We start from the raw sequence: 112,445 nt of genomic DNA on the forward strand, positions 1-112,445 counted from the left end.
TGGATCCAGGTCAGATTCCCTCAAGGAGCCCTTCACGGACCGCTGAAAGTCAGACGCGCTTGAAGAGGAGGGCGCGTTTTACTTCCTGGATGGCTTTGGTCACCTGGATGCCGCGCGGGCAGGCGTCGGTGCAGTTGAACGTCGTGCGGCAGCGCCACACGCCTTCACCGTCGTTCAGGATGTCCAGCCGCTCTTCGGCGCCCTCGTCGCGGGAGTCGAAGATGAAGCGGTGGGCGTTCACGATCGCCGCCGGGCCGAAGTACGAGCCGTCGTTCCAGTAGACCGGGCAGGACGACGTGCAGCAGGCGCACAGGATGCACTTGGTGGTGTCGTCGAACCGGTTGCGGTCGGCCTGGGACTGGATCCGCTCGCGGGTCGGCTCGTTGCCGTAGGTGATCAGGTACGGCTTGATCGCCCGGTACGCCTCGAAGAACGGGTCCATGTCGACGTAGAGGTCCTTCAACGTCGTCAGGCCCTTGATCGGGGCGATGGTGATCTCGGTCTTCTTGCCGTTCTTCTCGAGCAGGTCCTTCAGCAGCACCTTGCAGGCCAACCGGTTGATCCCGTTGATCTGCATCGCGTCCGAACCGCACACGCCGTGCGCGCACGAGCGGCGGAAGGAGAACGTGCCGTCGATGTAGTCCTTGACGTAGAACAGCAGGTTCAGCACGCGGTCGGTCGGCTGCGCCGGGACGTCGTAGGACTCCCAGTGCGGCTCCTGGTCGACCTCCGGGTTGAACCGCAGGATCTTCAGCGTGACCTGGATCGGCGTGTGCTCGTCGGACGCCTTGGAGGAAGGCGCTTCAGGGGTGGCCGTCGTCATCAGTACTTCCGCTCCATCGGTTCGTAGCGGGTGAAGGTGACCGGCTTGTAGTCGAGCCGGATGTCGGACGACAGCCCCTCGCCCTGCTTGTAGGCCATGGTGTGCCGCATGAAGTTCGTGTCGTCGCGGTTCGGGTAGTCCTCGCGGGCGTGCCCGCCGCGGGACTCCTTGCGCGCGATCGCGCCGACGACCAGCACCTCGGCCAGCTCCAGCAGGAAGCCCAGCTCGACGGCCTCGAGCAGGTCGGTGTTGTACCGCTTGCCCTTGTCCGCCACGGTGATCCGCTGGTAGCGCTCCTTGAGCGCCTGGATGTCGGTCAGCGCCTGCTTCAGCGTGTCCTCGGTGCGGTACACCGACGCGTGCGAGTCCATCGTCTGCTGCATTTCCTTGCGGATGTCGGCGACGCGCTCGTCGCCGTGCTCCGACAGCAGCAGCTCCAGCTGTTCCTCGACCAGGGTGGTCGGGTTCTCCGGCAGCTCGACGTGGTCGTGCGCCAGCGCGTACTCCGCGGCGGCGATGCCCGCGCGGCGGCCGAACACGTTGATGTCCAGCAGCGAGTTCGTGCCGAGGCGGTTCGAACCGTGCACCGACACGCAGGCGACCTCGCCCGCGGCGTACAGGCCCGGGATGACGTGCTCGTTGTCGCGCAGCGCCTCGCCGTGGATGTTCGTCGGGATGCCGCCCATGACGTAGTGGCACGTCGGGAACACCGGCACCGGCTCCTTGACCGGGTCGACGCCCAGGTAGGTGCGGGAGAACTCGGTGATGTCCGGCAGCTTGGTCTCGAGGACCTCGACCGGCAGGTGGGTCACGTCGAGGACGACGTAGTCCTTGTTCGGCCCGCAGCCGCGGCCCTGCAGCACCTCCTGGACCATCGACCGGGCGACGATGTCGCGCGGCGCGAGGTCCTTGATGGTGGGGGCGTAGCGCTCCATGAACCGCTCGCCGTCGGCGTTGCGGAGGATGCCGCCCTCGCCGCGCACCGCCTCGGAGATCAGGATGCCGAGTCCGGCGAGGCCGGTCGGGTGGAACTGGAAGAACTCCATGTCCTCCAGCGGAAGGCCCTTGCGGAAGATGATGCCGAGGCCGTCGCCGGTGAGGGTGTGCGCGTTCGAGGTGGTCTTGAAGATCTTGCCCGCGCCGCCGGTGGCGAACACGATCGACTTCGCCTGGAACACGTGCAGTTCGCCGGTGGCCAGCTCGTAGGCGACCACGCCGGTGGCGATCGGGTTGCCGTCCTCGCCCTCGGACAGGACCAGGTCGAGCACGTAGAACTCGTTGAAGAACTCGGTGCCGTGCTTGACGCAGTTTTGGTACAGCGTCTGGAGAATCATGTGCCCGGTGCGGTCCGCGGCGTAGCAGGCGCGGCGCACCGCGGCCTTGCCGTGGTCGCGGGTGTGCCCGCCGAACCGGCGCTGGTCGATCTTGCCCTCGGGCGTCCGGTTGAACGGAAGGCCCATCTTCTCCAGGTCGAGGACGGCGTCGATGGCCTCTTTCGCCATGATCTCCGCGGCGTCCTGGTCGACCAGGTAGTCACCGCCCTTGACGGTGTCGAAGGTGTGCCATTCCCAGTTGTCCTCTTCGACGTTCGCCAGCGCGGCGCACATGCCGCCCTGGGCCGCGCCGGTGTGGGACCGGGTCGGGTACAGCTTGGTGAGGACCGCGGTGCGGGCGCGCTGACCGGATTCGATGGCCGCGCGCATGCCGGCGCCGCCCGCGCCGACGATCACCACGTCGTACTTGTGGAACTGCATAGGGAAAGACTCCGCTAGCTAGTGGTGGGTGCGCCTCAGGAGGCAGGCATCTCGGGGTCGAACGTGAAGATCACCATCGTGCCGACGGCCAGGATGAGCACCATCGAGACGTAGAGCAGGATCTTCAGCCAGAACCGGGTGGAGTCCTTGCGCGCGTAGTCGTCGATGATCGTGCGCAGCCCGTTCCCGCCGTGGATCTCGGCGAGCCACAGCATCGCCAGGTCCCAGAACTGCCAGAACGGCGAGGCCCAGCGGCCGGCGACGAAGCCCCAGTTGATGCGGTGCACGCCGCCGTCGAGGATGTTCATGATGAACAGGTGGCCCAGCACCAGGATGATCAGCGCGAGTCCGGAGATGCGCATGAACAGCCAGCTGTAGAGCTCGAAGTTGCTGCGCCGGGCGGACGGCCGCCGCGGCGAGCGCGGCTTGTCGAGGATCAGAGCGTCGGCCATGGGATCAGGCACCCCCGAAAAGCGTCTCGACGGTGCGCTTCAGCATGAAGAACGCACCCGGAACCATCACGACCACCCACACGACGCCGATGACCCAGAGCATCGTCTTCTGGTACTTCGGGCCCTTGGCCCAGAAGTCGACCAGCAGGACGCGCAGCCCGTTGAGCGCGTGGAACAGCACCGCGCCGACAAGGCCGACCTCGAGCAGGTTCACGATCGGCGTCTTGTACGTCTCGATGACCTGGTCGTAGGTGTTCGGCGACACGCGCACGAGCGCGGTGTCGAGCACGTGCACGAACAGGAAGAAAAAGGTCAGCACGCCGGTGATGCGGTGAAGCACCCAGGACCACATGCCGGGGTCGCCCCGGTAGAAGGTTCCCTGCCGGCGTGAGGCACCCGCCCGATCGCTAGCTCCTGCCCCGCTTTCGGTGGCAGTGCTCGCCGTGGTGGACATCGGTGAACGGCCTCCAACGTCATGACTGTCGTGCCCGGGTGACCGGTGAGGTCCGCACCCGCGGCCGGGGTCGGTCCACTGGGGACAACTCCGGCGACGGTGCCGAGATCAGGGGCCATCGAGCGTGGATGCATGGATGCTAGACCCGACCCATACGCGCGGCTCACCTCCGGGTTCCTCTCTGTGACAGACCAGACACCGGTGACCACGGCAGACCACTCGGACGTGTGGTCTGGAGCACGTCTGAGCTGCCGCGAAGGACGCCTTCCGGGACCGGGATTCCCTCGCGGAGTCCTTCCCGGACGGTTCCCGGGCGAAAGCGAGGCCACGGTGCGTGATCGCGGCGGACGGGGCGGGGGCTCTTGATCACGGTCGGCGCCGGATTGGTCGCGGATCGACCCTCCGAGTAAACGTTTGTGTTACGTAGCGTGCCGTTCCTATGGCGGTTACCCGGCGGTTGGGTACGGTCTGCCAGTTGAGCCCGGCGACCGTGACCGGGCCGTTCCTGGATCGTCCGCTGGATCAGCGGGGAGGGAGACACACGTTGCGTCGCATGCGTGGAACCGCGCTGGCCGCCGCGACCATGGCTGGGGTGCTTGCACTGGCCGGGTGCGCGAAGGACACCGGGGGAAGCAACAACAACGCGTCCGGTTCGGACGGCAACGCGGGCTCGAACTGCATCACCGCCCCGAAGCCGCCCGCCGCGCCTGCCGCCGCCACGAGCAGCAGCGCCGCCTCGGGCAAGGTCGACGGCAGCAAGCTCAAGGTCGGCCTGGCCTTCGACGTCGGCGGTCGCGGTGACGCTTCCTTCAACGACGCGGCCGCCGCGGGCACCGACCGGGCGAAGTCCGAACTGGGCGTCCCGACCGTCAACGAGAGCACCGCCAGCGCGAGCGAAAGCGAAGCCGCCAAGCAGCAGCGCCTCGAGCAGATGGCGCAGCAGGGCCTGAACCCGATCGTCGCGGTCGGTTTCGCCTACGCGCAGTCGGTCAAGGCCGTCGCCACGAAGTACCCGAACACGAAGTTCGCGATCGTCGACGACGACTCGATCAACTTGCCGAACGTCACGCCGCTGGTCTTCGCCGAGGAGCAGGGCTCGTTCCTGGCCGGCGTCGCCGCCGCGTACAAGAGCAAGAAGTGCCACGTCGGCTTCGTCGGCGGCGTGAACACCCCGCTGATCCAGAAGTTCGAGGCGGGCTTCCTGCAGGGCGCGAAGGCCGTTTCGAGCAAGATCAAGATCGAGGACGAGTACCTGACGCCCGCCGGCGACTTCTCCGGTTTCCAGGACCCGCCGAAGGGCAACGCGAAGGCCGCCGCCGAGATCTCCCGCGGCGCGGACGTCGTTTACCACGCCGCCGGCGCCTCCGGTAAGGGCGTGTTCGACGCGGCGAAGCAGAACAACGCGCTGGCCATCGGCGTCGACTCCGACCAGTACAACCAGAAGACGGTCGCCGCCGACAAGGACATCATCATCACCTCGATGATCAAGCGTGTCGACGTCGCGGTCTTCGAGTACCTGCAGGCCGTCGCGAAGGGCGACCTGAGCACGGTGCCGAAGCGCTTCGACCTGAAGTCCGACGGGGTCGGCTACTCGACCTCCGGCGGCAAGGTCGACGACATCAAGGACGTGCTGGACGGGTACAAGGCCCAGATCGTCTCCGGCGCCATCAAGGTTTCGGACAAGCCGGCCAAGTAACGCTCACGACGCGGCAGGGCTCGGAAGGATCTTCCTTCCGGGCCCTCACGCGTTTCCGACAGAACGGGATGTCCCCTCCGATGACCGAGATCGAGGCCGAAGCCGTCCCCGACCGGGGCGTGCCGGCCGTCCAGCTGACCGGGATCACCAAGCGGTTCCCCGGCGTCGTCGCGAACTCCGACGTCAACCTCACCGTCGCGGCGGGCGAGGTGCACGCGCTGTGCGGCGAGAACGGCGCGGGCAAGTCGACCCTGATGAAGATCCTGTACGGGATGCAGCAGCCCGACGAGGGCAGCATCGCCATCAACGGCGCCGAGGTGAGACTGCGCAACCCGCAGGACGCCATCCGCGCCGGGATCGGCATGGTGCACCAGCACTTCATGCTCGCCGACAACCTGACCGTCGCGGAAAACGTGTTCCTGGGCGCGGAGGCGCTGCACGGCATCGGCCGCGCGGCGCGGACGCGCTTGGCGGAACTGTCGAAGCGGACCGGGCTGCACGCGAAGCCCGACGCGCTGCTGGAGGAACTCGGCGTCGCCGACCGCCAGCGCGTCGAGATCGTCAAAGTCCTTTACCGCGGCGCGAAAATCATCATCCTCGACGAGCCGACCGCCGTGCTCGTGCCGCAGGAAGTGGACGCGCTGTTCACGACCGTCCGCGAGATGCAGGCCGACGGCTACACGTTCCTCTTCATCTCGCACAAGCTCGACGAGGTGCGCGCGATCGCCGACACGGTCACCGTGATCCGGCGCGGCACCACGGTCGGCACCGCGGATCCGAAGAAGATCACCAGCCGCGAGCTGGCCGAGATGATGGTCGGTTCGGAGCTGCCGAGCCCGGAGACGCGCGAGTCGACGGTGACCGACCGCGAGGTCCTGCAGGTGCGCGAACTGCGGCTGTCCGCCGAAGGTTCCGAGCGCAACGTGCTGGACCACATCTCCTTCACCGTGCACGCGGGCGAGGTGCTCGGCATCGCGGGCGTCGAGGGCAACGGCCAGACCGAACTGGTCGAGACGATCATGGGGATGCGCAAGGCGAGCGGCGGCCACATCGAGCTGACGCCGCCCGACGGCGAGACGCACGACCTGGTCAAGCTGGGCACGCTGGCGCGGCGCGAGGCGGGCATCGGCTACATCGCCGAAGACCGCACGCGGCACAGCCTGCTGCTCACGCAACCGTTGTGGGTCAACCGGATTCTCGGCTACCAGACGCGGGAACCGGTGTCCGGCGGGCAACTGCTCAACATCGCGGGCGCGCGCGAGGACACCGAACGGATCGTGCGCGAGTACGACGTCCGCACGCCCGGCATCGACGTTCCGGCCGCCGCGTTGTCCGGCGGCAACCAGCAGAAGCTGATCGTCGGGCGCGAGCTGTCCGGCAACCCGGTGCTGCTGATCGCTTCGCACCCGACGCGCGGCGTCGACGTCGGTGCGCAGGCGCTGATCTGGGAGCAGATCCGCCAGGCGCGTGCCGACGGCCTCGCCGTGCTGCTGATTTCCGCGGACCTCGACGAGCTGATCGGGCTGTCCGACACCATTCGCGTGATGCTGCGCGGGCGGCTCGTGAGCGAGGCGAACCCGGCCACCGTCACCCCGCAGGAACTCGGTTCCGCCATGACCGGCGCCGAAGAAGGTGAAGACTCATGAGTTCGTGGCGCACGCGGCTGCTGCCGCCTCTGCTCGCGATCGCGTTCGCGGTGATCCTGTCCGCGATCGCGCTCGTCATCTCCGGCGCCGACCCGTTGCAGGCGTACGGGACGATGATCGGCCAGCTGTTCAAGGGCTCCACCGCGGTCGACACGGTGAACCTCGCGACGGTGTACTACCTGTCCGGCCTCGCCGTGGCGATCGGGTTCCAGATGAACCTGTTCAACATCGGCGTCGAGGGCCAGTACCGGTTCGCCGCGGTGGTCGCCGCGATCATCGGCGGGGCACTGCAGTTGCCGCCGGTCATCCACACCATCGTGATCCTGCTGGTGGCCGTGGTTTCCGGCGCGCTGTACGCGACGATCCCGGCGGTGCTCAAGGTGACCCGCGGCGTCAGCGAGGTCATCTCGACGATCATGCTGAACTCGATCGTCGCGGGCATCATCGCGTTCCTGATCAACGCCGACCAGTTCGGCGTGCAGACCGGCAACAACATCGGGACCAGGGTGATCGCGCCGTCCGGCCGGATCCCGGGCATCCCGCTCGGGTCGGGCACGCTGTTCGGGTTCGTGTTCATCGCGATCGTGATCGGCGGCGCGTACTGGTTCATGCTGAACCGCACCCGGTTCGGCTTCGAGCTGAAGGCGAGCGGTGAGTCCGCGACGGCCGCCGCGGCGGGTGGCGTCAGCGCGAAGAAGATGACGCTCATCGCGATGCTGCTGTCGGGCGCGGTGGCCGGTCTGGTCGCCATGCCGGAACTGCTCGGCCGCGACTACAGCTACGGCATCACCGCGACCCAGATGTACGGCTTCACCGGCATCGCGGTCGCGCTGCTGGGCCGCAACCACCCCGGCGGCATCGCGTTCGGCGCGCTGCTGTGGGCGTTCCTGGACACCTCCGCGGTGTCGCTGGAGCAGATCAACGTGTCCAAGGAGATCGCGACGATCATGCAGGGCATCATCGTGCTCTCGGTCGTCGTGGCGTACGAGATCGTGCGCCGGGCCGACCTCGCCGCGGAACAGCGCAGGGTGGGCAGGGCGCTCGCCGGCAACGGCCGCAAGGGCGCCTCGGTCGCGGAAGGCGGTGCGGTGTGACCACCACGACGGAGTTCTCCCGGCCGGGTCCGGAATCCGGGACGCCGATGCCGGTCAAGCGCAAGCGGCCGCGGATCCCCGGCTGGCTGCGCGGCGTGATCTGGGCCGTGGTCGCGATCGCGGTGATGTCGACCGCGTCGTACGCCACCGGCGTTTCGGCGCTGACGTCCAGCAACACCGCGTCGACCGCACTGCGGCTGGCGCTGCCGATCCTGCTGTGTGCGCTGGGCGGGTTGTGGGCCGAGCGCGTGGGCGTGATCAACATCGGCCTCGAAGGCATGATGATCCTCGGCACCTGGGGCGCGGCCTGGGGTGCGTATTACGGCGGCGCGTGGGTCGGCCTGCTGGCCGCGATCGCGTTCGGCGCACTGGGCGGGCTGCTGCACGCGGTGGCGACGGTGACGTTCAACGTCAACCACATCGTTTCCGGTGTCGCGATCAACCTGCTCGGGCTCGGGGTCGCGAAGTATCTGGCGAACCTGATTTTCGAGCCGCTGTCGGGAAACCCGCGCCAGTCGCCGCCGGTGCCGAAGTTCGACACCTATTCCGCGGCCGGATTGTCGGACTGGCTGGGTTCGCTGGAAGACCAGCAGCGCGTCGGATTGTCTGACGTCGCGGGCATTCTGCGCGGGCTGGTGACCGGGGTCGCGCCGCTGACCATGCTCGCGATCGTGCTGATCCCGGTGAGCTACTGGATTCTCTGGCGCACGCGGTTCGGCCTTCGGCTGCGTTCGTGCGGCGAGAACCCGGTCGCGGCTGAGTCGCTCGGCGTGAACGTGTACCGCTACAAGTACGTCGGCGTGCTGATCTCCGGCGGGTTCGCGGGCATGGGCGGTGCGTCGCTGGTGCTGCTCAAGGGCGGCGCGGACTACCTGGAGAACCAGACCAACGGCCGCGGGTACATCGGTCTGGCCGCGATGATTTTCGGCAACTGGCGACCGGGCGGTCTGCTCGGCGGCGCCGCGCTGTTCGGGTACTCCGACGGTCTGCAGCTCGCCGGCGGCGGCGACGCGGTGCTGGCGTTGCTGTACGGCGCGGTGATTCTGCTGGCGATCATCGTGATCGTGCAGCTGATCCGGAAGCGCTGGCTCGCGGCCGCGCTCGGCGTCGTCGGTGCTGGGATTCTGTACGCGATCTACTGGACCAACGACACTCTCCCGAGCGACTTGATCCCGTACACCGCGCACTTCGTGACGCTGATCGTGCTAGCTGTTGCGTCGCAACGACTTCGGCCGCCCAAGGCGGACGGCGCGCAGTATCGACGAGGTGAGGGCGACTGATGTCCGAAGTGGACTGGGAAGCTCTGCGGGCGGCGGCGGTTTCGGCTGCTTCGCACGCTTACGCGCCTTATTCGGGACTGCACGTCGGCGTCGCGGCCATTGTGGATGATGGTCGGCAGGTGACCGGCTGCAACGTCGAAAACGCTTCGTACGGCTTGGGTTTGTGCGCTGAGTGCACAATGGCCGGACAATTGCGACTGTCCGGCGGCGGTCGTTTGGTCGCGGTCGCTTGCCGCAGTGGCTCGGGTGAGCTGTTGATGCCTTGTGGACGGTGCCGCCAGATTCTGTTCGAACTCGGCGGATCCTCTTGCCTGGTCGACACTCCGCGCGGGGTGCTGCCGATGTCGGAGGTGCTGCCGGACGCGTTCGGTCCGGAGGACCTGCCGTGACTTTCACCGCGGTAGACGTCATCCGGACCAAGCGCGACGGCGGACGGCTGAGCGACGAACAGATCGACTGGGTCGTCGACGCGTACACCCGCGGAGCGGTCGCGGAAGAGCAGATGGCCGCGCTGGCCATGGCGATTTTCTTGCGTGGCATGGACGACGGCGAGATCGCGCGCTGGACCGGCGCGATGATCGACTCGGGCTCGCGGCTGTCGCTGGACGTCGCGCGCCCGACCGTGGACAAGCACTCGACCGGCGGGGTCGGCGACAAGATCACCTTGCCGCTGGCTCCGCTGGTCGCCGCGTGCGGTGCCGCGGTGCCGCAGCTGTCCGGCCGCGGGCTCGGGCACACCGGCGGGACGCTGGACAAACTGGAGTCGATTCCCGGCTGGCGGGCGGCGTTGTCTTTGGACGAGATCGCGGCGCAGCTGAACTCGGTCGGCGCGGTGGTCTGCGCGGCGACCGAGGGCTTGGCTCCGGCGGACAAGAAGCTGTACGCGCTGCGGGATGTCACGTCGACGGTCGAGTCGGTGCCGTTGATCGCCAGCTCGATCATGAGCAAGAAGATCGCCGAGGGCGCTTCGGGGCTGGTGCTGGACGTGAAGGCTGGGTCCGGGGCGTTCATGAAGACCGTGCCGGAGGCGCAGCTGCTGGCGCGGACGCTCGTGGACATCGGCACGGCGCACGGGGTGGCTTGCACGGCGTTGATCACCGACATGAGCACGCCGCTCGGCCGAGCGGTCGGCAATGCGGTCGAGGTCGCCGAGGCAGTCGAGGTTCTGCGCGGCGGCGGCCCGGCTGACGTGGTCTCGCTGACGGTGGCACTGGCTCGGGAAATGCTTGCTTTGGCGGGGATTTCCGTGGATCCGGCCGAGGTGCTGGCGTCCGGGGAGGCTTACGAGGTGTGGGCTCGGATGATCACCGCCCAGGGCGGGGATCCTTCGGCTGCCTTGCCGCGGCCTTCTACGGTGCGCATCGTCCCGGCACCTGCTTCGGGGGTGCTGACTTCGCTGGACGCCTACGCCGTGGGTGTCGCGGCTTGGCGGCTTGGAGCTGGCCGGGCACGAAAGGAAGACCCGGTGCAGGCCGCGGCGGGGATCTTGTGCCACGCGAAGCCGGGTGACGAGGTGGTGGAGGGGGAGCCGTTGCTGGAACTGCACACGGACACCCCGGACGCGATCCCGGCGGCCCTGGCCGCGCTGGAAGGCGGGTTCGAGGTGGGAGCGGAGGCTCCTGCTGAGCGGGGGATCGTGCTGGAGACGGTTCGGCCCTGAGGGTTTGCTTTCTCGTGGTTCCTGATCGACGGGCTGCGGTCGCCGGGCGTGGCCCATCGATCGCCCGCAGAGGGTGCCGACCGGCAGTCCCGGCGTGCTCGTCGGTCTGGATCAAGGGACGGGCGAGCAGCACGCGGTTGTCTTGGACTCGGGCGGGAAGCGGCTGCATGCCGGGCCGCTCCCAACAGCGAACCGGAGCTATGGACGCTGTCGCGCACGGACCGCATCAGTAGCCCTAAACGCCGGGATTGCCGAGACTCACGCTCCCCGTAGGGGCGCGGACACAGTCTGCCGCGCCGGGCGACAGCCTGAAAGATCGTGCTCCAGCAAAGTAAACAGGTCGCCGCCGAGACTCGATGAGCACCCTTTGCCGCGCTCATCTGCCTTGCCCGACGGCGCTGCGACCTCTACGCCATGCTCCGCAACGGCGCCCACTGCCAGCACTCGGAACCAGGTCCAGCCACCGCGGCTTGACAGCCGTACAGCGACATCCTCTAGAGGGCGGGCTCGGTCGCGGCTAGTGACACTGAAACGACGAAGCCCCCGTCCAGAACTCTGGACGGGGGCTTCGGTCACTCAAGCTCAGTCAGTCGACTCGTCCGAGTCGCCGCCAGCCTTTGCCTTCGCGTCGGCGGCCTTGGGCGACCGGCCGTTGCGCGAGCTGCGGCGCGGCTGGCGCGGGGCGGGCGGCGGCGGGGCGATCTGCTGCACCGCCGGTCCGCCGCCGAGCATCAGCTCCGCGAACGTCGCCATCGCTTCGTCCAGCTGGCCGCCGATGCGGCGCACCGATTCGTCGTTGCTGCGGCGCACCAGCGAGTCGACCGCGTCGGTGTCCGGCTGCTTCGACAGCGTGCCTTCGACCTTCGACAGGCCGCTGCGGACCGAGCCGTCCAGGTCGCCGATGCGGCCGGTGACGTCGTCCTCGACCTTGTCGATGCGGCTGGACAGGTCGTCGAGACGCTGGGTGATCGTTTCGAGCTTCGTGCCCACCGAGTCGAGGCGTGCGGCCGGGTCGATCATCTCGCCGGTGTCGGAGACGGCGCTCTTCAGCGCGTCGGTCGCGGCGCCGATACGTTCCTTCGTCGCGCGGTCCAGTTCGTCGACGCGCGAGCGCAGTTCCTGGTCCGTGGTCTCGATCCGCTCGCGCAGCGACGTCTCGGCCATCTCGATCCGGTCGCGGATCGGGCCCTGCGTGGCCTGCGGCAGCGACTCCAGCTTGGCGTCCTGCTTGTCCAGGTGCCCGCCCAGCTCGTCGAGCCTGCGGTGGATGTTCTGCAGCTTGTCCTCGAGCCCGTCCATCCGGCCCGCGACGCCCTCGAACCGCGCCGCCACGCCGTCGAGGCGGCCGTCGAGCTGGGCGAAGGGCTTCGCCAGCTTGTCGACGATGCTCTCCACCGCGTGCGTGAGCGCGGCGATCGCGTTGTCCTGCGACTCCAGCCGCGTCATCGCCTCGTCGAGGCGCTCCGCCAGCACCCCGACCTCGGTCCGGTCCGGCAGTTCCGACAGCCGCTTGCGCACCGCGCCGAGGGAGTCCACCGGGGCGAGCCGGGCGTAGATGTCGTCGAGCGCGTCGAAGATCTGCTGCTGCTCGCTCTCACGAACCTCGGCCGCGCGCACCAGCATGTTGCGCATCCGGTCGAACGACGGAGCGGCAATGTGGTTGTCAGTGGTCACTGCGGTGTCCTTCGTCGGCGGGGAAAAATGGAAGGGACTGACCCGAGCTTATCGATGAAGAAAATTGCTGTGCGTATGGCCCCCGGGGAACGCGGATAACGACCGTGCCACCCGGATGGCCGATTCCTTGCGCACAGTGCTGAGCAGAGGGTTGTTCCGGTGCTCTCGGTTACGGCCAGGTAGGGGAATGACAGCGAGGCTACCGTTGGAGCATGTCGGACGTAACCCCGCTGAGCGCGGAGATCCTGCGCCGCGCCCCCAAGGTCCTGCTCCACGATCACCTCGACGGCGGCTTGCGGCCGGGCACGGTCGCCGAACTCGCCGAGGATCTCGGCTACCGGGACCTTCCCGCGACGGATCCGGACGAGCTGGGCCGCTGGTTCCGCGCCGCGGCGGACTCCGGTTCACTGGTGTCGTACCTCGAAACGTTCGCCCACACGTGTGGTGTCATGCAAACGGAGGAAGCCCTGGTCAGGGTTGCCGCCGAAGCGGTCGAGGACCTGGCCGCGGACGGGGTCGTCTACGCCGAGCTGCGGTACGCGCCGGAGCTGTTCGTGGAACGCGGGCTGTCACTCGATGCAGTGGTTGAGGCCGTCCAGGCGGGCTTCGCCGAAGGGATGCGGAGGGTAGCCGCGGGCGGCGGCCGGATCCGGGTGCGGACGCTGTTGTGCGGCATGCGCCAGCACGCCCGCGCGCTCGAGATCGCCGAACTCGCGGTGCGCTACCGCGACGCTGGGGTGGCCGGATTCGACATCGCCGGACCGGAGAACGGATTCCCGCCTACCCGCAATCTGGACGCATTCGACTATTTGCGCCGGAACAATGCACACTTCACTATTCATGCCGGCGAAGCGTTCGGACTTCCGTCGATCGGCGAGGCAATCCAGTACTGCGGCGCGGAACGGCTCGGGCACGGCGTGCGGATCGTCGACGACATCACCGCCGACGCCGACGGAAATGTCCATCTTGGACGGTTGGCCTCCTACGTCCGGGACCGGCGGATCCCGCTGGAGATCTGTCCCTCGTCGAATGTCCAGACCGGAACCGTGCCGTCGCTGGCCGAGCATCCCATCGGCCTGCTCGCCCGGCTGCGCTTCCGCGTCACCGTCAACACCGACAACCGGCTGATGAGCGGCTGCACGATGACCAGTGAATTCGCCGCGCTGGCCGAGACGTTCGGCTTCGGCCTCGACGACTTCCGCTGGTTCACGATCAACGCCATGAAATCCGCGTTCCTCGATTTCGACGAGCGGCTCGAGTTGATCGAGAACGTCGTCAAACCCGGGTACGCGGCGCTCGGCTGAATCCCGGCTCCGGAGACGCACTGGCCGCGGCCGCCCGGAAAGGCGGTTGCGTTCGTTAGCCATGCCAACTATCGTTCACTATGTAAGACATAATTCTCAAAATATGAGACGGTGGACGGAATGGCGCAGGTCGAGGTGGGGGAGCAGGTGCGGGAAAAAGGCAGCTCGCGGCGGTGGCTGATTCTCGCGCTCGGCCTCGCCGCGCAGACCGCCAGCTGCTCGTTCCTTTACGGGCTCCCGTTTCTCGTGCCCGCCATGCGCGAGGCCGACCATCTGACGCTGGCGCAGGCGGGCACGGTCGTCGCGGCCCCGAGCATCGGCCTGCTGCTCACGCTCATCGCCTGGGGCGCGGCTGCGGACCGTTACGGCGAGCGCCTCATCATGGCGCTGGGCCTGGGCATTTCGGGGTTACTCCTCGTGTACGCCGCCCTGTGGCACCACCCGGTCGGACTTCTCTTTGGAGTGTTTCTCGTAGCCGGTGCGTGCACGGCTTCGGTGAACGCGGCGAGCGGCCGGGTCGTGATGGGCTGGTTCGCCAAATCCGAGCGCGGCGTCGCGATGGGGATCCGGCAGACGGCGCAGCCGCTGGGGGTCGGGGTGGCCGCGCTAGGGCTGCCGCCGCTGGCCGCGCTGTGGGGGTTCCAGGCGGCGATGCTCCTGCCGGCCGTGCTGGCGGTCGGCGTGGCGCTGTTGGTTGCGCTGTTCGTCGTGGACCCGCCGCGGCCGCCGCGTGCGGCGAAGGGGGAGCGGCCGCCGTCGCCGTACCGCAAGCCGTGGCTGTGGCGAGTGCACGCCGCGAGCGCGCTCTTGGTGGTGCCGCAGTTCGCGGTGTCCGCGTTCGCGCCGGTGTATCTGGTGTCGCAGCATCAATGGACCGCCGCGCAGGCCGGGGTTTTCGTCGCGGTCGCTCAGGTGCTCGGCGCGCTCGGGCGGCTGGCGTCGGGGTATTGGTCGGACCGGGTCGGCAGCCGGCTGCGGCCGATGCGCCAGCTCGCTGTCGCCAGCGTGGTCGTGATGCTGCTGGTCGCGGTCGGGGACGCGACTTGGCTGTGGCTGGTGCTGGCCGCGCTGGTGCTGGCGGCGGTGATCACAGTGGCGGACAACGGTCTCGGCTTCACCGCGTCGGCCGAGCTGGCCGGGGTCGCGTGGTCCGGCCGCGCGATGGGGACGCAGAACACCGCGCAGAACATCGCCGCGTCGGCGACCCCGCCGTTGCTGGGTCTGGTGATCGGGGACAGCCGGTATGCGCTGGCGTACTGCGTGGCGGCGATTTTCCCGCTGCTGGCAATAGGTCTGGTTCCGGTGCGGGCAGAGTCCGAAAAGGACTAAGCGCGCAGGCCGTCGAGAAAGAACGCTAAGTGCCGTCGCCAGGTTTCGGGTGATTCGCGGATCAACGGCGACATCGCGGACATCAGCGGCGCGAGATCCGCGGGTGCGAAATCGGCGCGCAGCTGACCGGATTCCTTTGCCCGGTCGATAATCCGCGCGGCGTGCTCGAAACCGGCGGCGCATGCCTCCAGTACGGCCGGGCTGAGCGGCAGTCGCCGGGCGAGGGCGTCGCTGAGGCCGTGATCCTTGGCCTGCAAGGCAAACAGGCCGTCGAGGAATCCGGTGAAGCCCTGCCACGGGTCCGGCTCCGCCAACGCCTGCGTTGCCAGCTCGTCCAGCGCCGCGATTTGCGCGGGCAGGATCGCGTCGACAAACGCGTCTCGGGTCGGGAAGTGCGCGTACAGGGTGCCGATGCTGACCCCGGCGCTGCGGGCGATCTGCTCCAGCGGCGCGTCGAGGCCGTGCTCGCCGAACGCGCGCGTCGCGGCGGCCAGCAGTTTGTCGCGGTTGCGGGCGGCGTCCGCGCGCAACGGCTTCGATCCGGTGGCCATGGGTCCCATCGTACAAAGTCGAGGCTGCCCTCGGGTTTTGTGGTAGCTTGGCGAACGAAGTCGAGGGCACCCTCGATTTATCCCTGGGGAAGGAAGCCAAGCCATGACCGCTCGCCCGACCGCTGTCGTTCTCGGAGCCGGACCCGGCCTCGGAATGTCGATGGCCCGCCGGTTCTCCGAGGAGGGATACAACGTCGCGCTCGTTTCGCGTACCGCTGAGCGGCACCCGGCTTACCTGGCCGAGCTCGACAACGCCGAAGCGTTCGTCGGCGACGTCCGGAACGGCATCAGCGCGACACTCGACGAAATCACCGAACGGTTCGGCGGTATCGACGTCGCTTACTACGGCCCGGCCGCGATCGAACCGGACAGCTTCCCCACGGACATCACCGACGCGACCGTCGAAGCTGTCGAGAAGGCGATGAGCTGGGTGTATCCGGCGGTCGAGGTGGTCGGCAAACTGCTGCCGGGCATGCTGGAGCGCGGCAGCGGCGGATTCCTGTTCGCCGGCGGGCTCAGCGCGGTGCGGCCGATGCCCGCGCTCGGCGCGCTCGCGCTGTCGTCAGCGGCGCTGCGGAACTACGCGCGGACGCTGCACGAGGGGCTGGCCGGGACCGGCGTGTACGCGGGCAGCCTGATCATCGGCGGTCTGGTCGAACGCGGCGACATTCACCGGATGGTCGTCGCACAGCGGGAAAAATACGGCGACGCCGGCGGCCACACCCTGGATCCGGATGCGATCGCCGGCGTCGCCTGGAAGATGTTCTCCGCCGGTGACTCGGCCGAGAGCGTGTTCGACGCCCTCTAGCAGGTTCAGACCACCGTGAGGCGGTTCTCGAAGTCCTCGACCAGCTTGCGCCAGGCGCTCTGCTCGGTGTCGAACGGAGCGCTCGGCTCGAGCCGGCTCGGGTCCGGCCGCAGCACGAACGACACCAGCCAGCCGAGGCTTTCGTTGGCCGCCAGCGCGGTTTCGACGGTGTCGTCGCCCGCCCATTCGGCCGCGTCGGTGATCAGCTCGACGGCCAGTTCCAGCTGGGTCGGGTCGATCGACTCCGGGCCCTCGGCGATGTCCTCGTCGAGACCGGGGAACACGTAGGTGTTGTCGGTGTCGACCTCGATCTCGAGCTCGTCGGCCGCCGCCTTCTCGCGCACCTCGTCCCAAGTGGACACGCTCGCGAGGTCGGTGTCGGCGAGCTCGTCGCCCGCCTTGATCGCCTTGAGCAGCGCCTTGGGCGAGCTGAACACGTCGATCTCGCCCTCGTTGCCGAGGAACACCGGCTTGTCGTCGAGGTAGCAGCGCAGCGTGTAGTACTCCGCGCCGGAGGTGACGATCTTGATCGGGTCGATGCCGACCTCGCCCCAGAAGCCGACCGGTTCGTCCTCGGCGTCCTCGTCCTCGGCGTCGACCGCTTCGAGGTCCTCCGGACCGCCGTCCTCTTCACCGGCCTCCGCCTCGGCGGACTCCTCGTGGAAGGCGGCCAGCTCTTCGGCGGTCTGCTCCAGCACCGCGGCGTCGACGTCCGGCACGGTCACCAGGTTGTCGATCGCGTCGAGCACGGTGTCCCACTTCTCGGAGACCGCCTTCGACAGGTCGTTCCACAGCGCTTCGCCCTCGCGCCCGGTGAACGGCAGCCGGCCCTGCTCCAGCAGCGAGAAGCCCTCGTAGGCGTCGAGCACCTCGTGCACCTCGTCGAGCTCGCACACGTCGGCGAGCGAACGGACGATGCCGACGATCTCGGCCAGCTCGCCGATCGTCCACGAGTCCGGCTCCTCGGCGACCAGCTCGGGCACGCCGACGAGGTCGTAGGAGTGGTCGTCGTCGGGGATCAGCTCGGGCACGTTCAGTGCGGGCACCGCGTCCCACGCCGGGTGGTCGAGCAGGTCGTGCTGCTCGGCCGTGCGCACGAAAGCGGCCAGGTGCGCGGCGTCCGGGAAGGCGTACAGGTCGTCCTCGTCGCCGAGGAACGCTTCCCACTCCTCGCCGTCCTCCCGCCACCGCGGGGCCCAGAGGGTGACCACGTCGCCCTGCGGCAGCCCGAGCTCGATCGGGATGATGTCCTGTGCCATTGCCGAATCCTCCGCGAGTACCGCCCGTGTGCGCGCCCGCCTGTCCGTTCCCCTCCGGCAGCGCGCGGTACCGGAAGCCTACGGGTTAGGGCAAGCACCCGCGATCTCCCCTGCACCTGCGGGCGGGGCCGGGATGGCACGATGGGTGCCACGATGACTCTCACCGACCTCCTGCCAGCGGATCCCGACGCAGATGCCCTGTTCGAAGCCTTCACGACGTGGACGGCGGAGCGGGGCATCGAGCTGTACCCGGCGCAGGAGGAGGCGGTGATCGAGGTCGTCTCCGGGGCCAACGTGATCCTGTCGACCCCGACCGGCTCCGGCAAAAGCCTCGTCGCGGTCGGCGCGCACTTCACCGCGCTCGCCCACGGCAAACGCAGTTTTTACACCGCGCCGATCAAGGCGCTCGTCTCGGAGAAGTTCTTCCAGCTCATCGAGATCTTCGGGGCCGACCAGGTCGGCATGATGACCGGCGATTCGAGCGTCAACGCCGACGCGCCGATCATCTGCTGCACTGCGGAAATCTTGGCGAACATCGCGTTGCGCGACGGCGCCGACGCACCGGTCGGCCAGGTCGTCGCGGACGAGTTCCACTTCTATTCGGAACCGGACCGCGGCTGGGCGTGGCAGGTCCCGCTGATCGAGCTGCCGAACGCGCAGTTCGTGCTCATGTCGGCCACGCTCGGCGACGTTTCGTTCTTCGAAAAGGACCTGACCCGGCGGACCGGACGGCCTACCGCGGTGGTCACTTCGGCGCAGCGGCCGGTGCCGCTCACCTTCCGGTACGCGCTCACGCCGCTGCACGAGACGATGTCGGAGCTGCTCAACGGCGGCCAGGCGCCGGTGTATGTCGTGCATTTCTCGCAGGCGGCGGCCATCGAGCGGGCGCAGACGCTGATGAGCATCAACGTCACCACCAAGGCGGAGAAGGAGGCGATCGCCGACCTGCTCGGCGACTTCCGGTTCTCCGCCGGGTTCGGCAAGACGCTCTCGCGGCTCGTGCGGCACGGCATCGGCGTGCACCACGCGGGCATGCTGCCGAAGTACCGGCGGCTGGTCGAAACGCTCGCGCAGTCGGGGCTGCTGAAGGTGATCTGCGGGACGGACACCCTCGGCGTCGGCATTAACGTGCCGATCCGCACGGTGGTGTTCTCGGCGCTGACGAAGTACGACGGCGTGCGGCAGCGGCATTTGAAGGCGCGCGAGTTCCACCAGATCGCCGGACGCGCGGGCCGGGCCGGCTACGACACCGACGGTTACGTGGTCGTGCAGGCACCGGATCACGTGGTGGAGAACGCGAAGGCGCTGGAGAAGGCGGGCGACGACCCGAAGAAGAAAAAGAAGATCGTCCGGAAGAAAGCGCCGGAGGGTTTCGTCAACTGGACCGAGAGCACGTTCGACCGGCTGATCGCGGCCGATCCGGAACCGCTCACGTCCAGCTTCCAAGTCAGCCACTCGATGCTGCTGAACGTGATTTCCCGGCCGGGCAACGCGTTCGACGCGATGCGGCATCTGCTGGAGGACAACCATTCGGACCGTCCGACGCAGCGGAAGCTGATCCTGCGGGCGATCGAGATCTACCGTTCGCTGCTCGCCGCCGGGGTCGTGGAAAAGCTGCCCGAGCCGGACGCCGAGGGGCGCGTCGTCCGCCTGACGGTGGACCTGCAGTTCGATTTCGCGTTGAACCAGCCGCTTTCGCCGTTCGCGTTGGCTGCCATCGAGTTGCTGGACATCGAGTCGCCGTCGTACGCGCTGGACGTGGTGTCCATTGTGGAATCCACAGTGGACAACCCGCGTCCGGTGCTGTCGCAGCAGCAGTTCAAGGCGCGCGGGGAAGCCGTGCAGGCGATGAAGGCCGACGGGATCGAGTACGACGAGCGGATGGAGCTGCTCGAGTCCGTCACGTATCCGAAACCGCTGGAGGAACTGCTCAACGCGGCTTACCAGTCGTATCGCGCCGGGCATCCGTGGGTGGCGGATTACGAGCTGTCGCCGAAGTCGGTGGTGCGCGATATGTACGAGCGCGCGATGAACTTCGTGGAATACGTGGGCTTTTATCAGCTCGCGCGGTCTGAGGGTTTGGTGCTGCGCTACCTCGCCGACACCTACGACGCGTTGCGGCACACCGTGCCGGACGAGGCGAAGACCGAATCGTTGCAGGACCTCATCGAATGGCTCGGCGAACTGGTGCGCCAGGTCGACTCGAGCCTGCTGGACGAATGGGAAGCGCTGCGGCATCCGGACGAGGAAGGCCCGGTGTCGCACCGGCCGCCGCCCGAGCCGCCCGCGGTCACGCGCAACGAGCGGGCGTTCCGTGTGCTGGTGCGCAACGAGTTGTTCCGCCGGGTGGAGCTGGCTTCGCGCCGGGCGTACGAGGAACTGGGCTCGCTGGACGCGGCTTCCGGCTGGGACGCGGACGCGTGGGAAGACGCGATCGAGGACTACTTCGACGAGCACGATTCACTCGGAATCGGCCCGGACGCGCGTGGTCCGGCGTTGTTGCTGATCGAGCAGGAGCCGGACGTGTGGCGCGTTCGGCAGATCTTCGACGATCCGGCTGGCGACCATGACTGGGGGATCAGCGCGGAGGTCGATCTGCGTGCCTCGGACGAGGTGGGCAGCGCGGTGGTCCGGATCGTGGACGTCAATCAGCTCTGAGGGTTTGCGTCCGGGCTGGCCAGGATCGGCGGCTGCCAACGGGTGTAGCGCAGCATCGACCGCGCCATCACCGTTGTCGGCATGGCTCGGAACGCCAGATTCCGCACCGCGATCGCGGCTGGGTTCGTCAGCTGCTGGCCCATCCGGCCGGTTTGCCGGGCGGCTCGGGCGATGGCCTGGCTGCGCGGGCGGCGTTCGGCGTCGTACCGGGTGAGCGCGGTGTCGAGGTCAGTCGACGACAGCGCATGGGCCAGTGTCACCGCGTCTTCCAGGGCCTGACAAGCGCCCTGGCCAAGGTTCGGCTGCATCGCGTGCGCGGCATCGCCGAGCAGGGCGACTCGACCGGACACATAGGACGGTAGCGGCGTCACCAGTTCGTAAACGTCGTGATGCAGCACGGCTTCCGGGTCGGTCGCGTCGAGCAGCTCGGTGATTGGTTCGTGCCAGGAACCGAAGCGGCGGCGCATTTCGGCGATCGGGTCGGGATAGCGGGTGCCTGCCGGGATGCTCAGCACGGCGTGCCATTCGGCTCGGCCGTCCGCCAAACCGATGTATCCGAACTCGACTCCACGGCCCCAGGTGAGGTTGAAGTCCGAAGAGGACAGTGGGAACGGCTCGGTCGTGATGGCGCGGATGACGGCCGATCCACTGTAGACGGGGCCAGGATGAGCGGGAAAGAAACGCTTGCGCAGTCGGCTGTTTACGCCGTCGGCGGCGACAATCACGTCGGCCTTATGGCGGCCGGACGACGTGACCACGGCGTTGTCCTCGACGGCGGTGACCTCCTCCCGCACCACCGGCGAGGGCAGCAGAGACCGCAGCAGCCGATGCAATTCGTACCGTGCGATGCCGACGATCGGCGTCCCGGCGACGCGTTCGAGTTCGACTCCGTCCATGCGCGCCAGCCAAGTCCCGCGCGGGCTGCGGGTGCTGACGGTGCGCTGGAAGCAGCCGGCGGCGCGGAGTGCGTCGCCGGCTCCCAACGCGTCCAGGGCTCGAACGCCGTTGGCGGCAAGGGAAATTCCGGAACCGGCGTCGTCCAGTTCGCCGGGCAGCCGTTCGAAGACCGTGACCTGCCAGCCGACGCGCGACAATCCGATCGCCGCGGCCAGCCCGCCGATTCCCCCGCCGACGACTGCCGCTGATCCACCTGTGGGCACCCCGCCAGGATAGGCCCGATCAGCTGGCCATGAGCATGGAACGCGCGTCCAGGCCGTCGAACCACAGGCCGATCGCCAGTCCGGCGGCGGCTTCCAGCAGGGCGGCTCGGTCGAGACCGCCCGCGGGCAGGGGAGTGCAGCCCAGGTCCTGGACCAGCTCCGTTGCCACGGCGACGGCCTCCGGGGCACCGCACAGCGGGACGCCGAGCGGGCGGCCTTCGAACAGCGGAGGAGTCATTCGCCAGACGTCCACGTGGGCGAGGTTGAACGCCTTCACCACCGAAGCGCCGGGGGCATATTCGGCGATCCGCGCGGCTACGGGTTCACCGGTCGCACCGGGGGCGTTGGTGCAGTCGATGAGGACCTTGCCGGTGAGGTCGAGCGGGGTGAGCAGGGATTCGAGGGCGGTGGTGGGGACGGCCAGCAGGATGGCGTCCGCCCGGGCGGCGGCCTCGGCCCAGTCCACAGCCTCGGCGCCGAGTTCAGCGGCCAAGGCCGCGGCGTGCGCGGCGGAGCGGCCGGAGACGGTCAGGTCGTGCCGGGTCCACTGGCCGCCGAGGGCGGACGCCATTCCGCCGGTGCCGAAGAGGGCGATGCGCATGGGAAGGTCTCCTGTCGTCGCGTGGTTGTACGCAAGCGACGTTAGGAACCCCGGCAGGAACCGAAAGGTAACCATGGACTTCATCGCCGACTGCCGCACCCGGCTCGCGTTCGACCTGGTGGCGAACACCTGGCATCCGGTCGTGCTGTGGGCGTTGAAAAGCGGCCCGCTGCGGCACGGCGAACTGCGCACGCGCATCGGCGGGATCAGCGCGAAGGTGCTGACCGAGGCGGTGCGCAAGCTGGAACGCGACGGGCTCGTCGAGCGCGCGGACGGGGCGTATCAGCTCACCGGGCTAGGGGCGAGTTTCCTCGGGCCGATCGAGGGGTTCGGGCGCTGGGCGGCGGAGTACGGCGACCAGGTGCTCGAAGCGCAGCTCGCTCACGAAGGCAATGGCCTGGCCCGCGCCAGCTCCAGCAACGGGACGGCGGCCGCGGCGTCGGTGACCAGCGTCGACACCAACCCGGAGCGCAGTACCGCGTCCACCGCTTCGGCTTTCGGGCGGCTGTAACCGATCGCGATCACCTCGGGGACCGCCATCAGCTCCTCGTGGCTGATCGCCAGCACGTGGTGCGCCAGCCCGGTGCCGAGCGAGTTGCCGTCCGCGTCGAACAGCCGCGCGGCGACCTCGGCGGTCGCGCCCCGGGCCGCGATGGCGGCGCGTTCGGCCTCGTCGAGCGCGTCGTACACGGTGGACTCCCCGGCCTCCCAGGAACCGATACTCACGACCGCTTTGGTGAGTTTCCCGAACTGGGCGAACGTTTCCGCGATGCCCGGCTGGTGCCGCAGGATCTCGGTGGTCCGCCGGTCGGGCAGGACGAGCGGGCCGAAGATCGGGTACGAATCGCCGCCGGACACCGACGTCACGCGGCTGACCGTCTCCACCGAACGGCCGCGCATGTCCATCCCGGCCTGCACCCCGCACAACTGCACGATCGGGCAGCGCGGCAGGGTCCGGATCGCCTCGGTCATCGCGTTGACCGAGCGCGCCCAGGACAGCCCGATGACGTCGTCCGGGGTCGCGATCTCCTCCAGCAGCCGGGCGGCCAGCGCGCCGACCTGCTTGCGGACGACCTCCCTCGGTTCCTTTTCGGATGCTCGTTCGAGCACGAGCACGCGGTTCAGCCGGTACGCCCGGCGGATGTCGTCGGACAGTTCGACGTCGACCGGCGCGGGCAGGTCGAACTCGATCCGCACCAGTCCGGACTCGAGTGCCGTGTCCAGCATCCGCGCGACCTTGAACCGGCTCATGCCGAACTCGTCGGCGATCTCCAGTTTCGAGGCGCCCTGCACGTAGAACCGCCTGGCCATGGTCGCCAGCAGCAGCGTCTCGGTTAGCGGTAGTGGCCCCTTTTTCCTGCTCACATGAGCAGGATAGCGCAAAAATGAGCTTTGCTGGTTGACGGATCCGCAGGCAGGGGCCTGTAATGCCTACGCATGTTACCTACGGCATAAGTCAAAATCGCTCAAATGAGCATCTTGGAAGGTGATGACGCATGCGCGCCGCGATCGTGGACCGGCCCGGGGAGATCCGGGTCGGCGAGGTTCCCGATCCGAAGCCCGGGGAGCGCCAGGTCGTCGTGAAGGTGGGTGCCTGCGGGATCTGCGGCACGGACCTGCACATCGCCGACGGGCATTTCCCGCCGACCCCGTATCCCATCGTCCCCGGGCACGAGTTCTCCGGGGAGATCGTCGAACTCGGCGCGGACGTGCCCGCCGAGTGGAAGGTCGGCGACCGGGTCGCGGTCGACCCGTCGATCTACTGCGGATACTGCACCCCGTGCCGGTCCGGGCACGGCAACCTCTGCGCGAACTGGAACGCGACCGGCGACACCGTCAACGGCGCGTTCGCCGAGTACGTCGCGGTGCCTGCCGACACCTGTTACCGGATGCCCGACTCGATGACCTGGGAACAGGGCGCGCTGGTCGAACCCGTTTCCTGCGCGGTGCACGGCGTGCGCCGGATCGGCGTGGAGGCGGGCGAACGCTTCCTCGTGGTCGGCGCGGGCACGATGGGGCTGATCATGCAGCAGCTCCTGATCCGCGCGGGTGCGCACGTGACGATGGTCGACCGCAACGCCGCCCGGTTGCCTCGCGCGACCGACCTCGGCGCGACCGCGGTGGCCTCCGACGTGTCCGAATTGGACGATGAGCGCTTCGACGCCGCAGTGGACTGCACCGGCGCGGCACCCGCGATCGAGGCAGCGTTCAACGCGCTGCACCGCGGTGGCCGGTTGCTCGTGTTCGGGGTTGCCCCGGCCGAAGCCCGCGTCGCGCTTTCGCCGTTCCGCATCTACAACGACGAAATCACCATCGTCGGTTCGATGGCCGTGCTGAACAGCTACGGCAACGCGCTCGACCTCGTCGCGAACGGTTACATCGACACCGAAGCGCTGATCACCGACACCCTTCCGCTCGAGCAGTACCCCGAGGCGCTGGCGAAGATGCGCAGCGGGTCCGGCCTCAAGATCCAGGTGCTGCCCGGAGGTGGTGGCGGTGCGTAAACTCCTGTGCCTCCTTGCCGCGACAGCGTTGTTAGTGACGGGATGCGCCGGAGCCGGGGCGCTCGGCACCGGCGGGCGGACACTGGTCGTCGCGATCGTGTCCAATCCGCAGATGAAGGACGCCATCTCGCTCAAGGGCGAGTTCGAGCAGGCCAACCCCGGGATCAAGCTCAAGTTCGTTTCCCTTCCGGAAAACGAGGCCAGGGCGAAGATCACCGCGTCCACCGCCACCCAGGGCGGCGAGTTCGACGTGGTGATGATCAGCAATTACGAGGCTCCGCAATGGGCGGCCAACGGCTGGCTGGAGAACCTCGAACCGCACATGAAGGCGACGCCGGGATACGACGAGGCCGACTTCATCCCGAGCATCCGGCAGTCGCTGTCGTACCAGAACCAGATGTACGCGGTGCCGTTCTACGGCGAATCGTCCTTTGTGGTCTATCGCAAGGACCTGTTCCAGAAGGCCGGGCTGAACATGCCCGCGCATCCGACGTGGCAGCAGATCGCCGATTTCGCCGCGAAACTCGATGACAAGCAGGCCGGCGTCGCCGGGATCTGCCTGCGCGGCAAGCCGGGCTGGGGCGAAAGCCTCGCGCCGTTCACCACGGTCGCGAACACCTTCGGCGCGCAGTGGTTCGACAAGAACTGGAACGCGAAGCTGACCAGCCCGGAGTTCACCAAGGCGGCGAACTTCTACGTGAACCTGCTGCGCGACCACGGAGAGGTCGGCGCATCCAGCGCCGGGTTCACCGAATGCGGCACGAAGTACGCCCAGGGCAACGCCGCGATGTGGTACGACGCCACCTCGATGACCGGCACCACGGAAGACCCGAAGACCAGCCACGTCGGCGGCAAGAACGGCTACGTCGCCGCGCCGGTGGACAAGACGCAGGCGAGCGGATGGCTCTACACCTGGGCGCTGGGCATTCCGAAGGTCGGCAAGAACAAGGACGACGCCTGGAAGTTCATGGCGTGGATGACGAACAAGGAGTACGCGAAGAAGGTCGGCGAGACCTACGGCTGGAACCGGGTGCCGCCGGGCACGCGCAAGTCGACCTATGAGATCCCGCAGTACAAGGAAGCCGCGAAGGCCTACGCCCAGCCGACGCTGGACGGCATCGCGGCGGCCAACCAGCAGCAGACGATGGTGAACCCGGTGCCGTACCCGGGCATCCAGTTCGTCGGGATCCCGGAGTTCCAGGACCTCGGCACCCGGGTGAGCCAGCAGTTGTCCGCCGCGATCGCCGGTCAGACCTCCGTCGCCGACGCGCTCGCGCAATCGCAGAAATACGCGGAAACCGTCGGAAAGTCGTATCAGGAGGTGCAGAAATGAGCACCCTCTCCGTCCCCGCCGGAACCGCGCCGGCGACCGCGAAGCCCGCTGCCAAGAAGGTGACCGGTTCGGCCGGGAAACGGCGGCTGCCGCTGCTGCCCGCGCTGATCTTCGTGATCGCGGTGACGCAGATCCCGTTCCTGCTCACCCTGTTCTACTCGTTCCAGTCGTGGAACCTGGTGCGTCCGGGCTCTCGGCATTTCGTCGGTTTCCGCAACTACATCGACGTCTTCACCGACACGACGTTCCTCGGCGCGCTGCTGAACACCGTGGTGCTCACCGTGGTCTGCGTGTTCCTGTCGCTGCTGCTCGGACTCGGGCTCGCGGTGCTGCTCGACCGGAAGTTCGCCGGCCGCGGCTTCGTCCGCACGCTGCTGATCACGCCGTTCCTCATCCTCCCGGCGGCAGGCGCGCTGCTGTGGAAGACGACGGTGTTCGACCCGACGTACGGGCTGCTGCACTTCGTGTTCGGCACGGACACCGACTGGCTTTCGCAGTTCCCGCTGGCCGCGGTGATGGCGCAGATCATCTGGCAGTGGACGCCGTTCATGACGCTGCTGATCCTCGCCGGGCTGCAAAGCCAGTCTAAGGAGGTGCTGGAGGCGGCGTCGGTGGACGGCGCGAGCCGCTGGCGCACCTTCGTGTCGATCACGCTGCCGCACCTTTCTCGGTTCCTGCAGCTGGCCACGCTGCTCGGCGCGATCTACATCGTGAACAGCTTCGACGCGATTTTCCTGATGACGCAAGGCGGTCCGGGCACGGCCAGCACGAACCTGCCGTTCTACATCTACCAGCGCGCGTTCGAGGGCTTCGACATCGGACAGTCGTCCGCGATGGGCGTGGTGGTGGTCATCCTGACGATGATCGTCGCGACGTTCGCGCTGCGGCTGATGTTCCGCGCGTTCTCCGTGGACGGAGGAGTCAAGTGAGCACCGCAACCGCCACCGCCTCGCCCGCCGCCACCGACACCGCGCCGCCTCCGCGTCGCCGGACCAAACGCCGCTATGGCCCCGGCACGCTGACCGTCGCGACCTGGATCATCGCGATCCTGTTCGTTTTCCCGCTGCTGTGGATGATCCTCACCGCGTTCAAGCAGGAGAACGACGCCTACACCGATCCGCCGAAGCTGTTCTTCACCCCGACGTTCGACCAGATCTCGAACGTCCTCAACAGCGGTTTCCTGCCGTACCTGGGAAATTCGGCGTTCGTCACGGTGATTTCGACGCTGCTCGTGCTGCTGCTGGGAATCCCGGCCGCGTACGCGCTGTCGCTGGCCCCGGTCAAGGGAACGAAGAACGCGCTGGGCTTCTTCCTGTCGACCAAGATGCTGCCGATCGTGGCCGCGATCATCCCGCTGTACGTGATCTCGCAGAACACCAACCTGCTGGACACGGTGTGGGCGCTGATCATCCTGTACACCGCGATGAACCTGCCGCTCGCGATCTGGATGATGCGGTCGTTCTTCCTGGAAGTCCCCGGCGAAATGATCGAGGCGGCGCGGATCGACGGGGCGAACCTGCCGACGTTGCTGCGCAAGATCATCATGCCGGTGGTCGCGCCCGGGATCGCCGCGACCGCGCTGATCTGCGTGATCTTCTCCTGGACGGAGTTCTTCTACGCGGTCAACCTCACCGCCGCCCGGGCCGGCACGGTGCCGGTGTTCCTGGTCGGCTTCATCACCAGCGAGGGCCTGTACTGGGCCCAGCTGTCCGCCGCCGCGCTGCTGGCCTCGCTGCCGGTGATGATCGTCGGCTGGATCGCGCAGAACCACCTGGTGCGCGGCCTGTCCATGGGCGCTGTGAAGTAAGGGAGAACGCAGATGTCCGCTGAAGTGATTTACGACCAGGCGTCGCGTGTCTACCCCGGCAACCCGGGCGTCCGCGCGGTCGACCAGTTGAGCCTCGATGTGCCGGACGGCGAATTTCTCGTGCTCGTCGGCCCGTCCGGATCGGGCAAGTCGACCGCGCTGCGGATGCTCGCCGGGCTGGAGGACGTCAACGAGGGCGCGATCCGGATCGGCGACCGCGACGTCACCGACCTGCCGCCGAAGGACCGGGACATCGCGATGGTGTTCCAGTCCTACGCGCTGTACCCGCACATGACGGTCGCCGACAACATGGGTTTCGCGTTGAAATTGCGCGGTTTCTCGGCGGCCGACATCAAGAAGCGGGTGGACGAGGCCGCCAAGATGCTGGACCTGTCGCGGTTCCTCGACCGCAAACCGAAGGCGTTGTCCGGCGGGCAGCGGCAGCGAGTCGCGATGGGCCGGGCGATCGTGCGCGAGCCGAGCGTGTTCCTGATGGACGAGCCACTGTCCAATCTGGACGCGAAATTGCGCGTGGAAACCCGCGCCAACATCGCGAAACTCCAGCAACGGCTCGGCACGACGACCATCTACGTGACCCACGACCAGGTCGAAGCCATGACGATGGGCGACCGGGTGGCCGTGCTGAAGGACGGCGTGCTGCAGCAATGCGCGTCGCCGCGGTCGCTGTACGAGAAGCCGGAGAACTCGTTCGTGGCCGGGTTCATCGGATCGCCGGCGATGAACCTGGCGACGCTGCCGTTGACCGACGGCGGCGTGCAGCTAGGCGACCTCGTGGTGCCGCTGCCCACTGAGGTGCGGACCGCGGCAGCTGGGCTGTCGGAGATCGTCTTCGGCATCCGGCCGGAGTCGCTGCGCCTGGTCGGCGAGGCCGACGACGGTTTCGAGCTGGTGGTGGAACTCGTCGAGGAACTGGGCGCGGACGCGTACCTGCACGGCAAGGTCGGCGACGACCGGTTCGTGGTCCGGGTCGACGGCCGGACGCCGCCCCGGATCGGCGACAACGTCCGGGTGGCGCTGCGCGGCGAGGGCGAGACGCACGCGTTCGATCCGAAGACGACGCTGCGGCTGGGCTGAACGGCTCGTGAGTGTTCATGCCGATTAGCACCGGCATGAACACTCACGACCCGCCTACCTCTCACGGGGGAGGCGCTTCCCCCTCGCGCCGGATCCTCTCCGCCGCGCCCCGGGCGACGCTTGACGCATGACGCTGAAGCAAGCCGAGTTGCGCAAATGGCCGGGTTGCGCCGCCGCGGTGTGGGGTCTCTTGTTCGCGATCCCCAGCTTCGTCTGGGCGACCGGCAGTACGTTCGGCGCGCAGTCGACGGTGTCGCCGTCGCTGGTGAAGCTCGCGCAGGACCGGGTGCCGTGGTTTGTGGCCGTGCTGGTGATCACCGGACTGCTGAAGGTTTTCGGCGCGGTGGTCGGCGTCAGTCTGACGCGGCCGCGCGGCCGGTGGCTCAGCCGGACGATGGTGTTCTGCGGTGGTGGCGCCGCGATCCTGCTGACTTGGCACGGCGGGCTGTTCGTCGTGCAGGGCGTGCTGGTGAAGACCAGAGCCGTGGCGGTCGATCCAGCGCTTTCCAACCTGGTCGGTTGGTATCTCTACCTCTGGGGACCGTGGTTCATCGTCGGCGGTATCGCGTTCGCGGTGGCAGCCGCGCGGTATGTCTTGGACCGCGATGACCGACGCACGCTGACGCGGTACGGAGTGGTCGGCGCGCTCGGTGCGCTGGCGCTGTCGGTGGCCGCGGTCGCGACGGGCATCGGCTGAGTCAGTGGAGGGCGCCAGCGAGGACCGTGCTCGCCATCTGGCGAACGGCTTCCTCGCTGGGAGGTTCCCCGGTGCGATCCGCGAAGAGCAGGTGACCGGCTCCGATGAGCGTCGGGGCCAGTGTCTTCACATCGGCATCTGGCGCGATCCGGCCGAGTTCTTGTTCTGCGGCAAGGTAATTCGCCAGGACGTGCGCCGCGTCGGTCGCCAGCGGAATCCCCGGACCCGGCCGCGCCGCCCGGAGCCGGTGCCGCAGTTCGTCGCGGAAGGTGATCAGTGCGACGATCGACACCGCGACCGAGGAGAAGACCTCGGTGAGCACCTCGGCCACCGTTTCGACCACGTCGCCGGTCCCGGCCTGCAGGTCCTCCGCGCGGGCTTCGAGGCGATGGATCCGGTCGAGCACCAGCGCGGCGAGAAACGCGTCGAAATCCTCGAAATGCCGGTGCAGCACGCCCTTCGCACAATCCGCCTCGGTGGTGACGGCGCGACTGGTGAGTCCGCTCGGTCCTTCGCGCAGCAAAACCCGTTCCGCGGCGTCGAAAAGCTGAGCGCGAACGTCGCGGAGATGGATCCCGGTGGGCACCTTGACAGTCCTTCCTAGCCATAGTGGGCGCTTGCCCACTATGGTGGGCACATGCCCACTTTACCTCGTCCCGAACCGCATCAGCACCGGACCATGGCGGAGTCGTTCGGCGTCGATCCCGAGCGCTACGACCGGGCCCGCCCGCGTTACCCGGACGAACTGGTGACCGCCGTCCTCGCGGCCAGCCCGGGGAAGGACCTGCTCAACGTCGGGTGCGGCACCGGCATCGAGGGGCGGCAATTCCACGGCCGCGGCGCCGTCGTGCTCGGCGTCGAACCGGACGCGCGGATGGCGGAGTTCGCCCGGCGCGCTTTCCCGGTCGAGGTCGCGAAATTCGAGGATTGGGACCCGGCGGGACGGACGTTCGACGCCCTCGTGTCCGGGCAGGCGTGGCACTGGGTCGATCCGGACGCGGGAGCCGCGAAAGCCGCGCAGGTGCTCCGCCCTGGCGGCCGGTTCGTCGCGTTCTGGCACGTGTTCATGCCGCCGGAAGAAATTTCCCTGGCACTGGCGGACGCGTTGCGCCGGGCGATGCCGGACTCGCCGTTCAGCGGCAACTACCTGAAAAAACCCAGCGCCGACGCCTACCAGCCGATGCTCGACAAAGCCGCGGACGGACTGGCCGCGACCGGCGCGTTCGGCGAGGCGGAGAACTGGCAATACGCCTGGACTCAGGACTACGGCCGCGACGAATGGCTGGACCTGCTCGCCACGCAGGGAGGCGTCACAGTGGCGACGCCGGAGCAGCGCGACCGCATTCTGGCTGAGGTCGGCGCGGCGATCGACGCGCGCGGCGGCAGGCTGACGACGAATTACTCGACCGCCGCGGTGACCGCCGTCCGTCTTGCCGCGTGAGAGGCCGGTCCCCGGCGCGAAACCGGGGACCGGTCAGGTCACTCCTCCAGCGAAAGCGCTTGGCTCGGGCAGATGTTCACGGCCTCGCGCGCCTTCTCGACCAGTTCGCCGTCCGGGGTGTCGTTGAGGACGATGACCGTGCCGTCGTCCTCGCTCTGGTCGAACAGCGCGGGCTCGGTGAGCACGCACTGGCCGGCGCCGACGCACTTGCCGGTGTCCGCGATGATCTTCATGATGGCCTCTTCCTGGCTTGTGGTGGGAGCACTCTGATCTCTACCAGGTCACCGGCAACTGGTACAGGCCGAAGATCGTGGCGTCCTTCTTCACCGGTAATTCGTCGGCCGGGACCGTGCACGTGAGTGTCGGAACGCGGCGGAACAGCGTGTCGAACACGATCTGCAGTTCCATCCGCGCCAGGTTCTGGCCGAGGCACTGGTGCGGTCCGAACCCGAACGCGACGTGGTGGCGCGCGCCGCGTTCGAGGTCGAGCTTTTCCGGGCTCTCGAAGACGTCCGGGTCCCAGTTCGCGGCGTAGCCCAGCACGAGCACGCCCTCGCCCGCCTTGATCGTGACGCCGCCGATCTCCACGTCCTCGGTCGCGACCCGCGCGGTCGCGCCTTCGACGATCGTGAAGTAGCGCAACAGTTCCTCGACCGCGAGCAGCGTCTTGCCCGGATCGGCCTCGATCGTCGCGCGCTGCCCGGGGTTCTCCAGCAGCCCGATGGTGCCGAGCGAGATCATGTTCGCGGTGGTCTCGTGCCCGGCGACCAGCAGCAGGAACGCCAGCCCGATCATCGCGTCGTGGTCGTAATTGCCTTCCTCGCGGCGTTTGACGATCTGCCTGCCGAGCAGGTCGTCGGTCGGGTCCTTCTCCTTCGCCGCGACCAGGCCGCTGAGGTACGCGCGCAGTTCCTCGGACGCCTTCTTGCGGTCCTCGACGCTGGTGCTGCGCCGGATGAGCGCCATGGTGCGCTCTTGGAAGTAGTCGTGATCGGCGTACGGGACGCCGAGCAGCTCGCAGATCACCAGCGACGGCACCGGCAGCGACAGCTTTTCCACCAGGTCCGCCGGTTTCGGCCCGGCGAGCAATTCGTCGATCAGGCCGTCGACGATCTCCTGGATCCGCGGCCGCATCGCCTCGACCCGCTTCACGGTGAACTCGCCGAGCACCTCCCGGCGGGCCTCGCCGTGCTCGGGCGCGTCCATCCCGATCATGGCTTTCTGCTTGGCGTTGGTGAGGATCGCGGCCCCGCCCTCGGCCAGGAACGGGAAATTGGGCAGGAACCGGTCGGAGGAGAACCGGCGGTCGCCGAGGATCTGCCGTGCTTCCTCGTGCCGCGAGGCGACCCAAGCCTCCTTGCCGCCGGGGATCTGCACGCGGGTGAGCGCGCTCTGCTCGCGCATCCGGACGTACTGCTCCGGCTGGGTGAACGGGCAGGTCCGGGCGACCGGCATGCGGAGTTCTTCAGTGGCAGTCATCGTTTCCCCCTCACCAGGTCACCGGGAGGCAGTAGAGCCCGAAGACACCGGAGTCGTGTTTGAACGGCAACTGGTCGACCGGCGCGGCGAGCCGCAGCGTCGGAATGCGGCGGAACAGCGTGTCGAAGACGATCTGCAGTTCCATCCGCGCGAGGTTCTGGCCGAGGCACTGGTGCGCGCCGAAGCCGAACGCGACGTGGTGCCTGCCGCCGCGGGTGATGTCGAGCCGCTCGGGCTCGGGGAAGACTTCGGGGTCGAAGTTGGCGGCGTAGCTCAGGCCGAGGACGCCTTCTCCGGCCTTGATGGTGACGCCCGCGATGTCCACGTCTTCGAGGGCGACGCGGGTGGTGGCGAACTCCGCGATGGTGAAGTAGCGCAGCAGTTCCTCGACGGCGTCGAGGGTCTTGCCTGGATCCTCCTTGATCGCGGCGAGCGCGTCCGGGTTCTCCAGCAACGCGACGGTGCCGAGCGAAATCATGTTCGCGGTGGTCTCGTGCCCGGCGATGAGCAGCAGGAAGGCGAGCGACACGAGGTCGTCGTGGTCGTAGTTGCCTTCCTCGCGCTTCTTCGCGATCTGACGGCTGAGCAGATCGTCCGCCGGTGCGGTTTCCTTCTTGGAAACCAGCTCGGACAGGTAATTCTGCATCGCTTCGACGGACTTGCTGCGTTCCTCGAAGCCTGTTTCGCGGTTGAGGAGCCGTGAACTGTGCGTCTGGAAGAAGTCGTGGTCGGCGTACGGAACGCCGAGCTGTTCGCAGATCACCAGCGACGGCACCGGAAGCGACAGCGCGGACACCAGGTCGGCGGGCTTGTCGCCGGCCAGCATCGCGTCGATGTGCTGGTCCACGATCTCCTGGATGCGCGGCTGCAGCGCCTTCATCCGCTTGACGGTGAACTCGCCGACGACGCTGCGCCGGGCCGGGCCGTGTTCCGGCGCGTCCATCGCGATCAGCGACGGGCGCAGCCTCGGACGACGCTGCTGGCCGTCCTTGAACAGGACCGGGAAGCCCGGGTTGAAGCGGTCCGAGCTGAACCGCGGGTCGTTCAGCATCGCCCGCAGGTCCTCGTGCCGGTTGAGCACCCAGGCGCGCTGGCCGGTGTGCTCGAGCTCGACGTAGTGCGCGCGAGCGTCGCGGAACCGGTCGTACTCCGGCGGCGGCGCGAACGGGCAGGTGCGCTTCATCGGGAACGCGGCCTGCTCCGGCTGGGTGCGGCTGGGCTGGGCGACTTCGGTCATCTGAACCCCCTGTGGTGGGTTTGCCCCGTTACGGAATGAATGTGGAGGATTACATTCCGGTTCACTGCCCAAGGTACCGAAGTGGAGGATCGCCGTCCACTAGCAACGGGGTGACAATTGCTGTCCGCCCCGGGTTGCCGGCACGTTTGCGCAGCTGGTCCGGCGTGCGAGAATGCGCGCCAACCGGGAAAAGGGAAGGCCGGGTATGAGTGCAGACCCCGAGACGCCGCTGCGGGCGGACGCGCAACGCAACCGCGACCAGATCATCGCCGCGGCTCGCGTCATCTTCGCCAGCCACGGTCCCGAGGTCCCGATGGAGGAGATCGCGCGCGCGGCCGGCGTCGGCGTCGGCACCCTCTACCGGCGCTTCCCGGATCGCGACGCGCTCATCCGCGCGGTGGCGGTGGACAATTTCGCGGGCGTGCTGGACAGCGCCCGGCGGCTGTCGGTGGAAGCACCGACGGCGTGGGAAGCGTTGGTGCAGTTGCTGTATCACGGCGCGGAACTGCAGTTGTCGATGCAATTGGCCATGTTGTCGCAGCGGGCGCACGAAATTCTCAAGGACGACCCCGAGGTCGCGCACCTGCGCGAAGCGGTGCTGCTCGAGGTCGAAGGGCTGGTCGACCGGGCGCAGGCCGAGGGGACGCTGCGCAAGGACGTGGGCGCGGGAGACGTCGCGGTGCTGTTCGCCCGGCTGATCCGGCAGCTGCCCGCGCACCGGTTGAAATCGCCGGAGATGGCGACGGCGCGCAACATCGCGATCATGATCGACGGCCTGCGCGCCGGTCCGGCCACCACGCTGCCGGGGCGGCCGATCGACAAGGAAGACTTGCTCTGACCGCTTCTTCAGACGCGACGGGACGATCGGGGTTGCTCCGGCGGGGGTGATCTCACAACGGGCCATCGAGTCGCGGGCGGGGACGTCTTATCTCGTGAAAGCCGGTGCGGAGCCGCCGGAAAACGCGAGAGGGGACGAACAATGAAGAACATCCGCCGAATTGCCGTCGCAGTCGCCGTCGCCGGAGGCGCGGCCGCGGTCTTCGCCGGTACCGCCAGTGCCACGACCACGGAGTCGTCGGCGCTTCCGTGCACCGCGAACCAGTTCAGCACCAAGCTCGTCTACGGCGGGGCCGGCGCGGGTCAGCGCAACGCCGCGATGCAGTTCACCGCGAACCAGGGCGAGCGATGCGTACTTTCCGGCCGGGCCGACGTCGACCTGGTCGGCGCGCACAACGTCCTGGTCAACAACGAGGCGCCGGCCGATGCTCCGCCGGTGCTGATCGCGAACGGTTCGTCGGCGTACGTGCCGCTGCACTGGACCGCGATCGGCTCCGACGACGAGCAGCAGACGCCGAACGCGCTGACCATGACCGCCCCGGCCGCCTCCAACCCGCACGGCGACCCGATCGACCCGAACGTGACGGTGGACTGGACCTTCGGTGCGGTCGACGCCGGCGCCGACAGCCACACCATCGACGTCGGCGCGATGACGGCCGGCGAAGCGCCTGCGGTGTAAGGATTCCTGGTCAGCCGGGCGGGGCTGCGCGGGTGAGCGAATCGAGCACCCGCAGCAGCACCGCCCTGGCGGCGTCGCCCTCGGCCGCGACTGTCCACAGTAGATCCGCGACCTCGTGGTACGGGTCGACGTCGCTCGCGATGTGCTCGCCCTCGGGGGTTTCGACCATCGCGACGTCGTCGACGACCCAGAAGTCCGAGGTGACCGGGTAGGGAACGACGACGTCCGCGGGGATGATGCCGAAGCGGATGTTGGGGGTGCCGAGCAGCGCGAGCAGCTTGTGCACCTGCCCGATCATCACCTCGCGCGGCGCGTTCGGATAGCGCAGCGCCGCCTCGGAGGTGAGCAGTTCGATGGTCCGGCCGGGTTCGTAGAGGATCTGCTGGCGCTGCATCCGCGCCCGGACGGCTTCGGTGATGTCCTGTCCGCCGCCGTGGATCCGGGAGTGGGCGAGCAGCGTATGCCGCGCGTACTCCGGGGTTTGCAGTAATCCGGAGACAATTCGGAGATCTACCGCTCGAATTCGTAGCGCCCTGGCCTCTCTGGCAATGGATTCCTCTTGCCGGGCGCGGTGTCCGTCGCGGACTTTGTCTTTCCAGCTGGCGTGCGCGTCGCGGACCTCGACCAATTGCTCGCGCAGTTCCGCGGCCAGCTCCGGCGGCCCGCCGACGGCGGCGACCCAGGCGTCGAGGTCGTCGTCGCCGACGGTCTGCCTGCCGTTTTCGATCTTGCTGACCTTGGGCGCGTTCCAGCCGATCGCCCTGGCGAAATCCTTTCCGGTCTCGTAGCCCGCGTCGACCCGGAGCCGGCGCAGGCGATCGCCAAGCTCTGCCCGGCGTTTCTCGAAACTGGTAGGCACTCGCCCTCGCTATCGCATGCGGAATTCCTCGAACCCGATGGCATCTTCCCACACCTGGGGTCGAGTTTCGAGAAATCCTGGGCGACTAGTGCGTCTGAATCGCCGGGCTGCCCTTGCCTCGTCTGCGCCGGTCGTCGTGCTCAGGCTTCCTGCGGGAAGAACTTGAGCAGGCCGGCGGGGATTTCGACGGCCGTCTCGGTGTCGGGCATGCCGCGTTCGTGCAGTTGCCGCAACGCCTGCTCGTCGGTGACCCGGTATCCCTGGACGACGTACGTGCCGCGGTTGGTGCGATAAGCGTTGGGGCAGTTGCCGCCCGCGCTGGTGGTGCCGAGGAACTCGAGGGCAAGTGCTTCTTCGGACTGGGCGGGATGCGGGGTCATGCGGAGTCCTCCTGACGTGCTGGCGGCGTCTGTACCGGACACGGGGTTGTCGAAATTTCCCCAATGGCACATGTTGGCAGAGAATTTCGCGAAAGGGTAGAGTTGTGGCGCGAAATGTTGGGGTCCGGTGATGGTCGTTCAGGCAAGTTCGGCGAGCGTGTCGAGGAGGTGGGAGCGGGTGCCGGAGTAGACGTTGATCTGCGGCCCGCCGACCTCGTCCGGGCTGACGGGCACGCGTCCACGCCCGGTGCGGTCGATTGCGGACAAGCGCTGGCCGACGATTCGGCGAGTTCGAGAGCTTCGCGTAGCCGCGGACTGGGCGCACCTAACCCAAGTGCAAGTCTGCCCGCTGCGCAGTTTTTTCGAATAGCCGCAGACAAAACCGCCGTTCCGGGGTAACCGGAACGGCGGTCTCAGTGAGCTCGAACGTCAGACGCCCATGGGGTGCCAGACGGTTTTCGCTTCCAGGTACCGACGCAGGCGGGACAGGTCGGGTTCGGCTGTCCAGTCTGGTTCGGCGTCGGGGACGGACAGGACGCGTTTCACCGTTCCGGCGGCTTCCTGGGCCAGGGTGACGCGGTCCTCGGGGGTCGCGCCGGTCGGGTCGAGGGCGTTGACGTCTCCGTGCGAGGCCAGCCAGGGGCCCAGTTCCGCGGCGTGGCCGGTGAGGATGTTCGCGACGCCGCCGGGGACGTCGGAGGTGGCCAGGACCTCGGACAGGGTGATGGCAGGCAGGGGGCGGTCCGCGCTGGAGACTAGGACTGCTGTCGAGCCGGTCGCCAGGACGGGGGCTAGGACGGTCACCAGACCCAGCAGGCTCGACTCTTGCGGCGCGAGGACGCCCACGACCCCGGTGGGTTCGGGCGTGGTGAAGGAGAAGTACGGCCCGGCGACCGGGTTGGCGGCGCCCAGGACCGAGGCGATCTTGTCGGTCCAGCCCGCGTACCAGACCCAGCGGTCGATGGCGGCGTCCACATGGGACTCGGCCTTTTTCGCGGCGACGCCCTCACAAGCGGCTACCTCGGCGGCGAACTGGGCGCGGCGGCCCTCCATCACCTCGGCGACGCGGTAGAGCACCTGGCCGCGGTTGTATGCAGTTGCCGACGACCAACCGGGAAACGCCTTGCGGGCGGCGGACACCGCGTCGCGCAGGTCTTTGCGGGACGCGTGGGCCGCGTTGGCCAGGAAGGCGCCCTTGGCGTCGGTGACGGGGTAGACCCGGCCCGATTCCGAGCGCGGGAATTTGCCGCCGAGGTAAAGCTTGTAGGTTTTGGCGACGGAAATCCGGTCAGACATTGAGGTAGGCCTCCAAACCGGTGCGTCCGCCCTCGCGGCCGAAACCGGACTCCTGGTAGCCGCCGAACGGGGCGGCGGGGTCGAAGCGGTTGAACGTGTTGGCCCAGACAACGCCTGCCCGGAGCTGGTTCGCCATCCACAGAATGCGCGAACCCTTCTCGGTCCAGATGCCCGCGGACAAGCCGTACGGCGTGTTGTTCGCCTTCGCCACGGCCTCTTCCGGGGTGCGGAAGGTGAGAACCGACAGCACCGGGCCGAAGATCTCTTCGCGGGCGATCCGCATCGACTGGTGGACCTCGGAGAACACCGTCGGCGCGAAGAAGAATCCGCGGTCCGGCACCGGGCACGGGCTGGTCCAGCGCTGCGCGCCTTCCGCGTCGCCGGATTCGACGAGGCCGCGGATCTTCGCCAGCTGCTCGGCCGAGTTGATCGCGCCGAGGTCGGTGTTCTTGTCCAGCGGGTCGCCCAGCCGCAGCGTCGAGACGCGGTACCGGAGCTTCTCCAGCACCTCCTCGGCCACCGATTCCTGCACCAGCAGCCGCGAACCCGCGCAGCAGACGTGTCCCTGGTTGAAGAAGATCCCGTTGACGATCCCCTCCACCGCCTGGTCCAGCGGGGCGTCGTCGAACACGACGTTCGCCGCCTTGCCGCCGAGTTCCAGGGTCAGCTTCTTGCGGGTGCCCGCGACGGTGCGCTGGATCAGCTTGCCGACCTCGGTGGAGCCGGTGAACGCGATCTTGTCGACGTCCGGATGCTCCACAATGGACGCTCCGATGTCACCGGCTCCCGGCAGGATGTTCACCACGCCCGGCGGCAGCTCCGCCTGCTGGCAGATCTCGGCGAACACCAGCGCGGTCAGCGGTGTGGTCTCGGCCGGCTTCAGCACGACGGTGTTGCCGGTGGCCAGCGCGGGCGCGATCTTCCACGCCAGCATCAGCAGCGGGAAGTTCCACGGGATCACCTGGCCCGCGACGCCGAGCGGCTTCGGGTCCGGACCGTAGCCCGCGTAGCCGAGCTTGTCCGCCCAGCCCGCGTGGTAGAAGAAATGCGCGGCCGCGGTGGGCACGTCGGAATCGCGCGACTCCTTGATCGGCTTCCCGTTGTCCAGCGTCTCCAGCACCGCCAGCTCGCGCGAGCGTTCCTGGATCAGCCGCGCGATGCGGAACAGGTACTTCGCCCGCTCGGCGCCCGGCATTTTCGACCAGACCGACGTGTACGCCTTGCGCGCGGCCTTCACCGCGATGTCCACATCGGACTCCGACGCGGTGCCGACCTCGGCGAGGATCTCCTCGGTGGCCGGGTTGACCGTCTTGAGCGGCTCGCCGGAACCGTCGACGAACTCGCCGTTGATGAACGGCTTGTACTGCTCTTTCAGATTGGCCAGAGCGCGAGATTCCGGCGCGGGCGCGTATTCGAAGATGCCCATGTCAGTCCACCGTCACGTAGTCAGGGCCGCTGTAGTGGCCGTCCACCTGGGTGCGCCGCTGCAGCAGCAGGTCGTTGAGCAGGCTCGACGCGCCGAACCGGAACAGTTCCGGCGTGAGCCACTGCTCGCCCGCGACCTCGTGCACGGCGACGAGGTACTTGATCGCGTCCTTCGTCGTCCGGATCCCGCCCGCGGGCTTGACGCCGCGCAGTTCGCCGGTGCGCTCGTGCCAGTCGTGCACCGCCTGCAGCATCACGTGCGTGACCGGCAGCGTCGCGGCGGGCGACACCTTGCCGGTGGACGTCTTGATGAAGTCCCCGCCCGCCAGCAGCGCGAGCCAGGACGCGCGGCGGACGTTGTCGTACGTCGCCAGCTCGCCCGTTTCGAGGATCACCTTGAGGTGCGCCGAGCCGCAGGCCGCTTTCACGGCGCGGATCTCGTCGAACACCTCCAGATAGCGGCCCTCGAGGAATGCGCCGCGGTCGATCACCATGTCGACCTCGTCCGCGCCCGCCTCGACCGCGAGCCGGGTGTCGGCCAGCTTCACCTCGCGGCTCGTGCGGCCCGCCGGGAAACCGGTGGCGACACTCGCCACCCGCACGCCGCTGCCCGCGAGCGCTTCGACGGCCGTCTCCACCAGATCCGGATACACGCACACGGCCGCGACGCGCGGGCAGTCCTGCCGCTCGGGGTCCGGCCGCATCGCCTTGGCGGCGAGGCCGCGGACCTTGCCGCGCGTGTCCGCTCCTTCGAGCGTGGTCAGGTCGACCATCGACACCGCGGTGTCGATCGCCCACCGCTTGGCTTCCTTCTTGATGCTCCGGGTCGCGAGCCCTGCCGCGCGCTGCTCGACGCCGACCTGGTCGACACCGGGCAGCCCGTGCAGGAACCGCCGCAGGCTCGCTTCGTCGCGAGTGACGTCCGTCAGCGGCGACGGGGTTTCCGGCGCCGCTGCCGGGCTGGTGGTAGCTGTCATACCGCTGAGTGTAGGTGCGCGACAGCAGGCGCCGGAGCGCTCACCGGAATCTGTGGACAGCTGGTCACAGGCTCGCGGTTGTCCACAGCCGCGCGGCGTGGGCGGCGGTTTTTGTCGGTGCTGTGTGCAGTCGGGTTCAGGACTCGATCTGCGGTGCGTTCAAGTCCTTGGCCGGCTTGCGGTACACGACGACGCCGCCCCAGAAGCCGAGGCCGTTGATCGTGACGGTCGGGGCGGTCGGTGGGGCAGGCGGCGCGCCGGACTTGTCCTCCAGCATGAACGCGCCCATGAAGCCGATGCCGGTGACGTTCACGTTGATGTCGTCCGGGACGGTGATCTCGATCCCGCCCATGATCGCGACCGCGGTGATCGTGCACGATTTCTCGGCGAACCGAGCGCTGCGCAGGTCGATTTCGGCGCCGCCCCAGAACGCGAAGGTCGTGTGCTGCTGCGGCAGGACCCAGCTGCCCTTGCGCACGGCCCCGGACATCACGCCGATCGACATGGCGGAACCGGGATGCCCGCCGACGCGGTTGTCCGGCAGCCCGAGCGCGCGCGAAGGGGCGGGCTGCAGCGAAGCCGACGCGGCGGGCGCGATCGCGGCGCTGCCCGGCAGGTCGGCGGTCACCGGTTTCAGGTCGGCGAACGTTTTCGCGGAGTAGACGCTGGAGAGCCGTTCTTCCAGCTCGTCGATCGTGATCCGGCCTTCGGACAGGGCCTGGTGCAGCACCTGCGCGACCTGCTCCCGATCCGCGTCCGACACGCGCATCTGGTCCGGGCCCGGCATGGCTGGATCTTCACTCACTTGGGAAAGCCTAGTCCTGTCGGGTCTGCGCCGGGTCCATCGAACGGTGGATAAGGGCATCATGGCGTGATGGATGCTGGGTTGACGGGGACTCTCGTGCTTCCGGACGGGGTTCGGTTGCGGGCACGTGGGCTGGGGAAGCCGAAGCCGGAGGGGGCGGATCCGGAGTTCGGGTTGTATTTGGGGTCCCGGCGGATGCGGGCCAAGTACGACGCTTCGCTGAACTGGGAGCGGCGGTGGGTGTTGTGGCCGGACTTTTTGCTGCCGCGGGATCGGGAGGGGGCTCGGCGGGAGATTCTGGGGTTGCATGCCCGGGCGGTTGCCGGGGAGGCGGTTGAGGTGGCTTGTCTTGGCGGGGTTGGGCGGACTGGGACTGTGCTGGCTTGTTTGGTGACGTTGGGCGGGGTGGGGGCTGAGGAGGCGGTGGAGTGGGTTCGGCGGGAGCACCATCCGCGGGCGGTGGAGACGCCTTGGCAGCGGCGGTGGGTGGGGTGGTTTGCTGAGTCGCGGTAGTCGGGTGGGGCCTCGTCGCCTGGCGGCGACATTGGCCCGTGCGTGCGTGGGGCACCCCGAAGCTTGATTGTGCTGACGGTTCGGGGGTGCTTGTCAAGGCGGGAAAGATGCCTTGACAAGCACCCCCGAACCGCAGGAGAGCTTCGTATCGGGGTGCGGGGGAGGGCTGGGTGCCTCGCTCGTTGGGTGCATCGGCTGCGGGGCGGGGCCAGGTGCGTGGCTCGTTGGGTGCATCGGCTGCGGGGTGGGGCTGGGTGCCTGGCTCGTTGGGTGCATCGGCTGCGGGGAAGGGCCAGGTGCCTGGCTCGTTGGGTGCGTCGGTGCGGCTGGGGTCCTCGGTGCTGGGTGCACCGGCTGCGGTTTGGGTGGGGTTAGCGGCCCCAATGTGGCATTGGGTGCATCTGACGCACCGAACGCCACATTGGGTGCATCCGACGCACCCAATGCCACATTGGGGAAGCATCCCGGTGGCTGGGTTGGCGGGGCGGCCGTGAAGGGCTCCTTGAGGGAATCTGGGTCCGTGAAGGAGCCCCTCACCTCCGGAGCATGGTCGTGAGGGGAACCCTGCGGGAATCAGGGGATGTGAGGGTGGCCCTCACGACGTAATGGGGCCCACGAAGGTGCGGGGGAAAGAGTGGCGGGTCCGAAACGGGCGGCTAAGTTGTGCGCTATGGATGTGCAGGTAGTCGATCACCCGCTGGCCAAGGCTCGTCTCTCGACCATGCGGGACGCTCGGACTGACAGTGCTGCGTTCCGGGCCGCGCTGCATGAGTTGACTGTCATGCTCGTCTATGAAGCCATGCGGGACGCGCCGGTTCGTACTGAGCGCATTCATACTCCGGTCGCGCGCACTGACGCTTATCGGCTTGCCAGTCCGCCGTTGCTGGTGCCTGTGTTGCGGGCGGGGCTTGGCATGGCTGATCAGGCGCACAAGCTGATCCCGGACGCGCAGATGGGGTTCGTCGGGCTCGCTCGTGACGAGGAGACGCTCAAGCCGACCCCGTATCTCGAGTCGCTGCCTGAGTCGCTCTCGGATCGGCCGGTGCTGGTGCTTGATCCGATGCTCGCGACCGGTGGCTCGATGGAGTACACGATTCGCCTGCTGACCGATCGTGGTGCTACTGACGTCACCGCCATCTGTGCGCTCGCCGCGCCGGAAGGGTTGGCGCATCTGGAGCAGACTGGGCTGCCGCTGCGGGTGGTCACGTCGAGCATTGACGAGCGGCTCAACGATTCCGGGTTCATCGTGCCGGGGCTCGGCGACGCGGGGGACCGGCAGTACGGGGCTAGGTAAGCCAGCCGGAAGCGTTGGCGTGCAAGGCTTTCTCGTACGCGTCGGAAACGCTGAAGCCGTCCGGGAGGCGGCCGGACAGTTCCAAGGACACCAGGCCGTGCACGAAACCCCACAGGCTGACGGTGATCAGTTCCGGCGCCACGTCCTGGAACTGGCCGGACGACACCGCGGCGCGGACGACGCCCGTCAGCGGGGCGAGGGTGGCTTGGGCGACCTCGTCTGCCTCGGCGTTGGGTTCGAAGCCTGGCACGGAGCGGCTGAACATGATCGCGTACAGGTGCGGGTCGGCTAGGGCGCTTTCGCGGTACGCGATGCCCAGCCGCACGAGGTCGGCTACTGCGTTGCCGGACAGGGGGACCTTCGCCAGGCGGGTGCCGAAGCGGCGGAAGCCTTCCACGTACAGCGCGTTCACCAGGTCCGGTTTGCTGCCGAACAGCGAGTACACCGCGGTGGTCGACGTGCCGGAGTCGGCGGCCAGTTTGCGCAGCGACAGGGCCTTGGGGCCGTCCGCGGAGATCAGTTCGCCTGCCCGGTCCAGGAGCTTCAGCCGGAGGGTTTCGTCATGGGTACGGGGGCGAGGCATGTACCCAGCGTAACGCAACAACGTTATAAAACGCGACCGTGACCGTCGTTTTAAGATTTGACCTGGAGTGCACTCCAGGTCGTACTGTCGAGCGCATGAGCTACTCGATAGCGGAAGCCGCACGACGTAGCGGCCTGTCGATCGACACCCTCAGGTACTACGAACGGATCAAGCTTCTCGAACCGCCCGCACGAGACTCGGCGGGGCGGCGCGCCTACTCCGACGAGGACCTGAACTGGCTCGGCTTCCTCACGAAGCTGCGGCTCACCGGGATGCCGATCAAGAGCATGCGCGAGTACGCCTCGCTGCGCAGGCACGGGGTGGCCAGTGCGGGACGGCGCAAGGCGATCCTCGTGGAGCAGCGGCAGTCGGTCGCCGACCGGATCGCCGAACTGCAGGGTTGTCTCGACATTCTGGACTACAAGATCGCCAACTACGAGCAGATCGAGCGCAAGGCCTTCGGCGTCGCGCCCGAGATGGAGGGAATTTCCGCGTGATCGGTACGAGGAAGCTCGGCGCACTGGAGGTCGGCGCACAGGGGCTCGGCTGCATGGGGATGAGCTCGGCCTACGGCGTGCGCGACAACGACGGCGAGTCCGTCGCCACCGTGCACCGGGCGCTGGAACTGGGGGTGACCCTGCTCGACACGGCCAACGTGTACGGCGCGGGGGAGAACGAGAAGCTCGTCGGCAAGGCGATCGCGGACCGTCGCGACCAGGTGGTTCTCGCGACGAAGTTCGGCATCGTGCACACCGATCAGGGCATGACCGCACGCGGTGACGCCGCGTACGTGAAGCAGTGCTGCGACGAATCGCTGCAGCGGCTCGGGGTCGACCACATCGACCTCTACTACCAGCATCGCGTCGACCCGAACGTCCCGATCGAGGAGACCTGGGGCGCGCTCGCCGAGCTGGTCCAGGCCGGGAAGATCCGTTTCGCCGGGATCTCCGAGGCGGGTGCGGACACGATCCGCCGGGCGCACGCGGTGCATCCGGTCACCGCGCTGCAGAGCGAGTGGTCGCTGTGGACGCGCGGCATCGAGGACGAAATTCTCGGCACCTGCCGGGAGCTGGGGATCGGAATCGTGCCGTTCTCGCCGCTGGGGCGCGGGTTCCTGACCGGTGCCGTCACCTCGGTGCAGGAGCTGCCCGAGGGCGACATGCGGCGCGGCCTGCCGCGGTTCGCCGAGGACAACTTCGCGCGCAACATGGCGATTGTCGAGGCGCTGCGCGCGCTGGCCGCGGACAAGGGGGTCACCGCGGGGCAGCTGGCGCTCGCCTGGGTGCAGGCCAAGGGCCCCGACGTCGTGCCGATTCCGGGCACGAAGCGGCGGAAGTACCTGGAAGAGAACGTCGGCGCGGCCGAGCTGGAACTGTCCGAAGAGGACATCGCGGCCATCGAGAAGGCCGTTCCGCTCGAGGCGGTCGCCGGTGCGCGGTACCCGGAGGCGCTCGCGCGCGTCACCGGCAAGTAGCGGCTGAAGCCGGTGCCCCGCGACGGAGGCGGGGCACCGGTGTCCCGAAGACCGGGTACGTTCTGAGGGATTTCTGAGATCTTCCGACCACTCTGATCGCCGTCAGAATCAAGGCGACGCGGGAGGTCGGTTTCATGGCGGACGTGCTGGACTACCTGGTGGTCGGAGCCGGGCCGGCGGGATTGCAGCTCGGGCGGCAGCTGGGCGGGGCCGGGCGCAGCTACCTGGTCCTGGAGCGCGGGTCCGTGCCCGCCGCGTTCTTCACGCGCTTTCCCCGGCACCGCACGCTCATCTCGGTCAACAAGAAGTACACCGGATGGACCGACCCCGAGCTGAACCTCCGGGTCGACTGGAACTCGCTGCTCGACGACGGGCCGGACCCGCTCGTCTTCACCGACTACAGCGCGGAGATGTTCCCGCCCGCGGAAGCGTTCCTGCGCTACACCGCCGATTACGCGGCGAAACACGACGTCAAGATCCGGTACGACACCGAGGTTACGCGAATTTCGCGCGCAAACGACGTCTTCACGGTCACCGCGGCGGACGGGGAAACGTTCAGCGCGCGGCGGCTGATCATGGCGACCGGCGTGACCAAGCCGTATGTCCCGGACGTGCCGGGCATGGAACTGGTCGACCAGTACGCCGATTACGACACCGAGCGGGAGCAGTTCATCAACCAGCGCGTTCTCGTGCTGGGCAAGGGAAACTCCGCTTTCGAGACCGCCGACAGCATCAATGCGTACGCCGCGGTGCTGCACGTCGCGGGGCCGCGACCGGTCAAACTCGCCTGGCGCACGCACTTCGTCGGGCATCTCCGCGCGTACAACGCCGGCGTGCTCGACATGTACCAGCTGAAACTGCAGCACGCGATTCTCGACGGCGACGTCCGCGAGATCACCAAGGACGACGACGGCTACCACGTCAAATTCGCCTTCGCCCGCGCCAATGAACTGGTGAAGGAGATCCGTTACGACCGGGTCATCGCGGCCACCGGATTCCGGTTCGACGCCTCGATGTTCGACGAAGACTGCCGTCCGGAGATGACGATCAACAACCGGTTCCCGGCGCAGACGTCGTCGTGGGAATCGGTGAACGTGCCTGGACTTTACTTCGCCGGGACGATCACCCAGGTGCGCGATTTCAAGAAGGCCACCAGCGCCTTCATCCACGGCTACCGTTACGGCGTCCGCGCGCTTTCCAAGGTGCTTGACGAGCGTTACCACGACACCGAATGGCCCAACGCGGTGGTGGCCAACAAGACCAGCGAACTGGTCGACGCCGTCATCCGCCGGATCAACCGCACTTCCGCGCTGTACCAGCAGTTCGGCTTCCTCGCCGACGTCCTCGTGGTCGACGGCGACCGAGCCAGGTACTACGAGGAAGTCCCGGTCGACCGGTTCCAGGACACCCCGCTGGGCGAGAGCGCCAACGCGTTCGTGATCACTCTCGACTACGGGCCGGACCACGACAAGATCGATCCGTTCGATTTCACTGTCACCCGCGCGAGCCAGGACGTCGCGAACGATTCCGGCGAAGGGCATTACCTGCACCCGATCGTCCGGCATTACCAGGGCGGCGAATTGGTCGCGACCCACCACGTCACCGAGAACCTCGAAAACGAGTGGAACCGCCCGGTGCACGTGGACGCGTTGACGGCCTTCTTCACCAAGCAGCTCTGACATGCGCACGATCGCGGAGCTGGAAGCCATCGCGCGGGAACGGATGGAACCAGCGCACTACGACTATTACGCCGGTGGCGCGGGGCGAGAAGACACGTTGCGCGCCAACGAAGAAGAATTCTGCCGCCGCGTGCTTGTGCCGCGAGCGCTGCGTGGAGTCGGCGAACGCGACCTGTCGGTGGAAATCGCCGGATCGCCGTTGTCGATGCCGATTTTAGTGTGCCCGACGGCTTTCCACCGGCTCGCGCATTCGGACGGAGAACTCGCGACCGCGCAAGCCACCGCGGAAGCGGGCACCGTCTTCGTGTGCAGTATGGCCTCGACGACGGCGGTTGAGGACGTCGCCAAGGTCGCGGACGTGCTGTGGTTCCAGCTGTATGTGCAGTCAGACCGGGAGTTCACCGAAGCGGTCATCAGCCGGGCGGAGAACGCGGGCGCGCGGGCATTGGTGATAACGGTCGATTCCGCGGTACGCGGACGGCGAGAACGCGAATTTCGCCACTCGTTCCACGATCTTCCTCCGGGGATGGCCGCCGAGAACATGCGCGACAGCACCGGTCGCGTGCGGAATATCGAGATGCCCGTCGATCTGACCTGGGAAGACCTGGGCTGGCTGCGCGCGGCCACGAAAATGCCGTTGCTGCTCAAAGGCGTGCTGCACCCGGAGGACGCCCGGCAGGCGGTGGCGGCCGGAATCGACGGGATTTTCGTGTCCAACCACGGCGGCCGGCAACTCGACGGCGCAATTTCGAGCCTGGCCGCGCTGCCGGAAATCGTGTCAGCTGTGGACGGTCAAGTGCCGGTGCTTCTCGACGGAGGCGTGCGAAGCGGTACGGATGTGGTCAAGGCGCTCGCCCTCGGCGCGGACGCGGTCGGCGTCGGCAGGCCGGTGCTGTGGGGACTCGCCGCGGCGGGGCAGGAAGGGGTCGCCGAAGTGCTGGAACGGCTGCGCGAGGAAACGGACACCGCACTCGGCCTCTGCGGGGCGCGCACCCCCGGCGAGCTGACCGGGGACCTGGTCCGATGAAGCGGCTCGTGGTCGCCGGGGCGGCCGGGCTGATCGCGACCTCGCCGAAGTGGCTGCCCGGCCGGGTGGTCGCGCTGCGGAACCGGATTTTCGCGCTGGTCAACGGGGACGAGGGCTACCCGGTGCCGGTCGAGGACTTCCGCCGGGTGTACGCCGATCCGGCCGCCGACGGACGCAGCGAGGGCGCCGCGCTGTCCGACCTGTTCTGGTATTGGCTCGCGCCCGGACCCCAGGTGCACCAGGAACATCTGGAACCGGGTCCGCGCTACGACGAGGTCGCCAAAACGACCCGGAGCATCCTGGTCAAGTCGAAGGCCGAATCGCAGGCGCTGACCGAGCGGGTCGCCGCACGCGTGCTCGACCGGATCGAAACCGGGCCGGGACGGCTGCTCCGGCTGCGCGACGAGATGATGCCGGTCTGGGCCGAGCTGTACTACGAGCTGGTCTTCGGCGAACCGTGTCCGCCGGAGGCACGGGACCTGATCGTCGGGCACGCCGACGACGTCGTGTCCGCGCTGAAGTGCGTGCGCCCGCGCAACATGCGTCGTCGCGCCCGGCTCACCGCGTACCTGCGCCGCCGCCTCGACGACGTACCGCATCCGCTGCCGTCCCGGCTCACCCGCGAGGAGCAGGTGTTCTACCTGCAAGGGACGTTCTTCAACACCGCGGTCGTGCAAATGTCCGAGGCGATGGCGCACCTGCTGATGGTGCTCGCCGAACATCCGCAGGTGCAGCGGAGGCTCGCGGAAAACCCGGACGACGACGAGTACTTCGACCGCGTGCTGGACGAATGCCTTCGCACGTACCCGCTGTTCGGCATCGCGCACCGGATCAGCACCGGCGACATCGAACTGGCCGACCGGACCATCGACGCCGGCACCGTGCTGCTGTTCAGCTATCCGGAATTCCACCACGCCGGACTGGACCGGGCCGACGAGTTCGACCCGGAGCGCTGGGCCGGTTGCCCCGCGCACCAGCAGAGAAATTTCTTGCCGTTCGGCGTCGCGCAGAACCGGCCGTGTCCCGCGCGCGGCCTCGCCCCGGTCACCATGCGGGTGGTCACCAGGGAATTCCTGCGCCGATTCACTCTCGCCACGAGCGCCGCGCACACCCGGTCGATTCCCAATCGCGGACCGGTTTTCGTCACGCCGCGCGGATCGCGGAGAAATCCGCGGACCGCGCTGGCCTATCTGGCGGTGCGGGATCGCTGGGAAGACGTGTGGCGCAGCCTCGCGCAGTTGGTGTTCGGCACCTACATGGTGCTCGACGCGCGCCGGCTCCGGTTGTGCACCAAACACTTCCAGGGAGGAATTCGATGAGTGCCGTAGAAGCCGCACCCGCGTTTTTCCTGGCGGCCGTGGTGATCCTGGCTGCCTGCCGCGCGGTGAACGCGCTCGCCGTGCGGCTCGGGCAGCCGCCGGTGGTCGGCGAGATGGTCACCGGCGTGCTGCTGGGCCCGTCGCTGCTTGGACTCCTGCTGCCGGGCGTGCAGGAATGGCTGTTCCCGGACTCGGTGCGGACGCTGCTGTACCTCGGCGGCCAGATCGGGCTGGTCATCTACATGTTCGGCGCGGGCTACGAATTCCGGCTGAGCGCGCTCAAGGAAGGCCGCCGAACCGTGGCGGCAGTGTCCGCGGCGGGCACGGTCGTGCCGCTCGCCCTCGGCGTCGGGGTGAGCGTGCTCGGCGCGAACTGGGCCGGGATCCTCAAACCGGGGGTGTCGCCGGTCGTTTCGGCGGCGTTCGTCGCGGTGGCGATCGCGATCACCGCGTTCCCGATGATGGCCCGGATCATCACCGAACGCGGCCTGGGCAGCACGAGGTTCGGTTCGCTGGCGCTGGCCTGCGGCGCGCTCGACGACGTCCTCGCCTGGATCCTGCTGGCCGTCGTGCTCGGCATGCACGCCGGTACGGCCGGTCCGATCGCGACGGCCATCGGCGGCGGAGTGCTGTTCGTGCTGCTGGTGTGGCTGGTGGTCCGCCGGATCGTGGCGAAGGTGATGGACAACCCGCGGGTGTCGGTGGATCAGCGGATGCTCGTCACCGCCATGTTCCTCTTCGCCGCCGCGTGGTTCACCGACGTCATCGGCCTGTACGCGGTGTTCGGCGCGTTCGTGCTCGGGCTGGTGTTCCCGCGCGGCGAGGCGGCCGACGCGGTGCTCGCGCGGATCATGCCGGTCGGCCGGGTCGTGTTCCTGCCGCTGTTCTTCACCTACTCCGGTCTGAACACGCGGTTCGCGCTGCTCGCCGACCCGAAGCTGCTGCTGTTCGCGCTGGTCTGCATCGCGGTCGCGGTGGTCGGGAAACTGGGCGCCTCGTGGGGCGCGGCACGGCTGACCGGCGAACCGCAACCGGTCGCGCTGCGGATCGGCGTGCTGGTGAACGCGCGCGGATTGATGCAATTGGTGGCGTTGAACGTTGGGCTGTCCGCCGGAATCGTTTCGCCCGCTCTGTTCACCGTCCTGGTGCTCGTCGCGCTCGTCACCACGATCATGACCTCGCCGGTGCTCGGCTGGCTGGACAAACGCGACGCCCGCCGGTACGCGGACGGGGAAATGCCCGAATTTCTCCTGAGCGGGCGAAGCTGAGCGATTGCCTACGAAAGTCGAGGGTCGGATGGCCGGATCACTGCGAGTATGGACCTGTGCACGATGAGGCAGAGACCCCGGCGGCTTCCCGGGTGCTCCTGGTCGAGGACGATCGCGATCTCGCCGGGATGCTCGTCGAATTGCTCGCCGGAGAAGGTTACGAGACCGAAGTGGCCCACGACGGACAGCGCGGCCTGCACCTCGGGCTCACCGGAAGGCACGCGGTGGTGATTCTCGACCGGCGGCTGCCGGTGGTCGACGGCCTTTCGGTGCTGGCCCAGCTGCGTCGCCGGGCGGTGCCCGCGCGGGTGCTGGTGCTGTCCGCGCTGGGCGAGCTGGCCGACCGGGTGCACGGCCTCGACACCGGGGCCGACGACTACCTGGTGAAACCGTTCGAGACCGACGAACTCCTCGCCCGGGTGCGCGCGTTGTGCCGCCGCGACGCGGAGCACGCCGAATCCCTCCCGCTCGGCACGGCGGCGCTCGACCTCCAGCGGCACGAGGTCGTGCTGCCGCGCGGCGAGCGGGTGACGCTGTCCGGACGCGAGTTCGAGCTGTTGCGCACGCTCGCCCAGCGGCCCAAGGCAATCCACCCGCGCGCGTCGCTGCGCGCGGGAGTGTTCACCGAATCCGCCGCCGAGTCTATTGTGGACACATATGTGTACTATCTGCGGCGGAAGCTGGGCCGCGGAGTGGTGAAGACCGTGCACGGCCTCGGCTACCAGATCGGGGCGGTGTGACCACCGTCGTCGCCCCGGAGGCGCGTGCGCTGCGGCGCGCGCGGCGGATCATCGCGGGCCAGATCGCCGTGGTGATCACGATCGTCGTGCTCGCCGCGGGCGCGATCGCGTACTGGGTGCTGCTGCGCGGGCAGGCCGCGGAGACCGAGCGGCAGCTGGATTTCGCTTTGGGACACGGGCTTTCCGCGACCCCGCCCGGCTGCACCTACCTGGTGACGCCGCAGGGACACGCGCCTGCCGGGCGGCTGCCGTTCGCGCTCCCGCCGATTCCCGCGGTGCCGAACGACGGCGACGTGGTAACCGAAGAACGCGTGCTCGACGGCGCGACGTACACCATCCGCACGGTCAACCGCGACGGCGAGGTCTGGCAGGCGTTCTTCAACGAGCATTACCTGATCTCGGACCGGGAACAGCTGCTGCTGGGGCTCGGGGTGGCCGAGCTTGCGGTGCTGATCATCTCGGTGATCAGCGGATACCTGCTGGCCGGGCGGGCGATCCGGCCGTTGGGCGAGGCGCTGCGCCGACAACGGACGTTCGTCGCCGACGCTTCCCACGAGCTGCGGGCGCCGTTGACCCGGTTGCACACCCGCACGCAACTCCTCGCCCGGCGCGGCGGTGCGGGACCGGCCGAGCTGGAAACCCTGGTCTCAGGCACCCGGGAGCTGGGCGCGGTGGTCGACGATTTGCTGCTGTCCGCGCAGGCCTGTTCCGAGCGGCCGCATCTGGAACCGGTGCAGCTGGCGGTGCTGGCGGAACAGGCCGTGGCGGCGGAATCGGTCCGCGCGAACGACCGGCAGGTGGACCTCCGGCTGAGCCGTTCGCCCGGCCTGGAGGACGTGGTGCCGGGCGTGCCGACCGCGTTGCGGCGAGTGCTGTCCGCCTTGCTGGACAACGCGATCGGGCACACGCCGCCGGGCGGGTCGATCGAGGTGATTCTCGCCAACCCGGATGCTCGGCACGTCGAACTGCGCGTGTGCGACACCGGGACGGGCTTCCCACAGCACGAAGCGGAACGCCTTTTCGAGCGGTTCGCCCACGGCGCGCACGGCGAGGGACGGCGCTTCGGACTGGGGCTGGCGTTGGTGCAGGAAGTCGTCGCGGGTCACGGCGGGACCATTGCCGCGTTCGGCAAGCCTGGGGTCGGCGCGACGTTCACGTTGCGCTTTCAACGGGCTTGAGCTTGCGGGACTGGAGTTTCTTGTACAGGAAGAAATAGAGCTTGATGTACTGGCCGACCAGTACGGCATTGATGATCGTGCCCTCGCGGATGAAATGCGGTCCGCCAAGGAAGATCAGCCCGATGCCTGCCGAAATCGCGAGCAGCGTGCAGTCGAAGACAGTCTTGATGTTTCCCCATTTGCGGCCGGTCTTCTTCTGCAGGGTGTTGACGAACAGGTCGATCGGCATCAGCACCAGATTGGCGCGGATCATCAGGAAGAGCCCGAACGCCAGCATCGCGTCGGCGAGGAACAGCAACGCGAGATTAGCCGCGTACGGGGCCAGGGAGATCCACTTCGTCGCCATCAGGTTGAAGTCGAGCAGTGCGGCCAGGATCAGTGCCGGTACCAGCGAGAACAGGTTCTGGAGTTTGAATGCCCTTGGCAGCACCAGGAAAGTCAGGATGAGCATGAGCACTTCGAGCATGAGATTGAACGTGCCCTGGCTGAGCGGCGGCAGCACGAGCGTCATCGTGCGGGTCAGGCTGCTTTGCGGGGAGATGCCGATCCCGGCCCGGATGGCCAGGCCGAGACCGAGCGTCAGCAGGTAGATGCCGGCGATGTAGGTGATCCAGCGCCGCACCACGTTTCCGTTGTCGATTACTCCCGCGTCTTTGTCGTAAGGCACGACCGTGACCTCCTCGTTGAGGGTTACTTCATGAATCCGAAACGGTCGAGCGAGATGAACAGGGTCAGGAGTTTGTTGACGACGGGCTCGCCTTCGTTGCGGTTGCCCAGTTTTTCGAGCGCGGTGTCGATTGAGCGGGTCGCGTCGACGAGTTCGGCGAGGTTCATGTCGGCCATCACGCCGTAGAATTCCAGTGGCAGACAGGCTTTTGTCTCACCGTCTTCGGTGACGATGCAGCCGCCGACCAGTGTGTCCAGCTGCTTGAGGTTGGCGCACATCTCCGTGCTCTCGCTGCCGACACTCACGAAGTACGCCGACGGGGCGGGCCAGAAGGTCGAAACCGCACCACGGTCGATCGAAACGCCCTTGAACAACCCGGTGACGATGTGCCGCTCTCCGTCGGGATAGCGCTGCACGACCGAAATCCGGTTGAGCCGCTCGCCTTCGTGCTCGGGCACGACCGCGCCGTCGCGGAACGGCACCCAGATCTCTTGGGCGAACTTGAGATGTCCGCGGCCGTAGACGTCGAAAAGCAGCACCTTCGCTTGGTCGCCTTCGGGGGAGACTTCGATCGGCGTCAGGTCGAGTTGCTCGGGAGTCAGATCGGCGAGACCCGGCTTCGGTTTCTTGGCCAGGCTGGAGTAATCGATGCCGACGCGGTTGAGCAGCTTGCGGTCGCGGGCCACCAGTTCGCCGCCCTTGAACACGTACCGCGGATTGATCTTCGCAAGACTGTCCGTGAGGACGATGTCCGCGAAGCGGCCCGGGCTGAGCGAACCGAGGTCCCGGTCCTTGCGGAAAGAACGGGCGGCATAGAGGGTGCCCATTTTGATCGCCTTGATCGGGGGCATGCCCATTTCGATCGCGAGCGAGATCACCCAGTCGATATGGCCCTGCCGCAGGACCCGGTCCACCGAGATGTTGTCGGCGCAGAGCTGGAAATTCTCCGCTGGCCAGCGCCGTTTCACGATGGCACGCAACATGGTCCGGATGACCTCGGGACTTCCGACGCCGAACTTGATCTGGGTGTTCAGGCCGTAGCGGACGCTCTTTTCGATGTCGTCCTCGTTCCAGACGTCGTGGTTGTTGTCGACGCCGATAGCGGGCATGTAGTTCAGCAGCATGTCCGACAGTGCCGTGACACCCCAGTGGCAGTTCACGAATCCGGAATTCGCACGGCCCAGCGCGGATTTGCGGAAGTCGTCGGCATCCCCGGTCATGTAAGACAGATGAGCGAGTTCGCCCAGCCCGATCACCGGATCCATCTTCAGCATGGCCTCGGTGACGTCCGTCGAGGTCTTCTTCCCCGGCGCGAACGCGTAAAGCCGGTACGGGAGTTTTTCGTGGTCGGCAAACAAGGTTTGGACCGCTTCCACCGCCTCGTCCCCGGCCGCGCTGGCGAAATCCAGGGTTTCCCCGAAGACCGTGGTCGTTCCGCTCGGGACGATCGCCTCCCCGAACGCCGCCGGATGCGCGAGCTGTGATTCGAAGTGCAGATGCGCGTCGATCAACCCGGGGATCGCGTAAAGCCCCCCGCCGTCGAAAACCTCGCGCACCCGCACGATCGACTCGTCGGGGTTCAGCGCGATGATCCGCCGCCGGTAAACGAGAAGCGTGCCGGGATAGACACTTTCCGTGTGCACGTCGACGATGGTGAGATTGCGCAGCAGCAGGTCCGCTTCCCGCTCGCCGGCGAGAATGTCGAAGATCGTCCGCACGTGCTCTTCTTGCGCGGCAACGTCTTCCGCCGCGAGCAGGGGATAGGTCGGCGATTCCGGCACGGTGTCCTCACTTCGGTGTCGTTGGTGCACTGATAGAACCCGGCGGACACCGTTGCTGACAAGCATTCATTTTCGTACGACGTGTACTCTTTTTTCGTACGCTTAGGAGGCCCGCCCGTGCTCCACTCCCGGTTGCTGCAGTACATCGACGAAGTGGCACGCCTCGGATCCATCCGCGCGGCCGGTGCCCGGCTGCACGTCGCGCCGTCCGCGATCAACCGGCAGATCCTGCTTCTGGAAGCGGAACTCGGCCAGCCGCTGTTCGACCGCCTGCCGCGCGGAATGCGTCCGACGCCAGCCGGGGAAGCGCTTCTCGCGCACGTCCGGCGCACCCTGCAGCAGTACCGCGAGACCGTCGCGGACATCCGCGACCTGCACGCCCTCGGCAGCGGCGAGGTCGTGATCGCCACGATGACCGGCCTGGCCAGCAGCGTCGTCGCCACCGCCGCGGCAGCGTTCCGAGTCCGGCACCCGCGAGTCCGGATCTCGATCCGCACGATGACGACGCAGGACATCCTGCGCGCGGTCGAGGCCAGCGAAGCCGATCTCGGGCTCGGCTTCAACGTCCCGCCGTCCGCGCACCTCGAAGTCTGCTGGCAAATGAACACCCGGCTCGGCGTGGTCGTCGCTCCGCACCATCCGCTCGCCGGCGCGGACCCGATCCCGCTCGCGCAGTGCCCGCCCTATCCGCTGATCTTCGCCGACCGGTCGATGGTCATCCACGGCATCGTCGCGGAAGCCTTCGCCAAGGCCGGTCTCGACATCGAACCGGCTTTCCACACGAACTCGATCGAGACGATGAAGCGACTCGCCGCGTCCGGTGACGCCATCGCGTTCCTGAGCGAATTCGACATCGCCGAGGAAATCCGCGACGGCCGCCTCGTCTTCCGCCCGGTGCGCGATGCGTTCAGCAACAACGTGGTTTCGTTGGTACGGCGGGAAAAGCACGGCCATGGGCTGGCGAGTCTTTTGCTGGCGGAGGACATCGTGGGTGCGCTGACCCACGCGCAGACTCCGCGTCCGTAACCGCTCAATCGGTGAGCGAGTCCGTCGGCAACAACGCCCGCAGCCGCCGGGTCGTCGCCTCGTACTCCACATACGCGCGCGAATTCTCCGGCCCACCGGCGGCCATCAGCTCGTCGTGCGCGATCGCCTGCTCCGCGATCACCGAAGCGAGCAACACGAGAAACCGCGCCGAACGCTCCGAGCGGACCGCCATCTCGGCGGAACCGGGAAGGCCTCGCTCGGCGAAGCCCTCGAACACGGCGGTGTTCTCGCGCTGCTTCTCCGCCAGCAACCGGCAGGTCGCCGATTGCTGGCGGAGTTGGTCGGCATAAGCCACCTGCGGCGAAGCGGCATCCCCGGGCTGGCTCACGCCCGACATGATGCCCGTTCTCCGCCGCGGACACCTACTGGATCGGTTCCTAGAGCACGACGACCGTGAACACCGCCGACACCGCCGCGGTGAACAGCGTGGATTCGGGATGGAAGACCCGCAGCGTCAAGCTCCCGGAGACGTTCAGCCGGATCCCGAGGTCGAAGTCGTGGTCCGGCGAGCACGAGGCGGCGGCGAGGTTCACCCACGCTCCGGCCTGGGTTTGCTGCTGGAGGTACAAGATCCCGTCGTCGTCGGCGCGGCCCGCGGGGCCGGTCGCGAAGTGTCCGTGGATCCGGATCTGCTCTCCCTTGTGCACTTTGGCCTTGACCGGTGCGGCCTTGATGTGCACCGGCTTCTTCTTCGCCAGTTGGTGCGCGGCGGGCACTGCGGCCTGCGCGGGCAGGGCGGTCGAGCACAGACCGGCGAGGGCGAGGGACAGGGCGAGACCGGCCCATCGGGCGCGGCGCCGCATCGAGGTCGTAGTCATGCCGTTCAGCGCAGTCCACCGTCGTCCGCTCCGCCGCTCGATTCCCTCGACCGTCGGGTGACAGCCACCGGCAAGGGGGACACGCAAGTTTCGTGACAGTGTTTTAAAACAGTGTTATGGTCGCTCCGCACCCCAAAGGAGGCGACCATGCACGGCCCAGTCCAGTTGTTCACCGTCATCGCGCTCGTATCGCTGCCCACCGTCATGTACGGCGGCTACGCGCTGAGCGGCGTGCTGCGCCGCGGTGACCTCACCGAGAAGCAGCGCGGGTTTTTCCGCGCCGGACACGCGCACGCCGGTGTCCTGCTCGTCCTCACGCTCGCCGCATTGCAACTGGTCGAGCACGGCGGGCTCGGCGACACCGCGCGCTGGATCGTCTGCTTCCTGCTGCTGTTCGGCGTGCTCGCGCAGTCCGGCGGGTTCTTCCTCGCGATGCTGCGCACCCGCGTCGGCATGAGCGTCACGACCGGCGGCGCGGTGCTGCTCGGCGCGGCCATGCTGCTCACCGCGTACGGCGTCGCGTTCCCCTGACGAAATCGCTGGCGCCGGGTCGTTAAGCTTGATGACGTGCCTGAATACCTGTCAACTGCGCCTGTCAAGGGGACCCGAGACTTCCTCCCCGCCGAAATGTCCGTCCGCACGCAGGTGTTCGGCCATCTCTACGACGTGCTGGAGCGCTACGGCTACCTCCGCTACGACGGCCCGATCCTGGAGCAGGCGGAGGTCTACGAGCGGAAGTCCGGCCAGGAGATCGCCGACCAGCAGCTGTACACGCTCACCACGCGCGGCGGTGAGCGGCTCGCGCTGCGTCCGGAGATGACGCCGTCGGTGGCCCGGATGATCGCCGGGCACGCGAAATCGCTGTCGTTCCCGGTGCGCTGGTACAGCCACCCGAACTGCCACCGCTACGAGCGCCCGCAGCGCGGCCGCGTCCGCGAGCACTGGCAGATCAACGCCGACATCTTCGGTTCGGAAAGCGCGAACTGCGAGATCGAGATGTTCGAGCTGATCCACGATCTGATGGGCGCGGTCGGCGCGACGCCGGACATGTTCGCGGTGCGGGTCAACGACCGGAACCTGCTGTCCTCGGCGCTCACCGACGTCGTCGGGATCTCGCCGGATCACCTGGCGCAGGTGTTCGCGCTCGTCGACCGGTGGGAGAAGACCTCGGCCGAGGAGCACGCGGCGAGCGCCGCCGAGATCGGGTTGTCGGACAAGCAGTACGAGAAGCTCGCCGAGACCCTCGGCGCGGGCCCCGCGCTGCTCGACGAGCTGCCCGCGGAGGTCAAGGCCGAGTCGAACCTGGTCAAGGTGCTGTCCAGCAGCGCGGCGAGCCTGGTCCGGTACGAGCCGCTGATCGTGCGCGGGCTGGCGTACTACACGTCGACCGTGTTCGAGGTCTTCGACACCTCGCCGCAGAACCGCCGGGCGCTGTTCGGCGGCGGCCGGTACAGCAACCTCGCCTCGATGTTCACCAAGGAGCAGATCTCCGGCATCGGGTTCGGCATGGGCGACGTGACGTTGATGGACTTCCTCGACACGCACGGCCTCACGCCGCAGCCGCGCAGCGAGGTCGACGTCGCGGTCATCCCGGTCACCGAGGATCTGGCGGACCCGGCTCGCGACGTCGCGACCGTGCTGCGCAAGGCGGGTCTGCGCACGTCGACCCCGCTGGAGCTGCGCAAGCTGGGCAAGGAGCTCACTCGCGCGGACAAGGCGGGCGCGGTGGCGGTCGTCATCGTGGGCGAGGAGGACTGGGCGGCCGGCCGGGTGACGGTCCGGAGCCTGGCCACGCGTGAGCAGGAGCAGGTCGCGGTGGCCGATGTCCCGGCCGCGGTGCGGGCGATGGTTTCGCCGGCCTGATTTTTCTCAAGGCGGGTGCCGGTCTCCGGACCGGTGCCCGCCTTCTTTATCCGCCGAGTGGCGGATCCGGTGCGATTTCGTCACTCACCGCAGTCGGCTGCCGGTGAACCAGCCGCCGTTTCCGGCTATCCACAATGGACAGTCCGGGGCCGGTCCGTTGGGCCGGTCGGGGTGCCGGTGGTCCGCTGACCGGGACACGAACCGCTGCCGGATCCATGTTTCCCGGGCTTCGCGGTCCTGGTCGGCGCCCTCGGAGTTGAATCGAGCACGCTTGGTTGCCATTGCAGGGTCGTCATGATCGGTTCTTTGTAGTACCCTTGCGTAGTCGAGGTTGATCGCCTTCGTTGCGAACCCTTGACCTGGCCTGTTGCCGGAGGTCGACCCCCAGGGCTTCCGGTGACAGGCCTCTTTACTTTCCCCTGGAAGGCTTTTGGCCCCGCTCAGCGGAGCAGCCGCTGCTCACATGAGCGTCGCGGCAAGGGTTCCGCCGAGTTCGGTCACCGCTTCCAGCGCGGCTTTGTCCGGTTCGCCCGTCACGAGCACGGGCTCGGCCACGCGGGTCCAGCCGAGCCCGGTCGTGATCGCGTCGAGTTGCCGCACGGTCCCGGACGTGTCGTTGTTGCCGTGCACGTACGCCCCGAACGGACGGCCCTTCGTCGCGTCCAGGCAGGGGTAGTACACGGTGTCGAAGAAGTGTTTCAACGCTCCGCTCATGCTGCCGAGGTTCGCCGGCGTGCCCAGCAGGTAGCCGTCCGCGGCGAGCACGTCGGCCACCGTCGCGCCGAGCGCGGGGCGGCGGACGACGTCGACGCCCTCGATGTCCGGATGCTTCGCGCCGGCGAGCGCGGCCTCGAACATCGCCTGCATCGACGGCGACGGCGTGTGGTGCACGATCAGCAACGTTGGCATGGTTCTCCCGTCAGCGCAGCAGCGCGGTGATCTCCTCGCGGACCGCGTCGAGCACTTCCGTCGCGCTGCGCCGCGCGTCGGCGAGCTCCCCGGTCACCGGAGCCACCACTTGCAGGTACGCCTTCAGTTTCGGTTCCGTGCCGGACGGCCGCACTACGACCCGCACGCCGTCGCCGCTCAGCCGGAGCACGTCGGCGTCCGGCAGGAGGTCTTCGAGCGTCACCGGCGCCCCGCCGAGCGTGGCGGGCGGGTCCGAGCGCAACGCGGCCATGAGGCGTCCGCGCACGGAAAGATCGGTGACCCGCAACGACACTTGATCGGTGAGGTGCACGCCGTGCCGGGTCGCGATGTCGTCGAGAACGTCCAGCAGCGTGCGGCCCTCGGCCTTGAGCGTCGCCGCCAGGTCCGCGCCCGCGACCGCCGCGGCGATGCCGTCCTTGTCACGAACAAAGCTCGGGTTCACGCACAGGCCGAGCGCTTCCTCGTACGCGAACACCAAGCCCTCGCCCGCGCGGACCAGCCACTTGAACCCGGTGAGCGTTTCCGCGTAGCGCGCGCCCTTTTCCTTGGCCACCTCGCCGAGCAGCGACGAGGACACGATCGTGGTGGCCACCAACGGATCCGGGTTGTCCGTTGTGGACAGAAGGTGCGCCCCGAGCAGGACGCCGGTCTCGTCGCCGCGCAGCATCCGCCAGCCGTCGGGGCCGCGGACGCCGAGCGCGCACCGGTCGGCGTCCGGGTCGAGCGCCACCGCGAGGTCAGCGTCCACTTCGGACGCCAGCGCCAGCAGGAGGTCGGTCGCGCCGGGTTCCTCGGGGTTCGGGAACGAGACGGTGGGGAAGTCCGCGTCCGGTTCGGACTGTTCGGAAACCAGGTGCACGTCAGTGAATCCGGCCCGGGACAGCGCGGCCTGGAGGGTTTCCGCGCCGACGCCGTGCAGCGCCGTCGCGGCGATCCGCAGCTCGCGTGTCGTGCCCCGCGGCAGCGCGCCGACCGCGGCGAGGTACGCCTCGCGCGGGTCGACGACCTCGGCGCCGGGCGTGCGCGGAATGCTCCGGGTGGCCGGGGCGGACTGGATCGCGCGCTCGATCTCGCCGTCGGAGGGCGGCACGATCTGGCCGCCGGTGGCGTCGTAAAGCTTGTACCCGTTGTCCGCGGGCGGGTTGTGCGACGCGGTGATCTGGATCCCGGCGACCGCTCCGTAATGCAGCACCGAGAACGCCAGCAACGGCGTCGGCAACGGCTGCGGCAGCACCTTCACCGCGAACCCGGCGGCGGTCAGCACTTCGGCGGCGGCGGTGGCGAACGCTTCCGACCCGTGCCGCGCGTCGCGGCCGATCACGACCACGCCGCCCGCGTGCCCCTGCGCGGCGAGCCAGGCCGCGACGCCCGCGGTGGTCCGCGTGACGACCGCGACGTTCATCCCGTTCGGTCCCGCGCGCACCGGTCCGCGCAGACCCGCGGTCCCGAACTCCAGCGGTCCGGCCATCCGGTCGGCGATCTCCTCGATCGCGCCGGGCTCCTTGCCCATCGCGCGGGCGAGGGCGGCGGTCAGTTCCTCGCGCGAGGCCGGATCCGGGTCGTCGGTGATCCAGCGGTAGACGGAATCGCGGAGGCGGGAATCGAGGCTGTCGGACACCCGGGCCAGCTTACGCGGATCCGGATATTGGGTGGTGGCTGACGATACGCTCGGGGAGTGCGCATTCTTTTCACGTCCCTCGCGTCTTACGGGCACCTTTATCCGTTGCTGCCGCTAGCCTCCGCCGCGCGCGACGCCGGCCACGAGGTGCTTTACGCGACCGCATCCGACTTCCACCCCACGCTGGAGAAGGCCGGGCTCGAAGCCGTCGCCGCCGGGTTGACGCTGCAGGAGGCGTTCAACCTCCTCTTCGCAGGCGACACCCGCAGCCGCTACGAGGTCCCGGAAGCCGAGCTGAACGAGGCGATCGGCAAGGCGTTCGGCAGGCTGCTGCCCACCCGGTTCATGACCGACCTCGCCGCGGTGCTCGCCGAGCGGAAACCGGACCTGGTCGTGTACGAAATGGGCAATCCGGGCGGCGCGTTCGCCGCGCATCAGGCGGGAATCCCGGCGATCGGGCACGGTTTCGGCCGGGTGTCCGGCGGTGGCCCGATGGAGCACATCACCGAGCAGATCGACGCGTTCGCCGCCGAGCTCGGCCTCACCGGAAGCAGCAAGCTTTTCTGGGGCCAGCCGTTCGTGGACATCTGCCCGCCGTCGGTGCAGGCGCCGGCGTTCCTCGCCGGAGCCCAGCGGGTGCCGCTGCGTCCGGTCGGCTGGAGCGAACCGGGCGATCTGCCGTCCGGCGTCGAAGGCCGGGACCGCGGCCGCCCGCTGCTGTACCTGACGCTCGGCACCACCGGAGCCAGCCAGGCGCACCTGCTGACCTCGGCCTTGCACGGACTGGCCGCGCTCGACGCGGACGTGCTGGTGGCCACCGGCCCGGCCGTCGACGTCGAGGCACTCGGCGAGGTTCCGTCGAACGTGCGACTGGAGGCATGGGTGCCGCAGTCGCAACTGCTGCCGCACGTCGATCTGGTGGTCCACCACGGCGGCAGCGGAACCACGCTGGGCGGGTTCGCCGCGGGGGTGCCGCAGTTGCTGCTGCCGCAGGGCGCGGACCAGTTCACCAACGCGGACGCCGTGGTCGCCGCGGGCGTGGGCGCGAAGCTGGTCGGCGACGAACTGACGACAGACGCGGTCCGCGAGACGGCCGGTCGGTTGCTGGCCGACAGCGCAGTGGCGGACGCCGTGCGCGGGCTGGCGGAGGAGGTCGCGGGGATGCCTTCGCCGGAGGAAGTGGCGGCGCAGTTGCCGCGGTACGCCTGAGTTGCTTGCGCCCCAATGTGGCATTGGGTGCATGTGACGCACCGAATGCCACATTGGGTGCATGTGACGCACCCAATGTGGCATTGGGGCGCTAGCCGGAGCTCACGCGCGGGTGACGAGCTCCTTCAGCAGCGAACCCATCCGCGTCGCCGACTGCCGCCCGGCCTCGAGGACTTCCTCGTGGTTGAGCGGTTCGCCGGTCATGCCCGCGGCCAGGTTCGTGACCAGGGACAGTCCGAACACCTCGAGCCCGGCCGCGCGGGCGGCGATCGCCTCCAGCACGGTCGACATGCCGACCAGGTCCGCGCCCATGGTGCGCAGCATCCGGATCTCGGCGGGCGTCTCGAAGTGCGGCCCGGGCAGGCCCGCGTACACGCCCTCCTCGAGCGAATCGTCGATCTCCCGCGCCAGGTCGCGCAGGCGCTTGGCGTAGAGGTCGGTCAGGTCGACGAAGTGCGCGCCGACGATCGGCGAGCGCGCGGTCAGGTTGAGGTGGTCGGCGATCAGCACCGGCTGCCCGACGTTCATGCCCGCGCGCAGCCCGCCCGCCGCGTTGGTGAGCAGCACCGTCCGTGCGCCCGCCGCCGCGGCCGTGCGCACGTTCTGCACGACCGGGTCGATGCCCTTGCCCTCGTAGAAATGCGTGCGGCCGAGCAGGACCAGCGCGCGCTTGTCGCCGATCCGCAGTGACCGCACCGTGCCGCCGTGGCCGACCGCTCCGGGCGGGGTGAAGCCCGGCAGCTCGCCGAACGGGATCTCCGCGTCGGCGGTTCCGATCACGTCCGCGGCCGGACGCCAGCCCGAACCCAGCACCACGGCGATGTCGTGTTTCTCGACGCCGGTGCGCTCGGCGATGACGGCCGCGGCCGCCTCCTCCAGGTTGCTCATGCCGCCGAGCGTATCCGGGCGCCGCGCACGGCGAGGAACGCGACCAGGCCGAACGGCGACAGGAAGATCGTCAGCAGGAGCAGCGGGCTGACGATCCACCACGGGATCCGGTGCGTGCGCGCCTCGAAGAACATCCAGCGCGCGATGAACAGGTCGAACGCGATCAGGTGCGCCCAGACCAGCGCGGCCCCGTACGGTGTGCTCAGGAATCCTTGCAGGACACCGAGATCCGGTCGTTGCATCGCGTGCCACAGCTCGCCGAAGTGCGGGATCGCCAGCACGAAGTACCAGATCAGCGGCAGCAGCGGCACCCACGGCGACGCCAGGATCCGGCGAGTGCCGCGCCAGCCGGGCAGGAAGATCATCAGCGCCCAGAACGGAACCGCGACCGGGAACGTCCAGGCGAAGACGGTCAGGTCACTCACCGGACCGCCTTCCTGGCCGGCACCAGCACCGACGCCGCGGCAGCCACCGCGACCACGCCGACGAGCAGCCCGGCGGCGGCCAGCGTCGTGCCGCTCGGGTGGATGAGCGGTTCGCCGCGTTCGGCCTGCCACAGGATCAAGCCGACGAGCCCCGCGTAGCCGACCGAACCCGTCCACACCAGCCGCACGCGCACCGCGCTTTCGCGCAGCCGGGGCAGTCGCGTCGCGAGCACCGCGAGCCCGAACGCCAAGAGCGGCAACGCTTGCAGCGCGTGCAGGCCGATGAAGTGCGCGATGCGCAGGTCACCGCCGGTGGTGCTCCAGCCGAGCAGCGGAAGACCGGGGCCGCCGTCCGCGACGCCGACGCTGTGCGCGCCGATGAGGTCGGAATGCCCGGTGGCTTTGATCTCGGCGCGTTCGATCGGGGTCGGCCGGGTCATGGTCGCGCCGAGGCCCGCGCCGATCAGCGCGAGGACCGCGCTGGTGCGCACCGCCCAGTACACCGCGCGGTCTTCGATCCGGGTGAACATGAGCAGCACGGTGACGACGAGCGTGGCCAGCCAGAGCCCCGCGACCATGACCCCCATGGCCTGGAACAGCGCGGCGTCGAACGGGGACGTGTTCGCGAAGTGGCTCGGCCGGGCGCGGGCCGCTTGGAAGGCCATCGCCACGTACTCGGCGGCGAACAGCACGACGGAGACGGTCGTGGCGACGTTCGCGACCTTGCGCAACCGGCCGTTCAGCAGCGAGACGAGCCAGCTCCAGGTGAAGTAGTAGAGCCCGCCGGACACGGCGAACTTGAACGGCTTCGCCCACACCGGCGCGCCGAGCAGGGTCCGGTGGTCGATCAGCATCGCCACGACGGTCAGCACCGTCGCGACGCCCATCGCCGCGGCGAACCACAGCGAAGGCCGGTGCCACGTGCGCATCCGGGCGGTGGGCAACGTCGCCGCGGGCGGGTCGACGGTGGTGGTCATGAGGTCCTCCCAGTATGGATAGTGATGCTCTCCACTATGGGAAGTTAAGCTATCTATGCTGAGAAGTCCTCAGGGTTTTTCCCGGAAGTTAGGGTCGTGCGGGTGCGGATGGCAGAGCTGAGCGCCGAGTCCGGGATTCCGGTGGCGACGATCAAGTACTACCTGCGGGAGGGGCTGCTCCCGGCCGGGGAACGGACCAGTCCGAACCAGGCTCGCTACGGCGAGGAGCACGTGCGGCGGCTGAAGCTGATCCGGGCGCTGGTCGAGGTCGGCGGGTTGTCCGTGGCGACCGTGCGGGAGGTCGTGGCGGCTGTTGATTCGGACCGGGCCGCGTACAACGTGCTCGGGGTTATGCAGCGGGCGTTGACTGGATCCGCGGTGGAGGTTTCGGACGAGGATCGCGAGTGGGCGATGGAGTTGTTGTCTTCGCTCGCTCGGAAGCACGGGTGGAAGTTCGGGCCGGAGAATCCGGTGGCGGATGTGCTGGTGGGGACCGTGTGCACGATTCGTGCGCTGGGGCATCAGCCGTTGCTGGATCAGATCGGGCGTTATGCGGAAATTGCCGATCGGATCGCGGAGGCGGATTTGGACACTCTTGAGGCGGGGGTGTCCATGGATCGGATGGTTGAGGCTGCGGTGGTGGGGACTGTTTTGGGGGATCGGTTGTTTGAGGGGTTTCGGAGGTTGGCTCAGGCTGCGGAGACTGGGCGGAGGTATTCGGAGGGGTGAAATTCTTCTGGGGGCCGGACGCCTCGTCGCCTGGCGGCGACATTGCGCTCGCTGTGGGGCCCGCCACCCCGAAGTTTTATTGTGCTGACGGTTCGGCTTCGGATCGGGGTTGGGGGCGGTGTGGGTGCCTCGATTGTTTGTGCAGGGCTGCGGTTTACGAGGCCGCGGGGAAAGACAGGGTCGGGGCTATTTGGTCAAAGGTGGCGGAGCCGGTGTCTTCCTGTTCTGCTGGCACCGTCAGGGAAAGTAGCCACAGGGTGTTTTCTGATTGTTTGATCAGGGCGTAGGTGGCTCGGGTGATTACTGCGTCTGGGTTGGCGGAGTGGGTTTGTGCTCGTTCTACTGCGCGGAACATGACCTCAGTGCCGTTGGGTGTTTGCACTGGCTCGCGGGTGAAGTTGAAGGAATCCGGCGAACCCGAGGAGCGCAGTGCGGTCATTGCGTCGCCGATGGAATACTTCTCGTAGAAGTTCGGGATTCGTTCCAGGCGCAGGGATTGGCGGCCGTCCGGGGAAACGTACTGGACTACCGTTGAGGTGCCGAAAGTGGATTTCCGGGACGCGATGAAGCGTTTCCATCCTTCGGGCACGGACAGGGTGTATTCGCTGTCGCGCGTGACGTTTGCCGTCGAGCTTGCGTTGGCGTGCTGGGGGATCAGCTTCAGCGGCTCCGACGAACCGCCGACTGTGCCCGCGGTCGCCAGCGTTCCGGTTTCCACGCCTTGTGGCGGCAGCAGGTTCTGACCGCTCACCACGCGGGCCAATGCGAAACCGCCGCCGCAGGCCAGGGCGAACAGGACCATTGAGGCGACTGCCAGCATCGCCGTCGCCTTGCCGCTGCGGCGTGGGGGTGGCGGCGGCAGCGGGGCGGGCAGCGGCGGCGGTGGGGGCAGCGGGGGAGCGGGGGCGAAGGCCGGGGCGGAACCGGTGTTTCCCGAGCGCATGAACGGCAGGGGGCCGGGGTCCGCGGCGAGTGCGGCGGGCTGTTCCGGCGAGTCCGGTTTCGGGGCGACCGTCTTGATGACCTGGGTGTCGGTGGCGTCCAGGTGCGCGGCGGTTTTCTTGCCGTCCGGCGTGCGGAACAGTTCGGGGCCGAACAGGTCCACCGTGGCCTTGGTCTGCTTCGGGTACAGCCGGTGGCGCACCTCGCGCAGGGAGATCCGCTTTTCCGGTTCCTTCTTCATCAACGCGGCGATGACGTCGGCCAGCGGGCCCGGCTTCGGGCGCGGGACCTTGCCGTTCACGACCTTGCCGACGGTTTCCAGCGGGTCGCCGTCCGCGTCGTACGGGGGTGCGCCTTCGACGGCGGCGAACAGCGTCGCGCCGAGGCCCCACAGGTCCGCGTTGGGGGTGACCGCGCCGCCGGACGCGACCTCCGGCGAGATGTAGGCGGGCGAACCGAGCATGATGCCGGTCCTGGTCATGGTGGCTTCGGAGACGTTGCGGGCGATGCCGAAGTCGGTGAGCTTGATCCTTCCGTCGCTGGCCACCAGGACGTTGCCCGGCTTCACGTCGCGGTGCGTGATGCCTGCTTCGTGGGCCGCTTCGAGGGCGGCGGCTACCGCGATGCCGACCGCGGCGGCCTGTTCGACCGTCAGCGGGCCGTGGTCGCGCAGCAGGTGCGCGAGGCTGCGCGACGGCAGCAGCTCCATCACGACGAACGGGGCGTCGTTCTCGCGCGCGACGTCGTGCAGCGTGATGACGTTCGGATGCGACAGCACCGCGATCGCCCGGGCTTCGCGGAGGGTGCGCTCGCGCAGTTCGTCCGCCTGTTCGGCCGGGATGCCCGGCGGCACCTTCATCTCCTTGACCGCGACCGGGCGGTGCAGGAACTCGTCGTACGCCGACCAGACCGTGCCCATCGACCCCGACCCCAGAACCGACCGCAGCCGGTAGCGCCCGGCGACTACCCGCGGCTGGTCGCCGCCGGTCGACGGCTCGGCGTTCGCGGAGCCGGTGCTGTCGGTGTTGCCGGGCTGGTCCTGGTCGCTGTTCTCCGAGGGCACCCCATGATTGTGGCCCACCCCGCCGACACTCTTCGACCCAGCACCGCTACCCCTGAGTTCACCCGTACGGGGGGCGAGCAGAGTCACAGGTGCGGGTGGTGGCCTGCCTCTACCATCACTGGGTATGACGAACGTGGCTGGTCCGGAGTCGGCGCCGACTTCCGAGCCCGGGCTCGCGCTCGCGGCGGAGTTCCCGACCGCGGACCGCGCCCAGTGGCAGGAGCTGGTGGCGGGAGTGCTGCGCAAGAGCGGCAGGCTCCCGGAGGATTTCGCGGGTGCGCCGGAGAGCAAGCTCGTCTCCCGCACCTACGACGGCATCGAAATCCAGCCGCTATACACGGCCGAAGACGCGGGCGGCGACCTCGGCTTCCCGGGGCTGCCGCCGTTCGTGCGCGGGGCCCGGCCGGAGGGCGTGGTCGATACCGGCTGGGACATCCGGGTCCGTCACCAGCGCGAAGACGCTCGGGCGGCGAACGCGGCGATCCTCGCCGACCTCGAAGGCGGCGCGTCCTCGGTGTGGCTGCGGCTCGGCGAGGGTTCGCTCCCGATTTCCGCGCTCGCGGACGCGCTGAACGAGGTCTACGTCGGTCTCGCGCCGGTCGTCCTCGACGCCGGTGCGGAGTACGAAACCGCTGCTCAGGCGCTTCTCGATCTCTTCGCCGAACGCGAGGTCCCGGCCAGCGAAGCCGTCGGCACGCTGGGTGCGGACCCGCTCGGTACCTCGGCGCGCACCGGACACTCTCTCCCGCTCGGCCCGGCCGCCGAATTGGCCGCGAAGGTTGCCCCTAAGTACCCCAAGGTCCGCACGATCGTCGCCGACGGACTACCGTTTCACGAGGCAGGCGGCTCGGACGCGCAGGAACTCGGCGCGACGATCGCGGCCGGCGTCGCTTATTTGCGTGCGCTCACCGAGGCTGGTCTGGACGTCGCCGCGGCGGCCGCGCAGATCGAGTTCCGGCTCGCCGCGACCGCGGATCAGTTCCTCACCATCGCCAAGTTCCGCGCCGCGCGCCGGCTGTGGGACCGGGTCCTCGAAGTCTCCGGTGCGGCCGCGGAAGCGCGCGGGATGCACCAGCACGCGGTCACGTCGCCGTCGATGTTCACCCAGCGCGACCCGTGGGTGAACATGCTGCGCACGACCGTCGCCTGTTTCGCGGCCGGGGTCGGCGGCGCGGACGCGGTCACCGTGCTGCCGTTCGACGCGGCGATCGGCCTGCCGGACGCGTTTTCCTCACGGATCGCCCGCAACACCAACGCGATCCTCATCGAAGAGTCGAAGCTGGGCAGCGTGATCGACCCGGCGGGCGGCTCCTGGTACGTCGAGAAGCTCACCGACGAACTCGCCGAAGCCGCGTGGCGCGAGTTCACCGCGATCGAGGCGGCGGGCGGCATCGAGGCCGAGCTGGCTTCCGGTGCGCTGGCCGGACGGCTCGCCGAGACCTGGGCGAAGCGCGCGAGCCGCCTCGCCACCCGGCGCGATCCGCTCACCGGTGTCAGCGAGTTCCCGAACCTGGACGAAAAGCCGGTCTCCCGCGAACCGCTCCCGTCCACTGTGGACGGCGGACTCCCGCGACACCGGTACGCCGAGGAGTACGAGAAACTGCGCGACGCGTCCGACGCGTACCTCGCCAAGCACGGCGAACGGCCGAAGGTTTTCCTGGCCACGCTGGGTCCGGTCGCCGCGCACACCGCCCGCGCGTCCTTCGCGACGAACCTGCTCCAGGCGGGTGGCGTCGAAGCGGTGAACCCCGGCGCGACCGACGATCTGCCTGGCGCGTTCCGCGAGAGCGGCGCGAAGATCGCCTGCGTCTGCGGCACTGACGCGGCATATGAGGAACAGGCCGCGTCCGTCGCGGCGTCGCTCGGCGCGGACAGCGTGCTGCTGGCGGGCAAGGGAACCTACGACGGAATCAGCGGCAATCTGTACGCCGGGTGCGACGCGCTCGAAATCCTGACCAGCCTCCACGCACAGCTGGGAGTCTCCGCATGAGCATCCCGAATTTCGCCGACATCCCGCTCGGCACGCCGGAACCGGGCGACCGGGCCGCGTGGGCGCAGGCCGTGCAGGACGCCACCGGCAAGGGCCCGGACGCGCTGGCCTGGGAAACCCCCGAGGGCATCGGCGTGAAGCCGGTCTACACCGCCGCCGATCTGTCCGATGTGGACTTCCTTGGCACGTACCCCGGCATCGCGCCGTACCTGCGCGGGCCGTATCCGACGATGTACGTCAACCAGCCGTGGACGATCCGCCAGTACGCCGGGTTCTCCACCGCGCAGGAGTCGAACGCCTTCTACCGCCGCAACCTCGCGGCCGGGCAGAAGGGCCTGTCGGTCGCGTTCGACCTCGCGACCCACCGCGGCTACGACTCCGACCACCCGCGCGTGTCCGGCGACGTCGGCATGGCCGGCGTGGCGATCGACTCGATCTACGACATGCGCCAGCTGTTCGACGGCATCCCGCTCGACAAGATGTCCGTCTCGATGACGATGAACGGCGCGGTGCTGCCGGTGCTCGCGCTCTACGTGGTCGCGGCCGAGGAGCAGGGGGTGAAGCCGGAGCAGCTCGCGGGGACCATCCAGAACGACATCCTCAAGGAGTTCATGGTCCGCAACACCTACATCTACCCGCCGCAGCCCTCGATGCGGATCATCTCCGACATCTTCGGCTACACCTCGCAGCACATGCCGAAGTACAACTCGATCTCCATCTCCGGCTACCACATGCAGGAGGCCGGAGCGACCGCCGACCTGGAGCTGGCGTACACGCTCGCGGACGGCGTCGAGTACATCCGCGCGGGCGTCGAAGCCGGGCTGGACGTCGACAAGTTCGCGCCGCGGCTGTCGTTCTTCTGGGCCATCGGCATGAACTTCTTCATGGAGGTCGCGAAGCTGCGTGCCGCGCGCCTGCTGTGGGCGAAGCTGGTGAAGCAGTTCGATCCGAAGTCACAGAAGTCGCTGTCGCTGCGTACGCACTCTCAGACGTCAGGCTGGTCCCTCACCGCGCAGGACGTCTTCAACAACGTCACGCGTACGTGCGTCGAGGCGATGGCTGCCACTCAGGGACACACGCAGTCGTTGCACACCAACGCTCTCGACGAAGCGCTCGCGCTGCCCACTGACTTCTCCGCACGGATCGCGCGCAACACACAGCTGTTGCTGCAGCAGGAATCCGGCACCACACGCGTCATCGACCCGTGGGGCGGCAGCGCGTTCGTCGAGAAGCTCACCTACGACCTCGCGCGCAAGGCGTGGGGCCACATCACCGAAGTCGAGGGCGCGGGCGGCATGGCGCGCGCGATCGACGAAGGCATCCCGAAGCTGCGCATCGAAGAGGCAGCTGCGCGTACGCAGGCGCGCATCGACTCGGGACGACAGCCGGTCATCGGCGTGAACAAGTACCAGGTCACCGACGACGAGCAGATCGACGTGCTGAAGGTCGACAACGCGGGCGTACGCGCGCAGCAGCTCGAGAAGCTGCGTCGGCTGCGCGAAGAGCGAGACCCGCAGGCCACCGAGGACGCGCTGCGCCGCCTCACCGAAGGCGCGCAGAACAACGGCAACCTGCTCGAGCTGGCCATCAACGCCGCGCGCGCGAAGGCCACCGTCGGCGAGATCTCCGACGCGCTGGAGAAGAACTGGGGCCGCCACTCCGGCCAGATCCGCACGATCTCCGGCGTGTACCGGGAAGAGGTGGGGAAGTCGGACAACGTCGAGAAGGCCCGCGAGCTCGTCGACAAATTCGCTGAAGAGGAAGGCCGCCGTCCGCGGATCCTCGTCGCGAAAATGGGCCAGGACGGCCACGACCGCGGCCAGAAGGTCATCGCCACCGGCTTCGCCGACCTCGGCTTCGACGTCGACGTCGGCCCGCTGTTCTCCACCCCGGCCGAGGTCGCCCGCCAGGCGTCGGAAGCGGACGTGCACGTGATCGGCGTGTCCTCGCTGGCCGCCGGGCACCTGTCGCTGGTGCCTGCGCTGCGCCACGAGCTGGCCGAGCTGGGCCGCGAGGACATCATGGTCGTGGTCGGCGGCGTGATCCCGCCGCAGGACTACCCCGAGCTGCGCGAAGCAGGAGCGGCGGCGATCTTCGGCCCGGGCACGGTGCTCGCGGACGCCGCGATCGACCTGCTCCAGCAGCTGGCCGCGCAGGAGTCCTGAACCTTGCCGCGGCGGATCGACGTCGGCGAATACGCGAAGGGCGTGCTCGCGGGCGACCGGGGGACCCTGTCCAAGGCCATCACGCTGGTCGAATCGCATCGCGAGGACCACCGGCGGCAAGCGCAGGAACTGCTGGTCGAGCTGCTCCCGCACGCGGGCGGCGCGAAACGCGTCGGCATCACCGGCGTGCCCGGAGTCGGCAAGTCGACATTTATCGACCAGCTCGGCACCGACCTCACGACGGCCGGGCACCGGGTCGCGGTGCTCGCCGTCGACCCGTCCTCGACCCGCACCGGCGGGTCGATCCTCGGCGACAAGACCCGGATGGCGCGCCTCGCGGTCGATCCGAAGGCGTTCATCCGGCCGTCGCCGACGTCCGGCACGCTCGGCGGCGTCGCCCGCGCCACCCGCGAGACGATCGTGCTGATGGAGGCGGCCGGCTTCGACGTCGTGCTGGTGGAGACGGTCGGGGTCGGGCAGTCCGAGGTGACCGTGGCGAACATGGTCGACTGCTTCCTCTTCCTGACCCTCGCGCGCACCGGCGACCAGTTGCAGGGCATCAAAAAGGGCGTGCTGGAACTCGCCGACGTGATCGCCGTGAACAAGGCCGACGGCCCGCACGAACGCGACGCCAAGCGCGCCGCGCGCGAACTGCAGGGCGCGCTGCGGATGATCTACGGCAAGGACGCGCTCTGGACGCCGCCGGTGCTCACGTGCAGCGGGCTCGAGGGCAGCGGCCTCGGCGAGGTGTGGGCGGCGATCGGGAAGCACCGCGAGGTGCTCACCGAATCGGGTGATCTTGGCGAGCGGCGCAAACGCCAGCAGGTCGACTGGACGTGGTCGATGGTCCGCGAGCAGCTGCTCGACCGGCTCACCGCGCATCCGGCGGTCCGCGCGCAGGTAGCCGACGTGGAACGGGCGGTGCGCGACGGAGAACTCACCGCCACGCTGGCCGCGCAGCGGATCTTGGCCGCGTTCGCCGAGCCCTCTTCTTGAACGTCGTCCAAGAAGGGAAAACGCTGTCCGCGCAAGTGTCTTTTGCCCGTCTTCGGGGCTTGTTGCGCTCGACGGTCGTCAGCACGAGGCGAGCGGACGCGCCTCCACCGCGTGGCGGCTGACGCGCCCGCTCCTCGACAGGCACAATGCACGGTGACGGCGTAGAAGGGAAGTCATGGCGAAGGTGCGGGGACTGCTGCTGGCCGGTCTGCTCGGCGTGCTGCTCACCGGAGTGCTGCCCGCGGCGGCGTCCGCGGCGACCCCGGCTCCGGCGTCGGTCACCGTGGCGGCTGAGACGGCGATCACGCAGGTGAACGGGTTCCGCCAGGCCCCGCCGGGACCGGTGCTCGACCCGTCCCAGACCGACAAGGCCAACGCCGACAAGACGAAGAAGAACCTCATCGCGGGCGGGGCCGCGGTGGTGCTGCTCGCCATCGTGTTCTTCGGCCGCCGCCACCGCATCAAGCGCCGCAAGGCCCAAGGCGGCTGAGCTTTCCGGCGTTCACCCACGCCGAACTTCGTCAGCCGTTCGCCGCAGATCCGCTACCGGCCGTCTTGGTCGAACGGCAGCGCACCGCCGCTTGCCACCTGCATGGTGCACGATCGACTCCAATGCGTAAGACAGATCGATCGGCACGTTGCGTGTTCCCCTGCGCTCGTGTTGCGGGAGGAGGTGCGGCGTGACGGTGCTGGATTCACGGCCGGACGTTCCAGGTGACCACAACCCGATCGCGGCGCCCGGCGCGCTGCTGACCGAAGCCGGCGTCAGCATGGCTCCGGTGGAAGACCTTGGCGCGGGCCGCGGCCCGTTCTGGCTGGACGACTGGCTGCGCGCGAACGCGACGGACGTGCTCGCGTGGCGGCGGCACATCCATGCCCACCCCGAGCTGTCGCGCAACGAGTTCGCGACGACCGAGCTGATTGTCTCGCTGCTGCGGCGCGTCGGCCTCAAGCCGTGGGTGCTGCCCGGCGGCACCGGCGTGGTGTGCGACATCGGCAAGGGCGAGCGCTGCGTGGCGCTGCGCGCGGACATCGACGCGCTGCCGCTGACCGAGGACACCGGCCTGCCGTACTCCTCCACCACCGACGGCGCGGCGCACATGTGCGGCCACGACGCGCACACCGCGATCCTGCTCGGCGCCGGTCGCGCCCTCGCCGGCGCGCCCGAGCTGCCCGGCCGCGTGCGGCTGATCTTCCAGCCCGCGGAGGAGGTCATGCCCGGCGGCGCGCTGGACATGATCGCCGCGGGTGCGCTGGAGGGCGTCGAGCGGATCTACGGCCTGCACTGCGACCCGCGGCTCGAAGCGGGCAAGGTCGGCACCCGGGTCGGCGCGCTGACGTCCGCCGCCGACCTGATCGAACTGCGCCTCACCTCGCCCGGCGGGCACACGTCGCGGCCGCATCTCACCGCTGACCTGGTGTACGCGCTGGGCACGGTCATCACGTCGCTGCCGTCGGTGCTGTCCCGGCGCGTCGACCCGCGGTCCGGCACGGTGCTGGTGTGGGGCGCGGTGCACGCCGGACAGGCCGCGAACGCGGTCCCGCAGGACGGCGTCCTGCGCGGCACGCTGCGGACCGCCGACCACGAGGTGTGGAAGGCGCTGGAGCCGCTCGTCGCGTCCTCGGTGGAATCGCTGCTGGCCCCGACCGGCGTCGGCTTCTCGCTCGACTACCGGCGCGGCGTGCCGCCCGTCGTGTCCGACGCGGAGTCGACCGCGCTGATGCGCGCTGGCGTCGAGGCCGCGGTCGGCGAAACGGGCCTGGCCGGGACGGAACAGTCGTCCGGCGGCGAGGACTTCGGCTGGTACCTGGAGCACGTCGGCGGGGCCTTCGCCCGGCTCGGCGTGTGGTCCGGTCCGCCCGCTCCGCAGGCCGACATCCACCGCCCGACGTTCGTTCTCGACGAGCGCGCGCTGCTCGTCGGAGTCCGCACTTTGGTGCACACCGCACTGGCCTCGCTGGCCTGAGTTATCCACAGGCGGCGCGCCGATGTGGATAACTCAGGCGGGTGAGAGGTACCCCTCGTGCGGGGGTGTCAGCGGGGGATTACGCGGCGTGGTCTAGACCGCGGGTGCCCCTGCTGCAGCCTGTTTACCGAGAGTCATTTCGGACTTTTGTGCTGCCCGAGTGCGGTGGTGGGCCGATGGCTGCCGGTGGTGGATTTCGTGTTGTGCCGCAACGGATTTGGTGGAATCCGGGGCCGCTCGCGGTGCTTCGCTGACCTGATTTCTGCCGTCATTTTTGGTGACGCGCTGCTATTTTTCCTGCGCTCTGCGGTGCTGGATGCCCGTGTGGGTGAGCCTCTGCCGTGTGGTATTGGGTGGCTGTCCAGCGAGGCCGCGGATCGCCCGGTCGCACGGAGTTATCCACAGGGCGACACCGTTGGGGACAACTTTCGGCCCTCTGCTACCGCGGGTGTGGATGACTCCGGAAACGAGCGTTTCGGGCAGCCCGCGACGAGGTCGAAGCCGCCGCGGTGGTTCGTCCATCGAACGGCTGAAGGTCCGTGAAGGGCTCCTTGCGGGAATCAGATTCCCGCAAGGAGCCCTTCACGGACAGTAAGTCGGAGCGAACGTCAGCCGCTGATCCCGGTGCACGGCCGGGTGCGCAGATCGTCCACGTAATCCGCCGGGGCCCCGGCCGCCTCCGCGGCGTCCGCCAGCACCCCGAGATAGCGCGCGGAGGGCAGTCCGCCCTCGTAGGCGTCCAGGACGTACAGCCAGGCCAGCACCGAGCCGTCCATCGTCTGGACTCGCAGCCGGATCTTCGTGTGCATCCCCAGCTCGCCGCCTTCCCAGCGGTCGAGCCGTTCCTCGTCGAGCGCGGTCACGTCGTAGATCACCACGAACACCCGCGACGACGGGTCCTCGACGATGGTGGCCAGCGCGCCTTCCCACCCGATGTCCTCGCCGCCGAAGGTCAGCCGCCAGCCTTCCAGCCAGCCGGTGCCCGCCATGGGCGAGTGCGGGGCGCGCTCCAGCATCTGGGCGGGCTCCATGTTGGATCCGTAAGCGGCATACAACGGCACGCGGCACAGCCTAGCGACCCATCCGTCGCACGATCGGATGCACATGCCGTGTCCGGGCACTTCGCTTGCCGGTCAGGTTCGCCGCGTAGGGTCAGGACCACCGCCAAGCACGCGTACATAGGAGGACCCAGGTGACCAGGATCGTGATCATGGGTGGCGGCCCGGCGGGCTACGAAGCCGCCTTGGTCGCGGCGCAGCACGGCGCCGACGTGACGATCGTCGAGCGGGACGGCCTGGGCGGCGCCTGTGTCCTCTACGACTGCGTGCCCTCGAAGACGTTCATCGCGTCGTCCGGCGCGCTCGCGAAGATGCACGACCTCGGCGAACTCGGCATCAACACCGACATGGCGGACACCACCGTCGACCTGCCGACTGTCCACGGGCGAGTGAAAGGCCTGGCGCTCGCGCAGTCGGCCGACATCCGTGCCCGCGTGCAGCGCGAGGGCGTCCGCGTGATCACCGCGGAAGCCCGGTTCGCCGACGACGAGCCGGGTCTGGCCACTCACACGGTGGAAGTCACGCACTCCGACGGCACGGTCGAATCGCTGTCCGCCGACGTCGTGCTGATCGCCACCGGCGCGACCCCGCGCGTGCTGCCCGGCGCGGTGCCGGACGGCGAGCGGATCCTGGACTGGCGTCAGCTGTACGACCTCACTGAGCTGCCCGAACACCTCGCGGTGATCGGTTCCGGCGTCACCGGCGCCGAGTTCGCGTCCGCGTACACCGAGATGGGCGTGAAGGTCACCGTCGTGTCCAGCCGCGACCGCGTGCTGCCGCACGAGGACGCCGACGCCGCCGCGGTGCTCGAAGAGGTCTTCACGCAACGCGGCACCACGGTGGCCAAGCAGGCCCGTGCGGAACGCGTCGAGCGCACCGAGAAGGGCGTCGAAGTTCACCTGGCCGACGGTCGCGTGATCGAGGCGAGCCACGCGCTGATGACCGTCGGGTCCATCCCGAACACCGCGGACATCGGTCTCGACCGCGTCGGCATCGAGCCCGGCCCCGGCGGCTTCATCGCGGTGGACCGGGTGTCGCGCACGAGCGTCCCCGGCGTGTACGCGGCGGGTGACTGCACCGGCGTGCTGATGCTCGCGTCCGTGGCGAGCATGCAGGGCCGCATCGCGATGTGGCACGCGCTGGGCGAGGGCGTCGCGCCGATCAAGCTCAAGACGGTCGCGGCGAACGTGTTCACCCACCCGGAAATCGCGACCGTCGGCATCAGCCAGCAGGCGATCGACTCCGGCGAGGTGCCCGCGCGCACGATCATGCTGCCGCTGGCGACCAACGCGCGCGCGAAGATGGAAGGCCTGCGCCGCGGTTTCGTGAAGCTGTTCTGCCGCCCGGCTACCGGTGTGGTGGTCGGCGGTGTCGTGGTCGCGCCGTCGGCGAGCGAGCTGATCCTGCCGATCGCGCTGGCCGTGCAGAACCAGCTGACGGTGGACCACCTGGCGCTCACGTTCTCGGTGTACCCGTCGCTGTCCGGATCGATCACCGAAGCGGGCCGCCAGCTCATGCGGCACGACGATCTGGACTGATTTTTCCCCGCCGGGCAACCCCGTGCCGCACACCGCGTCTAGCGGGTTGAGGACGTGTGGCACGGGGAAGGAACAAGGGTGCGCAAGAGCGCGATTTTCGCGGTGGCGGCGGCGATCGGTTTGGCCGGGACAGCGGTCCCGGCGGTGGCGGCGGACGGTCCGGCCTCCGATCCGGTGACGGTGCAGCTGAACCAGGACACCGCGGTGCTGCACGGCCAGGTGAACGCCTACCAGCGCGGCTCGGACCCGAACGTGGCGTTCGCCTACTGCCCGGGGGCCAAGGCGGGCACGGCGGCGTTCAGCTCGCCCGCGCTGCAGTTCTCTCAGTACTTCTACGGCGAGATGGTCGGCGTGAAGGCCACGATGAGCGCGCACGCGAACCTGGTGCCTGGCACCAAACCCGGCAGTTATCCGCTCACCGTCACGTGCGCCGGGAAGCAGTACAACGCGACGTTCACCGTGCCCGCCGCGCAGGTGTCGCGGGTGCCCCAGGGCGCGGCGAAAGCGGGCGACGGGAGCCTCGCCGGCTAATCATCCATGCTTCGAAAAACCGCCGGGAAATTGTTTCCGGCGGTTTTTTCGTGTCCGGGGCAACCCCGCGCCCGGCGGAGGCGTCTTGGTGATTGTCCGAACGAAAACGCCCGGGCCGCAGGGGGAACTGCCGGCCGGACGCGGATTCGCCGCTGCCCGTGCGCGGCGGGAATCGTATTTTCATCAAGGGGAGTGTCATGAAGCGTACCGTTGTTTTCTCCGCTCTGGTCGCCGCCGGAATGTTTTCGGCAGCACCGGCTTTCGCCGCTGAAACGTCCACCACACCGCCTCCGTCGAGCACCACCACCGCTCCGCCTTCCTCCACGCCGGAGGAACCGCCTGGCGACAGCGGCGGTGTGCCGAAGGCCTTCATCCGGGTGCTGCCGTCGTCCGGCCACGCCGGGGACCGCGTCACGGTGCGCGTCGGCTGCGAGGCCTCGCAAATCAAGAACCTGAGCTCGGCCGCGCTGCAGTTCGGCAAGCTGCACCCGGTCGGTCCGCAGGGCGACCCGTCGAAGGCTCCGGTCTCGCAGGGCAGCGCGACCGTTCGCAACGGCGTGAAGCCCGGTACGTACAAGGTTTCGTTCTCCTGCGGCAGTGGCGACATCGCCACGAAGTTCACCGTGCTGGGCGCGAAGCCCGTCCCGAAGCCGACGCCCACGCCTAAGCAGGTCAGCCAGGTCCCGTCCGGCGCGCCGCAGACCGGCGGCACGGACGGTCCGGTCGCGGACAACCAGTCGGACCTCGGCCTCCCGCTCGCGGCAGGCGCGATGGGCGTGCTGGCCCTCGGCGGCACCGGGCTCGTGGTGGCGCGTCGTCGCCAGCGTGGCTGACTAGTCTCCTGGGCCTGGCTGCTTTTTCCCGCGGCCAGGCCCGGCGGATCGGGGGAAAGATGATGAGGAAGACACTCGCCGCGGCGTCCGTCGCGCTCGCCGCGCTGCTGGCCGGCTGCTCGGTCGGTGCGACGACCGCCGCACCCGCTGCCAGCGCTCCGCCGGTTTCCTCGGTCGCGTCGGCGGCGATGCCGAAATCGGAGCCGGTGTCGCTGGACATCCCGAGCATCGACGCGCATTCCAGTCTCGTGCCGCTCGGCCTCAATCCCGACAATTCGGTACAGGTCCCGCCGGTCAGCAAACCCTTGCAGGCAGGCTGGTACGAAAACGGCCCGACACCCGGCGAGGTCGGCCCCGCGGTCGTGCTCGGGCACGTCGACGGGAACAAGCAAAAGGGGATCTTCTACCGGCTCAAGGAAATGAAGCCGGGAGACGACGTCGACATCTCCCGCCGCGACGGCACCACCGCGCACTTCGAGGTGACCAAAGTGGACCAGGTGCCGAAGGACGTCTTCCCGACCGACGCGGTCTACGGGGACACCTCGGACCCGGAACTGCGTTTGATCACCTGCGGCGGCGCGTTCGACCGGGCCGAGCACAGCTATGTGGACAACATCATCGTGTACGCCCATCTGGTGAACGGCGGGCAGTGACCCCGCGCATTGAACAAGACGCCCCCGATTTTGTCGGTGCCCGGTGCGACACTGTGGCGGTTGGCACAATTCTGGGAGGCACGCATGATCACCAGGACAGAACCGTGGCCCGCGGGCACACCGTGCTGGGGCGACTTGATGGTGCCTGACCGCGACAAGGCGGTCACGTTCTACGAGTCGCTGCTCGGCTGGACAGTCGAATCCGGCGGCCCGGAGACCGGCTATTACGGAATGGCGCAGATCGACGGCAAGCCGGTCGCGGGCATCGGGCAGATCCCGCCGGAGCAGGCAGGCATGCCGCCGATGTGGACGACGTACCTGTCAGTGTCCGATGTGGACAAGACGGTAGCCGCGATCGCCGAGGCGGGCGGACAGGTCATCGCACCGCCGATGGACGTCCTGACCGAAGGCAGGATGGCCATCGCGACCGACCCGACCGGAGCGACTTTCGGCCTGTGGCAGCCGGGCAGGCACTCCGGCACGCAGGCGACGCTGACGCCAGGGGCTCCCGCATGGAACGAATGCATGACCCGGGATTTCGCCGCGGCCAAGCAGTTCTACGGCGACGTGTTCGGATACGGCTTCGGCGACATGTCCGGGCCAGGCTTCACGTACGCGACGCTGGACGTCGACGGCCGGCCGGTCGGCGGCCTTGGCGAGCTGGCCGCGGACAGCCAGGCATCGCCTGGTTGGGTGACGTACTTCTGGACCGCCGACGCGGACGAGGCCGCGGCGCGGATCCCGGACCTCGGCGGAACGGTGGTGAGCCCGCCGACGGACACCCCGCACGGCCGGATGGTGATCGCGGTGGATGACCAAGGGGCGGGGTTTTCGCTGATGGCACCCAACGCGCAGTCCGGGACCCAGGAGGGGTGGGGGTGACGGTTGGGGCCAAGGTGATGTGAGCCCTCGCCGGGGCTGGTTCGGCGAGTTGGCTGACCGGCGAGGCGGGGGATCGGCGGGCAGTGGACTTTGCGGTGCCGGGCCGTGTCGCCGGACAGGGCGGCGTGGCTATGCTGCGCTGGGCCGTGTTGTCCGGCGGACAGGGCCGTGTGGCTGTGCGGTGCGAGGCCGCGTTGCCGGACCGGGCGGGGCGGCTGTGCTGCGCTGGGCCGTGTTGTCCGACGGACAGGGCCGTGTGGCTGTGCGGTGGCAGGCGTGTTGCCGGACTGGGCAGGGCTGTGTGCCTGTGCGGTGGCAGGCCGCCGTGTTGCCGGTTTGGGCAGAGCCGCGTGGCTTGTGCTGCGCTGGGCCGTGCTGTCGGGCTGGGCAGGGTCGTGTGGCTGCGCTGAGTTGGGCGAGCCGGTTTGGTGCGGCTTGCGGTTGTCGGGCCGGACTCTGCCCGGTGCCAGGCTGAGCTGAGTCAGGCGGTGTCGGGCTGCGCTGTGCCCATTCGCGGCGGGATCGGTGGCGAGGTCGGCGCGTCCGGTGGAGTCGGCAGCGTGGGCCAGAAGTACGTGAGGGGAACCCTGACGGAATCAGATTCCCCCAGGGTTCCCCTCACGACCATCAGCTAGCCAAACCGCAAACCGTTGCGGCGACCGTTNACCATCAGCTAGCCAAACCGCAAACCGTTGCGGCGACCGTTCAGTCGCCAGCCAGCCATCGGCGGGCATGGCTCAAGTGCGGGCTGGCGGTGGAGCCCGCCGGAAAGCTCGAGCATCGGCCCCAGCGGAGCACCCGAAAGCTCAACAGCGCCCCACCGCAGACCCGGCCGGAAGGATCAGTCCTCCACCCAGTCGAAGGTCTTCGTCACCGCCTTCTTCCAGTTCCGGTATTCCTTCTCCCGCCGCGACTCGTCCATCGACGGGTCCCACTGCTTGTCCTTGGCCCAGTTGGTCCGGATGTCGTCCTCCGACTCCCAGAACCCGACCGCCAGCCCCGCCGCGTAAGCCGCTCCCAGCGCGGTCGTTTCGTTCACCACCGGGCGGATCACCGGCACGCCGAGGATGTCCGCCTGGAACTGCATCAGCAGTTCGTTCACGACCATCCCGCCGTCGACCTTGAGCGACTTCAGCGGAACACCCGAGTCGGCGTTCATCGCGTCGATCACCTCTCGCGACTGGAACGCCGTCGCCTCCAGGACCGCGCGCGAGATGTGGCCCTTGTTCACGAACCGGGTCAGGCCGACGATCGCGCCGCGGGCGTCGGAGCGCCAGTACGGGGCGAACAGGCCCGAGAACGCGGGCACGAAGTACGCGCCGCCGTTGTCGTCGACCGTTCGGGCGAATTCCTCGATCTGGGCCGCCGACGAGATCAACCCCAGGTTGTCCCGCAGCCACTGCACGAGCGAACCGGTGACCGCGACCGAACCCTCCAGTGCGTACACCGTGTCGTTCGAGCCGATCTTGTAGCAGACCGTCGTGAGCAGGCCGTTTTCCGACAGGACCTTCTCCGTGCCGGTGTTCAGCAGCACGAAGTTGCCGGTGCCGTAGGTGTTCTTGGCCTCGCCCGGCGAAAGGCACGCCTGGCCGAACGTCGCCGCCTGCTGGTCGCCGAGGATGCCCGCGATCGGCACTTCCGCGAGGGCCCCGCGCGGGCGGACCTTGCCGTACACCTCCGACGACGACCGGATCTCCGGCAGCATCGACAGCGGGATCCCCATCTCCGCCGCAATGTCCTCGTCCCACTGCAGGGTGTCGAGGTCCATCAGCAGCGTGCGCGACGCGTTCGTCGGGTCCGTCACGTGCACGCCGCCGTCGGTGCCGCCGGTCATGTTCCACAGCACCCAGGTGTCCATGTTGCCGAACACCAGATCGCCCGCCTCGGCCCTGGCCCGCGCGCCCTCGACGTTGTCGAGGATCCACTTGATCTTCGGGCCGGAGAAGTACGTCGCGAGCGGGAGCCCGGTCTTCTCGCGGTAGCGCTCCTGGCCGCCGCCGAGCGCGCCCAGTTCGCCGGCGATCTTGTCGGTGCGCGTGTCCTGCCAGACAATCGCGTTGTACACCGGCTTCCCGGTCTTGCGGTCCCACACGAGCGCCGTCTCGCGCTGGTTGGTGATGCCCACCGCGGCGATGTCGGTCGGCCGCAGGTCGGCCTTGGCGAGCGCGCCCGCCGCGACCGCCCGGGTGTTTTCCCAGATCTCCTCGGCGTTGTGCTCGACCCAGCCCGCCTTCGGGAAGATCTGCTCGTGCTCGCGCTGGTCGACCGCGACGACACGGCCGGAGTGGTCGAAGATCATGCAACGCGTCGACGTGGTGCCCTGGTCGATCGCGGCGACATACGAAGTCATGGATTCCCTCCGGAAAGCTGGATCAGGTCAGGTTGTGCACGGCCAGGTACACCAGCGCCGCCAGCGCGGCGCCGAGGAGCGGACCGAGGACCGGCACCCACGAGTAGTTCCAGTCCGGGTCGCGCTTGCCCTTGATCGGCAGCAGGAACGCGTACGCGATCCGCGGGCCGAGGTCGCGGGCCGGGTTGATGGCGTAGCCGGTCGGCCCGCCGAGAGAAATACCGATCACCAGCACGACGAACGACACCCCGGCGTAGCCGAGCGCGGTGTTGCCGAAGGTCGGCGTCCCGTCCGAGGCGGTCTTGAACGCCGGCGTCAGCAGGATCCAGCCGACCAGCACGAAGGTGCCGATGACCTCGGTCACCAGGTTCCACGCCTTGTTCCGGATCTGCGGGGCGGTGGAGAAAATGCCGAGCGTCTCCTCCGGATTCGGATGGTCGTCGAACTGCAGTTTGTAGGTCAGCCAGCACAGCACGGCGCCGAGAATCGCGCCGAGCATTTCGCCGATCAGGTAGAACGGCACGTCCGCCCACGAAACCTTGCCCGAAATGGCCAGCCCGAGGGTGACCGCCGGGTTCAGGTGCGCGCCGGTCGGCGCGGCGAGGCTGGCACCGGCGAACACGCCGAAGGCCCACCCGAAGGTGATGAACAGGGTTCCGGCTTGAAAGCCGTTGTTCTTTCGCAGCACGACGTTGGCCACAACGCCGTTGCCCAGCAACAGGAGCACTGCCGTGCCCAACAGTTCCCAGACGATGATCGCACCCGGACTCACGCTCTCCGCACCTCCACACTGGACAGTCTGTGCAGGGCCGATCACGTCCGGCCACAGCCTCGTCGCCGACCCCAGTCCGCGGCACGTTACCGTCGCGTACGCGTGCAATCCATAAGCCGGGCGAACCAATGTGACCATGATCGTCATGGGTTCCGCCACACGTGTCACCTCGGGGTCAGCAGACGATCACGCAAGCGTGCGATGCTGGGGAAGGTGGAGCACGAGGAGGAACGAGTGGTGACGAATCCGCGCAACGGCAGCGACCCGGCCCAGCTGGGTCCGGCGGGCCGGGAGGAATCCTGGCGGCGTTTCGGCGACGAGACCTTCGACCTGGTCGTGATCGGCGGCGGCGTCGTCGGCGCGGGCACCGCGCTCGACGCGGCGACCCGCGGCCTGCGGGTGGCTCTCGTCGAGGCCCGCGACCTGGCGTCCGGCACGTCCAGCCGGTCGAGCAAGCTCTTCCACGGCGGCCTGCGTTATCTCGAACAGCTCGAGTTCGGCCTGGTGCGCGAGGCGCTGCACGAGCGCGAGCTGATGCTGACGAAGATCGCGCCGCACCTGGTCAAGCCGGTGAGCTTCCTGTACCCGCTGACGCACCGGATCTGGGAGCGTCCGTACACCGCCGCCGGGCTGCTGATGTACGACACGATGGGCGGCGCCCGGTCGGTGCCGGGCCAGAAACATCTCACCCGCGCGGGTGCCCTCCGAATGGTCCCCGCGCTCAAGCGGTCGGCGCTGATCGGCGGCATCCGGTACTACGACGCGCAGTCGGACGACGCCCGGCACACGATGACCGTCGCGCGCACCGCCGCGCATTACGGCGCGGTGGTCCGGACCTCCACCCAGGTCGTCGGCTTCCTGCGCGAGGCGGACCGGATTTCCGGCGTGCGCGTGCGCGACGTCGAGGACGGCCGCGAGACCGAGATCCAGGCCGGCGCGGTGGTCAACTGCACCGGCGTGTGGACCGACGAACTGCAGCGGCTGTCCGGCGGCCGCGGCCGGTTCCGCGTGCGCGCCAGCAAGGGCGTGCACATCGTGGTTCCGCGCGACCGGATCGTGTCGGAGTCGGGCATGATCCTGCGCACCGAGAAGTCGGTGCTGTTCGTCATCCCGTGGCGCAACCACTGGATCGTCGGCACCACCGACACCGACTGGAACCTCGACCTGGCGCATCCGGCGGCCACCAAGCACGACATCGACTACCTGCTCGAACACGTGAACTCGGTGCTCGCGACGCCGCTGACGCACGACGACATCGAAGGCGTGTACGCGGGCCTGCGTCCGCTGCTGGCCGGCGAGAGCGAAGAGACGTCGAAGCTGTCGCGCGAACACGCGGTCGCGCGGGTCGCGCCGGGCCTGGTGGCGATCGCGGGCGGCAAGTACACGACTTACCGGGTGATGGCGGCCGACGCCGTCGACGCCGCGGTGGTCGACCTGCCGGGCCGCCCGCCGTCGTCCATCACCGACAAGGTCCCGCTGCTCGGCGCGGACGGCTACCACGCGCTGGTCAACCAGGCCGACCACCTGGCCGCGGAGCACGGGCTGCACCCGTACCGCGTGCGGCACCTGCTCGACCGCTACGGCTCGCTGGTGCACGAGGTGCTGGCGCTCGCGGCGGACCGGCCGGAGCTGCTCAAGCCGATCGAGTCGGCGCCGGATTACCTCGGCGTGGAGGTCGTGTACGCGGCCAGCCACGAGGGTGCGCTGCACCTGGAGGACGTCCTCGCCCGGCGCACGCGGATCTCCATCGAGTACGCCCACCGCGGCGTCGACTGCGCCGAGCAGGTCGCGCAGCTGGTGGCGGGCGTGCTGGGCTGGTCGGAAGAGGAGACCAAGCGCGAGGTCGAGGTCTACCGGGCGCGGGTCGAGGCGGAGCGGGATTCGCAGCTGCAGCCGACGGACGAGTCGGCGGACGCGTTGCGGGCGGCCGCGCCGGAGGCTCGCGCGGGGCTGATCGAGCCGGTCAGCTGAGCTTTCCTCGTGAGTGCCGGGCAGAACCGGCACTCACGAGGGCTTGAGCACCCAGCGGATGAGCGTTTCGCCGCTGGGCGAGGGCCGGTCTTCGGGCCCGACCCGGCTGAACCCGGCCCGCCGCGCGACGATCTCGGACGCGGTGTTGCTTTCGTCGTGCCGATAAGCGATCTCGTGCAGGCCCAGCCGGGCGAACCCGAATTGGATCGCGGCCGAAAGCCCTACGGCCGCAATGCCTTTGCCTCGTTCGGCCGGATGCGTCCACACCGACGCCTCGGCGGTGCCGAAGTTGAGGTCCAGATCGCGCAGTCCGACCTCGCCGAGCAGGCGGCCGGTCTCCGGCTCGGCGACGGCCCACGAGCAGCGCTCGTCGCACGCCCACTGAGCGGCGCGCAGCGTCACGTACTCGGTGGCCTCGTCGGGGGTGCGCAACCGGTAGTTCAGCACGTACCGCCGATGCTGCGGGTCCGCGAACGCCTCCATCAGCGCGGGCCGGTCGTCGAGATGCCGGTCCGCGCGCAGCTGGCGCAGGTAGTACGCGCCCGCGTTGATTTCCACGGGTTCCACGACACGAGCCTAGCCGTCCGGAGGCGGGAAATGGCTGCGTGCCGCGTCACGGCCAGGTCACCCGAAGGGGCGGGCAGCCGCGGTCAGCGAGGCGGGGACACGACATCGCGCGCTGGCTGGAAGCGTTGCCGCACAACGGACATGGCAGGTGTCGCGGCAGCGCCGAGGGCGGTCAGCTGGCTTGAGCGGGCGACGGGATCGCCGGGAACTCCGCGTGCACGGCGGTCCCTTCCCCACGCGCGGATTCGATGGTCAGCGAACCCGCCACCCGTTGCACCCGCTGGCGCATGGCTTCCAGGCCGAAGCCGGTGCCGTCGCCGCGGTCACCGGAGGCGAAACCTCTTCCGTCGTCCCGGACGTCGAGCATGACCAGGTCGCTCGTGTAGGTGAGCGTGATGCCGATGCGGGTGGCATGTGCGTGTTTTTCCGCGTTGGCCAACGCTTCCTGCGCCACCCGGTACAGCGCGACCTCCAGCTCCGGCAGCAACGGCTGGGCATCGCCTGCTACGTCGGCGGTCACCTGGGTGCCGGAAGTGCCGGACACTCGATTTGCCAAGCCTGCCAACGCTTCCGGCAGATGCGAGTCCGCTAATGGTTCCGGTCGCAACGCTTGAACCGCTCGGCGTGCCTCGGTGAGACTGTCCTTCGCCAGCGTGTGCACGTGGTCGAGATGCCGCTGCCGATCCGCGGCTTCGGTGGCCCGGTCGGCGGCCTGCAGCTGGGTGACGATGCCGGTCAATCCCTGGGCGACAGTGTCGTGGATTTCGCGAGCCATGCGCTGTCGCTCGTCGAGCACCCCGGCCTCGCGGGCTTGGGTGAGCAGTTGTGCGTGCAGCGCCGCGTTTTCTGTCAGGGCTGTTTCCAGCTGCGCGTTCGACTGGGCGAGTTTTTCGTTGGTGCGACGACGTTGTTCGTTCTCCGCGCCGACGAACCACGCCACGTACAGAATCGGACCGACGATCGACACCGCGGTGATCCATGGCGGCGAAGGTTCCCAAATTCCCTTGGCCAGCAACGGAACCACCGCCGTTGCGGCCGCGGCGAAGATGCTCCAGCGGGTCGGGAACAACACGAACGCGATCGGGTAACCGATTGAAGCGAAGGCAGTGAACGGATCCACTCGCGAGGTGAGCACGGTCGCGCCAGCCAGCAGCACGACGAAAAACCCGATGGCCAGCCACGGTTTCCGCGTGCGTCGCGGGAAAACCGGGATCAGCACCAGCAACCACAGTCCGCTCGCCGCGGCGAGCAGCAGCGTGGTGCGCCATTGCGCGGGATCACCGTGTGGCTGACCGGCGGCGATGATCGTGCACACCGCGAGCGCCAGAATCCCGATCCCGGCGAACAGCGGGCCTGCCCATCGCTCGGCCTTCGGATCGACCGAGCCCGGCCGCAGCCCGATCATCGGACTCGGCCGCGTGCGTTCCGGCGGGCTCAGCGCCGCCGCCATCCGCTGAACAGGATCAGCAGCAACGGCAGCGCGAAGACGATCAGCAACCGTCCACGAGTCACGATGAGCACGACGACCGCCAAGGCGATGGAAAGCGGCACCGAATACCGCCACACGAACGCGCCCAGCTTGCCGTTGCCCGCGGGCACGACCGGTTCCGCCCGGGCCGTGGCCAGCAGCGCGCTCGGCCGCGGCGAAGGCAGGTCGTCGAACAACGGCACCAGTTCGCTGACCAGCTTGGCTGACGTGACCTTCGCCGAGCGGCTGCCGTACTCGTCGATGTCGAGGCGTCCGGTGCGGACGTGCTCGGAGAGGACATCGAGCGCGTCCTGGCGTTCGGCGTCGCTCAGCCGCAGGTCAGCCATGGTCCGCCTCAGCGGTCCAGCCGGCGCTGCCGCCGGTGCTCGTCGCGCATCGCGCGGAACTCCTCGCGGCGTTCCCGGTGCCGGTCGTGGTGGTGATGGTCATGGTGCTCGAAACCCTTGCCCCAGAGCGCGCGGCCGACCGCGGTGAGCGCGATCGGCGCGAAGATCACCGGCCATCCCGCGGTGCCGGTGGCGATCAGGGCGATCGCCGCGATCCACACCAGCGGAACCAAGGCGGCGACGGCACGTTGCCCTGCCGACCACTCCGGCTGCCGCGCGGCCACCTCGCCGGACGCCGCGGGTTGCGGCACAGGCAGCGGGGGCGGCACCGCGGCCGGTTCCGGCGCGGCGGTCGCGCCCGCGCCGAACACCGGATGCGGCACCGGAAGATCGGTGAACAGCTCGCCCAGTTCGCCCCGGGTTTTAGCCGCGGTGATCCGGGCGGATCGTTCGCCGAACTCGTCGATGTCGATCCGTCCCGCACTCATGTGCTCACCGAGCGCATGCAGCGCGGACTCTCGCTCCTGGTCGCTGATCCGCAGCTGCGGAGACGGAACCTCAGTCACGTAGTCGATGGTAGGCCGCGCGAGCGCGCGGCACCCACGACATTCAGCACAACTTCAGTCCTTGAGCTCCAAGAGTTGCGTTCCCTGCGTGACCGCGGAGCCGATCTCGACCGAAAGCCCGGTGACGGTGCCCGCTTTGTGCGCGGTTACCGGGTTTTCCATCTTCATCGCCTCGAGCACGACGATCAGCTCGCCCGCTTCGACGTGCTGGCCTTCTTCGACCGCGATCTTCACGATGGTGCCCTGCATCGGCGCGGTGACCGCGTCGCCACTCACCGCTGCCTTCGCGCCGCCTGCCCGCTTGCGCGGCTTGGCTTTCGTCGCCGCGGGCGCGCCGCCGCCTTCGAGGGCGAACCCGCCCGGCAGCGACACCTCGAGCCGGCGTCCGCCGACCTCGACCACGACGTTCTGCCGCGGTGCCTCTTCCTCGGCCTCGACGTCCGGCGCGACGAACGGCTCGATCTGGTTGTCGAACTCGGTCTCGATCCAGCGGGTGTGCACGCTGAAGCCGTTTTCGTCGCCGATGAACGCCGGGTCGTTCACGATCACGCGGTCGAACGGCAGCACCGTGGCCATGCCCTCGACCTCGAACTCGGCCAGCGCGCGGCGGCTGCGCTCGAGCGCGTTCTGCCGGTCCGAACCGGTGACGATGAGCTTGGCGAGCATCGAGTCGAACTGGCCGCCGATCACGCTGCCGGATTCGACGCCGGAATCGACGCGCACGCCCGGACCGGACGGGGCGACGAACTTGGTGACGGTGCCCGGCGCGGGCAGGAAGCCGCGGCCGGCGTCCTCGCCGTTGATGCGGAACTCGATCGAGTGGCCGCGCGGCGTCGGGTCCTCGGTGATCCGCAGCTTTTCGCCGCGGGCGATCCGGAACATCTCGCGGACCAGGTCGATGCCGGTGGTCTCCTCCGAAACCGGGTGCTCGACCTGCAGGCGGGTGTTCACCTCGAGGAAGGAAATGGTGCCGTCGACCGCGACGAGGTATTCGACGGTGCCCGCGCCGTAGTAGCCGGCCTCCTTGCAGATGGCCTTGGCGGACTCGTGGATCCGGGCGCGCTGGTCGTCGGACAGGTACGGCGCGGGGGCCTCTTCCACCAGCTTCTGGTGGCGGCGCTGCAGCGAGCAGTCGCGGGTGCCGACGACGATCGCGTTGCCGTGCTGGTCGGCCAGCACCTGCGCCTCGACGTGCCGCGGCTTGTCCAGGTAGCGCTCCACGAAGCATTCGCCGCGACCGAACGCGGCCACCGCCTCGCGCGTCGCGGACTCGAACAGTTCGGGGATTTCCTCCCGGGTGCGGGCGACCTTCAGACCGCGGCCGCCGCCGCCGAATGCCGCCTTGATCGCGACCGGCAGGCCGTGCTCGTCGGCGAACGCGATGATCTCGTCGGCGTCCTTCACCGGCTCCTTGGTGCCGGGCACCAGCGGCGCGCCCGCGCGCATCGCGATGTGCCGCGCGGTCACCTTGTCGCCGAGGTCGCGGATCGACTGCGGGCTCGGCCCGATCCAGGTCAGGCCCGCGTCGAGGACGGCCTGGGCGAACTCGGCGTTCTCGGAAAGGAAGCCGTAACCGGGGTGGACCGAATCGGCGCCGGACCGCTTGGCGGCGTCGAGGATCTTGTCGATCGCGAGGTAGCTCTCGGCCGCGGTGTTCCCGCCGAGGGCGAACGCCTCGTCGGCGAGGCGCACGTGCGGAGCGTCGCGGTCCGGGTCCGCGTACACGGCCACGCTCTGCAGGCCGGCGTCCTTCGCTGCCCGGATCACGCGAACCGCGATCTCGCCCCGGTTCGCGACCAGGACCTTGGTCACCGGACCGCCTGTGCTCGCGGTGTCCTGCTCGCTCACCACATACCTCCCGTGCCCCGTCGCCGAGCTGCTGGTCAACCGGGAGTCTACGGACCAGGACCGGGCCTGGATTGAGAGGTGGACCACCCAGTTCGGTCCTGTTTATACCCGTCCGGCAGGGGCCTGATGCCGCAGTTCGGCCGGTAGTTCGGAGTCGAGCACGATGACGTCGTAGGGGTTGACCTGGTGCACGAGCGCCAGGTTTTCGGTGTTGACCAGGATCCACGGCTGGTGCTCGCCGCAGCAGTCGACGAGCCGGTCGAGCGCGGTGAAGGCGACCAGCGCGGTGCGGCCGTCGGGGGTGCGGCGCAGTTCGACGTTGGCTCCGGTCTGGCCGTCGGTGGTCGGGCCGGTGGGGCCGGTCGGCAGGTAAAGGGCCGGGGGCAAATTGGGGTTCGTCACTCCGACAACATAGACGGACACGGTGCGCAAGGTCGCTTACAGTCTCGGATATGCGGACTTGGCCGAAGCGCGTCCCGCGATCCGCGCTGCTCACCGCCGTTCTCGCGGCGGTGGTCACGGCGGCGGCGCTCGTCGTGGTCGTCACGATGCGCCCGAAGCCGGACGGCGCGGAGACCATGACGCCGAGCGAGCCCGCCGCGGCTCCGGTCGAAGCACCGTCCTCGACCTGCGGAAACGGTCCGTGCAAGCAGTTGGCGGCGGTGAGCGTCGGCGGTACCCCGGTCGTGTTGCAGGCGGATGCCTCGGGCGGATCGGGCCGGGTCCAGGTCGGGCAGCAGCCGTTCGAACTGGCGATCACGAACCTGGGCGCGAAGCTGACGGCGACTTCCCTGCGCTGTATCGACGGATCGACCGCCGCGTGCCTGATCCGCGGCGACGCGGCCGGCGGTGCGTACGGCGAATTGCTGACCGAGTCCGGTGGCGTGTGGCGCGACTACGGCAAGCCGTATTTCTCTGACGCCGGCTCGCTGTCGCTCTACGACGTGAGCCAGGACGGCCGGGCGGACGTGATCGTCGTCCGGCACGAATGCCCGAAGGCGGTGTCCGGCACCCCGCGCTGCCAGGCGGCTCCGGTGGTCGCGGAGGTGTACGAACTCGACGGCGAGGTGATGGGCTGCACGAGCACCGTCACCTCGCCGTCGGATTTCCGCGGCTGGCCGGACGTCGAGCTGAAGAAAACCCAGCTGCGGCGCTGTTCCGGCAACTCCTGAGACTCAGGCGGTGGCGGGCCGGGCGGCGCCGCCCTCGTCGCGGTGGTTCGGGCGAGCGGTCTGGGTGTTGAGGATTTCGTCGTCGAGCAGGCCTTCGCTGCGCGCGACGATTGTCGGGACCACGATCTGGCCCGCGACGTTCGTGGCGGTGCGCATCATGTCCATGATCGGGTTCACCGAGTAGATCAGCGCGATGCCGAGCGCGACCTGCTTGGCGTCGAGTCCGATGAACGCGGTGGTCAGGGTGAGCGCGGTCAGCCAGCCGGTGGTGCCCGCGGTGGCCAGCGCACCGACCACGGCGACGACCACGATGCCGACGTACTGGCCGAAGCTCAGCGGCACCCCGGCGAGGTTGGCGATGAAGATCGCGCCGATCGCCGGGAACACCGCGGCGCAACCGTCCATTTTGGTCGCGCTGGCGAGCGGGGTGGCGAAGGCGGCGTATCCGGGGTCGACGCCGAGGTTCACCGCGGACTGCCGGGTCAGCGGCAGCGTGGCCGAACTCGACTGCGACGCGAACGCGAACTGGATCGCCGTGCCCGCCTTGGCGAAGAACGTCAGCGGGTTCACCTTCGCGACGAACTGCAGCAGGATCGGGTAGACGACGAATAGGATCAGCAGGCAGCCGACGTACACCGCGATCGTGGTCGACAGCAGCGGACGGAACAGCGCGTCGCCGTAGTTGGAGACGGCGGCGCCGATCAGGCCGATGATGCCGATGGGCGCGAGGCGCACGATCCAGCCAAGGTAACGCTGGACGATTTCGAAGACGCTCGTGGTGAAGTCGACGAACGGCTTCGCCTTGTCGCCGAGGCTGTAGGCGGCGGCACCGATCACGACGGCGAGGAACAGCACCTGGAGCGTGCTGCCCTCGGCGAAGGCGGAGAAGAAGTTCTCCGGCAGCAGGCCCTTGATGAAGGCGTCCCAGGAACCCCAGTGGCTCATGCTCTTCGCGGCCTTGTCGGCGTTCTTCGCGGTGGCCGCGACGCCCTCGCCGAGCCCGCCGGAGCCGGGGTTGAACAGCTTGCCGATCGCGATCCCGATCAGCGAGGCGATGAACGACGTGATCGCGAACCACAGCACGGTCTTGCCGCCGAGCCGCGCGGCGGTGCGGCCGCCGCCGAGGCCGCGGAGGCTGTTGATGCCGACCACGATCGCGGTGAAGACCAGCGGGATCACCGCGATCTGCAGCAGGGTCGTGAAGATCGTGCCGATGTGGTCGAGGGTGTCGGTCAGCCAGCCGGCTTCAGTCGTCCGCGCGAGCACGCCGAGTCCGGCGCCCACGACAAGCGAACCGAGCACGGCCGCGGCGAACACGCGCGGCTTTGTGTACGTCCTTGCGAAGGACATGTGCCACCCCAGAGAGGTCGAGAGTTTCCGCTGGCCCGGGTGCGGGCCGGAATCGACTTTCCCTGATCACTCGACCGAGTGACACATCGTCCCAATATGTGAACTAGTTCCACATTTCGGTCACGCTGACGCCGACCTCGGCGAGCAGCTGGCGCAGCAGCGGAAGACTGATCCCGATCACACTCGACGGGTCTCCTTCGACCCCCTCGACAAACCATCCGCCGAGCGCGTCGAGCGTGAACGCCCCCGCGACGTGCAGCGGTTCGCCAGTGGCGACGTAGGCGTCGATCTCGGCCTGGCTGGGGTTGGCGAAGTGCACGGTGGTGGACCGGGTGCCGGAGGCTTCCTTGGTGCGCTGCCCGCCGTCGAGCCGGACCACGGCATGCCCGGTGAGCAGGACGCCGGAGCCGCCCGCCATCCGAGCCCACCGCTGCTTCGCGACCTCGGCGGTCGCGGGCTTGCCGACCATCTCGCCGCCGATGGAAAGCATGGAATCGCAAGCGACGATCACGGCGTCGGGCTCGGAGACCATCTCGACTACGGCGTTGGCCTTGGCCTTCGCGAGGGCCAGGACGAGTTCGGCGGGTTCGGGATCGGTGAGCGCCGCCGCGACGGCATCCTCGTCGACACCGGACACGACAACGGCCGGGTCGAGACCGGCACTGCGCAGGACGGCGAGGCGGGCGGGGGACTGGGAGGCGAGGACTAGACGCACAGGCGAACGCTACCTCGACGGGGACGGGTTGGGGGTGTGGCCCGGGTGGGGGGGGCGGTGATTTGGTGCCGAGGGTTTCGTGGCCGGATTCGCGGGGGCGGGCGTCGTGGCACCGGGTCGCGAGCCGGGCGCGAGGTCTGGCATTGAGCCAGGATCCCGGCGGGGCGTGCGCAGGGATGCCGAGCTGGTGGTTGCTGGGAGAGGAACGTGCCTGGCACGCTCGGGCTTTCTGCGCACCGGCAGACCTCGCCGCCGCGGTGGCCGCCGAGCGAGGAATTGCGTCGGGAGCCAACAACGCTGCTGTGGGACGAGAGTCGCGTGGATTGTCTCTCGCCGCCTCCCGGGCTCCGGCTGGAGTGGGGTCCAGCCGGGGCCGGGGGTCAGCTCGTCATCGGGCTGGTTCTGGGGTCGGGGCGGTCGGCGCGGGAGTGTGCGGCCTAGGCGACACCCGGCGCAATGCCGCTGCTGACAAAACTCCCAGTATCAGCACCGCGATCGGCAGGATCAGTGTCGCGCGGGCTGCATCGGTGAGTCCATTGTGGACAACCTCGCTGGCGAGGCGGCCCGCTTGGGCGGCGATGTCCGCCGGGAGGCCCGGGATGGGGGATGGGCCGCCGGAGGAGCCGAATTCGCCGGTGGACGCCGCGGCGTGGGCGATGCCTTCGGTGAAGGGGGCGCGGTACTGCTCCGGCAGTTTCGCGGCCGCGGTGGCGGCCTCGCTCGTGATCGACGCGCTGATCCTCGCTTGCAGGAGCACGCCGATCGCGGCGCTGCCCAGGACGCCGCCTACCTGGCGGGCGGTGTTGAAGATGCCCGAGGCGGTACCGGTGAGCCGCGGTTCTACTGACGCCATCGTCAGGTTGCTCATGGGGGAGAAGATGCAGCCGACGCCGAGGCCGCACACCAGCAGGGCCGGGATCAGTGCCCACGGGCTCGTGTCCGGTCGTGCTTGCAGCGCGATGATGCCGACGCCCGCGGCCAGCAGGGCCAGGCCACCCATCACCAGGTACTTGCCGTTGATTTTGTCCGAAGCGCGGCCGACGAAGGGCGCGATCACGCCGGACAGCAGCGACATCGGGGCGGTGAGCAGGCCCGCCATGGTGGGGGAGAGGCCGAGGACCGTCTGGATGTAGATGATCAGCGGCAGGAACATGCCGGTCATCGTGAAGCCGACCGTGGTCGCGGTGAGCGTGCCCGCGGAGAAGTTGCGGTTCGCGAATACCTGCAGCGGGACCAGCGGTTCTCGGCGGTTGTAGTGCTGCCACAGCACGAAGGCGATCAGCAAGACCACGCCGGCACCGATGATTTCGAAGACTGTGATGCCGCCGAACACCGTGCCCCAGTCGTACTGCTGTCCATTTTGGACACCGAAGACGACGCAGAACAGTCCGGCCGCGGACAGCAGGATGCCGATCAGGTCGAACGAATGCGAGTGCTTCGGCTGCCAGTCCGGCACCAGCCACAGCGTCAGCGCGATCGCGACGACGCCGATCGGCACGTTCACGTAGAAAATCCACTCCCAGCCGAGGTGCTGCACCAGCACACCGCCCAGCAGCGGGCCGGTGATCGTGGCCAGGCCGGCGACCCCGCCCCATGCGCCCATCGCCGCGCCGCGCTTCGCGGGCGGGAACAGGTGGCTGATGAACGCCAGCGTCTGCGGCGTCATCAATGCGGCACCAAGGCCTTGCACGGCACGGGCGGCGATCAGCATCTCGACGTTGCCGGAGAGACCGCACCACAGCGACGAAGCGGTGAACACCACGAGCCCGGCGACGAACACACGCTTCGGGCCGAAGCGGTCGCCGAGGCGGCTGGTGAACAGCATCGGCACGGCGTAGGTGAGCAGGTAGACGCTGATCACCCACACCACCGAGTTCAGTCCGGCGTCGAGGTGCTGCAGCATGGCGGGCACCGCGATGGACACGATCGTGGTGTCCAGCAGGATCATGAAGAACCCGATGCAGAGCGCGCTGAGCGCGGCCCACGGGTTAACCGGTCTTGCGTTCATGGTTTTCCTTGAGCTTGAGTTTCTTGTCCTGGAAAGGGATCCGGCCGCTGTCGAGGTCCGCGAACAGCTGCTCGATCCACGCGAGCTCGAACTTCCGCTGCGCCGCGCTGAACCGGAAGTCGAGCCAGTAGATTTCGGGGGTGCCGTCGCCTTCCAGCCGCTCGAGGATCACCTGGTCAGCGGCCACGCCCGCGCGCAGCCGGGTGATCCGGTGCTCCAGTTCGAGCAGCGCGACGTCGCGTCCGAGGTCGTCGATCACGGCGAGCCCGCTGAGCACGTCGCTGTAGTCCGGCACCACGTCGCCCAGCATCTGCCGGGCACGTTCCTGGAAGGCGTCTTTGCCCGCGGCCGTCATGGCATACACCGTGCGCTCCGGCCGTTTGCCGTCCCGCTGGGTTTCGACCACATCGACGAACCCGTTGCGCTGCAACCGATCCACTGTGTGGTAGAGCGATCCGGCCTTCAGCTTCACGCGGTTTTCGACGTGCCGTTCCCGCATCAGCTGGGCCATTTCGTACGGGTGCATCGGCCGCTCGTGCAGCAGCTCGAGCACGGCGACGCCCAGTGCCGTGAGCTTGGCCGCGACCATGACGGTTCCTCCAGAAGATCCAATCGAGTGACCCAGCGTGGGTTATTCCACGTGGACTATACGGTGTGGAGCAAGCTGCGGTCCAGTGTGATCCGCGCTGGTGAGCAGCTTGTCGCTGACGGTGACGGGTGGTGCGTGATGGGGCGAGCGTAACGACGACCACCGACAAAAACCGGCGATCGCCTGTTCGACCGCCGTTTTCCGACCCGTCGCGGAACCTGGTCGAACGCCGCCGATCCGTGTTCACCGCAGTCGGCAGCACGACCAAAGCGGCGGGCCGCGGCGTCCTCTCCTGACGCCGCGGCCCGCCGCTCCCTGTTTGCTGTTGTGGTTCAGGACATGACCGCACCGCCGTCGACCGCGATGGTCTGACCGGTGATGTTGGCTGCCTTGTCCGAGAGCAGGAACCCGACCGTCTCGGCGATGTCGGCCGGGGTCTGCGGGCGTTTCATCGGGACCATCCGGTCGACGAACCCGGCGAAGAGCTGTTCCGGAGTGGCACCGGCCGCGGCGGGATCGTTCGCGACCATCCGCTCGGTGGCGCTCCGCCACATGTCAGTCCAGATCAGACCGGGCATGACCGCGTTGGCCCGCAGCCCGGTCGGAGCGCCGGCCCGGGCCACTGCGTGCGTCATTTCGAGGACCGCGGCCTTGGACGCGCCGTAGTCGGCGATCGTCTCCATTCCGAGGCGGGCGCCGATCGAAGCGATGTTGACGATCGCGCCGGGGCGGCCGGCGCGGCGGCGGAGAAGTTCCTGGCACGTCAGGAAAGTCCCGCGAGTGTTGATCGCGAACGTGCGATCCCATTGCCGCACGGTCAGCTCGGTGAACGAGGTCAGCACGCCGCCGACGCCCGCGACGTTGGCCAGCGCGGTGACCTCGCCGAGTTGTTCTTCGGCAAGGGAGAACGCGGCTCGCACCGACGAGTGGTCACTGACGTCGCAAACGGCGTGGGCGATCCTGGCGCCGTCGGCGGCCAGCTTCGCCGCGGTCTCGGCGAGACGGCCGGAATCGATGTCGGTGAGCAGGACCGCGTGCTCCTCGACCAGCCGGGCGGCGATGGCGGCGCCGAGACCGCCCGCGGCCCCGGTGACCAGTGCGACGCTCACGGCAGGACCTTCTCGATCTCCGGGGCGAGCAGTTCGGCGGCCCGCGCCGCGGTGATGATGTCGGCCGGTTCGAGCGGGATGATCTCCCGGGAGGCGGTGTCCTCGTAGACGTGTTCGCCGATCAGCCTGCAGTTTTCGTCGTAGGGCCAGTGGAACGCGAGAGTGCGCTTGAGCAGGTGCATGTCCCCGGGATCGTCCCCGGCCCGCACCGAACCGAAGACGGTGTCGCCGAGCATCGCGCCGGGCACGAACTCGAAGAACTCCAGCTCGCCGGAGAATCCGCGGTCGTTGACCGCGATGTCCTGGTTGCTGACCCACATGACCAGTGCGTTCGCCTCGATCAGAGACTGGTAAAACGCCTTGACCTCGGCCATCCCGTCCAGGATCAGCGAGGTGCCGGACTCGTGGATGCGGTAGTGCGGGTGCTCCACGGTCATGGTCGGCGCCAGCAACTCCTCGTAGCGTCCCGACACCTCCAGCAGCGCGTGCAAGCGGTAGTTCTTCAGGATCGCGCGGTGGCGCGGGTTGTCGGTTTCCGCGATCTGCTTCTCCAGGCTTGCGAACATGTTCTGGAAGTCGTGCTCGTAACGGCTCACCGTTGCTCCTCGTCGAGTCGGTTCGGGGTAGCCCCAACCCTGGGCGCGCCGCACGGGAAGGTCCATGACAAGCCTGTCGCCTCCCGTGAACTCATCGGTTAACCTCGCAGGTCACAGTCCCGAGGAGTCGGCGTGGACCTCAACCTGCATCTCGTGCGCTACCTGGTCGCGGTCGTCGACGAGGGGCACTTCGGCCGCGCGGCGGACAAGCTCTACGTCAGCGCCCCGGCGTTGAGCCAGCAGATCCGCAAACTGGAACGCACGCTCGGCGCCGAACTGCTGGACCGTTCCGCCCACCCCGTCCGTCCCACCCCGGTCGGCCGCCGTTTCCTCGACGAGGCACGGCAAGCACTGGCCGCGGCCGACCGTGCCGTCGCCGCCGTCGAGGCCCACCGCCGGGAACTCGCCGCCACGCTGCGGGTCGGCTTCATGAGCGCCTCGGCGGGCCCGCTTGTCCGGAACATCGTCGACACGGCACGGCGCGAGGAGCCCGGACTGTCGATCCGGATGGTGGAGCTGCCGTGGTCGGAGCAGGCCACGACGGTGCGCGACGGTGAAGTCGACGCCGCTTTGGTCCGGCCTCCCATTGCCGACGCTACGGGTCTCCGCCTCGATGTCGTGCACCATGAACCCCGGGTCGTGGCGCTGCCGGTCACCCATCGCCTCGCCTCGAGGGACGCGGTCGAACTCGCCGACCTCGACGGCGAAATCCACCTCACCGACGACGACGCCGACCCCGCCTGGGTGCGCTGGTGGGCCTGCGATCCCCGTCCCAGCGGCATTCCCGTCCGCTACGGCCCGTCGGTTCGCACCATGGACGAGATGCTCGAGGCCGTCGCCGGAGGGCAGGCCATCGTGATCACCGGCAGCTTCGTCGCCGACGGCTATCGACACCCGCACGTCGCGTTCGTCCCGATCATCGACGCCGAACCCTGCCCGATCTCCTTGTGCACCCGGGCCGCCGACACCTCGCCGCTCGTCGGAGCATTGCGCAATGCAGCACGCGCACTGCGTCCTCCGCAGACGGACTGCGTCGACAACTGACTGGTTGCCCGCAGCGAGAGAGCCGAGCCAGGATCGGCTGATGGGCGAGAACCGGGCAGTGGGATGGGAAGGCTTCTTCAACACCCGAGACCTCGGCGGTCTCCCGACCCGATCCGGCGGCGTCACCCGATCCGCGCGGTTCTATCGGTCCGCCAGCCTCCGGTTCGTCACCGGCACCGGCTGGGCTCAGGCGCGGGAATCCGGCCTTCGCACCATCATCGACCTGCGAAACCCCGCCGAGATCAGCACCTACGCCGTCACCGTGCCAGCCGGGATGACGCGTCTCGAAGTTCCGCTGGACGACGTCGAAGACACCGAGTTCTGGCAATACATCGCCGACGAGCAACTCGACGGCACCCCGCTGTATTACCGCGTTTTCCTTGACCGCAAAGCAGAACGCTGCGCGACCGTCCTGAAAGCGCTGGCCCGGGCCGAAAGCGGCGTGCTCTTCCACTGCACTTCCGGCCGAGACCGTACCGGCCTCATCTCGCTCCTCCTGCTCGCCCTCGCCGACGTCGACCCGGAAACCATCGCCGCCGATTACGCCCTCTCCACCGAAGCCGTCCTCCCGCTGTACCGGGCGTTAGGCGTCGAAGACCAAACCGCGCTGCTCGAAGCAGCATTGGCCCGCAGGAAGACCACCATCAGGGAAGCCGTCCTGGCCACCCTCGACGGCTTCGACGTCCGTGACTACCTCGTCCGCGCCGGCATGGCCGCGGACGAGGTAGACCGGCTCAGTCGGTGACCTGGTGCAGCTTCCGGGCCCGGCGGCTGCCCAGCGAATACCACCCGGCGATCCCGGTGCCGACGGTGAGTGCGGCCGCGCTGATGCCCAGCGACCAGTGCACCCCGACCGCGGAACCGAGCAGCCCCACGGTGAATCCGCTGCCCGCGCGGAGACCGTTGGCGGACACGCTGTACACGCCGATCACCCGGCCGCGTTCCTCCGGTTTCGCCAGCAACTGCACGACGGTCTGGCCGATCGACATCGACGCCAGGTTCGCCACGCCGCCGATCACCAGCAGTGCCACCGCGATCGGATAGCTGGCGGTCATCGCGAAGAACAGGCTCGAGAGCCCGTAGATCGCCGTGCTGATCACCGCCGCGGGCACGTTCGGTTTGATCTTTCCGGTCGCTTCCAGCAGGATTCCGCCGATCACGCCGCCCGCGCCGTTGGCGAACAGCAGCACGCCGTACGCGGTTCCGGCGCTGCCCGCGCCGAGGTCCTGGGCGAAGATCGGCATCGAACTCTGCATCGAGGCTCCGACGAAGAACGCGCCGAGCCCGGCGAGGATGATCATCCCGACCATCGTCGGGTTCCCGCTGATTTCCTTGAGGATCCGCACCGAATCCATCAGCCCGACCCGTGGCCGACGGATGATTCCGCCGTCTCGCGTGTGTCCGGTGAACTTGGTGCGGAACAGGAACACGGTCAGCGGCAGATAGAACGCGACGTTCACGAAAATGCCCGCCACCGGACCGAGTCCGAGCAGCAGCGCCGAGCCGACGACCGGGCCGAAGAGGATGCCCAGACTGCGGAAGGTGGCGTTGAGCCGGACCGCGCTCGGCAATTCGGCGGGGCCGACGAAATCGTGCAGCATCAACTGCTCGCCCGGACCCCAGATCGCGCCCGCGCAACCGTGCAAAATCAGCAGTACGCAGGCACTCCACACCTCGAGCGTGTTGGTGAGGATCAGCACGCCCCACGCCGCGGACACCGCCATGAACAGCACCTGCGCGGCCTGGATGATCCGGCGGCAGTCGTGCCGGTCGGCCAGTCCGCCGAAGTACACCGAGAACAGCAGGAACGGCACCCAGTGGCTGATCACCTCGAACCCGGTCAGCGCGGGCGACTGGAACTTCTCCCACAGCACCCAGTAGGTGATGACGTGCTCGATGTTGTCGGCCATCATCGCCAGGCCGGTGCCGATCAGGTACGGACGGCAATCCTTGTTGTACAGCGCCGCGAATTTGCGCGGGGCTGCGGCGACCCCGGATTCGGGTTGGTGCGTCGGCACCCCGCACGCGGAACACATGACTGAGAACCCCCTAGTGAGCTGGTGCTCGTAACGCTAGACGAGACGTTGCGTCTTGGCTAGACTCCGGCACGTGGGCGACGTCACTCAGCCCGGCGAGCGCCGGCATCACGGGAATCGGTACGGGCGCAGCGAGAACGCGCGCCGCGCGGTTCTGCACGCGGTCGACGATCTGCTGGTGGAGGTCGGGTTCGCCCGGCTCACGATGGAGGGCATCGCGGCACGGGCCGGGGTCGGGAAGCAGACCGTCTACCGCTGGTGGCCGTCCAAAGTGGACATTCTGCTCGAGGCGCTCGGCGACGACCTCGTCGAGGAACTCTCCCCACCCGATTCCGGTGAGCTGCGCAAGGACCTCCGCACGCACCTCGCCGCGATCGCGTCTTTCCTGACCACCGCAGACGCTGGTGCGGTGTTCCGGACACTGCTCGGCCAGGCCCAGCACGACCCGGACCTGGCGCGGCATCTGCGCGAGGTGCACCTCCGCGCCCAGCACGCGCGCGACCGGTTGCCGCTCGAACGTGCCGTCGCGCGCGGCGAGTTGTCGTCAGAGATCGACCTGGACAGCGCGGTCGAGCACCTCGTCGGGCCGATCCACTACCGCGTGCTGGTCACCGGCGCGCCGGTGCCGCCGGAGTTCACAAATGGCCTGGTCGAGCGATTCCTCCGGGAGCATCCGCCCGGGTAGGCTCCTGCAGACATGGGAACGGTCTTGTGGCTGGTCGGGCTGGCTGTCGCCGCCGCGGTCGTGGCCGGGATCGCCTGGGTTTTCCGGGACCGGGCCGGCGGGCTCGACCAGCGATTGCGGGCGGCTGAACAGGCCTCGCGGTGGCGATTCCTGCAGCAGCAGTGGGAATCGGAACCGATGGCGCGGCTCGCGACCGTCCAGCAGGTGCACGCGCTCACCCAGAACGGCGGCTGCCAGGTCCGGATCGTCTGGACGGACAGCTACCACGCCGAGGACGTCGAGATCGAGCACGATCAGGCCGACGCGGGCGACTACCTGCTGCTGCGGGGCGTCGGGCCGCTCGGATCGATCACCCGGGAAGAGCTGTTGGCGCACGCGGGCGCCGACGCGCCGGACTGGGCTCAGCGCGGGCGTTGATTCACCAGCCGCTGATCCGCTGCCAGGTGTCGACGAGGCGGCCGTTCTCCAGGATTCGGTAGCCGCTGTGCTGTGCGGCGGTGGCGCAGGCGTGGTTCGGCAGGATGCGCAGGCGGGTGCCGATCGGCAGGTCAGGCAGCGGATGTCCCTCGCGGGCGGTGAGGATTCCGTGTTCCTGGCTCGCGCCGGTCACCACGAGACCCGGCACCAGGGCGCCGTCGAGGTCGGCGACCAGGCCGTATCCCTGGTCGACGGCTTGGTTCGCGGTGCCTCGGTCGCGCGACAACGCCATCCAGCCGCCGTCCGTGAGGATCCAGCCGTGCTCGGGGCGGTGTCCGATCACGGTGACAACTACGGACAGCGCAAGGTCTTCGGTGCGGCATACGCCCAGTCCGGCCATCACCAAGTCGAAGAAGACGTAGTTGCCAGCGCGGACTTCGGTGACGCCGGTGAGGTCGTCGGCTGCGTGTGCGGTGGGAGTCGAGCCGACGCTGACTGTGCCTGCGTACAGGCCTTCGTCGCGAAGGCGTTGTGCTGCAGCGACAGCGACCTCACGTTCGTGTGCGGCGGCTTCGCGTTGCGCTGCAGGGGTTGTCGCGAAGTAGGACTCGCCGGCGTGTACGAGGACACCGTCGAGACAGTCGTGCAACTGTCGTCCGATGGTGAGCAACGCGGGGTCTTCGGGAAGCACGCCGCCACGGTGACCGTCGCAGTCGACCTCGATCAGCGACGGAATCCGTACGCCGGCTTCGCGCGCCGCAGCGCTTATCGCAGAGGCTTGCGCGACGCTGTCCAGCAGCACGCGCACGGTGATTCCCCGTCGCAGCAACGTAAGCACGCGCGGGAGCTTGTGCGGATCGACGCCGACGGCGTACGTGATGTCGGTGTAGCCGCCGTCGGCGAAGGCTTCTGCCTCGGCCAGCGTCGACACCGTGATCGGGCCTGGCTTTCCACCGTGCATCAACGCGGTCGCGGGTAATGCCTTCGCCGTTTTCGTGTGGGGGCGCAGGGAAACGCCGAGTGCGCGCGTCCGCTGAGCGAGCCGTTCGGCGTTCCGCCGCGCGCGCGAAAGCTCGACGACGGCGAACGGAGTGTCCGGGTCAGCCAGGGTTTCCTCAGACGGCGGCAATTGCCTGCACCTCGACCTTCGCTCCAAAGTGGAGGGTGCTGGACCCGGCGACCGCGCGCGCCGGGCGGTGGTCGCCAAGCCAGGCACGGTAAATCCGGTCGAACTCCGGCCAGTCGCCCATGTCGGTCACGTAGACGGTGACCGACAACAGCCGATCGCGGCTCGTGCCCGCGGTGGCGAGGCACGCGTCGAGGTTGGCCAGAAATTGCTTGACCTGCACGGAAAACGGCTCGTCCACCAGCCGGGTCCCGTCGCTGGTGATGGGCAGTTGCCCGGAGACGAACACCATCCCGCCGTACTGCGCGGTGTGCGAGTAATGCCCGCCGGGCGCGGACAGTTCAGGGCTGTCGCGCAGGACGATTTCGGTCATCGACGTGCTCATTTCGCGTAGTTGTAGACAGTCGCCCGGGATACGCCGAGCAGGTCGGCGATGATCTGGGCGGCGTCGCGGGATTCGAAGTACCCCTCGTCGCGCAGCCGGCGGACCAGGTCGCGTTTGGCTTCGCGGGAAAGGGAACGCGGGCTGCCGCCTGCCGCGCGTTCGATCCGTTCCCGCAGTTCACGCGACGTACGGGAACGCAGGTCTTCGACGACCCCGGGCTGCGCGGCGTCAGTGGCGACCAGGCTGCTCAGCGTGTGCGTGAGCGGCGAAAGCACCGAGACGTCGAGGTTCAGGCACAGCGCGGCGATGTACTCGCCGTCGGCGTTCTTGATGCCGATCGACGTGCTCTTGACCGGCCGTCCGTCCGGGAACTGGTTCGCGTAGTTCTGCAGGACGCTCGGGTAGTCCGGGTCGCTGATCCGCCGCAACCCCAGTTCGGTGGCGGGATCGCCGACCTCGCGGCCGGACAGGTTGTTCTCGATCGCGCGGATCGCGTGGTCCGGATCCCGCAGGTCGTGCAGCACGACCTCGCACAGGCCGGGGAACATTCGGCCGATCGCGACGGCGATCTTCTCGGTTTCCCGGATGAGGTGCTCGTCCACGCCGCCGCCTTTGACTCATTGTCCAACTTTAGAAAATGAGTCTAACAGGTGGGCAAAAAGGTGATCCCGGCTCTCGAACCGGGATCAACAGGGGACTTCAGCGAGGCAACGACGAGGCGCGCCAGGCCCCGTCACCAGCGGCGATCGGCGCGTGCACCGCGGTCGCCCGGTCGCCCCACCACGACGTACGGCGCCGTGGGGGAGCGGGTGCCGACGCGGCCGCGGCAGTGGCGACCACCGCGGTGAGCGCGGCGAGTTCGGCGTCGTCCGGGTTGCCGCGGACTACGCGGAGCAGGGGAGTGTCCGTCATCGCGGCCTCACAGGGGGATGTTGCCGTGCTTCTTGGGCGGCAGCGATTCGCGCTTGGTGCGCAGCAGGCTCAGCGCCTTGGCGACGTGGCCGCGGGTGTGCGCGGGCACGATCACCGAGTCGACGTAGCCGCGTTCGGCCGCCGCGTACGGGTTAAGCAGCGTGTCCTCGTACTCCTGGATGAGGTCCGCGCGCAACGCGTCAACATCGCGACCCTCCGCCGCCGCGTTGGCCAGCGTCTTGCGGTGCACGATGTTCGCCGCGCCCTGCGCGCCCATCACCGCGACCTGCGCGGTGGGCCAGGCCAGGTTGACGTCCGCGCCGAGGTGCTTGGAGCCCATCACGTCGTACGCGCCGCCGTACGCCTTGCGCGTGATCACCGTGATCAGCGGGACAGTCGCCTCCGCGTACGCGTAGATCAGCTTCGCGCCGCGGCGGATGATGCCGTTCCACTCCTGGTCGGTGCCGGGAAGGAAGCCGGGAACGTCCACAAAGGTCAGCACCGGGATGTTGAACGCGTCGCAGGTCCGCACGAACCGGGCGGCCTTCTCGGACGCGTCGATGTCGAGGCAGCCGGCGAACTGCGTCGGCTGGTTCGCCACGACGCCGACGCTCTGCCCGTCGACCCGGCCGAAGCCGACCAGGATGTTGGGCGCGAACAGCTCGTGCACCTCGAGGAATTCGCCGTCGTCGAGCACGCGGGTGACGACCTCGTGCATGTCGTACGGCGTGTTCGGCGAGTCCGGGATGAGCGTGTCGAGCTCGCGGTCGGTGTCGGTGACGTTCTCGAAGAAGCCGGCGGGCGGCTGGTTCGCGTCGAACTCCGGCGGCTCGGACAGGTTGTTCTGCGGCAGGTAGGAGAGCAGTTCCTTGACGTAGGCGATGGCGTCCTCGTCGTCGGAACCGAGGTAGTGCGCGACGCCCGACTTGGTGTTGTGCGTGCGCCCGCCGCCGAGTTCCTCGAAGGTGACGTCCTCGCCGGTCACCGTCTTCACGACGTCCGGTCCGGTGATGAACATCTGCGACGTCTCGTCCACCATCACGACGAAGTCGGTGAGCGCGGGGGAGTAGACGTGCCCGCCCGCGTTCGCGCCCATGATCAGCGAGATCTGCGGGATCACGCCGGAGGCCATGGTGTTGCGGCGGAAGATCTCGCCGTACAGGCCGAGCGAGACGACGCCCTCCTGGATCCGCGCGCCGCCGCCCTCGTTGATGCCGATGATCGGGCGGCCGGTCTTGATCGCCAGGTCCATCACCTTGACGATCTTCTCGCCGTAGACCTCGCCGAGCGCGCCGCCGAACACCGTCACGTCCTGGCTGAACACGCACACCGGACGTCCGTCGACGGTGCCGTAGCCGGTGACGACGCCGTCGCCGTACGGGCGGTTCTTCTCCAGCCCGAAGTTCGTGGAGCGGTGCCGCGCCAGCTCGTCCAGCTCGACGAACGAGCCCTCGTCGAGCAGCAGATCGATCCGCTCGCGGGCGGTTTTCTTGCCCTTGGCGTGCTGTTTCTCGATCGCGCGCGCCGAACCGGCGTGCACGGCCTCGTCGTAGCGGCGGTAGAGATCCGCGAGCTTGCCGGCCGTCGTGTGGATGTCCGGTTCTCCCTCGGGCGGCGTCCCGAGCGGCTGCGTCGCACTGCTCATGTGGCGGAGCTTAGCTACTGCGCGGTTGCCGCGCGTGTGGCGTAGGACTCCCTCCGCGCCGTGTCGCAGACGAGCACGCGGCCGTCGAGCGTGCCGACGACGAGCCGGTCCGGGGCTCGGGCGCTCAGCGAGAGCGGGACGACGGGATGGCCGTTGACCTGCAGGTGTTGCCGTCCGAGTTCGCGACCGTCGGCGGCGTCGAGCGCGACGATCTCGCCGGAGTTGTCCGCGACGTAGACGGTGCACCCGATGGTGTCCATCGCGGTGACCTGGTGGTCGCCGGTGTGGACCCACTCGGCTTTTCCGCCGGGATAGGAGCGGCGGACGACGCAGGAGTTGCCCGGCAGGAGTCCGGCGCCGTGGTGGATCGCGGTCGCGTGGACGATCGAGCCGTCGACGAACACGCCGGGGCCGCCGAAAAGGTGCCTGCCTTGGGCCGCGTCCCATTCGAGGGGAAACAAGCGCTCGGTTCGCCGCCGCCGGGGATTGAAGGCGACGACCCACTTGTCCTCGTGCGCTCGCGGGCCCATGCCTTGCAGGAACAGCAGCGCGGGTGCGCGGCGGATGTCGAAGAAGTGGTTGATCAGGTCGTAGCCACCGAGGTCGACGCGGCTTTCCGACGGCAGCACCTCAGTCGGCCCGGAGCGCGGACGGATGGCGAGCTGCCCGGTTTCGTCGGTGCTGAGCACGGCGGGGTGGTCGAAGGTCCGGAGCGCTTCGGAGTATCCGTCGGCGAGCTGGACGCGTTCGATCGTCGAGCCGGAGCGGGTCCAGCCCGCCCACGAGTTGGTGAAGACGGCGGTGCTCTCGTCGGGGTCGACGTAAAGCTGGCAGCCGACGCCCGAGGTGGGCACGGACCATTCGCGTTCGCCGGTGGCCGACCAGCACTCCACGGCGACATGCTCAAGGCCGGCGAGAATCCGTCCGTCGTTCAGTGCGGCGACTGCCCACACCTGTCGTCGGTGGTTTCCGCCGGCAACCGCGGCGAGCGGTTCGGCGGGTTCGGTCGCGGGACCGTCGACCTCCAGCGAACGGGCCTTCACGGCTCGCCAGTCCGGCACGGCGATGGCAACGGCCATCGTGGAGAAACCGCGCTCTTCTTCCTCGTTCTCGTCGAACACGGACACTTTCGCTTCGAGAGTCTGGCGATCGCGCCAGCGAAGTTCGGTGACCTCACGGCGTTCGCGCAGCAAGGAGGTCGCGCGGCCGGTTTCGAGGTCGAGGACTGTCAGCTCGCCTTCGTAGAAATAGCCGCCGTCGTACGACCCGGAGCCGATGGCCAGGATCGGCAGCTCCGGATGGAACGCCAAAGCGTTGACCGGCCAATGCAGGCGCACGAGGTGAACGCATTCGAGCGTGTCGGCGCGATAGACCCCGACGCGGTTCCAGGCGGTCGGCTCGGCCGAATCCGACACGCTGTGCCCGGCCCACAGCGGACGTCCCAGCGAACCCCCGACGGCCACATAACCCGTGCGGGAATCGGTCTCGGTCAGCCGCACCTCGCCGACTTCGGCGAATCGGCCGCGGCCGAGAACCTGCTGGACGGTCAGCATTTCGGAGTCGGTCACCAGCGAAGCCTATGCCGGGCGTCAGTTGAATTTTCGGCGTCGAGCCGACCACTGCGGCCGCTGCCGGGCCTAGGGTGGGCAGGGTGCTGCTCGCCGACGCTTCGGTCCGCTCGCTCGGGCCTGCCGACCTGTCCGCTTGCCTCGACCTCGGAACCGATCGCGGGTGGCCGCGCGAGGAACGGAAATGGGCGATGCTGCTGGACGTCGGCCGCGGATTCGGCATTGACGCCCCGGATGGCGGTCTTGCCGCGGCGGCGGTGCTGACCCGGACCGGGCCGACCGCGTCAGTGTCGATGGTGGTCGTGGCGGAGCGGTTCGCGCGGCAGGGACTCGGTCGTCGGGTGATGGCGGAGGCGCTCGACGCGGCTGGTGACGCGGTGGTGTCCTTGCACACCACGGAAAACGCGCGTCCGCTGTACGAATCGATGGGCTTCGAGTTCGACGGCGGCTGCAATGACCATCGCGGCCGCTTCGCTGACGACGGCGGTCCGACGTCGCGGCCGATCGGTCCGGCAGATGTGGCGCGAGTGTACGAATTGGACAGTGCTTCCCAAGGCTTCGCGCGGCGGGAGTTGTTGAACCGCATGCTGTTCGAGGCCGAGCACGTCCACGTGACCGACGACGGTTACGCGCTCGGCACCGCGCAAGGCGGGGTGCTGGTGATCGGCCCGGTGGTGGCTGCGGACGAGGACCAGGCTCGTGCGCTGATCCGCGGCATCGCCCGCACCGCGTCGGGCGATCTCCGGCTGGCGGTGGACCACCGGTTTCCGGAGCTGTCGGCGTGGTGCGAAGCGCGCGGGCTGGCGGTGCACGGTCCCGCGCCACGGCTGGTGCTCCACGGAAAAGCGTTGCCGGGACCGGCCGAGGTGCGGTTTTCGCCGTACAACACCGCGCTCGGCTAGCTGTACCGCTTCCGAACCTCGGCCTTCCGCTCGGCCGACCACGGCTCCAGTTCCACCTTGAACGTCCCGGCGAACAACGCGTTCAGCTGCTCATGCCGTGCGGTCAGCAGGTCCGGCAGTTGCTCCTTCAGCTCCGCCGGAACGGTCTGGGTCAGCTCCACCCGCACCCCGTCCAGCGGATCCGCTGTGACTTCCCACCGGACCTCCCCGGCCGGTTTCCCGTCGTGCAGCCACGTGTAGGCCAGCACCTCCGGCGACCGCGACTCCAGCACCTCCGCCCCGGCTTCCGGCTGGGGCAGCCGCTTCCAGACGTCCTCGGCAGGCGGCCAGACCAGGTCCCGGCGGAACCGAATCGTCCCGCCGTCCAGGACCTCGCCGTCCTCCAGGCCGAATTCCTCGAGGTAGTGCACCATCCGCGCGTGCCAGTCGGTCGGCATCTCCGGCGTCCGGCCGTCCAGCGTGGCTTCGAGGGAATCGAGGCAGGCGACCCAGCCGGTGACGTGCCGTCCCGCGCCGAGCAGGGCGATGTCGGGTTCGCCGCGGTTGAAGACGTGCGTGAAGGCGAGCTTGCTGCCCGTGCCGTCAGCCGATACCTCGATCCGGATCAGGTCCGAGTTCCAGGTGAACTCGAAGACCTCCGGAGGCTGGTAGCCGACGATCTCACCCTCGCTGACGTCCCCGGTTTCGGTGAAGGTGAACGTGATCTTCCCGCCCGGCGCCGGGGCGTCCGGCAGCGTGACCGCGGCGGGGAACCAGTGCGCCAGCTCTTCCGGCGAGGTGACCGCGCGCCACACCTTCTCCGGCGGATGCGCCAGGGTCCGTTCGAGGGTGACGCTCGGTCGTCCGCCAGGAGTGGTTCGCAGGATCGCCATGCCCGTATATAACCACGGAGGTATATACGGGTCAAGCGGTCAGATGCACGCCGTACCCCGTCTGACCTGGGGCGACTTCGGGAAGCAGGACGAGCCGCCGGTCGTAGTCGCCGCCGTCCTGCGTGCGGTACGGCAGCGGATCGGTCGTTTCCAGGGAGTGCAAACGTTTGCGCAGCTGCTCGACGACGCAGTCGAACTTCTCCGGTGTCATCCGGTTCGTGCCGGTCACCTTGAGCGCCGGCAGGACCGTCATGCCGGTGTAGAAGAGCGTGGCGTGCTGGACGTTGAACAGCAGATCGTCCAGCGAACCATGCGCGCCGCGCGGGCCGAGGCTGTCCTCGTGCGCGCCGGCGGTGACGATGACCATCGCGCGTTTCCCGGCCAGGACGCCGTTGCCGTAGCGCAGGGTGTGGCCGGTTTCGTCGCGGTAGTCGTAGCCGTATCCCTGCACGAAAACGCGGTCGAACCAGCCCTTCAGGATGGCCGGGGTGTCCGCCCACCAGAGCGGGAACTGGACGACGACCGTGTCCGCCCAGTCGAGTTTTTCGTGCTCGATCCGGACGTCCTCGGGCACGGTCGCGATCTCGTCGACGATCGGGTTCCAGCGCATCGCGTAGAGATCGGACTCGCGCACGTCGTGGCCGAGGTCGCGCAGCGTCGTGACGCCTTCGTCGCGCAGCGCGCCGTTGAGCGAGGCGGGGTCGGGGTGGGCGTAGATCCACAAGACGTTCATGAGGCCAGGGTGCAACCGGCGAAACGGCCAAAACAGTGGCCCGATGGCCACCTTGTGCAAGAATCGGGCCATGGCTGTTTTTCGGCATCCGGAGCGGCACAAGGTCGCCGTGCTGGTGCGGCACGGCATGCTCGTGATGGAACTCGGCATCGTCCACCGGCTGTTCGGCCAGGCCAGATCCGCGGACGGCGAGCGGTTGTACGAGGTCGTCACCTGCACGCCGGAGCCCGGCGACATCCGCACCGATTCGGACTTCACCATCCCGGTCGCGCAGGGCCCGGAGGCCGTGGCCGAGGCGGACACGGTGATCGTTCCCGCGTCGTCGCTCGAGTACGAGCCCACCGGACGCCAGCTGACCCCGCAGCTCAAGCACGCGATGAGCCTGGTGTGCCCGGACAGCCGGATCGCCTCGATCTGCACCGGCGCGTACGTGCTCGCCGCTATGGGCCTGCTCGACGGCCGCCGCGCGACCACGCACTGGCGTTCGGCGTGCGAGTTCCAGCTCGAATACCCGCGCGTGCAACTCGACCCGGACGTGCTCTACACGGAGGACGGCAACGTCTTCACCTCGGCGGGCGTCGCGTCCGGCATCGATCTCTGCCTGCACCTGATCCGGCGTGATTTCGGCGCGGCGGTCGCCAACGAGGTCGCTCGCGGCACGGTCGTTTCGCCGCATCGCGAGGGCGGGCAGGCCCAGTTCATCCGCCGTCCGGTGCCGGAGCCGCGGTCGTCGTCCACCTCGGCCGCGCGGGCGTGGGCGCTGGAGCATCTCGACCAGCCGATCACGCTGCGCGACCTCGCGGTGCGCGAGTCGATGAGCACGCGGACGTTCACCCGGCGGTTCCGGGACGAGGTCGGGATGTCCGCGCTGCAGTGGCTGACCCAGCAGCGGGTGGAGCGTGCGCGGCAGTTGCTGGAGGAGTCGGAGCTGCCGGTCGACCGGGTCGCCGCGGCGTGCGGATTCGGGACGGCGGCGTCGCTGCGCCAGCACCTGCAGGCCGCGCTCGGGGTGTCGCCGAGCGCCTACCGGACCACCTTCCGGCGTCCGGCCTGAACGCGGCGGTCCGTGGCAGCGCTGTTCGCGGGCTGCCACGGACCGACCCCCAGCGGCACTCATCCTCGCGAGCGGACCCGGGTGTTCGGTACCCCGGTGACCAGGTCTTACAGAATCTGACACGTGTCAGGAGACGACCGTCACCAGTACGTACACCGGACGGCGGGTGGAGAAGAACTCCTTGCCGTTCGCGTCGACCATCTTCCAGCCGATCCAGCAGCGCCCCGGCGCGGGCGAAGCGGTCAGCGGAACGCTCACCATCACGTGATCGCCCGGCGGGGTGTCGCCGATGAGCACCCGGTCCGGGGTGCGGCAGCTTCCCGGGCTCGGCGGCAGGTCCATCCGCTGCAGGTAGCGCTGATGCCAGGCCACCGAGCCGGTGTTCTGCAGCTCCCATACCTTCTGGACGGTCTCGCCGACGTGGATCACGGTGCCGTCGGGCACTGTCACGTCGCCGACGAACTTCGAGTTGTCGCCGGCGACGCGCGCACCGACGTCGACCAGGCTGCCGCTCTTCAGCTTCGGCACCACGATCGCGCCGACCGCGGCGACAAGCACGACGACGGACGCGACCGCGGCCAGCGCGTACTTACGACGCCGCCGGGGCTTCTCCGGGACGGCCGGTTCCGCGCTGATCAGCACTGGCTCCGCCGCCGTTTTGACGATGTCGGCCTCGGTCGCTTCGACGACGGGAACCGCGGGCTCTGCGGGGACGCCCTTCAGCTCTTCCCAGCGTCGCCGCCACTGTTGTTCGTCCGCGTCGCACGCCCGGACGAACTCGCGCGTGGTGTCCCACGACGGGAACCGGGTGCCGCGGACCGCCTCGTGCAGCGTGGTGTGCGAGATCCGCCCGGAGCGGTCGGCCATCTTGCGGAACGACGGATTCCCGGCCCGCGCGCGCAGTGCGGCCAGTTCCGCGGAGAGCACCTCGGCGGCAGATTGCCCGTCGCCCATCGCTCTCCCTGGTTGTCAGATCCGCTGGTCGGACCAGTCTGACATTCCAGTTCGGCACAGCTGGGCGCACCCCGGCCGCGGCCCCGGCGAGGCGGCCGCGACCGGTGCGCGTCACTGCCAGGCGTCGGTGATCGGCGTCTCACCAGCCGCGTTGCCGAGGCCGGGGAGACCGTTGGCGGCCTCCATGGTGCGCAGGACGGTGTAGTGGTTGATCGTCTCCGCGTAGTCGCCCTGCTTCACATGCGCGCCGGTGAACGACGTGTAGATCTGGTTGGTCGAGGTGCCTTCGTCCTCGTCGAACGTCACGATCAGCAGGCTGTTGTGCGTCTTGGCCCACTGTGCGTAGCCGTCGAGGTTGTTCTTCAGCCAGGTGTCGCCGGTGCCGACCGAACAGTCGTGCATGTCGTTGCACATGTTCGGGGTCACGAACGCGACGCTGGGCAGCTGCGAGTAGTCCGTCGGGAGCCGGGAGTAGCGCAGGTTGCTCGACGCGGGCACGTTCGAGAAGTCGACCCAGCTGTTGTGCTTGCGCCGGTACTCGCCGGACGAGCAGCCGGTGTAGCCGTCGGACGGCATGGACTCCGAGTAGCCGGTGAAGGTCTTCCCCGCGCCGGCCAGCTGCGAACCGAGGTTGTCCTTCGCGCCGAGGTTCTGCGGGCAGGTGTCGTCGGTGACGCCCTGGGTGTCGCCCGAGAACAGTGCTACGTAGTTCGGCTGGCTCGGGTGCGTGATCGCGTGGGAGTCGGTGAAGTTCGCGCCCTGCGCGGCGAGCGAGGCGAAGTACGGCGCGGTGGTCGAGTCGATAGACGTCGACGATTCGTTCTCGAACATGACGAGCACGATGTGGTCGAAGGTGGGCACGGACGCTGCTGCTGAGGCGGGTTGGGCGGCGGTCGCCGCACCGAGAATCGCCGTCGCGACGGCGGCCACGATCCGCTTGCGGAACACAGGTCCTCCAAGATCGGTCGGGAAATGCGCTCAGGTG

109 protein-coding genes and 1 pseudogene are annotated in these 112,445 nt (G+C 68.5%); 53 read left to right on the forward strand and 57 right to left on the reverse strand.

What is annotated here, in order from left to right; genetic code table 11:
* Positions 1-49 precede the first annotated feature (49 nt).
* The 4 genes from EIZ44_RS29055 to sdhC are packed head-to-tail and all read right to left on the reverse strand — an operon-like array spanning position 50 to position 3,483.
* Positions 50-823: a succinate dehydrogenase iron-sulfur subunit gene (locus EIZ44_RS29055; RefSeq protein ID WP_037816151.1), complete on the reverse strand. Its 774-nt coding sequence runs from the start codon at positions 821-823 to the stop codon at positions 50-52.
* Positions 823-2,577, reverse strand: coding sequence for a succinate dehydrogenase flavoprotein subunit (gene sdhA / locus EIZ44_RS29060; RefSeq protein ID WP_037816150.1), 1,755 nt, complete (start codon positions 2,575-2,577; stop codon positions 823-825). The genes EIZ44_RS29055 and sdhA overlap by 1 nt, the downstream gene beginning before the upstream one ends.
* Positions 2,578-2,612: 35 nt before the next feature.
* On the reverse strand, positions 2,613-3,029 hold the full coding sequence (locus EIZ44_RS29065) for a succinate dehydrogenase hydrophobic membrane anchor subunit (RefSeq protein WP_037816149.1): 417 nt from the start codon (positions 3,027-3,029) through the stop codon (positions 2,613-2,615).
* A gap of 4 nt (positions 3,030-3,033) precedes the next feature.
* Positions 3,034-3,483 (reverse strand): succinate dehydrogenase, cytochrome b556 subunit, encoded by a 450-nt coding sequence (sdhC, locus tag EIZ44_RS29070; protein ID WP_078870582.1) that lies wholly within the window; start codon positions 3,481-3,483, stop codon positions 3,034-3,036.
* Positions 3,484-4,036: 553 nt separating this feature from the next.
* On the opposite strand from sdhC, the gene EIZ44_RS29075 reads away from it, so the two are divergent.
* From EIZ44_RS29075 to EIZ44_RS29100, 6 genes are all read left to right on the forward strand, one after another.
* Entirely contained in the window at positions 4,037-5,179 is a 1,143-nt protein-coding gene (locus tag EIZ44_RS29075; RefSeq protein ID WP_037816147.1) for a BMP family lipoprotein, read from the forward strand.
* Positions 5,180-5,259: 80 nt separating this feature from the next.
* Entirely contained in the window at positions 5,260-6,825 is a 1,566-nt protein-coding gene (locus EIZ44_RS29080; protein WP_037816145.1) for an ABC transporter ATP-binding protein, read from the forward strand.
* Positions 6,822-7,919 (forward strand): ABC transporter permease, encoded by a 1,098-nt coding sequence (locus tag EIZ44_RS29085; RefSeq protein WP_037816144.1) that lies wholly within the window; start codon positions 6,822-6,824, stop codon positions 7,917-7,919. Before EIZ44_RS29080 ends, EIZ44_RS29085 begins: the two co-directional genes overlap by 4 nt.
* Positions 7,920-7,966: 47 nt before the next feature.
* On the forward strand, positions 7,967-9,199 hold the full coding sequence (locus tag EIZ44_RS29090; protein ID WP_134732591.1) for an ABC transporter permease: 1,233 nt from the start codon (positions 7,967-7,969) through the stop codon (positions 9,197-9,199).
* Positions 9,199-9,588, forward strand: a complete 390-nt coding sequence (locus tag EIZ44_RS29095; RefSeq protein ID WP_134732499.1) for a cytidine deaminase — start codon at positions 9,199-9,201, stop codon at positions 9,586-9,588. The genes EIZ44_RS29090 and EIZ44_RS29095 overlap by 1 nt, the downstream gene beginning before the upstream one ends.
* Positions 9,585-10,859, forward strand: coding sequence for a thymidine phosphorylase (locus EIZ44_RS29100; protein ID WP_134732501.1), 1,275 nt, complete (start codon positions 9,585-9,587; stop codon positions 10,857-10,859). The genes EIZ44_RS29095 and EIZ44_RS29100 overlap by 4 nt, the downstream gene beginning before the upstream one ends.
* 582 nt (positions 10,860-11,441) lie before the next feature.
* On the opposite strand, the gene EIZ44_RS29105 is transcribed toward EIZ44_RS29100, so the two are convergent.
* Positions 11,442-12,533, reverse strand: coding sequence for a coiled-coil domain-containing protein (locus tag EIZ44_RS29105; protein WP_037816138.1), 1,092 nt, complete (start codon positions 12,531-12,533; stop codon positions 11,442-11,444).
* A gap of 212 nt (positions 12,534-12,745) precedes the next feature.
* On the opposite strand from EIZ44_RS29105, the gene EIZ44_RS29110 reads away from it, so the two are divergent.
* Positions 12,746-13,837 carry an adenosine deaminase gene (locus EIZ44_RS29110; RefSeq protein ID WP_134732503.1) on the forward strand — a complete coding sequence of 364 codons (1,092 nt, stop codon included), beginning with the start codon at positions 12,746-12,748 and terminating at the stop codon, positions 13,835-13,837.
* A gap of 120 nt (positions 13,838-13,957) precedes the next feature.
* On the forward strand, positions 13,958-15,166 hold the full coding sequence (locus EIZ44_RS29115; RefSeq protein WP_134732592.1) for an MFS transporter: 1,209 nt from the start codon (positions 13,958-13,960) through the stop codon (positions 15,164-15,166).
* Here EIZ44_RS29115 and EIZ44_RS29120 read toward each other — a convergent pair.
* Positions 15,163-15,717 carry a TetR/AcrR family transcriptional regulator gene (locus EIZ44_RS29120; RefSeq protein ID WP_037816134.1) on the reverse strand — a complete coding sequence of 185 codons (555 nt, stop codon included), beginning with the start codon at positions 15,715-15,717 and terminating at the stop codon, positions 15,163-15,165. The genes EIZ44_RS29115 and EIZ44_RS29120 overlap by 4 nt on opposite strands.
* A 103-nt stretch (positions 15,718-15,820) precedes the next feature.
* Here EIZ44_RS29120 and EIZ44_RS29125 point away from each other — a divergent pair, with 103 nt between their 5' ends.
* Positions 15,821-16,525 carry an SDR family NAD(P)-dependent oxidoreductase gene (locus tag EIZ44_RS29125; RefSeq protein ID WP_134732505.1) on the forward strand — a complete coding sequence of 235 codons (705 nt, stop codon included), beginning with the start codon at positions 15,821-15,823 and terminating at the stop codon, positions 16,523-16,525.
* Positions 16,526-16,530: 5 nt separating this feature from the next.
* On the opposite strand, the gene EIZ44_RS29130 is transcribed toward EIZ44_RS29125, so the two are convergent.
* The gene (locus tag EIZ44_RS29130; protein WP_037816131.1) at positions 16,531-17,784 is read right to left on the reverse strand and encodes a SatS C-terminal domain-containing protein; all 1,254 of its coding nucleotides are present in this window, start codon (positions 17,782-17,784) and stop codon (positions 16,531-16,533) included.
* Positions 17,785-17,937: 153 nt separating this feature from the next.
* Between EIZ44_RS29130 and EIZ44_RS29135 the strand changes: the two genes are divergently transcribed.
* On the forward strand, positions 17,938-20,442 hold the full coding sequence (locus tag EIZ44_RS29135) for a DEAD/DEAH box helicase (RefSeq protein ID WP_134732507.1): 2,505 nt from the start codon (positions 17,938-17,940) through the stop codon (positions 20,440-20,442).
* Here EIZ44_RS29135 and EIZ44_RS29140 read toward each other — a convergent pair.
* Together EIZ44_RS29140 and EIZ44_RS29145 are read right to left on the reverse strand one after the other, a co-directional pair.
* Positions 20,433-21,602, reverse strand: a complete 1,170-nt coding sequence (locus tag EIZ44_RS29140; RefSeq protein ID WP_134732509.1) for an FAD-dependent monooxygenase — start codon at positions 21,600-21,602, stop codon at positions 20,433-20,435. The two genes, EIZ44_RS29135 and EIZ44_RS29140, sit on opposite strands and share 10 nt — an antisense overlap.
* 19 nt (positions 21,603-21,621) lie before the next feature.
* Positions 21,622-22,203, reverse strand: coding sequence for an NADPH-dependent F420 reductase (locus EIZ44_RS29145; protein ID WP_134732510.1), 582 nt, complete (start codon positions 22,201-22,203; stop codon positions 21,622-21,624).
* A 73-nt stretch (positions 22,204-22,276) separates the two neighbouring features.
* On the opposite strand from EIZ44_RS29145, the pseudogene EIZ44_RS29150 reads away from it, so the two are divergent.
* Positions 22,277-22,579, forward strand: a pseudogene (locus EIZ44_RS29150) (winged helix-turn-helix transcriptional regulator); the annotation flags it as partial.
* 5 nt (positions 22,580-22,584) lie between these two features.
* Here the strand turns inward: EIZ44_RS29150 and EIZ44_RS29155 are convergent.
* Positions 22,585-23,514, reverse strand: coding sequence for a sugar-binding transcriptional regulator (locus tag EIZ44_RS29155; protein ID WP_051172602.1), 930 nt, complete (start codon positions 23,512-23,514; stop codon positions 22,585-22,587).
* Between the two features lie 185 nt (positions 23,515-23,699).
* On the opposite strand from EIZ44_RS29155, the gene EIZ44_RS29160 reads away from it, so the two are divergent.
* From EIZ44_RS29160 to EIZ44_RS29185, 6 genes are all read left to right on the forward strand, one after another.
* Complete coding sequence (locus EIZ44_RS29160) at positions 23,700-24,707, forward strand: zinc-dependent alcohol dehydrogenase family protein (RefSeq protein ID WP_134732512.1); 1,008 nt, start codon at positions 23,700-23,702, stop codon at positions 24,705-24,707.
* A complete protein-coding gene (locus tag EIZ44_RS29165) occupies positions 24,694-26,040 on the forward strand; it encodes an ABC transporter substrate-binding protein (RefSeq protein ID WP_037816125.1) in 1,347 nt (448 codons plus the stop codon). The genes EIZ44_RS29160 and EIZ44_RS29165 overlap by 14 nt, the downstream gene beginning before the upstream one ends.
* A complete protein-coding gene (locus EIZ44_RS29170; RefSeq protein WP_037816123.1) occupies positions 26,037-26,969 on the forward strand; it encodes a carbohydrate ABC transporter permease in 933 nt (310 codons plus the stop codon). Before EIZ44_RS29165 ends, EIZ44_RS29170 begins: the two co-directional genes overlap by 4 nt.
* 89 nt (positions 26,970-27,058) lie before the next feature.
* On the forward strand, positions 27,059-27,847 hold the full coding sequence (locus EIZ44_RS29175) for a carbohydrate ABC transporter permease (RefSeq protein ID WP_037716491.1): 789 nt from the start codon (positions 27,059-27,061) through the stop codon (positions 27,845-27,847).
* A gap of 12 nt (positions 27,848-27,859) precedes the next feature.
* A complete protein-coding gene (locus tag EIZ44_RS29180; protein WP_134732514.1) occupies positions 27,860-28,942 on the forward strand; it encodes an ABC transporter ATP-binding protein in 1,083 nt (360 codons plus the stop codon).
* 127 nt (positions 28,943-29,069) lie between these two features.
* Complete coding sequence (locus EIZ44_RS29185; RefSeq protein ID WP_134732516.1) at positions 29,070-29,639, forward strand: DUF3995 domain-containing protein; 570 nt, start codon at positions 29,070-29,072, stop codon at positions 29,637-29,639.
* Position 29,640: 1 nt separating this feature from the next.
* On the opposite strand, the gene EIZ44_RS29190 is transcribed toward EIZ44_RS29185, so the two are convergent.
* Positions 29,641-30,225: a TetR/AcrR family transcriptional regulator gene (locus tag EIZ44_RS29190; protein ID WP_134732518.1), complete on the reverse strand. Its 585-nt coding sequence runs from the start codon at positions 30,223-30,225 to the stop codon at positions 29,641-29,643.
* 51 nt (positions 30,226-30,276) lie between these two features.
* Between EIZ44_RS29190 and EIZ44_RS29195 the strand changes: the two genes are divergently transcribed.
* Positions 30,277-31,080: a class I SAM-dependent methyltransferase gene (locus tag EIZ44_RS29195; protein WP_134732520.1), complete on the forward strand. Its 804-nt coding sequence runs from the start codon at positions 30,277-30,279 to the stop codon at positions 31,078-31,080.
* A 38-nt stretch (positions 31,081-31,118) separates the two neighbouring features.
* Here EIZ44_RS29195 and EIZ44_RS29200 read toward each other — a convergent pair whose 3' ends face one another.
* The 3 genes from EIZ44_RS29200 to EIZ44_RS29210 are packed head-to-tail and all read right to left on the reverse strand — an operon-like array spanning position 31,119 to position 33,796.
* Complete coding sequence (locus tag EIZ44_RS29200) at positions 31,119-31,313, reverse strand: ferredoxin (RefSeq protein ID WP_037356317.1); 195 nt, start codon at positions 31,311-31,313, stop codon at positions 31,119-31,121.
* 40 nt (positions 31,314-31,353) lie between these two features.
* Positions 31,354-32,559 carry a cytochrome P450 gene (locus tag EIZ44_RS29205; RefSeq protein ID WP_037816114.1) on the reverse strand — a complete coding sequence of 402 codons (1,206 nt, stop codon included), beginning with the start codon at positions 32,557-32,559 and terminating at the stop codon, positions 31,354-31,356.
* A 10-nt stretch (positions 32,560-32,569) separates the two neighbouring features.
* On the reverse strand, positions 32,570-33,796 hold the full coding sequence (locus tag EIZ44_RS29210) for a cytochrome P450 (RefSeq protein ID WP_134732522.1): 1,227 nt from the start codon (positions 33,794-33,796) through the stop codon (positions 32,570-32,572).
* Positions 33,797-34,001: 205 nt separating this feature from the next.
* Between EIZ44_RS29210 and EIZ44_RS29215 the strand changes: the two genes are divergently transcribed.
* Both EIZ44_RS29215 and EIZ44_RS29220 read left to right on the forward strand, forming a co-directional pair.
* Positions 34,002-34,634, forward strand: a complete 633-nt coding sequence (locus tag EIZ44_RS29215) for a TetR/AcrR family transcriptional regulator (protein ID WP_037816112.1) — start codon at positions 34,002-34,004, stop codon at positions 34,632-34,634.
* Between the two features lie 141 nt (positions 34,635-34,775).
* Positions 34,776-35,312 (forward strand): DUF4232 domain-containing protein, encoded by a 537-nt coding sequence (locus tag EIZ44_RS29220; protein ID WP_037816110.1) that lies wholly within the window; start codon positions 34,776-34,778, stop codon positions 35,310-35,312.
* Positions 35,313-35,322: 10 nt separating this feature from the next.
* On the opposite strand, the gene EIZ44_RS29225 is transcribed toward EIZ44_RS29220, so the two are convergent.
* The 6 genes from EIZ44_RS29225 to EIZ44_RS29250 form a co-directional block, all read right to left on the reverse strand.
* Complete coding sequence (locus tag EIZ44_RS29225; protein WP_134732524.1) at positions 35,323-36,171, reverse strand: helix-turn-helix domain-containing protein; 849 nt, start codon at positions 36,169-36,171, stop codon at positions 35,323-35,325.
* A 140-nt stretch (positions 36,172-36,311) separates the two neighbouring features.
* Positions 36,312-36,551, reverse strand: a complete 240-nt coding sequence (locus tag EIZ44_RS29230; protein WP_037816108.1) for a hypothetical protein — start codon at positions 36,549-36,551, stop codon at positions 36,312-36,314.
* Between the two features lie 429 nt (positions 36,552-36,980).
* Positions 36,981-37,847, reverse strand: a complete 867-nt coding sequence (locus EIZ44_RS29235; protein WP_037816106.1) for an aldehyde dehydrogenase family protein — start codon at positions 37,845-37,847, stop codon at positions 36,981-36,983.
* The gene (locus EIZ44_RS29240; RefSeq protein WP_134667554.1) at positions 37,840-39,273 is read right to left on the reverse strand and encodes an aldehyde dehydrogenase family protein; all 1,434 of its coding nucleotides are present in this window, start codon (positions 39,271-39,273) and stop codon (positions 37,840-37,842) included. Before EIZ44_RS29240 ends, EIZ44_RS29235 begins: the two co-directional genes overlap by 8 nt.
* A 1-nt stretch (position 39,274) precedes the next feature.
* Positions 39,275-40,249 carry a deoxyribose-phosphate aldolase gene (gene deoC / locus EIZ44_RS29245; RefSeq protein WP_037816104.1) on the reverse strand — a complete coding sequence of 325 codons (975 nt, stop codon included), beginning with the start codon at positions 40,247-40,249 and terminating at the stop codon, positions 39,275-39,277.
* Positions 40,250-40,385: 136 nt separating this feature from the next.
* Positions 40,386-41,018, reverse strand: a complete 633-nt coding sequence (locus tag EIZ44_RS29250) for a DUF1707 SHOCT-like domain-containing protein (protein WP_167754315.1) — start codon at positions 41,016-41,018, stop codon at positions 40,386-40,388.
* 105 nt (positions 41,019-41,123) lie between these two features.
* On the opposite strand from EIZ44_RS29250, the gene EIZ44_RS45705 reads away from it, so the two are divergent.
* Both EIZ44_RS45705 and upp read left to right on the forward strand, forming a co-directional pair.
* Positions 41,124-41,567 carry a protein-tyrosine phosphatase family protein gene (locus tag EIZ44_RS45705; RefSeq protein WP_134732526.1) on the forward strand — a complete coding sequence of 148 codons (444 nt, stop codon included), beginning with the start codon at positions 41,124-41,126 and terminating at the stop codon, positions 41,565-41,567.
* Positions 41,568-42,237: 670 nt separating this feature from the next.
* A complete protein-coding gene (gene upp / locus EIZ44_RS29260; RefSeq protein ID WP_037816101.1) occupies positions 42,238-42,861 on the forward strand; it encodes a uracil phosphoribosyltransferase in 624 nt (207 codons plus the stop codon).
* On the opposite strand, the gene EIZ44_RS29265 is transcribed toward upp, so the two are convergent.
* On the reverse strand, positions 42,854-43,444 hold the full coding sequence (locus EIZ44_RS29265; RefSeq protein ID WP_134732528.1) for a TetR/AcrR family transcriptional regulator: 591 nt from the start codon (positions 43,442-43,444) through the stop codon (positions 42,854-42,856). The two genes, upp and EIZ44_RS29265, sit on opposite strands and share 8 nt — an antisense overlap.
* A gap of 95 nt (positions 43,445-43,539) precedes the next feature.
* Here EIZ44_RS29265 and EIZ44_RS29270 point away from each other — a divergent pair, with 95 nt between their 5' ends.
* From EIZ44_RS29270 to EIZ44_RS29305, 8 genes are all read left to right on the forward strand, one after another.
* Positions 43,540-43,941: a MerR family transcriptional regulator gene (locus EIZ44_RS29270; protein WP_009072633.1), complete on the forward strand. Its 402-nt coding sequence runs from the start codon at positions 43,540-43,542 to the stop codon at positions 43,939-43,941.
* Positions 43,938-44,918, forward strand: coding sequence for an aldo/keto reductase (locus EIZ44_RS29275; protein WP_205673347.1), 981 nt, complete (start codon positions 43,938-43,940; stop codon positions 44,916-44,918). Before EIZ44_RS29270 ends, EIZ44_RS29275 begins: the two co-directional genes overlap by 4 nt.
* A gap of 134 nt (positions 44,919-45,052) precedes the next feature.
* Positions 45,053-46,597, forward strand: a complete 1,545-nt coding sequence (locus EIZ44_RS29280) for an NAD(P)-binding domain-containing protein (protein ID WP_134732530.1) — start codon at positions 45,053-45,055, stop codon at positions 46,595-46,597.
* 1 nt (position 46,598) lies between these two features.
* Positions 46,599-47,624, forward strand: a complete 1,026-nt coding sequence (locus EIZ44_RS29285) for an alpha-hydroxy acid oxidase (protein ID WP_134732532.1) — start codon at positions 46,599-46,601, stop codon at positions 47,622-47,624.
* Positions 47,621-48,943: a cytochrome P450 gene (locus tag EIZ44_RS29290; RefSeq protein WP_134732534.1), complete on the forward strand. Its 1,323-nt coding sequence runs from the start codon at positions 47,621-47,623 to the stop codon at positions 48,941-48,943. The genes EIZ44_RS29285 and EIZ44_RS29290 overlap by 4 nt, the downstream gene beginning before the upstream one ends.
* The gene (locus tag EIZ44_RS29295) at positions 48,940-50,211 is read left to right on the forward strand and encodes a cation:proton antiporter (protein ID WP_134732536.1); all 1,272 of its coding nucleotides are present in this window, start codon (positions 48,940-48,942) and stop codon (positions 50,209-50,211) included. The genes EIZ44_RS29290 and EIZ44_RS29295 overlap by 4 nt, the downstream gene beginning before the upstream one ends.
* A 92-nt stretch (positions 50,212-50,303) precedes the next feature.
* Complete coding sequence (locus EIZ44_RS29300; protein ID WP_134732595.1) at positions 50,304-50,951, forward strand: response regulator transcription factor; 648 nt, start codon at positions 50,304-50,306, stop codon at positions 50,949-50,951.
* Entirely contained in the window at positions 50,948-52,129 is a 1,182-nt protein-coding gene (locus EIZ44_RS29305) for a sensor histidine kinase (protein WP_134732538.1), read from the forward strand. The genes EIZ44_RS29300 and EIZ44_RS29305 overlap by 4 nt, the downstream gene beginning before the upstream one ends.
* Here the strand turns inward: EIZ44_RS29305 and EIZ44_RS29310 are convergent.
* Positions 52,104-52,796, reverse strand: coding sequence for a YczE/YyaS/YitT family protein (locus tag EIZ44_RS29310; protein WP_134732540.1), 693 nt, complete (start codon positions 52,794-52,796; stop codon positions 52,104-52,106). The two genes, EIZ44_RS29305 and EIZ44_RS29310, sit on opposite strands and share 26 nt — an antisense overlap.
* A gap of 23 nt (positions 52,797-52,819) precedes the next feature.
* Positions 52,820-54,577, reverse strand: coding sequence for an adenine deaminase C-terminal domain-containing protein (locus EIZ44_RS29315; RefSeq protein ID WP_240691444.1), 1,758 nt, complete (start codon positions 54,575-54,577; stop codon positions 52,820-52,822).
* Positions 54,578-54,694: 117 nt separating this feature from the next.
* On the opposite strand from EIZ44_RS29315, the gene EIZ44_RS29320 reads away from it, so the two are divergent.
* On the forward strand, positions 54,695-55,603 hold the full coding sequence (locus EIZ44_RS29320) for a LysR family transcriptional regulator (RefSeq protein WP_134732544.1): 909 nt from the start codon (positions 54,695-54,697) through the stop codon (positions 55,601-55,603).
* A gap of 4 nt (positions 55,604-55,607) precedes the next feature.
* Here EIZ44_RS29320 and EIZ44_RS29325 read toward each other — a convergent pair whose 3' ends face one another.
* Positions 55,608-55,961 carry a hypothetical protein gene (locus EIZ44_RS29325; RefSeq protein WP_037816086.1) on the reverse strand — a complete coding sequence of 118 codons (354 nt, stop codon included), beginning with the start codon at positions 55,959-55,961 and terminating at the stop codon, positions 55,608-55,610.
* 40 nt (positions 55,962-56,001) lie between these two features.
* A complete protein-coding gene (locus EIZ44_RS29330) occupies positions 56,002-56,442 on the reverse strand; it encodes a hypothetical protein (protein WP_037816085.1) in 441 nt (146 codons plus the stop codon).
* Positions 56,443-56,589: 147 nt separating this feature from the next.
* Between EIZ44_RS29330 and EIZ44_RS29335 the strand changes: the two genes are divergently transcribed.
* Both EIZ44_RS29335 and hisS read left to right on the forward strand, forming a co-directional pair.
* A complete protein-coding gene (locus EIZ44_RS29335) occupies positions 56,590-56,973 on the forward strand; it encodes a hypothetical protein (protein WP_037816084.1) in 384 nt (127 codons plus the stop codon).
* A gap of 36 nt (positions 56,974-57,009) precedes the next feature.
* Positions 57,010-58,305 (forward strand): histidine--tRNA ligase, encoded by a 1,296-nt coding sequence (hisS, locus tag EIZ44_RS29340; protein WP_037816082.1) that lies wholly within the window; start codon positions 57,010-57,012, stop codon positions 58,303-58,305.
* Between the two features lie 459 nt (positions 58,306-58,764).
* On the opposite strand, the gene EIZ44_RS29345 is transcribed toward hisS, so the two are convergent.
* Positions 58,765-59,214, reverse strand: a complete 450-nt coding sequence (locus EIZ44_RS29345) for a flavodoxin family protein (protein WP_009072659.1) — start codon at positions 59,212-59,214, stop codon at positions 58,765-58,767.
* Positions 59,215-59,224: 10 nt separating this feature from the next.
* Positions 59,225-60,853, reverse strand: coding sequence for a phospho-sugar mutase (locus EIZ44_RS29350; RefSeq protein WP_134732546.1), 1,629 nt, complete (start codon positions 60,851-60,853; stop codon positions 59,225-59,227).
* A 57-nt stretch (positions 60,854-60,910) separates the two neighbouring features.
* Between EIZ44_RS29350 and EIZ44_RS29355 the strand changes: the two genes are divergently transcribed.
* Positions 60,911-62,062, forward strand: a complete 1,152-nt coding sequence (locus tag EIZ44_RS29355; protein WP_037816080.1) for a glycosyltransferase — start codon at positions 60,911-60,913, stop codon at positions 62,060-62,062.
* A gap of 102 nt (positions 62,063-62,164) precedes the next feature.
* On the opposite strand, the gene EIZ44_RS29360 is transcribed toward EIZ44_RS29355, so the two are convergent.
* The 3 genes from EIZ44_RS29360 to EIZ44_RS29370 are packed head-to-tail and all read right to left on the reverse strand — an operon-like array spanning position 62,165 to position 64,352.
* A complete protein-coding gene (locus tag EIZ44_RS29360; protein ID WP_134732548.1) occupies positions 62,165-62,950 on the reverse strand; it encodes a purine-nucleoside phosphorylase in 786 nt (261 codons plus the stop codon).
* On the reverse strand, positions 62,947-63,375 hold the full coding sequence (locus EIZ44_RS29365; RefSeq protein ID WP_134732550.1) for an ABA4-like family protein: 429 nt from the start codon (positions 63,373-63,375) through the stop codon (positions 62,947-62,949). Before EIZ44_RS29365 ends, EIZ44_RS29360 begins: the two co-directional genes overlap by 4 nt.
* Positions 63,372-64,352 (reverse strand): hypothetical protein, encoded by a 981-nt coding sequence (locus EIZ44_RS29370; protein WP_134732552.1) that lies wholly within the window; start codon positions 64,350-64,352, stop codon positions 63,372-63,374. Before EIZ44_RS29370 ends, EIZ44_RS29365 begins: the two co-directional genes overlap by 4 nt.
* 108 nt (positions 64,353-64,460) lie before the next feature.
* On the opposite strand from EIZ44_RS29370, the gene EIZ44_RS29375 reads away from it, so the two are divergent.
* Positions 64,461-65,081: a MerR family transcriptional regulator gene (locus EIZ44_RS29375; protein WP_078870604.1), complete on the forward strand. Its 621-nt coding sequence runs from the start codon at positions 64,461-64,463 to the stop codon at positions 65,079-65,081.
* A gap of 154 nt (positions 65,082-65,235) precedes the next feature.
* Here EIZ44_RS29375 and EIZ44_RS29380 read toward each other — a convergent pair whose 3' ends face one another.
* Positions 65,236-66,942 (reverse strand): serine/threonine-protein kinase, encoded by a 1,707-nt coding sequence (locus EIZ44_RS29380; protein ID WP_240690928.1) that lies wholly within the window; start codon positions 66,940-66,942, stop codon positions 65,236-65,238.
* Positions 66,943-67,210: 268 nt separating this feature from the next.
* Between EIZ44_RS29380 and EIZ44_RS29385 the strand changes: the two genes are divergently transcribed.
* The 5 genes from EIZ44_RS29385 to EIZ44_RS29405 all read left to right on the forward strand — a co-directional run bounded on the left by EIZ44_RS29385 (position 67,211) and on the right by EIZ44_RS29405 (position 74,204).
* Entirely contained in the window at positions 67,211-69,076 is a 1,866-nt protein-coding gene (locus EIZ44_RS29385; protein WP_205670286.1) for a methylmalonyl-CoA mutase subunit beta, read from the forward strand.
* Positions 69,073-71,241: a methylmalonyl-CoA mutase gene (gene scpA, locus EIZ44_RS29390; RefSeq protein WP_037816078.1), complete on the forward strand. Its 2,169-nt coding sequence runs from the start codon at positions 69,073-69,075 to the stop codon at positions 71,239-71,241. Before EIZ44_RS29385 ends, scpA begins: the two co-directional genes overlap by 4 nt.
* Positions 71,242-71,244: 3 nt before the next feature.
* Positions 71,245-72,237, forward strand: coding sequence for a methylmalonyl Co-A mutase-associated GTPase MeaB (gene meaB / locus EIZ44_RS29395; protein WP_134732554.1), 993 nt, complete (start codon positions 71,245-71,247; stop codon positions 72,235-72,237).
* 175 nt (positions 72,238-72,412) lie between these two features.
* Entirely contained in the window at positions 72,413-72,727 is a 315-nt protein-coding gene (locus EIZ44_RS29400) for a hypothetical protein (RefSeq protein WP_037816076.1), read from the forward strand.
* 190 nt (positions 72,728-72,917) lie between these two features.
* Positions 72,918-74,204 carry an amidohydrolase gene (locus EIZ44_RS29405; RefSeq protein ID WP_037816075.1) on the forward strand — a complete coding sequence of 429 codons (1,287 nt, stop codon included), beginning with the start codon at positions 72,918-72,920 and terminating at the stop codon, positions 74,202-74,204.
* Positions 74,205-74,812: 608 nt separating this feature from the next.
* Here the strand turns inward: EIZ44_RS29405 and EIZ44_RS29410 are convergent.
* A complete protein-coding gene (locus tag EIZ44_RS29410; protein ID WP_199817833.1) occupies positions 74,813-75,265 on the reverse strand; it encodes a gamma-glutamylcyclotransferase family protein in 453 nt (150 codons plus the stop codon).
* A 131-nt stretch (positions 75,266-75,396) separates the two neighbouring features.
* Here EIZ44_RS29410 and EIZ44_RS29415 point away from each other — a divergent pair, with 131 nt between their 5' ends.
* The 5 genes from EIZ44_RS29415 (at position 75,397) to EIZ44_RS29435 (ending at position 79,699) form a co-directional block, all read left to right on the forward strand.
* Entirely contained in the window at positions 75,397-76,800 is a 1,404-nt protein-coding gene (locus tag EIZ44_RS29415; RefSeq protein WP_037816072.1) for an NAD(P)H-quinone dehydrogenase, read from the forward strand.
* A 78-nt stretch (positions 76,801-76,878) separates the two neighbouring features.
* Positions 76,879-77,331 (forward strand): hypothetical protein, encoded by a 453-nt coding sequence (locus EIZ44_RS29420; RefSeq protein ID WP_134732556.1) that lies wholly within the window; start codon positions 76,879-76,881, stop codon positions 77,329-77,331.
* 197 nt (positions 77,332-77,528) lie between these two features.
* Positions 77,529-78,164, forward strand: a complete 636-nt coding sequence (locus EIZ44_RS29425; protein WP_205673348.1) for a hypothetical protein — start codon at positions 77,529-77,531, stop codon at positions 78,162-78,164.
* Positions 78,165-78,223: 59 nt separating this feature from the next.
* Positions 78,224-78,817 (forward strand): class F sortase, encoded by a 594-nt coding sequence (locus EIZ44_RS29430; protein ID WP_134732560.1) that lies wholly within the window; start codon positions 78,224-78,226, stop codon positions 78,815-78,817.
* Positions 78,818-78,901: 84 nt separating this feature from the next.
* Positions 78,902-79,699 (forward strand): VOC family protein, encoded by a 798-nt coding sequence (locus tag EIZ44_RS29435; RefSeq protein WP_134732562.1) that lies wholly within the window; start codon positions 78,902-78,904, stop codon positions 79,697-79,699.
* 841 nt (positions 79,700-80,540) lie between these two features.
* On the opposite strand, the gene glpK is transcribed toward EIZ44_RS29435, so the two are convergent.
* Together glpK and EIZ44_RS29445 are read right to left on the reverse strand one after the other, a co-directional pair.
* Complete coding sequence (gene glpK / locus EIZ44_RS29440) at positions 80,541-82,049, reverse strand: glycerol kinase GlpK (RefSeq protein ID WP_037816066.1); 1,509 nt, start codon at positions 82,047-82,049, stop codon at positions 80,541-80,543.
* Positions 82,050-82,071: 22 nt separating this feature from the next.
* Entirely contained in the window at positions 82,072-82,821 is a 750-nt protein-coding gene (locus EIZ44_RS29445) for an MIP/aquaporin family protein (RefSeq protein WP_037816065.1), read from the reverse strand.
* Positions 82,822-83,022: 201 nt separating this feature from the next.
* On the opposite strand from EIZ44_RS29445, the gene EIZ44_RS29450 reads away from it, so the two are divergent.
* Entirely contained in the window at positions 83,023-84,792 is a 1,770-nt protein-coding gene (locus tag EIZ44_RS29450) for a glycerol-3-phosphate dehydrogenase/oxidase (RefSeq protein WP_106961289.1), read from the forward strand.
* A 33-nt stretch (positions 84,793-84,825) separates the two neighbouring features.
* On the opposite strand, the gene EIZ44_RS29455 is transcribed toward EIZ44_RS29450, so the two are convergent.
* From EIZ44_RS29455 to EIZ44_RS29480, 6 genes are all read right to left on the reverse strand, one after another.
* Positions 84,826-85,359 carry a GNAT family N-acetyltransferase gene (locus EIZ44_RS29455; RefSeq protein ID WP_205670288.1) on the reverse strand — a complete coding sequence of 178 codons (534 nt, stop codon included), beginning with the start codon at positions 85,357-85,359 and terminating at the stop codon, positions 84,826-84,828.
* A gap of 172 nt (positions 85,360-85,531) precedes the next feature.
* Positions 85,532-86,809, reverse strand: a complete 1,278-nt coding sequence (locus tag EIZ44_RS29460) for a sensor histidine kinase (RefSeq protein ID WP_134732564.1) — start codon at positions 86,807-86,809, stop codon at positions 85,532-85,534.
* Complete coding sequence (locus tag EIZ44_RS29465; RefSeq protein ID WP_134732566.1) at positions 86,794-87,174, reverse strand: DUF1707 SHOCT-like domain-containing protein; 381 nt, start codon at positions 87,172-87,174, stop codon at positions 86,794-86,796. Before EIZ44_RS29465 ends, EIZ44_RS29460 begins: the two co-directional genes overlap by 16 nt.
* Positions 87,175-87,182: 8 nt before the next feature.
* The gene (locus tag EIZ44_RS29470; RefSeq protein ID WP_134732567.1) at positions 87,183-87,740 is read right to left on the reverse strand and encodes a DUF1707 SHOCT-like domain-containing protein; all 558 of its coding nucleotides are present in this window, start codon (positions 87,738-87,740) and stop codon (positions 87,183-87,185) included.
* Positions 87,741-87,794: 54 nt separating this feature from the next.
* On the reverse strand, positions 87,795-89,588 hold the full coding sequence (locus EIZ44_RS29475; RefSeq protein ID WP_037816057.1) for an acetyl/propionyl/methylcrotonyl-CoA carboxylase subunit alpha: 1,794 nt from the start codon (positions 89,586-89,588) through the stop codon (positions 87,795-87,797).
* 102 nt (positions 89,589-89,690) lie between these two features.
* Entirely contained in the window at positions 89,691-89,990 is a 300-nt protein-coding gene (locus EIZ44_RS29480; RefSeq protein WP_037816056.1) for an SAV_915 family protein, read from the reverse strand.
* A 50-nt stretch (positions 89,991-90,040) separates the two neighbouring features.
* On the opposite strand from EIZ44_RS29480, the gene EIZ44_RS29485 reads away from it, so the two are divergent.
* A complete protein-coding gene (locus tag EIZ44_RS29485; protein WP_134732568.1) occupies positions 90,041-90,760 on the forward strand; it encodes a hypothetical protein in 720 nt (239 codons plus the stop codon).
* Between the two features lie 3 nt (positions 90,761-90,763).
* Here EIZ44_RS29485 and EIZ44_RS29490 read toward each other — a convergent pair whose 3' ends face one another.
* From EIZ44_RS29490 to EIZ44_RS29515, 6 genes are all read right to left on the reverse strand, one after another.
* Positions 90,764-92,110 (reverse strand): dicarboxylate/amino acid:cation symporter, encoded by a 1,347-nt coding sequence (locus tag EIZ44_RS29490; protein ID WP_167754313.1) that lies wholly within the window; start codon positions 92,108-92,110, stop codon positions 90,764-90,766.
* 103 nt (positions 92,111-92,213) lie between these two features.
* The gene (locus EIZ44_RS29495; RefSeq protein WP_037816053.1) at positions 92,214-92,825 is read right to left on the reverse strand and encodes a Maf family protein; all 612 of its coding nucleotides are present in this window, start codon (positions 92,823-92,825) and stop codon (positions 92,214-92,216) included.
* Positions 92,826-93,213: 388 nt separating this feature from the next.
* Positions 93,214-94,833: a DHA2 family efflux MFS transporter permease subunit gene (locus EIZ44_RS29500; RefSeq protein ID WP_134732569.1), complete on the reverse strand. Its 1,620-nt coding sequence runs from the start codon at positions 94,831-94,833 to the stop codon at positions 93,214-93,216.
* Entirely contained in the window at positions 94,814-95,422 is a 609-nt protein-coding gene (locus tag EIZ44_RS29505) for a PadR family transcriptional regulator (RefSeq protein ID WP_134732570.1), read from the reverse strand. Before EIZ44_RS29505 ends, EIZ44_RS29500 begins: the two co-directional genes overlap by 20 nt.
* Positions 95,423-95,754: 332 nt before the next feature.
* Entirely contained in the window at positions 95,755-96,531 is a 777-nt protein-coding gene (locus EIZ44_RS29510; protein WP_134732571.1) for an SDR family NAD(P)-dependent oxidoreductase, read from the reverse strand.
* Positions 96,528-97,127 (reverse strand): hypothetical protein, encoded by a 600-nt coding sequence (locus tag EIZ44_RS29515; protein ID WP_037816047.1) that lies wholly within the window; start codon positions 97,125-97,127, stop codon positions 96,528-96,530. The genes EIZ44_RS29510 and EIZ44_RS29515 overlap by 4 nt, the downstream gene beginning before the upstream one ends.
* A gap of 132 nt (positions 97,128-97,259) precedes the next feature.
* Between EIZ44_RS29515 and EIZ44_RS29520 the strand changes: the two genes are divergently transcribed.
* Both EIZ44_RS29520 and EIZ44_RS29525 read left to right on the forward strand, forming a co-directional pair.
* Positions 97,260-98,171, forward strand: a complete 912-nt coding sequence (locus EIZ44_RS29520; RefSeq protein WP_134732572.1) for a LysR family transcriptional regulator — start codon at positions 97,260-97,262, stop codon at positions 98,169-98,171.
* A 40-nt stretch (positions 98,172-98,211) separates the two neighbouring features.
* Entirely contained in the window at positions 98,212-98,916 is a 705-nt protein-coding gene (locus EIZ44_RS29525; RefSeq protein ID WP_134732573.1) for a tyrosine-protein phosphatase, read from the forward strand.
* On the opposite strand, the gene EIZ44_RS29530 is transcribed toward EIZ44_RS29525, so the two are convergent.
* Entirely contained in the window at positions 98,906-100,207 is a 1,302-nt protein-coding gene (locus EIZ44_RS29530; protein WP_134732574.1) for an MFS transporter, read from the reverse strand. The genes EIZ44_RS29525 and EIZ44_RS29530 overlap by 11 nt on opposite strands.
* A 73-nt stretch (positions 100,208-100,280) precedes the next feature.
* Between EIZ44_RS29530 and EIZ44_RS29535 the strand changes: the two genes are divergently transcribed.
* The gene (locus EIZ44_RS29535; protein ID WP_134732575.1) at positions 100,281-100,892 is read left to right on the forward strand and encodes a TetR/AcrR family transcriptional regulator; all 612 of its coding nucleotides are present in this window, start codon (positions 100,281-100,283) and stop codon (positions 100,890-100,892) included.
* Between the two features lie 12 nt (positions 100,893-100,904).
* Positions 100,905-101,309, forward strand: a complete 405-nt coding sequence (locus tag EIZ44_RS29540; RefSeq protein ID WP_037816039.1) for a hypothetical protein — start codon at positions 100,905-100,907, stop codon at positions 101,307-101,309.
* A gap of 1 nt (position 101,310) precedes the next feature.
* Here EIZ44_RS29540 and EIZ44_RS29545 read toward each other — a convergent pair whose 3' ends face one another.
* From EIZ44_RS29545 to EIZ44_RS29570, 6 genes are all read right to left on the reverse strand, one after another.
* Positions 101,311-102,438 carry an alanine racemase gene (locus EIZ44_RS29545; RefSeq protein ID WP_240691445.1) on the reverse strand — a complete coding sequence of 376 codons (1,128 nt, stop codon included), beginning with the start codon at positions 102,436-102,438 and terminating at the stop codon, positions 101,311-101,313.
* Positions 102,425-102,808, reverse strand: coding sequence for a RidA family protein (locus EIZ44_RS29550; RefSeq protein ID WP_134732577.1), 384 nt, complete (start codon positions 102,806-102,808; stop codon positions 102,425-102,427). The genes EIZ44_RS29545 and EIZ44_RS29550 overlap by 14 nt, the downstream gene beginning before the upstream one ends.
* Before the next feature lie 8 nt (positions 102,809-102,816).
* The gene (locus EIZ44_RS29555) at positions 102,817-103,422 is read right to left on the reverse strand and encodes a helix-turn-helix transcriptional regulator (RefSeq protein ID WP_240691446.1); all 606 of its coding nucleotides are present in this window, start codon (positions 103,420-103,422) and stop codon (positions 102,817-102,819) included.
* A gap of 97 nt (positions 103,423-103,519) precedes the next feature.
* Positions 103,520-103,732, reverse strand: coding sequence for an acyl-CoA carboxylase epsilon subunit (locus EIZ44_RS29560; protein WP_134732578.1), 213 nt, complete (start codon positions 103,730-103,732; stop codon positions 103,520-103,522).
* Positions 103,733-103,739: 7 nt separating this feature from the next.
* Positions 103,740-105,377 carry an acyl-CoA carboxylase subunit beta gene (locus tag EIZ44_RS29565; RefSeq protein WP_043831873.1) on the reverse strand — a complete coding sequence of 546 codons (1,638 nt, stop codon included), beginning with the start codon at positions 105,375-105,377 and terminating at the stop codon, positions 103,740-103,742.
* Positions 105,378-105,391: 14 nt separating this feature from the next.
* Positions 105,392-106,945 (reverse strand): hypothetical protein, encoded by a 1,554-nt coding sequence (locus EIZ44_RS29570; RefSeq protein ID WP_134732579.1) that lies wholly within the window; start codon positions 106,943-106,945, stop codon positions 105,392-105,394.
* Positions 106,946-107,028: 83 nt separating this feature from the next.
* Between EIZ44_RS29570 and EIZ44_RS29575 the strand changes: the two genes are divergently transcribed.
* A complete protein-coding gene (locus EIZ44_RS29575; protein ID WP_240691447.1) occupies positions 107,029-107,847 on the forward strand; it encodes a GNAT family N-acetyltransferase in 819 nt (272 codons plus the stop codon).
* On the opposite strand, the gene EIZ44_RS29580 is transcribed toward EIZ44_RS29575, so the two are convergent.
* Positions 107,844-108,719 (reverse strand): SRPBCC family protein, encoded by an 876-nt coding sequence (locus EIZ44_RS29580; protein WP_134732581.1) that lies wholly within the window; start codon positions 108,717-108,719, stop codon positions 107,844-107,846. The genes EIZ44_RS29575 and EIZ44_RS29580 overlap by 4 nt on opposite strands.
* 31 nt (positions 108,720-108,750) lie before the next feature.
* Positions 108,751-109,452, reverse strand: coding sequence for an NAD(P)H-dependent oxidoreductase (locus tag EIZ44_RS29585; RefSeq protein ID WP_037816028.1), 702 nt, complete (start codon positions 109,450-109,452; stop codon positions 108,751-108,753).
* 70 nt (positions 109,453-109,522) lie between these two features.
* On the opposite strand from EIZ44_RS29585, the gene EIZ44_RS29590 reads away from it, so the two are divergent.
* Positions 109,523-110,506, forward strand: a complete 984-nt coding sequence (locus tag EIZ44_RS29590; protein ID WP_106961292.1) for a GlxA family transcriptional regulator — start codon at positions 109,523-109,525, stop codon at positions 110,504-110,506.
* Between the two features lie 126 nt (positions 110,507-110,632).
* Here the strand turns inward: EIZ44_RS29590 and EIZ44_RS29595 are convergent, their stop codons facing one another.
* Both EIZ44_RS29595 and EIZ44_RS29600 read right to left on the reverse strand, forming a co-directional pair.
* Positions 110,633-111,460, reverse strand: coding sequence for an NBR1-Ig-like domain-containing protein (locus EIZ44_RS29595; RefSeq protein ID WP_134732582.1), 828 nt, complete (start codon positions 111,458-111,460; stop codon positions 110,633-110,635).
* Positions 111,461-111,571: 111 nt separating this feature from the next.
* The gene (locus EIZ44_RS29600; RefSeq protein ID WP_134732583.1) at positions 111,572-112,408 is read right to left on the reverse strand and encodes an alkaline phosphatase family protein; all 837 of its coding nucleotides are present in this window, start codon (positions 112,406-112,408) and stop codon (positions 111,572-111,574) included.
* Positions 112,409-112,445: the final 37 nt, after the last annotated feature.

Source organism: Amycolatopsis nivea (assembly GCF_004522235.1).
GTDB classification, from domain to species: Bacteria; Actinomycetota; Actinomycetes; order Mycobacteriales; family Pseudonocardiaceae; genus Amycolatopsis; species Amycolatopsis nivea.

Excerpts from the sequence above, each read along its gene's own strand:
- glpK (WP_037816066.1), bottom strand. The coding sequence starts at position 82,049 with ATGACTTCGTATGTCGCCGCGATCGACCAGGGCACCACGTCGACGCGT.
- EIZ44_RS29075 (WP_037816147.1), top strand. The coding sequence starts at position 4,037 with ATGCGTGGAACCGCGCTGGCCGCCGCGACCATGGCTGGGGTGCTTGCA.
- EIZ44_RS29265 (WP_134732528.1), bottom strand. The coding sequence starts at position 43,444 with ATGCCTCGCCCCCGTACCCATGACGAAACCCTCCGGCTGAAGCTCCTG.
- EIZ44_RS29580 (WP_134732581.1), bottom strand. The coding sequence starts at position 108,719 with ATGGCGATCCTGCGAACCACTCCTGGCGGACGACCGAGCGTCACCCTC.
- EIZ44_RS29180 (WP_134732514.1), top strand. The coding sequence starts at position 27,860 with ATGTCCGCTGAAGTGATTTACGACCAGGCGTCGCGTGTCTACCCCGGC.
- EIZ44_RS29370 (WP_134732552.1), bottom strand. The coding sequence starts at position 64,352 with ATGACCACCACCGTCGACCCGCCCGCGGCGACGTTGCCCACCGCCCGG.
- EIZ44_RS29145 (WP_134732510.1), bottom strand. The coding sequence starts at position 22,203 with ATGCGCATCGCCCTCTTCGGCACCGGCGGAATGGCGTCCGCCCTCGGC.
- EIZ44_RS29220 (WP_037816110.1), top strand. The coding sequence starts at position 34,776 with ATGAAGAACATCCGCCGAATTGCCGTCGCAGTCGCCGTCGCCGGAGGC.
- EIZ44_RS29240 (WP_134667554.1), bottom strand. The coding sequence starts at position 39,273 with ATGGGCATCTTCGAATACGCGCCCGCGCCGGAATCTCGCGCTCTGGCC.
- EIZ44_RS45705 (WP_134732526.1), top strand. The coding sequence starts at position 41,124 with ATGGATGCTGGGTTGACGGGGACTCTCGTGCTTCCGGACGGGGTTCGG.
- EIZ44_RS29460 (WP_134732564.1), bottom strand. The coding sequence starts at position 86,809 with ATGGCGGCGGCGCTGAGCCCGCCGGAACGCACGCGGCCGAGTCCGATG.
- EIZ44_RS29595 (WP_134732582.1), bottom strand. The coding sequence starts at position 111,460 with ATGGGCGACGGGCAATCTGCCGCCGAGGTGCTCTCCGCGGAACTGGCC.
- EIZ44_RS29090 (WP_134732591.1), top strand. The coding sequence starts at position 7,967 with ATGCCGGTCAAGCGCAAGCGGCCGCGGATCCCCGGCTGGCTGCGCGGC.
- sdhC (WP_078870582.1), bottom strand. The coding sequence starts at position 3,483 with ATGTCCACCACGGCGAGCACTGCCACCGAAAGCGGGGCAGGAGCTAGC.
- EIZ44_RS29485 (WP_134732568.1), top strand. The coding sequence starts at position 90,041 with ATGCGGACTTGGCCGAAGCGCGTCCCGCGATCCGCGCTGCTCACCGCC.
- EIZ44_RS29550 (WP_134732577.1), bottom strand. The coding sequence starts at position 102,808 with ATGACCGAAATCGTCCTGCGCGACAGCCCTGAACTGTCCGCGCCCGGC.
- EIZ44_RS29110 (WP_134732503.1), top strand. The coding sequence starts at position 12,746 with ATGTCGGACGTAACCCCGCTGAGCGCGGAGATCCTGCGCCGCGCCCCC.
- EIZ44_RS29360 (WP_134732548.1), bottom strand. The coding sequence starts at position 62,950 with ATGAGCAACCTGGAGGAGGCGGCCGCGGCCGTCATCGCCGAGCGCACC.
- EIZ44_RS29500 (WP_134732569.1), bottom strand. The coding sequence starts at position 94,833 with ATGAACGCAAGACCGGTTAACCCGTGGGCCGCGCTCAGCGCGCTCTGC.
- EIZ44_RS29185 (WP_134732516.1), top strand. The coding sequence starts at position 29,070 with ATGACGCTGAAGCAAGCCGAGTTGCGCAAATGGCCGGGTTGCGCCGCC.
- EIZ44_RS29345 (WP_009072659.1), bottom strand. The coding sequence starts at position 59,214 with ATGCCAACGTTGCTGATCGTGCACCACACGCCGTCGCCGTCGATGCAG.
- EIZ44_RS29095 (WP_134732499.1), top strand. The coding sequence starts at position 9,199 with ATGTCCGAAGTGGACTGGGAAGCTCTGCGGGCGGCGGCGGTTTCGGCT.
- sdhA (WP_037816150.1), bottom strand. The coding sequence starts at position 2,577 with ATGCAGTTCCACAAGTACGACGTGGTGATCGTCGGCGCGGGCGGCGCC.
- EIZ44_RS29430 (WP_134732560.1), top strand. The coding sequence starts at position 78,224 with ATGATGAGGAAGACACTCGCCGCGGCGTCCGTCGCGCTCGCCGCGCTG.
- EIZ44_RS29235 (WP_037816106.1), bottom strand. The coding sequence starts at position 37,847 with ATGTCTGACCGGATTTCCGTCGCCAAAACCTACAAGCTTTACCTCGGC.
- EIZ44_RS29400 (WP_037816076.1), top strand. The coding sequence starts at position 72,413 with ATGGCGAAGGTGCGGGGACTGCTGCTGGCCGGTCTGCTCGGCGTGCTG.
- EIZ44_RS29270 (WP_009072633.1), top strand. The coding sequence starts at position 43,540 with ATGAGCTACTCGATAGCGGAAGCCGCACGACGTAGCGGCCTGTCGATC.
- EIZ44_RS29120 (WP_037816134.1), bottom strand. The coding sequence starts at position 15,717 with ATGGCCACCGGATCGAAGCCGTTGCGCGCGGACGCCGCCCGCAACCGC.
- deoC (WP_037816104.1), bottom strand. The coding sequence starts at position 40,249 with ATGACAGCTACCACCAGCCCGGCAGCGGCGCCGGAAACCCCGTCGCCG.
- scpA (WP_037816078.1), top strand. The coding sequence starts at position 69,073 with ATGAGCATCCCGAATTTCGCCGACATCCCGCTCGGCACGCCGGAACCG.
- EIZ44_RS29335 (WP_037816084.1), top strand. The coding sequence starts at position 56,590 with ATGCACGGCCCAGTCCAGTTGTTCACCGTCATCGCGCTCGTATCGCTG.
- EIZ44_RS29295 (WP_134732536.1), top strand. The coding sequence starts at position 48,940 with ATGAGTGCCGTAGAAGCCGCACCCGCGTTTTTCCTGGCGGCCGTGGTG.
- EIZ44_RS29085 (WP_037816144.1), top strand. The coding sequence starts at position 6,822 with ATGAGTTCGTGGCGCACGCGGCTGCTGCCGCCTCTGCTCGCGATCGCG.
- EIZ44_RS29065 (WP_037816149.1), bottom strand. The coding sequence starts at position 3,029 with ATGGCCGACGCTCTGATCCTCGACAAGCCGCGCTCGCCGCGGCGGCCG.
- EIZ44_RS29170 (WP_037816123.1), top strand. The coding sequence starts at position 26,037 with ATGAGCACCCTCTCCGTCCCCGCCGGAACCGCGCCGGCGACCGCGAAG.
- EIZ44_RS29280 (WP_134732530.1), top strand. The coding sequence starts at position 45,053 with ATGGCGGACGTGCTGGACTACCTGGTGGTCGGAGCCGGGCCGGCGGGA.
- EIZ44_RS29490 (WP_167754313.1), bottom strand. The coding sequence starts at position 92,110 with ATGTCCTTCGCAAGGACGTACACAAAGCCGCGCGTGTTCGCCGCGGCC.
- EIZ44_RS29530 (WP_134732574.1), bottom strand. The coding sequence starts at position 100,207 with ATGTGTTCCGCGTGCGGGGTGCCGACGCACCAACCCGAATCCGGGGTC.
- EIZ44_RS29230 (WP_037816108.1), bottom strand. The coding sequence starts at position 36,551 with ATGACCCCGCATCCCGCCCAGTCCGAAGAAGCACTTGCCCTCGAGTTC.
- EIZ44_RS29290 (WP_134732534.1), top strand. The coding sequence starts at position 47,621 with ATGAAGCGGCTCGTGGTCGCCGGGGCGGCCGGGCTGATCGCGACCTCG.
- EIZ44_RS29130 (WP_037816131.1), bottom strand. The coding sequence starts at position 17,784 with ATGGCACAGGACATCATCCCGATCGAGCTCGGGCTGCCGCAGGGCGAC.
- EIZ44_RS29195 (WP_134732520.1), top strand. The coding sequence starts at position 30,277 with ATGCCCACTTTACCTCGTCCCGAACCGCATCAGCACCGGACCATGGCG.
- EIZ44_RS29285 (WP_134732532.1), top strand. The coding sequence starts at position 46,599 with ATGCGCACGATCGCGGAGCTGGAAGCCATCGCGCGGGAACGGATGGAA.
- EIZ44_RS29435 (WP_134732562.1), top strand. The coding sequence starts at position 78,902 with ATGATCACCAGGACAGAACCGTGGCCCGCGGGCACACCGTGCTGGGGC.
- EIZ44_RS29330 (WP_037816085.1), bottom strand. The coding sequence starts at position 56,442 with ATGACTACGACCTCGATGCGGCGCCGCGCCCGATGGGCCGGTCTCGCC.
- EIZ44_RS29375 (WP_078870604.1), top strand. The coding sequence starts at position 64,461 with ATGGCAGAGCTGAGCGCCGAGTCCGGGATTCCGGTGGCGACGATCAAG.
- EIZ44_RS29325 (WP_037816086.1), bottom strand. The coding sequence starts at position 55,961 with ATGTCGGGCGTGAGCCAGCCCGGGGATGCCGCTTCGCCGCAGGTGGCT.
- EIZ44_RS29585 (WP_037816028.1), bottom strand. The coding sequence starts at position 109,452 with ATGAACGTCTTGTGGATCTACGCCCACCCCGACCCCGCCTCGCTCAAC.
- EIZ44_RS29560 (WP_134732578.1), bottom strand. The coding sequence starts at position 103,732 with ATGACGGACACTCCCCTGCTCCGCGTAGTCCGCGGCAACCCGGACGAC.
- EIZ44_RS29425 (WP_205673348.1), top strand. The coding sequence starts at position 77,529 with ATGAAGCGTACCGTTGTTTTCTCCGCTCTGGTCGCCGCCGGAATGTTT.
- EIZ44_RS29115 (WP_134732592.1), top strand. The coding sequence starts at position 13,958 with ATGGCGCAGGTCGAGGTGGGGGAGCAGGTGCGGGAAAAAGGCAGCTCG.
- EIZ44_RS29215 (WP_037816112.1), top strand. The coding sequence starts at position 34,002 with ATGAGTGCAGACCCCGAGACGCCGCTGCGGGCGGACGCGCAACGCAAC.
- EIZ44_RS29210 (WP_134732522.1), bottom strand. The coding sequence starts at position 33,796 with ATGACCGAAGTCGCCCAGCCCAGCCGCACCCAGCCGGAGCAGGCCGCG.
- EIZ44_RS29080 (WP_037816145.1), top strand. The coding sequence starts at position 5,260 with ATGACCGAGATCGAGGCCGAAGCCGTCCCCGACCGGGGCGTGCCGGCC.
- EIZ44_RS29380 (WP_240690928.1), bottom strand. The coding sequence starts at position 66,942 with ATGGGCACGGTCTGGTCGGCGTACGACGAGTTCCTGCACCGCCCGGTC.
- EIZ44_RS29540 (WP_037816039.1), top strand. The coding sequence starts at position 100,905 with ATGGGAACGGTCTTGTGGCTGGTCGGGCTGGCTGTCGCCGCCGCGGTC.
- EIZ44_RS29385 (WP_205670286.1), top strand. The coding sequence starts at position 67,211 with ATGACGAACGTGGCTGGTCCGGAGTCGGCGCCGACTTCCGAGCCCGGG.
- EIZ44_RS29125 (WP_134732505.1), top strand. The coding sequence starts at position 15,821 with ATGACCGCTCGCCCGACCGCTGTCGTTCTCGGAGCCGGACCCGGCCTC.
- EIZ44_RS29055 (WP_037816151.1), bottom strand. The coding sequence starts at position 823 with ATGACGACGGCCACCCCTGAAGCGCCTTCCTCCAAGGCGTCCGACGAG.
- EIZ44_RS29160 (WP_134732512.1), top strand. The coding sequence starts at position 23,700 with ATGCGCGCCGCGATCGTGGACCGGCCCGGGGAGATCCGGGTCGGCGAG.
- EIZ44_RS29250 (WP_167754315.1), bottom strand. The coding sequence starts at position 41,018 with ATGCGCGTGTCGGACGCGGATCGGGAGCAGGTCGCGCAGGTGCTGCAC.
- EIZ44_RS29205 (WP_037816114.1), bottom strand. The coding sequence starts at position 32,559 with ATGACTGCCACTGAAGAACTCCGCATGCCGGTCGCCCGGACCTGCCCG.
- EIZ44_RS29565 (WP_043831873.1), bottom strand. The coding sequence starts at position 105,377 with ATGAGCAGTGCGACGCAGCCGCTCGGGACGCCGCCCGAGGGAGAACCG.
- EIZ44_RS29200 (WP_037356317.1), bottom strand. The coding sequence starts at position 31,313 with ATGAAGATCATCGCGGACACCGGCAAGTGCGTCGGCGCCGGCCAGTGC.
- EIZ44_RS29450 (WP_106961289.1), top strand. The coding sequence starts at position 83,023 with ATGCTGGGGAAGGTGGAGCACGAGGAGGAACGAGTGGTGACGAATCCG.
- EIZ44_RS29135 (WP_134732507.1), top strand. The coding sequence starts at position 17,938 with ATGACTCTCACCGACCTCCTGCCAGCGGATCCCGACGCAGATGCCCTG.
- EIZ44_RS29525 (WP_134732573.1), top strand. The coding sequence starts at position 98,212 with ATGGGCGAGAACCGGGCAGTGGGATGGGAAGGCTTCTTCAACACCCGA.
- EIZ44_RS29465 (WP_134732566.1), bottom strand. The coding sequence starts at position 87,174 with ATGGCTGACCTGCGGCTGAGCGACGCCGAACGCCAGGACGCGCTCGAT.
- EIZ44_RS29155 (WP_051172602.1), bottom strand. The coding sequence starts at position 23,514 with ATGGCCAGGCGGTTCTACGTGCAGGGCGCCTCGAAACTGGAGATCGCC.
- EIZ44_RS29505 (WP_134732570.1), bottom strand. The coding sequence starts at position 95,422 with ATGGTCGCGGCCAAGCTCACGGCACTGGGCGTCGCCGTGCTCGAGCTG.
- EIZ44_RS29590 (WP_106961292.1), top strand. The coding sequence starts at position 109,523 with ATGGCTGTTTTTCGGCATCCGGAGCGGCACAAGGTCGCCGTGCTGGTG.
- upp (WP_037816101.1), top strand. The coding sequence starts at position 42,238 with ATGGATGTGCAGGTAGTCGATCACCCGCTGGCCAAGGCTCGTCTCTCG.